The organism is Bradyrhizobium sp. HKCCYLR20261 (genome assembly GCF_051168435.1).
Taxonomy (GTDB): Bacteria; Pseudomonadota; Alphaproteobacteria; order Rhizobiales; family Xanthobacteraceae; genus Bradyrhizobium.
In genome coordinates, this window is the sequence record NZ_JBNPUZ010000011.1 from 57672 (window position 1) to 171151 (window position 113480).

The 113480-nt window shown below is 66.5% G+C and carries 100 protein-coding genes and 1 tRNA gene (1 of these 101 only partly in view); 37 read left to right on the forward strand and 64 right to left on the reverse strand.

Going from position 1 to position 113480, the window contains the following annotated elements; translation table 11 throughout:
• Nucleotides 1–1137, reverse strand: the 5' portion of a protein-coding gene (locus tag ACQR1L_RS23455; RefSeq protein ID WP_434860291.1) for a calcium-binding protein. 192 nt of this gene lie to the left of the window's left edge; only the first 1137 of its 1329 coding nucleotides appear in the window; the start codon lies at nt 1135–1137; its stop codon lies off the left edge, out of view.
• A gap of 492 nt (nt 1138–1629) precedes the next feature.
• Between ACQR1L_RS23455 and ACQR1L_RS23460 the strand changes: the two genes are divergently transcribed.
• Nucleotides 1630–2274 (forward strand): AAA family ATPase, encoded by a 645-nt coding sequence (locus ACQR1L_RS23460; RefSeq protein ID WP_434860292.1) that lies wholly within the window; start codon nt 1630–1632, stop codon nt 2272–2274.
• 10 nt (nt 2275–2284) lie between these two features.
• On the opposite strand, the gene ACQR1L_RS23465 is transcribed toward ACQR1L_RS23460, so the two are convergent.
• Nucleotides 2285–2737 (reverse strand): hypothetical protein, encoded by a 453-nt coding sequence (locus tag ACQR1L_RS23465; RefSeq protein WP_434860293.1) that lies wholly within the window; start codon nt 2735–2737, stop codon nt 2285–2287.
• 159 nt (nt 2738–2896) lie between these two features.
• Between ACQR1L_RS23465 and ACQR1L_RS23470 the strand changes: the two genes are divergently transcribed.
• On the forward strand, nt 2897–4390 hold the full coding sequence (locus ACQR1L_RS23470; protein ID WP_434860294.1) for an exopolysaccharide biosynthesis polyprenyl glycosylphosphotransferase: 1494 nt from the start codon (nt 2897–2899) through the stop codon (nt 4388–4390).
• On the opposite strand, the gene ACQR1L_RS23475 is transcribed toward ACQR1L_RS23470, so the two are convergent.
• Genes ACQR1L_RS23475 through ACQR1L_RS23485 form a run of 3 tightly spaced genes read right to left on the reverse strand, consistent with a single transcriptional unit; the run spans nt 4384 to nt 7670 of the window.
• The gene (locus ACQR1L_RS23475) at nt 4384–5169 is read right to left on the reverse strand and encodes a class I SAM-dependent methyltransferase (RefSeq protein ID WP_434860295.1); all 786 of its coding nucleotides are present in this window, start codon (nt 5167–5169) and stop codon (nt 4384–4386) included. The genes ACQR1L_RS23470 and ACQR1L_RS23475 overlap by 7 nt on opposite strands.
• 5 nt (nt 5170–5174) lie before the next feature.
• Nucleotides 5175–6278 (reverse strand): glycosyltransferase family protein, encoded by a 1104-nt coding sequence (locus tag ACQR1L_RS23480; protein WP_434860296.1) that lies wholly within the window; start codon nt 6276–6278, stop codon nt 5175–5177.
• Between the two features lie 6 nt (nt 6279–6284).
• Nucleotides 6285–7670, reverse strand: coding sequence for a lipopolysaccharide biosynthesis protein (locus ACQR1L_RS23485; protein ID WP_434860297.1), 1386 nt, complete (start codon nt 7668–7670; stop codon nt 6285–6287).
• A gap of 247 nt (nt 7671–7917) precedes the next feature.
• On the opposite strand from ACQR1L_RS23485, the gene ACQR1L_RS23490 reads away from it, so the two are divergent.
• Together ACQR1L_RS23490 and ACQR1L_RS23495 are read left to right on the forward strand one after the other, a co-directional pair.
• Nucleotides 7918–9054: a glycosyltransferase gene (locus ACQR1L_RS23490; protein ID WP_434860298.1), complete on the forward strand. Its 1137-nt coding sequence runs from the start codon at nt 7918–7920 to the stop codon at nt 9052–9054.
• Nucleotides 9051–10529 (forward strand): hypothetical protein, encoded by a 1479-nt coding sequence (locus tag ACQR1L_RS23495; protein WP_434860299.1) that lies wholly within the window; start codon nt 9051–9053, stop codon nt 10527–10529. Before ACQR1L_RS23490 ends, ACQR1L_RS23495 begins: the two co-directional genes overlap by 4 nt.
• A 75-nt stretch (nt 10530–10604) precedes the next feature.
• Here ACQR1L_RS23495 and ACQR1L_RS23500 read toward each other — a convergent pair whose 3' ends face one another.
• The 7 genes from ACQR1L_RS23500 to ACQR1L_RS23530 form a co-directional block, all read right to left on the reverse strand.
• Nucleotides 10605–11576: a glycosyltransferase family 2 protein gene (locus ACQR1L_RS23500; RefSeq protein ID WP_434860300.1), complete on the reverse strand. Its 972-nt coding sequence runs from the start codon at nt 11574–11576 to the stop codon at nt 10605–10607.
• On the reverse strand, nt 11470–12597 hold the full coding sequence (locus ACQR1L_RS23505; protein WP_434860301.1) for a glycosyltransferase family 4 protein: 1128 nt from the start codon (nt 12595–12597) through the stop codon (nt 11470–11472). Before ACQR1L_RS23505 ends, ACQR1L_RS23500 begins: the two co-directional genes overlap by 107 nt.
• Nucleotides 12585–13337, reverse strand: coding sequence for a hypothetical protein (locus tag ACQR1L_RS23510; protein ID WP_434860302.1), 753 nt, complete (start codon nt 13335–13337; stop codon nt 12585–12587). The genes ACQR1L_RS23505 and ACQR1L_RS23510 overlap by 13 nt, the downstream gene beginning before the upstream one ends.
• Complete coding sequence (locus ACQR1L_RS23515; protein ID WP_434860303.1) at nt 13338–15605, reverse strand: polysaccharide biosynthesis tyrosine autokinase; 2268 nt, start codon at nt 15603–15605, stop codon at nt 13338–13340.
• A gap of 97 nt (nt 15606–15702) precedes the next feature.
• Nucleotides 15703–16332 (reverse strand): hypothetical protein, encoded by a 630-nt coding sequence (locus ACQR1L_RS23520; RefSeq protein WP_434860416.1) that lies wholly within the window; start codon nt 16330–16332, stop codon nt 15703–15705.
• Nucleotides 16333–16466: 134 nt separating this feature from the next.
• Nucleotides 16467–17801 (reverse strand): O-antigen ligase family protein, encoded by a 1335-nt coding sequence (locus tag ACQR1L_RS23525; protein WP_434860304.1) that lies wholly within the window; start codon nt 17799–17801, stop codon nt 16467–16469.
• 94 nt (nt 17802–17895) lie between these two features.
• A complete protein-coding gene (locus ACQR1L_RS23530; protein ID WP_434860305.1) occupies nt 17896–19092 on the reverse strand; it encodes a polysaccharide biosynthesis/export family protein in 1197 nt (398 codons plus the stop codon).
• 284 nt (nt 19093–19376) lie between these two features.
• Between ACQR1L_RS23530 and ACQR1L_RS23535 the strand changes: the two genes are divergently transcribed.
• Nucleotides 19377–20636 (forward strand): O-antigen ligase family protein, encoded by a 1260-nt coding sequence (locus ACQR1L_RS23535; RefSeq protein WP_434860306.1) that lies wholly within the window; start codon nt 19377–19379, stop codon nt 20634–20636.
• 16 nt (nt 20637–20652) lie between these two features.
• Here the strand turns inward: ACQR1L_RS23535 and ACQR1L_RS23540 are convergent, their stop codons facing one another.
• From ACQR1L_RS23540 to ACQR1L_RS23550, 3 genes are all read right to left on the reverse strand, one after another.
• A complete protein-coding gene (locus ACQR1L_RS23540) occupies nt 20653–21270 on the reverse strand; it encodes a transglutaminase-like cysteine peptidase (protein ID WP_434860307.1) in 618 nt (205 codons plus the stop codon).
• Nucleotides 21271–21479: 209 nt separating this feature from the next.
• Entirely contained in the window at nt 21480–21845 is a 366-nt protein-coding gene (locus tag ACQR1L_RS23545; protein WP_434860308.1) for a helix-turn-helix domain-containing protein, read from the reverse strand.
• Between the two features lie 22 nt (nt 21846–21867).
• Nucleotides 21868–22188 (reverse strand): hypothetical protein, encoded by a 321-nt coding sequence (locus tag ACQR1L_RS23550; RefSeq protein WP_434860309.1) that lies wholly within the window; start codon nt 22186–22188, stop codon nt 21868–21870.
• A 22-nt stretch (nt 22189–22210) separates the two neighbouring features.
• Between ACQR1L_RS23550 and ACQR1L_RS23555 the strand changes: the two genes are divergently transcribed.
• Entirely contained in the window at nt 22211–24202 is a 1992-nt protein-coding gene (locus ACQR1L_RS23555; RefSeq protein WP_434860310.1) for a glycosyl hydrolase family 28-related protein, read from the forward strand.
• A 141-nt stretch (nt 24203–24343) separates the two neighbouring features.
• Nucleotides 24344–24556 carry a hypothetical protein gene (locus tag ACQR1L_RS23560; RefSeq protein ID WP_434860311.1) on the forward strand — a complete coding sequence of 71 codons (213 nt, stop codon included), beginning with the start codon at nt 24344–24346 and terminating at the stop codon, nt 24554–24556.
• Between the two features lie 14 nt (nt 24557–24570).
• Here ACQR1L_RS23560 and ACQR1L_RS23565 read toward each other — a convergent pair whose 3' ends face one another.
• The 3 genes from ACQR1L_RS23565 to ACQR1L_RS23575 all read right to left on the reverse strand — a co-directional run bounded on the left by ACQR1L_RS23565 (nt 24571) and on the right by ACQR1L_RS23575 (nt 27418).
• Complete coding sequence (locus ACQR1L_RS23565) at nt 24571–24861, reverse strand: hypothetical protein (RefSeq protein WP_434860312.1); 291 nt, start codon at nt 24859–24861, stop codon at nt 24571–24573.
• A 174-nt stretch (nt 24862–25035) separates the two neighbouring features.
• Nucleotides 25036–25944 carry an acyl-CoA acyltransferase gene (locus ACQR1L_RS23570; RefSeq protein WP_434860313.1) on the reverse strand — a complete coding sequence of 303 codons (909 nt, stop codon included), beginning with the start codon at nt 25942–25944 and terminating at the stop codon, nt 25036–25038.
• 196 nt (nt 25945–26140) lie between these two features.
• Nucleotides 26141–27418 carry a hypothetical protein gene (locus ACQR1L_RS23575; protein WP_434860314.1) on the reverse strand — a complete coding sequence of 426 codons (1278 nt, stop codon included), beginning with the start codon at nt 27416–27418 and terminating at the stop codon, nt 26141–26143.
• A 90-nt stretch (nt 27419–27508) separates the two neighbouring features.
• On the opposite strand from ACQR1L_RS23575, the gene ACQR1L_RS23580 reads away from it, so the two are divergent.
• Nucleotides 27509–28693, forward strand: a complete 1185-nt coding sequence (locus tag ACQR1L_RS23580; protein WP_434860315.1) for a glycosyltransferase family 4 protein — start codon at nt 27509–27511, stop codon at nt 28691–28693.
• On the opposite strand, the gene ACQR1L_RS23585 is transcribed toward ACQR1L_RS23580, so the two are convergent.
• The 8 genes from ACQR1L_RS23585 to ACQR1L_RS23620 all read right to left on the reverse strand — a co-directional run bounded on the left by ACQR1L_RS23585 (nt 28690) and on the right by ACQR1L_RS23620 (nt 39467).
• Nucleotides 28690–29871: a glycosyltransferase gene (locus ACQR1L_RS23585; protein WP_434860316.1), complete on the reverse strand. Its 1182-nt coding sequence runs from the start codon at nt 29869–29871 to the stop codon at nt 28690–28692. The genes ACQR1L_RS23580 and ACQR1L_RS23585 overlap by 4 nt on opposite strands.
• Nucleotides 29864–30886, reverse strand: coding sequence for a polysaccharide deacetylase family protein (locus ACQR1L_RS23590; RefSeq protein WP_434860317.1), 1023 nt, complete (start codon nt 30884–30886; stop codon nt 29864–29866). The genes ACQR1L_RS23585 and ACQR1L_RS23590 overlap by 8 nt, the downstream gene beginning before the upstream one ends.
• On the reverse strand, nt 30883–32403 hold the full coding sequence (locus ACQR1L_RS23595) for a lipid II flippase MurJ (RefSeq protein WP_434860318.1): 1521 nt from the start codon (nt 32401–32403) through the stop codon (nt 30883–30885). Before ACQR1L_RS23595 ends, ACQR1L_RS23590 begins: the two co-directional genes overlap by 4 nt.
• Nucleotides 32400–33557: a glycosyltransferase gene (locus ACQR1L_RS23600; RefSeq protein ID WP_434860319.1), complete on the reverse strand. Its 1158-nt coding sequence runs from the start codon at nt 33555–33557 to the stop codon at nt 32400–32402. Before ACQR1L_RS23600 ends, ACQR1L_RS23595 begins: the two co-directional genes overlap by 4 nt.
• Nucleotides 33554–35818 (reverse strand): exopolysaccharide transport family protein, encoded by a 2265-nt coding sequence (locus tag ACQR1L_RS23605; protein WP_434860320.1) that lies wholly within the window; start codon nt 35816–35818, stop codon nt 33554–33556. Before ACQR1L_RS23605 ends, ACQR1L_RS23600 begins: the two co-directional genes overlap by 4 nt.
• A gap of 27 nt (nt 35819–35845) precedes the next feature.
• Nucleotides 35846–37000 carry a glycosyltransferase gene (locus ACQR1L_RS23610; protein ID WP_434860321.1) on the reverse strand — a complete coding sequence of 385 codons (1155 nt, stop codon included), beginning with the start codon at nt 36998–37000 and terminating at the stop codon, nt 35846–35848.
• A 378-nt stretch (nt 37001–37378) separates the two neighbouring features.
• Entirely contained in the window at nt 37379–38071 is a 693-nt protein-coding gene (locus ACQR1L_RS23615) for a DUF2848 domain-containing protein (protein WP_434860322.1), read from the reverse strand.
• Between the two features lie 70 nt (nt 38072–38141).
• The gene (locus ACQR1L_RS23620) at nt 38142–39467 is read right to left on the reverse strand and encodes a DUF3422 domain-containing protein (RefSeq protein WP_434860323.1); all 1326 of its coding nucleotides are present in this window, start codon (nt 39465–39467) and stop codon (nt 38142–38144) included.
• Nucleotides 39468–40963: 1496 nt separating this feature from the next.
• Here ACQR1L_RS23620 and ACQR1L_RS23625 point away from each other — a divergent pair.
• Together ACQR1L_RS23625 and ACQR1L_RS23630 are read left to right on the forward strand one after the other, a co-directional pair.
• On the forward strand, nt 40964–42268 hold the full coding sequence (locus tag ACQR1L_RS23625) for a PQQ-dependent sugar dehydrogenase (RefSeq protein ID WP_434860324.1): 1305 nt from the start codon (nt 40964–40966) through the stop codon (nt 42266–42268).
• A 63-nt stretch (nt 42269–42331) separates the two neighbouring features.
• Nucleotides 42332–42505 carry a hypothetical protein gene (locus ACQR1L_RS23630; RefSeq protein ID WP_434860325.1) on the forward strand — a complete coding sequence of 58 codons (174 nt, stop codon included), beginning with the start codon at nt 42332–42334 and terminating at the stop codon, nt 42503–42505.
• A 233-nt stretch (nt 42506–42738) separates the two neighbouring features.
• On the opposite strand, the gene ACQR1L_RS23635 is transcribed toward ACQR1L_RS23630, so the two are convergent.
• Nucleotides 42739–43554 carry an NAD-dependent protein deacetylase gene (locus tag ACQR1L_RS23635; RefSeq protein WP_434860326.1) on the reverse strand — a complete coding sequence of 272 codons (816 nt, stop codon included), beginning with the start codon at nt 43552–43554 and terminating at the stop codon, nt 42739–42741.
• A 111-nt stretch (nt 43555–43665) separates the two neighbouring features.
• Here ACQR1L_RS23635 and ACQR1L_RS23640 point away from each other — a divergent pair, with 111 nt between their 5' ends.
• Nucleotides 43666–43818 carry a hypothetical protein gene (locus ACQR1L_RS23640; RefSeq protein WP_434860327.1) on the forward strand — a complete coding sequence of 51 codons (153 nt, stop codon included), beginning with the start codon at nt 43666–43668 and terminating at the stop codon, nt 43816–43818.
• Nucleotides 43819–43821: 3 nt separating this feature from the next.
• Here ACQR1L_RS23640 and ACQR1L_RS23645 read toward each other — a convergent pair whose 3' ends face one another.
• The 5 genes from ACQR1L_RS23645 to ACQR1L_RS23665 are packed head-to-tail and all read right to left on the reverse strand — an operon-like array spanning nt 43822 to nt 48502.
• A complete protein-coding gene (locus ACQR1L_RS23645) occupies nt 43822–44727 on the reverse strand; it encodes a polysaccharide deacetylase family protein (RefSeq protein ID WP_434860328.1) in 906 nt (301 codons plus the stop codon).
• A gap of 4 nt (nt 44728–44731) precedes the next feature.
• Complete coding sequence (locus ACQR1L_RS23650) at nt 44732–45529, reverse strand: ABC transporter permease (RefSeq protein ID WP_315787225.1); 798 nt, start codon at nt 45527–45529, stop codon at nt 44732–44734.
• On the reverse strand, nt 45529–46395 hold the full coding sequence (locus ACQR1L_RS23655; RefSeq protein WP_434860329.1) for an ABC transporter permease: 867 nt from the start codon (nt 46393–46395) through the stop codon (nt 45529–45531). Before ACQR1L_RS23655 ends, ACQR1L_RS23650 begins: the two co-directional genes overlap by 1 nt.
• Complete coding sequence (locus tag ACQR1L_RS23660) at nt 46392–47471, reverse strand: ABC transporter ATP-binding protein (RefSeq protein ID WP_434860330.1); 1080 nt, start codon at nt 47469–47471, stop codon at nt 46392–46394. Before ACQR1L_RS23660 ends, ACQR1L_RS23655 begins: the two co-directional genes overlap by 4 nt.
• A complete protein-coding gene (locus tag ACQR1L_RS23665; RefSeq protein ID WP_434860331.1) occupies nt 47468–48502 on the reverse strand; it encodes an extracellular solute-binding protein in 1035 nt (344 codons plus the stop codon). The genes ACQR1L_RS23660 and ACQR1L_RS23665 overlap by 4 nt, the downstream gene beginning before the upstream one ends.
• A gap of 197 nt (nt 48503–48699) precedes the next feature.
• Here ACQR1L_RS23665 and ACQR1L_RS23670 point away from each other — a divergent pair, with 197 nt between their 5' ends.
• Nucleotides 48700–49446: a GntR family transcriptional regulator gene (locus tag ACQR1L_RS23670; protein WP_434860332.1), complete on the forward strand. Its 747-nt coding sequence runs from the start codon at nt 48700–48702 to the stop codon at nt 49444–49446.
• A gap of 16 nt (nt 49447–49462) precedes the next feature.
• Here the strand turns inward: ACQR1L_RS23670 and ACQR1L_RS23675 are convergent, their stop codons facing one another.
• From ACQR1L_RS23675 to ACQR1L_RS23685, 3 genes are all read right to left on the reverse strand, one after another.
• A complete protein-coding gene (locus tag ACQR1L_RS23675; protein WP_434860333.1) occupies nt 49463–51058 on the reverse strand; it encodes a hypothetical protein in 1596 nt (531 codons plus the stop codon).
• 97 nt (nt 51059–51155) lie between these two features.
• Entirely contained in the window at nt 51156–52658 is a 1503-nt protein-coding gene (locus tag ACQR1L_RS23680) for a glycosyltransferase (RefSeq protein WP_434860334.1), read from the reverse strand.
• Between the two features lie 435 nt (nt 52659–53093).
• Nucleotides 53094–53591: a YchJ family protein gene (locus ACQR1L_RS23685; RefSeq protein ID WP_434860335.1), complete on the reverse strand. Its 498-nt coding sequence runs from the start codon at nt 53589–53591 to the stop codon at nt 53094–53096.
• A 340-nt stretch (nt 53592–53931) separates the two neighbouring features.
• On the opposite strand from ACQR1L_RS23685, the gene ACQR1L_RS23690 reads away from it, so the two are divergent.
• Entirely contained in the window at nt 53932–55089 is a 1158-nt protein-coding gene (locus ACQR1L_RS23690; protein WP_434860336.1) for a hypothetical protein, read from the forward strand.
• A 531-nt stretch (nt 55090–55620) separates the two neighbouring features.
• Nucleotides 55621–56664: a hypothetical protein gene (locus ACQR1L_RS23695; RefSeq protein WP_434860337.1), complete on the forward strand. Its 1044-nt coding sequence runs from the start codon at nt 55621–55623 to the stop codon at nt 56662–56664.
• Nucleotides 56665–56682: 18 nt separating this feature from the next.
• On the opposite strand, the gene ACQR1L_RS23700 is transcribed toward ACQR1L_RS23695, so the two are convergent.
• The 4 genes from ACQR1L_RS23700 to ACQR1L_RS23715 all read right to left on the reverse strand — a co-directional run bounded on the left by ACQR1L_RS23700 (nt 56683) and on the right by ACQR1L_RS23715 (nt 58213).
• Complete coding sequence (locus ACQR1L_RS23700) at nt 56683–57030, reverse strand: carboxymuconolactone decarboxylase family protein (protein ID WP_434860338.1); 348 nt, start codon at nt 57028–57030, stop codon at nt 56683–56685.
• 2 nt (nt 57031–57032) lie between these two features.
• The gene (locus tag ACQR1L_RS23705) at nt 57033–57557 is read right to left on the reverse strand and encodes an RNA polymerase sigma factor (RefSeq protein ID WP_434860339.1); all 525 of its coding nucleotides are present in this window, start codon (nt 57555–57557) and stop codon (nt 57033–57035) included.
• Nucleotides 57554–57775 carry a YgaP-like transmembrane domain gene (locus ACQR1L_RS23710; protein ID WP_434860340.1) on the reverse strand — a complete coding sequence of 74 codons (222 nt, stop codon included), beginning with the start codon at nt 57773–57775 and terminating at the stop codon, nt 57554–57556. Before ACQR1L_RS23710 ends, ACQR1L_RS23705 begins: the two co-directional genes overlap by 4 nt.
• A 102-nt stretch (nt 57776–57877) precedes the next feature.
• A complete protein-coding gene (locus ACQR1L_RS23715) occupies nt 57878–58213 on the reverse strand; it encodes an MmcQ/YjbR family DNA-binding protein (RefSeq protein ID WP_434860341.1) in 336 nt (111 codons plus the stop codon).
• A 217-nt stretch (nt 58214–58430) separates the two neighbouring features.
• Between ACQR1L_RS23715 and ACQR1L_RS23720 the strand changes: the two genes are divergently transcribed.
• A complete protein-coding gene (locus ACQR1L_RS23720) occupies nt 58431–59039 on the forward strand; it encodes a hypothetical protein (RefSeq protein ID WP_434860342.1) in 609 nt (202 codons plus the stop codon).
• A 50-nt stretch (nt 59040–59089) separates the two neighbouring features.
• Here ACQR1L_RS23720 and ACQR1L_RS23725 read toward each other — a convergent pair whose 3' ends face one another.
• Nucleotides 59090–59833 carry a DUF7168 domain-containing protein gene (locus tag ACQR1L_RS23725; RefSeq protein ID WP_434860343.1) on the reverse strand — a complete coding sequence of 248 codons (744 nt, stop codon included), beginning with the start codon at nt 59831–59833 and terminating at the stop codon, nt 59090–59092.
• Between the two features lie 166 nt (nt 59834–59999).
• The gene (locus ACQR1L_RS23730; protein WP_434860344.1) at nt 60000–61331 is read right to left on the reverse strand and encodes an ABC1 kinase family protein; all 1332 of its coding nucleotides are present in this window, start codon (nt 61329–61331) and stop codon (nt 60000–60002) included.
• Nucleotides 61332–62519: 1188 nt separating this feature from the next.
• On the opposite strand from ACQR1L_RS23730, the gene ACQR1L_RS23735 reads away from it, so the two are divergent.
• Entirely contained in the window at nt 62520–63743 is a 1224-nt protein-coding gene (locus tag ACQR1L_RS23735) for a hypothetical protein (protein WP_434860345.1), read from the forward strand.
• The gene (locus ACQR1L_RS23740; RefSeq protein WP_434860346.1) at nt 63743–64735 is read left to right on the forward strand and encodes a hypothetical protein; all 993 of its coding nucleotides are present in this window, start codon (nt 63743–63745) and stop codon (nt 64733–64735) included. The genes ACQR1L_RS23735 and ACQR1L_RS23740 overlap by 1 nt, the downstream gene beginning before the upstream one ends.
• A 365-nt stretch (nt 64736–65100) precedes the next feature.
• On the opposite strand, the gene ACQR1L_RS23745 is transcribed toward ACQR1L_RS23740, so the two are convergent.
• The 3 genes from ACQR1L_RS23745 to ACQR1L_RS23755 form a co-directional block, all read right to left on the reverse strand.
• On the reverse strand, nt 65101–65865 hold the full coding sequence (locus ACQR1L_RS23745; protein WP_434860347.1) for a hypothetical protein: 765 nt from the start codon (nt 65863–65865) through the stop codon (nt 65101–65103).
• Between the two features lie 194 nt (nt 65866–66059).
• Nucleotides 66060–66149 (reverse strand) — tRNA-Ser (locus ACQR1L_RS23750).
• Between the two features lie 460 nt (nt 66150–66609).
• Nucleotides 66610–67755 carry an ROK family protein gene (locus ACQR1L_RS23755; RefSeq protein WP_434860348.1) on the reverse strand — a complete coding sequence of 382 codons (1146 nt, stop codon included), beginning with the start codon at nt 67753–67755 and terminating at the stop codon, nt 66610–66612.
• Nucleotides 67756–68041: 286 nt separating this feature from the next.
• Here ACQR1L_RS23755 and rplU point away from each other — a divergent pair, with 286 nt between their 5' ends.
• From rplU to ACQR1L_RS23770, 3 genes are all read left to right on the forward strand, one after another.
• Nucleotides 68042–68425 (forward strand): 50S ribosomal protein L21, encoded by a 384-nt coding sequence (gene rplU, locus ACQR1L_RS23760; RefSeq protein WP_035648644.1) that lies wholly within the window; start codon nt 68042–68044, stop codon nt 68423–68425.
• 135 nt (nt 68426–68560) lie between these two features.
• The gene (rpmA, locus tag ACQR1L_RS23765) at nt 68561–68830 is read left to right on the forward strand and encodes a 50S ribosomal protein L27 (RefSeq protein ID WP_009026714.1); all 270 of its coding nucleotides are present in this window, start codon (nt 68561–68563) and stop codon (nt 68828–68830) included.
• A gap of 139 nt (nt 68831–68969) precedes the next feature.
• Nucleotides 68970–69560: a GNAT family N-acetyltransferase gene (locus ACQR1L_RS23770; protein ID WP_434860349.1), complete on the forward strand. Its 591-nt coding sequence runs from the start codon at nt 68970–68972 to the stop codon at nt 69558–69560.
• A gap of 162 nt (nt 69561–69722) precedes the next feature.
• Here ACQR1L_RS23770 and ACQR1L_RS23775 read toward each other — a convergent pair whose 3' ends face one another.
• Nucleotides 69723–70640 (reverse strand): DMT family transporter, encoded by a 918-nt coding sequence (locus tag ACQR1L_RS23775; protein ID WP_434860350.1) that lies wholly within the window; start codon nt 70638–70640, stop codon nt 69723–69725.
• Here ACQR1L_RS23775 and ACQR1L_RS23780 point away from each other — a divergent pair.
• The 12 genes from ACQR1L_RS23780 to ACQR1L_RS23835 all read left to right on the forward strand — a co-directional run bounded on the left by ACQR1L_RS23780 (nt 70639) and on the right by ACQR1L_RS23835 (nt 82014).
• On the forward strand, nt 70639–70833 hold the full coding sequence (locus ACQR1L_RS23780; protein ID WP_434860351.1) for a hypothetical protein: 195 nt from the start codon (nt 70639–70641) through the stop codon (nt 70831–70833). The two genes, ACQR1L_RS23775 and ACQR1L_RS23780, sit on opposite strands and share 2 nt — an antisense overlap.
• Nucleotides 70834–70841: 8 nt before the next feature.
• Nucleotides 70842–71912, forward strand: coding sequence for a GTPase ObgE (obgE, locus tag ACQR1L_RS23785; protein ID WP_434860352.1), 1071 nt, complete (start codon nt 70842–70844; stop codon nt 71910–71912).
• A gap of 315 nt (nt 71913–72227) precedes the next feature.
• Nucleotides 72228–73364, forward strand: coding sequence for a glutamate 5-kinase (proB, locus tag ACQR1L_RS23790; protein ID WP_434860353.1), 1137 nt, complete (start codon nt 72228–72230; stop codon nt 73362–73364).
• A gap of 74 nt (nt 73365–73438) precedes the next feature.
• Nucleotides 73439–74728 (forward strand): glutamate-5-semialdehyde dehydrogenase, encoded by a 1290-nt coding sequence (locus tag ACQR1L_RS23795; protein WP_434860354.1) that lies wholly within the window; start codon nt 73439–73441, stop codon nt 74726–74728.
• Nucleotides 74729–74800: 72 nt separating this feature from the next.
• A complete protein-coding gene (locus ACQR1L_RS23800) occupies nt 74801–75418 on the forward strand; it encodes a nicotinate-nucleotide adenylyltransferase (RefSeq protein WP_434860417.1) in 618 nt (205 codons plus the stop codon).
• Nucleotides 75419–75784: 366 nt separating this feature from the next.
• Nucleotides 75785–76111 (forward strand): ribosome silencing factor, encoded by a 327-nt coding sequence (gene rsfS / locus ACQR1L_RS23805; RefSeq protein ID WP_306577791.1) that lies wholly within the window; start codon nt 75785–75787, stop codon nt 76109–76111.
• A gap of 56 nt (nt 76112–76167) precedes the next feature.
• Nucleotides 76168–76650: a 23S rRNA (pseudouridine(1915)-N(3))-methyltransferase RlmH gene (rlmH, locus tag ACQR1L_RS23810; protein ID WP_434860355.1), complete on the forward strand. Its 483-nt coding sequence runs from the start codon at nt 76168–76170 to the stop codon at nt 76648–76650.
• A 32-nt stretch (nt 76651–76682) separates the two neighbouring features.
• The gene (locus tag ACQR1L_RS23815; protein WP_434860356.1) at nt 76683–78056 is read left to right on the forward strand and encodes a murein hydrolase activator EnvC family protein; all 1374 of its coding nucleotides are present in this window, start codon (nt 76683–76685) and stop codon (nt 78054–78056) included.
• A complete protein-coding gene (locus ACQR1L_RS23820; RefSeq protein ID WP_434860357.1) occupies nt 78053–79399 on the forward strand; it encodes a S41 family peptidase in 1347 nt (448 codons plus the stop codon). The genes ACQR1L_RS23815 and ACQR1L_RS23820 overlap by 4 nt, the downstream gene beginning before the upstream one ends.
• A gap of 175 nt (nt 79400–79574) precedes the next feature.
• Nucleotides 79575–80786, forward strand: coding sequence for a divergent polysaccharide deacetylase family protein (locus ACQR1L_RS23825; protein ID WP_434860358.1), 1212 nt, complete (start codon nt 79575–79577; stop codon nt 80784–80786).
• Nucleotides 80787–80867: 81 nt separating this feature from the next.
• Entirely contained in the window at nt 80868–81374 is a 507-nt protein-coding gene (locus ACQR1L_RS23830; protein ID WP_434860359.1) for an RNA pyrophosphohydrolase, read from the forward strand.
• A gap of 139 nt (nt 81375–81513) precedes the next feature.
• On the forward strand, nt 81514–82014 hold the full coding sequence (locus ACQR1L_RS23835; protein ID WP_434860360.1) for an RNA pyrophosphohydrolase: 501 nt from the start codon (nt 81514–81516) through the stop codon (nt 82012–82014).
• Nucleotides 82015–82558: 544 nt separating this feature from the next.
• Here ACQR1L_RS23835 and ACQR1L_RS23840 read toward each other — a convergent pair.
• From ACQR1L_RS23840 to ACQR1L_RS23865, 6 genes are all read right to left on the reverse strand, one after another.
• The gene (locus ACQR1L_RS23840) at nt 82559–84250 is read right to left on the reverse strand and encodes an adenylate/guanylate cyclase domain-containing protein (RefSeq protein WP_434860361.1); all 1692 of its coding nucleotides are present in this window, start codon (nt 84248–84250) and stop codon (nt 82559–82561) included.
• A gap of 165 nt (nt 84251–84415) precedes the next feature.
• Entirely contained in the window at nt 84416–84823 is a 408-nt protein-coding gene (locus ACQR1L_RS23845; protein ID WP_434860362.1) for a F0F1 ATP synthase subunit epsilon, read from the reverse strand.
• 90 nt (nt 84824–84913) lie between these two features.
• Nucleotides 84914–86356, reverse strand: a complete 1443-nt coding sequence (gene atpD, locus ACQR1L_RS23850; protein WP_434860363.1) for a F0F1 ATP synthase subunit beta — start codon at nt 86354–86356, stop codon at nt 84914–84916.
• Nucleotides 86357–86445: 89 nt separating this feature from the next.
• Nucleotides 86446–87324, reverse strand: coding sequence for a F0F1 ATP synthase subunit gamma (locus tag ACQR1L_RS23855; protein WP_434860364.1), 879 nt, complete (start codon nt 87322–87324; stop codon nt 86446–86448).
• A gap of 155 nt (nt 87325–87479) precedes the next feature.
• Nucleotides 87480–89009 carry a F0F1 ATP synthase subunit alpha gene (gene atpA, locus ACQR1L_RS23860; protein ID WP_434860365.1) on the reverse strand — a complete coding sequence of 510 codons (1530 nt, stop codon included), beginning with the start codon at nt 89007–89009 and terminating at the stop codon, nt 87480–87482.
• Nucleotides 89009–89569: a F0F1 ATP synthase subunit delta gene (locus ACQR1L_RS23865; RefSeq protein ID WP_434860418.1), complete on the reverse strand. Its 561-nt coding sequence runs from the start codon at nt 89567–89569 to the stop codon at nt 89009–89011. The genes atpA and ACQR1L_RS23865 overlap by 1 nt, the downstream gene beginning before the upstream one ends.
• Nucleotides 89570–90223: 654 nt before the next feature.
• Here ACQR1L_RS23865 and ACQR1L_RS23870 point away from each other — a divergent pair.
• Nucleotides 90224–90772, forward strand: coding sequence for a septal ring lytic transglycosylase RlpA family protein (locus tag ACQR1L_RS23870; protein WP_434860366.1), 549 nt, complete (start codon nt 90224–90226; stop codon nt 90770–90772).
• A gap of 219 nt (nt 90773–90991) precedes the next feature.
• On the opposite strand, the gene ACQR1L_RS23875 is transcribed toward ACQR1L_RS23870, so the two are convergent.
• Together ACQR1L_RS23875 and ACQR1L_RS23880 are read right to left on the reverse strand one after the other, a co-directional pair.
• On the reverse strand, nt 90992–91972 hold the full coding sequence (locus ACQR1L_RS23875; RefSeq protein ID WP_434860367.1) for a hypothetical protein: 981 nt from the start codon (nt 91970–91972) through the stop codon (nt 90992–90994).
• 48 nt (nt 91973–92020) lie between these two features.
• The gene (locus ACQR1L_RS23880) at nt 92021–94231 is read right to left on the reverse strand and encodes a primosomal protein N' (RefSeq protein ID WP_434860368.1); all 2211 of its coding nucleotides are present in this window, start codon (nt 94229–94231) and stop codon (nt 92021–92023) included.
• Nucleotides 94232–94675: 444 nt separating this feature from the next.
• Between ACQR1L_RS23880 and ACQR1L_RS23885 the strand changes: the two genes are divergently transcribed.
• A complete protein-coding gene (locus ACQR1L_RS23885) occupies nt 94676–95578 on the forward strand; it encodes a tyrosine recombinase XerC (RefSeq protein ID WP_434860419.1) in 903 nt (300 codons plus the stop codon).
• An 81-nt stretch (nt 95579–95659) separates the two neighbouring features.
• Complete coding sequence (locus tag ACQR1L_RS23890) at nt 95660–96250, forward strand: DUF4337 domain-containing protein (protein ID WP_172184327.1); 591 nt, start codon at nt 95660–95662, stop codon at nt 96248–96250.
• A 227-nt stretch (nt 96251–96477) separates the two neighbouring features.
• Here the strand turns inward: ACQR1L_RS23890 and ACQR1L_RS23895 are convergent, their stop codons facing one another.
• The 11 genes from ACQR1L_RS23895 to ACQR1L_RS23945 all read right to left on the reverse strand — a co-directional run bounded on the left by ACQR1L_RS23895 (nt 96478) and on the right by ACQR1L_RS23945 (nt 110080).
• Nucleotides 96478–97017 (reverse strand): hypothetical protein, encoded by a 540-nt coding sequence (locus tag ACQR1L_RS23895; protein ID WP_434860369.1) that lies wholly within the window; start codon nt 97015–97017, stop codon nt 96478–96480.
• Between the two features lie 131 nt (nt 97018–97148).
• Complete coding sequence (gene lpdA / locus ACQR1L_RS23900; protein ID WP_434860370.1) at nt 97149–98552, reverse strand: dihydrolipoyl dehydrogenase; 1404 nt, start codon at nt 98550–98552, stop codon at nt 97149–97151.
• A gap of 47 nt (nt 98553–98599) precedes the next feature.
• Nucleotides 98600–99346, reverse strand: coding sequence for an SDR family oxidoreductase (locus tag ACQR1L_RS23905; protein WP_006609290.1), 747 nt, complete (start codon nt 99344–99346; stop codon nt 98600–98602).
• Nucleotides 99347–99412: 66 nt separating this feature from the next.
• On the reverse strand, nt 99413–100654 hold the full coding sequence (odhB, locus tag ACQR1L_RS23910; protein ID WP_434860371.1) for a 2-oxoglutarate dehydrogenase complex dihydrolipoyllysine-residue succinyltransferase: 1242 nt from the start codon (nt 100652–100654) through the stop codon (nt 99413–99415).
• Between the two features lie 144 nt (nt 100655–100798).
• Nucleotides 100799–103756 carry a 2-oxoglutarate dehydrogenase E1 component gene (locus ACQR1L_RS23915; RefSeq protein ID WP_434860372.1) on the reverse strand — a complete coding sequence of 986 codons (2958 nt, stop codon included), beginning with the start codon at nt 103754–103756 and terminating at the stop codon, nt 100799–100801.
• 136 nt (nt 103757–103892) lie between these two features.
• On the reverse strand, nt 103893–104777 hold the full coding sequence (sucD, locus tag ACQR1L_RS23920; protein ID WP_434860373.1) for a succinate--CoA ligase subunit alpha: 885 nt from the start codon (nt 104775–104777) through the stop codon (nt 103893–103895).
• A 55-nt stretch (nt 104778–104832) separates the two neighbouring features.
• The gene (sucC, locus tag ACQR1L_RS23925; RefSeq protein WP_434860374.1) at nt 104833–106029 is read right to left on the reverse strand and encodes an ADP-forming succinate--CoA ligase subunit beta; all 1197 of its coding nucleotides are present in this window, start codon (nt 106027–106029) and stop codon (nt 104833–104835) included.
• Between the two features lie 126 nt (nt 106030–106155).
• Nucleotides 106156–107124 carry a malate dehydrogenase gene (gene mdh / locus ACQR1L_RS23930; protein WP_434860375.1) on the reverse strand — a complete coding sequence of 323 codons (969 nt, stop codon included), beginning with the start codon at nt 107122–107124 and terminating at the stop codon, nt 106156–106158.
• A gap of 224 nt (nt 107125–107348) precedes the next feature.
• Nucleotides 107349–108530 (reverse strand): cell division protein ZapE, encoded by a 1182-nt coding sequence (gene zapE / locus ACQR1L_RS23935; RefSeq protein ID WP_434860376.1) that lies wholly within the window; start codon nt 108528–108530, stop codon nt 107349–107351.
• 172 nt (nt 108531–108702) lie between these two features.
• Nucleotides 108703–109242: an RNA 2',3'-cyclic phosphodiesterase gene (thpR, locus tag ACQR1L_RS23940; protein WP_008964385.1), complete on the reverse strand. Its 540-nt coding sequence runs from the start codon at nt 109240–109242 to the stop codon at nt 108703–108705.
• A 205-nt stretch (nt 109243–109447) separates the two neighbouring features.
• Nucleotides 109448–110080 carry an arylesterase gene (locus ACQR1L_RS23945; protein ID WP_434860420.1) on the reverse strand — a complete coding sequence of 211 codons (633 nt, stop codon included), beginning with the start codon at nt 110078–110080 and terminating at the stop codon, nt 109448–109450.
• A gap of 55 nt (nt 110081–110135) precedes the next feature.
• Here ACQR1L_RS23945 and ACQR1L_RS23950 point away from each other — a divergent pair, with 55 nt between their 5' ends.
• On the forward strand, nt 110136–110870 hold the full coding sequence (locus tag ACQR1L_RS23950; protein ID WP_434860377.1) for an ABC transporter ATP-binding protein: 735 nt from the start codon (nt 110136–110138) through the stop codon (nt 110868–110870).
• Nucleotides 110867–113437 carry an ABC transporter permease gene (locus tag ACQR1L_RS23955; protein ID WP_434860378.1) on the forward strand — a complete coding sequence of 857 codons (2571 nt, stop codon included), beginning with the start codon at nt 110867–110869 and terminating at the stop codon, nt 113435–113437. Before ACQR1L_RS23950 ends, ACQR1L_RS23955 begins: the two co-directional genes overlap by 4 nt.
• Nucleotides 113438–113480 lie beyond the last annotated feature (43 nt).

Below are 113480 nucleotides of genomic sequence, written 5' to 3' on the forward strand. Positions count from 1 at the left end.
GCCGATCTTGGTCTCGATGTGGAAGGTGTCGTTGCCGGCACCGCCCTCGAGGGTCGAATTCGCGCCGGTGCCGCCGTAGACCCAGAAGTCGTTGTGCGAACCTGCGCCGCCGGTGTCCTTGAAGTAGTCGCCCTGCTGGCCGATGATCGTGTCGTTGCCGGCACCGCCGATGAGCGTATCGTCGCCGGGCGCCCCGTTCGAGCCGGAGTCGTAGAGGTAGGTGTTGCCGCTGCCAGCCTGCAGCAGCTGGTGAGAACCGGTGCCCGCCACCAGGAAGCTGTTGCCCGAGCCGCCGTACAGCGTGTCGTTGCCGCCACCGCCATACAGACTGTCGGCGCCAGCGCCGGCATGAAGAACGTTGGCTTCGCTCGAATGGGTGCTGCCCGAGCCCAGGATGTTCCAGCCACCAACGCCGCTGCCGGAGAAGAGCACCGAGTTGGTGCCGCCATGCAGCTCGCTGTGCCCCGTGCCGCCGTTCAAGGTATCGGCGCCATAGCCCCACAGCGTATCGTTGCCGCTGCCGGCCGTCAGCGTGCTGCTCCCGGACGAGATGTCGCGCAGGACGTTGTTGCCCGAGCCCTCAACCTTCAGAAGCTGATGCGCACCCGTGCCGGCCTGAAGGAAGTTGTTGCCCTCACCGCCGACCAGCGTGTCCGAGCCGCTGCCGCCGTAGATGCTGTCGTTGCCGTCGCCGCCATAGAGATAGCTGTTGCCGGCGCCGCCGCCGATCACGTCCGCGCCGTCGCCGCCGTAAACCGTGTCGTTGCCGCTGTCGAACAGGTTGACGCTGTCGTTGCCCTTGCCCATCGCGATGAACACGCCGTTGCCGGCGTTCTGGCTGTCCGTCACGTAGAGCTGGTTGCCGCCGGCGTCATCCATGATGATCGCCTTCAGCGTCGAGCTGGTCTGCACCGTCGTCGAGTTCGTCACCTCGAGGACCTGAACGATCGGGGGAACGGTACCGCCGGAATACGTCCCGCTCTCGACCCAGGCCTTTTTGCCGTCCTCAGCACCGGAGGTGTACACGCCATTCGATTCGAGCGACGAAATCAGCGCTGCCTGCACGGTCGGATCGAAATGCCCGGACGCCGTGAGGTCGGAGTTCAGCTCCGTCTTCGTCAAATAGGAAACGGTCATGCCAGGACCCCAAGGTTAAAATCCACACAAAAGCTCGAACGCACGCCAAAACGGTCGCGCAGATCCAACAGACGAATTCGCATCGAAATCAGCAGCCCCTGGAGCACGCCCAATAAATTGGCGCGATCCGACGTGTTTTGTTAAGTGAACGTTAAACGAGCAAACAGAGGAGTCAAGCGAGATAATTCATGAAACGGCAACTAAAACCGCGAAATTCGTGAAGAACGTCATACTCCGGTTAAGTCGATCTTCACCCATCCACCTACGAAACGCAGTACTGATGTTCCCACGCCTTCCGAATTCGCCGAGAGACTCCGCAGTCACCCAGCGAATTCAGAGCGGGTTCCCAAGTTATCGGCGTTAATACTTAGGGCGGCGCAATGTTGCCGCATGTATAGCTGGACACTTCTTCAGTTGCTGCAATGCAATGTACTTGCAACCAACTTCACGGGACTGATCGAACATATCTGATAACGTGTAATCTTGAGACCGATGGCAACGATAATCACTGTGGCCCAGCGTAAGGGCGGGGTCGGCAAGACCACCATGGCAATCTGCGTCGCCGCGGAGCTCGGACGGCGTGGGCACGACGTGGCGCTGGTGGATGTCGACCCGCAGCGCTCGGCCTGCCATTGGGCCGAACTCGGCAATCTGGAGATGCCGGTCTACGAGATGGGCCTCGATGAAATGCCGGTCGCGGCCTGGGCCCGCGAGATCCGGCAGATCAAAGCCAATCTCCTGGTGCTGGACACGGCGCCGACCGAGCGCGAGATGGGCGCGACGATCGCCCTGGCCGATCTGATTCTCGTGCCCTGCACCGCCTCGGGCCTCGACATCGAGGCCACCGCCCACACGATGACCATCATCAATGCCGTGCGCCGGCGGCGCTCCAAGCCGGTGAAGGTCCTGCTGGTGCCGAATCGAATCGATCGCCGCACCCTCGAGGGCCGGCAATTGGTCGAGGAATTGCGACAGTTCAAGGAGCCGCTGGCTCCGTCGGTGGCCAGCCGCTCGGCGTTCGTGCGCGCCTTTTCCGTGGGTCAGTCGGTCGCCAGCTATGCCCCCGGCCAGGCCGCCGACGCCGATATCCGCACGCTCACCGATGCGGTCGAAAAGGCCCTTCCGCGGCGCAAATGACGCCCGCGAATCAGAATTTCTCCACGAACTGGAAACGGAAATCCTTCTGCGAGGGCATGGTGCCGAGCACCGCTTCCTTGCGGCCGTAGCCGGGGACGTCCAGCGACACGCAGCCGCTGCCCTGCAGATAGCAGACCTGGATCTTGATCGCCTTGGGACAGCCGTTCTCCGCGTTCACGACGTGATCGAACAGCTTGGCATTGGTGACGAAGGCGCGGGCAAAGCCGCTGACCGACAGACAGGGCTTTCCGGAAAAATCCTTGTGGCGCTGTGTCTCCGTGCCGGTTCCGGTCACGGCGATCTCGGGGGCAATCCGCGTCTGATAGGTGCCGCCGACCTGGGGACGGCCGCTGAAGCCGCTGCCGGGCGCGCCGGCGGAGGTCTGTGCGGAGGCGGGCTGCCACGCCGCGGTGGGGCTGGACAGTGCGGCAATGACGGCACCGGACAGCAGAATTCGCAGCATGGGACTCATCGGGACCGCCTCTTTGCGCCAGCACAGCCACGCTCTTACGCGCGAATTTGTTCGAGATGTACCGTTGTTCGGGTTGTCTATGGTCAACAACCCGTTAATATGACGAATGTTAATCGACGCGATCATATGTTAATGGCGGGACCGAGCGGCATGCTGCATTCCCGAGGACATGCCCGGGTCGAAACGCTGGAATCGACGTCCGATAGAACAGCGCGACCCATCCCGCGGCTTAGCGCCGGCGGGCAGCCGGCCGGCTCGCCCGGCGGCGGCAAGCTGTCGCGCAGCGCCACGTCGGCGGGCAAGTTCATCGCGCTCGAATTCGGCACCGTCTCCACCACCGCCTATCTGACCAGCCTGTTCTATCACCGCCTGGTCGTGCCCGAGCTGCCGATCGCGGCCGAATATACGAGCGCGGCCGTGCTGCTGGCGGCGCTGTATTGCGGCGCGGCTCTCGGCCTGCGCGACTTCACGCATCTGCAGAATTTCCGCCACCGGCGGCTGCTCTGGAACGCGATCCGCGCCACCAGCATCGCGTTCGCGTTCCTGGTCTCGGGCATGTTCCTGCTCAAGATTTCCGACGAGTATTCGCGCGGCGCGTTCGTCGTCCAGTTCATCACGGTCTGCCTGGCGACCCTGTCGCTGCGCGGCGTGCTGATATCGCGGCAGCAGCGGGCGCTGGAGCGCGGCGAACTCTCGCTCCGCCGCGCCTTCATCGTCGGTGACCTCCGGCAATCCCGCGGTCTGTCGCAACGGCTGCGCGACAACGGGGTGATCACGGTGGCTCAATTCACCCTCGACCAGCTCGAACGGCCCGATGGCGTGCGCGCGCTGATCGACGCCTGCCGGACCGCCGGCGCGGACGACATCTTCGTGCTCCCGAGCGCGGATGAGATGAGCCGCATGCCGACGATCATCGACCATCTGTCGCAGTTGCCGGTGGCCGTCCACGTCATGGTTCCCGGGCTCGACGGACTCCTGTCAGCCTCGGAGGTCGTGGAATTCGGCGACGTCGCCGCGGTCCAGGTCCAGGGGCGCCCGCTCTCGGCCGTCGACGAGGCGCTCAAGCGCGGCTTCGACGTCATCGTGTCGGCGGTCCTGCTGATCGCCCTGTCGCCGCTGATGCTGGCTGTGGCCGCGCTGATCAAGGCGGGCGATCGCGGCCCCGTGCTGTTCCGCCAGGTGCGCCACGGATTCAACAACCAGGCCATCACCGTCCTGAAGTTCCGGACGATGCGCGTCAGCCCGGTGGAGGATTTCCGCCAGGCCACCCGCGACGATCCCAGGATCACCTGGCTAGGCGGCTGGCTCAGGCGGAGCAGCATCGACGAGCTGCCGCAACTGATCAATGTGCTGCGCGGCGAGATGTCGATCGTGGGGCCGCGCCCGCATGCGCTCGCGCACAACCGCATGTTCGAGGAACGCATTCCGCCGCTGTCGCGCCGGCACAACATGAAGCCGGGCATCACCGGCTGGGCGCAAGTCAACCTGCTGCGCGGCGAGACCGATACGCTGGAGAAGATGCAGAAGCGGATCGACTACGATCTGTTCTACATCGACCACTGGTCGTTTCTGTTCGACCTGAAGATCATCCTGCTCACGGTGATCATGCTGCTGTCGGTCAACAACTACCGCCAGAGCTACTGACGCTCGACGACTTGATTGCTCGAAGATTTGGTCGCCATGGCGATCAGGTTCTGGCTGTAGATGCCGTTCGTCATGTCGCCGGTTTCCACCGCGATGACGAAGCGCAGCACCGACCGAACGAGCTTCCAGAGCGCGAGCCGGATCATGCTCTTGAGGCCATGCGGGATCGGCGCGTCCTCGGCGCAGACGACATCGGCGAAGCCCGCCGCGCGCAGCAGGGCCCCGAGCGACTGCCGGGTGAAGGCCAGCTCGTGGGTGAAATCACCGTAGCGGATGCGGCCGAAGAACGGCGATTCGGCATTCGGCGCATGAATGATCCAGCGGCCGCCCGGCTTGAGCACCCGCAGCGTCTCCTGCGCCAGGCGCAGCAGGTCCTGCTTGGTGAGGTGCTCGATGACGTCATAGGTCACGAGCGCGTCGAGACTGCCGTCGGCGGTTCGCGCCAGCGCCTCGAACAGGTCGCCCTGCCGCACGCCGGAGATGCCGAGCCGCTGCGCGATCGCGACCTGTTCGGCGGAGCCGTCGACGCCCTGGAGGCGGCGGTAGCCCTCGCGTTGCGCGGCCAGCAGCAGGACGCCGTTGCCGCAACCGAGATCGAGGATCTCGGCGTCGCGGTCGGCGGGAAAGAACCGTCGGACGAGATCGCGCATCACCGGCATGCGCGGAGCCATGTCCTCCTGCGACGCCGGCGCGGGGCCGAAGCCGCCCGACGACACGTAGCGCTGATACATGAACTGATTGGGGTCCTGGTCGGGTCGGCGTGGAGCGGTCGAGTCCATCGGCGTCATCCTTCGACCTTTGCGGGCCGGCCGGCCGCGGCATTCAGTTCCGGAAACAGCGTCCGCAGCACGGGGCTTCGGCCGATCGCCTCGGCAAGCCGCGAGGCATTGTCGTAGCCCGACGATTGCGCGCGCAGCCAGCCCGCGCGCGCGATCCGCGCCCGCCGGGGCTCATCCGCGAGCAGTTGCCGAGCCTTGGCCGCGAGGTCGTCAATATCAGTGAAGAACACCGCCTCCTGCTCGTCGCGAAAGCTCTGCTCGAGGCGCGAGGCCCGCTCGGCCAGCAGCAGGCCGCCGCAGGCCGTGATCTCGAACGCCCGGTGCGACAGCTCCTCCCAATTGTCCTTGGTGATGAAGGAGACGCTGATGCGGGAGGCACAGATGGTCTGGCGATAGGCGTCATCCCAGGCGCCGTCCGCGACCGTGCGGAACAGCGGCTCATGGCCGCGGATGGCCCGTGACCAGCCGTGGCCGAACAGGCTCACTCGTCCCGGCATGCGCTTCGCCAGGCCGAGCATCAGTTCGGTGCGGTGCGGGCGAATGCCGCCGCCGTCCTTCAGCGCGGTGCCGATGAAGCTGATGTCGTGCTGGATCGCGACCGGCTGCCCGGGCGCGAAATGGCGCGCCGGCGCAAAACCGAAATCCACCACCGAGACCCGGCGCGCGCCAGCCCGCTCGTAGTTGCGCACCACGCTGTATTTCGGCGTCATCACCTCGTCGACCAGGGGCACCAGGCCGAGATGCAGGCGCCACAGGCCGCGCTCGTGCTCGCCCCAGGGATTGTCGTTGTTGAACAGGACGATTGCGCCGACGCGGTCGCGGATCGCCCGCAGCGTCGCGGGGCGAACCATCCAGCCCTTGTCGATCCACAGCACGTCATGGGCGCGCTCGGCCGCCGCTTGCATCAGATCGGCGTTGACCCGCGCGATCACCGGCCCGACCTGCAGCCGCGCACGCAGGTGCCAGTCGATGCGGGCAGCGAGGCCGGACAGCGCAGGCGGCGGCAGCCGCGTCACCCGCGCTCCGATCTGCTCCAGCGCATCGGCGCGATCACGTGAGGTGGTCCCCGCGCCGTTGTCGCCGACATAGAGCAAGGAAGGTCCGGACATCACGCGTCACCGCCGTCCGAGCACGGTCGCGGCCTGTCGGCGCAGCCTGGTGAAGGACCCCGCGAGGTCAGTCATCTCGCTCATGATGTCGCGAAACGGCAAGGCCAACCAGCCCTGCAGCGCGCGCCATAGCAGGAGGGAGATCGCGGCCTCCCCGATGATCCCGCCGATCAGCACGCCCGGCAGGCCCGCCACAGGCACGAGCGCGGCGCCGAGCGCGATCGAGGCCGCGGCCGTCGCCAGGGTGATGATCGCAACCTTGCGCATCGCGTTGACGCTGATCAGCGCCTGCGCCGCGATCCGCCCGGGCAGCCCGGCGCCGGACATCAGGAGATAGAGAATCATCAGCTCATGATGAAACGCGATCTGGTGCCGGGTCCATCCGTCGAAGATCAGGGGACCGAGGATCATCAGGGCCAGCGACACCGCGGCGAATGCCAGCAGCGACAGCTGAGCGACGAAGGCAATGAGACGCACGAGCTGCGCGCTGTCCTTGCGGCCGGCGGCGTGGCTGATCTCGACGCCGGCGGGCGCCATCACGGTCAGGAACAGCTGGTCGACCAGGCGCATCGCCGTGGCGTACACGGCGTACACGGCAACGGCCGGGCCGCCCAGCAGCGCGCCGAGCACGAGCCGCGGTCCCTGGATCATCACGCCCTGGGTCGCGAAATTGTAGCCGCTGAAGCCGAGGGCGGGCTGGAGCTGCTCGCGCAGCCAGCCGATGTCGAAGATGCGCAGATCCACGCGGGCCCACGGCGCCAGCCGGCGCGCAACGACGATGACGACGGCGAGATCGATCAGCGCCGTCGTCGCGGTCAGGCCGGCGACGTGCACGGGCTGCGCGCCGAATCCTGCAATCGCGATGATCGCGGCGGCGAGCTCGGTCAGCTTGATCGCGGTGGCGATGTTGTAGGCCGCACCGTACTTGCCATTGGCATAGAGCACCGCAGCCATCAGGCCGCGCAGCGTCTCGAAGCAGAGCTGGGCGGCGGCACAGGCAAACACCACCACCACCGCCCCGGCACCGATGCCGTCGAGATGGAACCAGCGCGACAGCGGCAGCGCGGCGAGCGCGATCATCACGACGACCAGAATCAGGGGCAAGGCGATCAGCGCCAGATTGCAGGACATCTGGAAACTGCGGCGCGCCCGGTCGCGATCGCCGGCGGCCACCGCCATGATGAGGTCATTGGTGGCCGTGGCGACCAGGCCCAGATTGACATAGGCCAGATAGGATGTGAGCGCGACCAGCGTGACCCATTGGCCGAACAGGTCGACGCCCCAGTGCGAGATCTGGACCGGCACCAGCAGGATCGGATTGAGCGCCATGGCCAGGCGCCAGACCCCCTGCCCGACCAGGCCGATGGCCAGCCGGCGCGCTAGCCCTGCCATGACGGCCGACACGGAAGACAGCCGGCCCGGGGACCGCGCTGCGCCTGGGAGATGAGGTTCATGTCGATCGTCACGAGAAAGGTCGGCTGCACCGCACGCTTCTAGCCAATAACCACGCGGCAGTCGCGCTTGCGCGCCCTTTTACCTTAATCGCCGCTTGCGTGGAGCGCACCGCCGCATATTCCCTCGGCGGCGCTGTTTTCGGCTAGAAAGCCGAGATTCATTCCGGGCGCAGACCACCGCGAGCATGCCTCATCCCAAGCGCATCCTTCTCATCGGCAACTACGCGCCCGACCGGCAGCATTCGATGCTGCGCTATGCGGACTGGCTCGCCGGCGCGTTGCGTGCGGAAGGATGGCAGGTCGACCAGATCGCGCCGGAGCCGCGCCTGGCGGGTTCGGCCCCGGGCCATCGCGCGCTGCGCAAATGGCTTGGCCTGATCGACAAGTTCGTACTGTTCCCGCTGCTGCTGCGGCGGCGCGCCGGACACGACGACCTGGTCCATATCTGTGATCACTCCAACGCGGCTTACGTGTTCGCTTTGCCGGGCCGTTGCGTCAGCCTGACCTGCCACGATCTCATTCCGATCAAGGTGCTCGGAGGCGAGGTCCCGGGCCAGGCCCTTGCCGGCACGAATGCCTGGCTGCAGCGCCTGATCCGGTTCAGCCTGCGGCACATCCGGAACCTGGTGTTCGTGTCCGAGGCGACGCGGAGCGATTTCCTGCGCCTCATCGGTCCGGTGAAAGGCGTTGAAGACGTGATCTTCAATCCCGTGATCGGCTTCGGAACGATGACGCCGGCCCGCGCGCGCGAGCTGACCGCGGCCGCCGGTATTCCGGTCGACCGGCCGTTTCTGCTGCATATCGGTAGCAATCTCTGGTACAAGAACCGGCACGGCGCCCTGGAGCTGTTCGACCGGCTGCAACGCACCGATGTCGCCGCCCTGCGCGATGCTCTGATGGTCTCGGTGGGACCGGCGTTGCCCGAATCGCTGCTCGCAGGGCGAAAGGGGCTGATCGTGATCAGCGAGGCGGACGACGCATTGATCGAAGCGCTCTACAGCCAGGCCGAGGCGCTGCTGTTTCCGTCGCTGGACGAGGGCTTCGGCTGGCCGATCATCGAGGCGCAGGCCTGCGGCTGTCCCGTCGTGACCTCGGATCGCGAGCCGATGCGCAGCGTCGCCGGTCCCGCCGCGCTCAAGATCGATCCGGAGCAATTGGACCAGGCTGCGCAGCTGATTGCCGCGCATTGGGACTGGCTGAGGACGCAGCGGCAGGCTGCGCGCGATCATGCCAGCCAATTCACATCCGCCGCGGCGGCCGCCAGATATGCCGCGTTTCTGACCACCATGGCCGCGGCCATGCCGACGGAGCCGGTCCGATGACGGCGGCCGCAACGATCGGCCGGCTGGGCGGCGCGATCCTGCTCCTGGGCTTCGCGCTGCTGCTGTGGCCCAGCCAGGTTACATTCGCCGCGGCGGCGTTCGTCGGCGCTGCGATCGGACTGATCGTGCTCTATGTCAGCATCGACGGCCGCGACCAGATGCGGATCTCATGGCTGCTCGCGACCGCCCTGCTGCTGGCCTATGACGGCGGCTCGGTCTCGACCTATCTGAACGCAGGTTCTGCCCAGGAATTCGCGATCCTCACCAAGGACCGTCCGATCGAAGCGATCTGCTCGGCGCTGGCGCTGGTTCACGTGATCTGCGGCCTGCTGCTGCTCGTGGGCCGCTGGGAAACGTCCACCAGCGGGACGATGGCCGAGACCACTACCGACAGCCGGTTTTCGCTGCTGCTGGCCTGTGGCGGCCTCGGACTGATCGTGCTGGGCTACTTGGTCGGCGATCTCGGCTACATGGGAATCCAGACCGACGAGGCCGGCCGCGTGTCCGTCATCGGCGCGGCCGCGAGCCTGATCGAAGCGCCGCTGGCGGGCGTGGCCGGCTTTCTCACCGCGCGCGCCCGGCAGCCGCTGTCGCGGCTGTTCTATGCGATCGTCGTCATGCTGGTGACGCTCGCAGTGGTCCCGACCGGTCGGCGCGCCATCCTGCTGGTGCTGCTGGTCGCAACCATCGGGTTCGCGCTCGGCGGCGGGTTGCGCCGGCTCTCGCTTGGCCAGAAAGCGGCAGCGGTCGCGGTCGGCGGCGTGTTCGCCTATGTCACGAGCTCCTACTTCTTTGCGCTGCGGCTCGCGACCTGGGAGCTCGGCAACACCGCGGCGCTGCCGGACCAGCTCTGGCTCGGGCTGGAGTTCATGCTGTCGCCGAGCCTGAAGGAGCGGTTCAGCACGCTGTTCTACGACAATGTGCGCGAACGCACCTTCGTGCTCGGCTATCTCTCCGACCTGATCGAGGCGGTCAGCACCTCGGGCCCGCTCCATGGCGACGCGCTGGAATATTATCTGCGGCTCTGCATCCCCTCGGTGCTCGATCCGAACAAGGACCAGATCATCGCCTATCAGATGGTCGAGACGCTGGTGCATCCCAAGCTCGGACTGCCGGTGATCGACGAAGCCAACACCATCCTGACCGACGGCGTCACCGATTTCGGGATCGTCGGCGCGTTCGTCTATGCCGCCGGCCTGGTCGCGCTGATGCGCGGCGCGATCTGGGCCATCCAGCGCATCGGATCCCCGATCACGGTGATGTTCGGGACCTTCACCATCATCAGCCTGGTGCTGAAACCGGAGCTGACGCTCGATGAATATCTCGTGCCCTTGCGCAACCTCGCCGCCTTCATTCCGCTGATGTGGCTCGCGGAGGCGCTGCCGTCGCTGTCGCGCGGACCTTCGACCGGCGCCGCCGGCATGGGCGCCCGGAAGCTGCCGGTGCAATGGCCGCAGCGCGGCGGCCAGAACTGATCGTTCCGGCCTCGTCCGCGGCGGCGACGCCATGATGAAAAGCCTGCAGAGCGAGAGGGCGGCGAGGACTGACGATTAGGACGACGCGTCCGGCAGCAGCGGACGCCGGCCGGAGCGGAAGCCGTTGGCCAGATAATAGCGGATGGCGTCGCGCAGATGGCTGCGCTGCGTCCGGCTTGTCAGCAGCGAGCGGAAGCCGCCCGCGCTTGCCCGTTTCCCATCGGCCCGGACGCGCACCGAGGATGTCAGGCAAACCCGCATCCCCTGATTCCACGTCGCCCGCCCCAATTCGACATCCGACATGAACAGGAAGTAGCGCTGATCGAGACCGCCGAGGCGATTCCACAGCGAGCGGCGGATCACGACGCAGGACGATTGCAACCAATCGACGTCGATGAGGTCCGTCTTACCCTCGGCGAGCGGATCGATCAGGTGGATCTCGTTGCCCCGCTCCGGCCACAGCCGGCGCTTCAGCTGATGCAGCAGCGTGGGAAAATTGCGGGCGGTTTCGACCAGGGCGCCGTCATCGCTCACCTGCAGCGGCGCAACCACGCCGATCGATGGATCGGAGGCCGCGATCGCGATGAGACGCTCGATGCTGTCCGGCTCGTCCCAGATGATGTCGGGATTGCACAGCACGACGAAATCCGTCGGTGCCAGCGCCTGGACGCCGAGATTGCAGCCCTTCGTATAGCCGAGGTTGAGCTCAGGGTTCACCAGCACGAAGCCGTGCTCGGCCGCCGCCTTGGCGAGCCGCTGATGCTCGCCGCTGTCGGCCGAGTTCTCGACGACGGCGACGGTCATCTTCTGGGCGCCGCTCTGGCGCGCCAGGCTGCGCACGCATTCGACCAGCCGATCGGCCTTGAAGAAATTCACGATCACCACGGCAACCGTGGTCGTGTCCGGAAATGCCTCGATGACCGAGTTCGCCGAGCGGTGGCTACGGTCCGAAACCGAATTCTTGAGCGAAGACTGCGGCGAGGTCGCGCCCCGAAAGGCGCGGACAGGGGCGTGATCGCCATCCACTCGCTGCGGTAACATACGCATCCCGGCCTCTCATTGCCAGCTTAAGCCCGGCCAGAATCTCTGACGGGCTCCCAGTCCCCACCCTTAACATACAATTCGCGTCCGATATAAACTCTAACACTCCCAGGTTTTCGGTAACGATAACAGGGGTGCCATGCCATAACGCCTCCAGCGGCGTGAGGCCGAACGACTCGAAGCGGGTCGGACAGACGAAGAAGTCGATCTCATCATAGAACCGGTCGCGGGCAGCCCCGCGCAGCGGCCCTCGCCAGACGATTCGTCCGCGTTTGACCTCTTCTTCACTGACCCTGCGGATGCCCTGCAGGTAGTTTTCGGACGCAGGTCGCGGTTCCCCGGCGATATGAAGCTCTGCATCGGGACCGTCCTTGCGCTGCCAGGTGACGAATGCCTCGACCAGCTCGGCCAGGCCCTTGCGGGGCGCAATTTCGGCCATGAACCCGAAGCGGAGGGTCTTGGACGGGGATGGCCGGGAACCGGTCAGGTCAGGCCCGAGAAACGGTTCCGCGATCACCGTCGCCTTGGCGGCGAACAAGGGTGACAACAGCGAATGCTGCTGTTCCAACACCGAGGAGTAGATGATCCGGGCGGCCAGGGTCATCAGCGCCAGTTCCGCGGTCGCCAGATAGGGAAACTTTTTCACATCGCGCGGCCGCTTGAACTCCGCACGCGCCAGATTGCCTTTCGGACTGTAGATCACGCGAATGCTTCGACGGCGCGCCCGCACGGCAATCATGAGCGCCACGGGATTCCAGGCTCCCGCCACGAACACCGCGCGATAATCGGCCAGATCCAGGCCACGGATCACGTCGAACGCCAGCCCGCCGCCGCGCGGCGGCAGCGACGACAAGCGGCCCACATCGCGAATGAAGCCATCCTTGCTCAGGACATCGATGGTGATGCCGACAGCGCGGAGTTCGCGCGCCAGCAGCAGAATGCTTTCGGGCACGCCGCCGAAGCCGAGCGCGAATTGATGCGCGACCGCCAGCACAGCAGCGCGCCGCCCGGCGGCTACCGCTTCCATGGCTGATCGTCACTACGGTCGACGCCCGGGACGGGCACGCCGGGCATGACCGCATCGAGCGCGCGCGAGAACGGCTCGCGATGGATTTGTGGAACGTCGATCAGCCGCACCAGCAGCGCCATTCGGGCCTCCGGCCCGACCGCCGCATAGATCGCCGCCGCCTCGTCGTAGAGGCCGTTCTGGATCAGTTGCGCAAACTCGTTGACCGCCAATCCGGCGAGGTCGGAATCCAGCGCGGTGTAGCTCCCCAGCGCCGCCGGATTGCGCTTGAGGGCAACCCAGCCCTCGTTCGGTGCAGACACATAGGACTGCCGGAGGTCATCGAGATGCGCCGGCTGAATCCCGGTGCGGCTCTCCATCGCGAACAGCAGCAGCCAGAGATAGCCGTCCGTCGGACTACAGCGAAGTGCGGCGCGCAGGTCGGAGCGCAGCGCCGTCAGCGACTGATCCGCTTCGTCCCGGCGCTGCGCCGAGTTGGCGTCCTCATAGAGATAGAGGCGCAGGATCGCCTTGGCACGGCTCGCCGCCGGCTGACAGAGCCGCCCGATGGCGGCTCGGTCGACCCCTGCCATGGCTTGCGCGACCACTTCGCGCTGGAAGCTGCGCCCGCCGACGATCTGCGCCGCAATCCGTTCGGCATCGGCGGATCGCCAGAACGCCGGAAGCGCGAGGGCGGACCATGCCAGGAGAAGGCCGGCCAGGCAGATCGGGCCGGCGCGAACGAGGCCGGAAGCCGTCATTTACTCGGAGTATCCGTAACGCCGGTAGTAATCGTTCCGGTAATAGCCGCCATAGCCGTATCTCGACATCTGCTTGAGCTCGGCCTTGTTCAACACGACGCCGAGAAGCTGCTCGCGCAGATGCCGCGCGGAGTTCATGGCATGCTGCACGACATCGATCTTGGTGCGGCCCCATTCGACCACGAAGACGTAGGAGTCGATCAGGCCGGCCGTGGTGCGGACATCGACGACGGGCGCGAGCGGCGAGAGATCGACGACGACGTAGTCGTAGCGCTTGCGCAAATCATCGATCAGGTTGCGCATCGCCGCCGAGGCCAGCACCTCGCTGGTCTGGGCATGGCGCGACGGAATCACGGCCGGCAGCATGTCGAGCCCGATATCGGGCTCGCGCCACATCACCTGCGCCATGTCGCGCTTTCCGGAGAGCACCTCGAGCACACCGAACTCGGCCTCCGGCATCAATCCGCGGGTCAGCGAGGGATTGCGCAGATCGCCGTCGATCAGGATCGTGCGGGCACCGCTTTGCGCCAGGACTTCGGCGAAGCCGGCCGCGACCGTCGACTTGCCCTCGTTCGGCAGCGACGAGGTGAAGCCGATCACCCGGCCGGCACCGTTGCGCGCGGCAATGTCGGCCGCGACCTTGATGGCGCGGACGGATTCGGTGAATCCCGAGAACGGATTGTGCACCACGTGCCAGTACAGCCCGCCGTCCGGGACGACCTGTCGCGGCCCGCGCGGCGCGGTCGGCGCCGGCAGGCTCAGCTGCGGCTCGATCCGCGGCAGGATCGCGAGGCAGTTCGCCTGCAACTGTGCTTCGACTTCGTCGGTGGTGCGGAAGACGCGGTCGGAGAGGTCGCGCAGCCGCGCCAGCCCGAAGCCGAACAGCAGGCCCGCGGCGCCGGCGATCGACAGCACGATGCTGAGCCGCGGCGCGCTCGGCTTCAGCGGACGAGAGGCCTGGGTAATGATACGCGCCTCGGTGATCGGGAACGATTGCTGCTGCACCGATTCCATGTAGCGCTGCAGGAAGTTGTCGTGCAGCGCGCGATAGCTCTGCGACTTGCTCTCGAGGTCGCGCAGCGCGACCTGCGCTTCATTGGTGACCCGCGAGGCCGAGACGGCCTGTTCGACCTGCTTCTCGGTGCTTGCCGCGCGCTGCGTCGCGATCTCCAGATCGCTCTTGTAGGATTCGGCCAGACGCCGCAGCTCGTCCATGATCGAGCTGCGGATGCCCGCCATCTGGTTGCGCAGGTTGACCGCGGCGAGGTGGTTGCGGCCGTAGCGCGCCGACCAGTCCGCTTCGCGGGTCGCCAGGTCGAGATATTGCGAGCGCAGCTTGGACACCACCTGGCTGTTCAACGTGTCGGCCACGGTGCCGTCGACGGTCGATTCCGGATTGTCGGCGAGCAGCACGGCTTCGATCCGATCGAGCCGCGCCTTGGCTTCCGACACCTGGGTCTTGGCGACGACGAGCTGGCTGTTGAGCTCCGCCAGCTGCTGCTCGTTCATCAGACGGCCGCCGGACTCGACGATGTTGTTCTGCGCCTTGAAGTTCACCACCGTGCGCTCGGCGGCCGAGGCCTGCTCGCGCAGCTCCTTGATGCGGTCCTGCAGCCAGGACGTGGCGCGCTTGGTCGCCTTGTACTTGGCGTCGAGCTGATCGACGACATAGGCGTCCGCAACGGCGTTGGCGATCTGGGCGGCGCGGTCGGGAGACAGCGAGCGGAAGCCGATCTCGATGATGTAGGTCAGGCCGACACGGCGGACCGTCAGGCGATTGGCGAAGCTCTCTGTCGTCCGCCTCAGCCTGTCGAACTCCGAGCGGCTGCGGTCGCTGCCGAGCATGTCGCCGATCCAGCCGGTCACCGTCCCAATCAGCCCGGGCGCGCCGGCGAATTCGGGATCGTCGGTCAGGCGCAGGTCCTTGATGACCGCGAGCGCGATGGTCTCGGACTTGATGATCTGGACCTGGCTCTCGACCGAGGCGCTGTCGATCGGGATGTCGCCGAGCACCGACTGCTGCTGAAACAGCTGGTTCTTGCGGCTGTCGATGATCAGGCTGGCCGTCGCCGTATAGGTCGACGGCGTCGCCAGGAAATAGCCCGCGCCGAGGCAGAGGCTGACGGCGATAACGAGCAGAATGAACTGATACTGGCGGCGGAGAAAGCCGCTCAGGCTCGTCAGCATCTCGGCCGACGACACCACCTGCTCGGCAGCCGCCCGCGCCACCGTCGGGACGATGCGATCGAGATTAGGAAGAACGTTCATCGCGAACTCGCATGTCGTCGGCTGCGGACGGATCGTCCCGCTCGGCGGCTTGCCGCACCAGCCATCGGCGCTGGCGCTGGCGCTGGCACGGAGCAGCTTATGGCGAAGTGGTGGTCGAAATCGTAAACGTCGAGGTGGTCACCGACCCCGTGGACGACCCGGTGCCGGTCGTGTTCGGATTGTAGGTGAAGTTACCGGTCGGCGTGCTGCCGCCGCCGATATTCTGCGCCGAGCCGGTACTGGTCGGCGTGCTGCCCAGCGAGTTGGTCTGGCCACCCGCGGCACCGCCGGCGCCCGCGCCGCCGCCACCCGTCGCCGCCGTGCCCTGATCGTTGGCCCCGCCCGAATAGGCCAGGAAGACGTCCTGGTCCTTGGTCTCGGCGATCGCCGTCAGGATCTGATTGGCGTAGGCCTGATTGGTCTTCACGACCACCTTCGCCGCCTGCCCGAGCGCGTTGCCGATCGCGGTCTTCTGCGCCTTGTTGGCATTGGGAATCAGGCCGAGGATCGCGTTGAGGCTGCCGGGATCCGAGATCGCGACCTCACGAAGCAGCGACACCATCGCCGTGCCGCCATCGGGATTCTGCTGCAGGACTTGGCCGGGATTGGCGAGGAAACGCTGGGCAATGGTCTGCTGCTGGGCCATGGCGGCCACAGGAAGCATCGCGCCGGTGAGCGCGGCCGAGGCGAACGCCAGGGAGGCGGCTGCAACGATCGAGGACCTCACGTTTCTCAAAGCCCGTCTCCTTCACAAAAACCTAACATATTCATAACTTATCGGTTCATAACACGGGGGCTTCGCTCAGGCAAAGGTACTTGGCGTCGAGCGGCCCCGATCGCGGCGCAACGAAAGATTAACCTTTATGTCACCCCGGCGCGGCGACGCTGGGCCAGCCCGACCCCGACCAGGCTCAGTACAGGCACGGCAAAACCGGGAATCTGCAGCGAGAAGTCCACCAGGGAATGCAGGACCGCCATACCGCCGCAGACCAGGCCGGCGATGGGGAAGATGGCTCCGCTCCGGCGCTCGACCGCCCCGCGCCCGAGCAGCACGAAGACGACGATCCATGCGACAGAGATCATGCCCGCGAGCGGCAGCCCCAGTTCGGCTGCAAGCTCGAGAGGCGTGCTGTGGGCCCGGTCCCAGATCCCCCAGATCGACGGCTCGGCACCGCGATACCGCGGAAACACGTAACGAAACGACCCCAGGCCGGTGCCAAGCAGCGGGTGATCCCGGATCATGCGCCAGGTTGCGGCATAGGTCTCCAGGCGCCCGCCTCCGGTGATGCCATGGGCGCCGATGCGCTCCGTCACCTGGCCGCCGAGGAGCGCAAGCGCCGCCGCCATCGCCATCAGGGCCGAGCCCAGCCCCCAGACCAGGCCCCGTCCCGAGGTGATCTGCCGGCGCAGCAGCAAGGCGGCCGCAGCGAGCGCTCCCGCGAGCGAGAGCACCAGACCCGCGCGCGATCCCGTCAGCATGACGCAGACGAGGCAGATCAGCATGCCCGCGGCGGCGACGCCGAGCTTGCGGTCGAAGCTCACGGCCTGCAGCGAGCGCAAGCCCGCGTCGAAGGCCCGGCGCGCGGCCAGCCGCCGCAGCAGCAGCAATTCCCAGACGACGGCGCAGCAGCCGAAATACAGGGCGGCGGTGTTACGGTTCGGGAAGGTCGCATTCAGAACGTTGCGGTCGAGCACCTTGTCCCGCAGCAGCACGACGGAGGGATCGATCACATAGGCCGCGATGCCATAGACGGCATAGGCCAGGCCGGACCAGGCCACGGTCTTGAGCAGAACCTCCGCATGGGCCGGCGAGCTCGCGACGAAGAAGGCACAAGCCAGGGCGCCCAGGCAGGCGAGCGGTGCTCCGAGCGAAAACAGCGGCTGGTCGCGGACAAGTGACAGCGGCGCCGGCTGCTCCGCACCCAGCAATCGCGAGGTGGAGGCCCAGACGCCGTCCGGCGCAACGCCCAGCCACGGCTGCAGGCTCAACTGCTCATGAAGGACGACGGCTGAGAGCGCGACGATGAGCAGCGCCAGCGCCACCAGCAGCCCGTCGCCGCGCGCGCACAAGACCGGACGGCAGAAGGCGAGCGCGATGCCGAGCATCCCGACCAGGACGGCGATCGCGCTGGGGTCGGTGCAGGCGTAGGGCAGAGGCGCAAGGGCGATCAGTCCGGCAAGCAGCCAGCACGCCACGCGATTGCTGCCCCCCGCGCCGGGAGGCGCCCCGCGCGGGCGCATCATCCGTGTTGGGTCGCCCGCGGCGGACATGGTCCTGCCGACGCGCGGATCAGGGCGCCGTCTTGATCGCCGTCCGCAGGGCCGTTCCGTTCGCAGCGGCCACGATCGGATCGTTCACGGTGGCGGTCACGAGCCGGATGTACTGCATGATCTTGGCCGATTCGACGGCCTGCGCATTCGAGATGTACACCACGTCCTTGTTGCGCATCTGGAACTTCGTGGCCATGAAGTAGCTGCTGGGATCGCGGAAGTTCACGTTGTAGATGACGGGGACGACAGGTCCCGGGAAGCGGGCCGTGTCGATCCCGAGCTGCTGCGCTACCTCGCGGCTTTCACCGCGATACAGGAACACCGCCGCCGGATCAGCCGATGAATCGTTCAGGCCGCCGGCCTTGGCCACGCCCTCGGCCATCGAGATCCGCCAGGCGTCGAAGTTGAACTGGCCCTGCGCGCCGGAGGCGCCGAACGCCACGAAGGTCTGCGGCTCGCGATAGACGTAGATCGTATCGTTGGGCTGGATGTAGATGTTGTTGGTCGGCTCATAGACGAGCTGGCCGAACGGGATCGTGGTACGCCGGCCCTCGCGCTCGAGCATCACCCAGGTATCGAAGCCCTGCCCCTTCGGTCCGCCGGCGCGGGTGATCGCATCCAACATGCGTTCGCCGGCGGCATTGGCGGGGAAACGCGACGGCGCGTTGACCTCGCCGAGCACGCTGATCAACGACGTCCTCTGCTCGACCAGGGTCACCACGGCCTGCGGCTCGATCGCCCGGTTCTTGAGCGAATCGACGATGGCCTGCTGCACTTCCGCGGGGGTCCGGCCCTTGGCGCGGATCGCGCCGGCATAGGGGACCGAGATGAACCCGTTATTGTCGACGTTCTGGTTCGGGATCGTGACGTAGTTGCCGGGGCGAACACCGGCTTCGATCGGAATGAAGAGGCCGCCCGCCGCCGCCTCGAAGATCGTCACGCTGACGACGTCGCCGACCCCGAAGCGGATCTCCGACGGCGCACGCTTGAAGGACTGGGTGGGCGAGTCGGTCAGGCGCGGCGCGAACGATGCGAGAACGCGCTCGACCTCCGGAGTCACCTTGATCAGGGCGTAGGGCAGGCTCTGCTCGCTGCCGGCCTCCGAGGCCCGGACGGCATCCTGGTTGGGTCCGCTGGCTGGCATCAGCGTGCAAGCCGCGGACATCGATGCCACGGTTGCCACAATACCAGAACGCATAAGCCGCAAAATGGCCATCAGACCCCCAAAAACACGCTAGCGGTAACATGCCCTGTTCCGACTGAATAGATATCGCTGTCGCAGCAGGCCACCCCGTTTGTTATTAACAGATAAAACGTTGCAAAATCATCACAGGCCGCTAGCAGCCTGTTAACGATGAGAAAAACTCTCCCAGGGTGCGATTCGCCGGACGTGCCGCGGTACCATGATCGCCCTCTCGAGCGCGGGCCCTGCGGCCGCACCGATCCGTTGACGGCCGATCCGTCGACGCATGGGGCACCGCGATAGGATGATGGATTCACGTGACCGGCACTCAAGGCGCGCTCTTCCTGCTCGTGCTCGCGGCTCCCGCAACTCTCCTGGAGGGCGTGACCGGCTGGGTGTTCTGCGCTGCCGCCGCGGCGCTCGGCCTCATGGCCCTGCTGCTCAACAGCCAGGGTTCGCTGGGCCGCGCCTGGGACAACATCCGCCCGGCCGCCCCGCTCGCTGCGGTCCTGGTCGGCATCCCCCTGCTTCAACTCGTTCCTTTCGCACCCTCCTCCCTCACCTCCCCGATCTGGGACCAGGCCTCTCGGGCGCTTCAGGCCGACATCGGCCGCTCGGTCAGCCTTGATCGCGGAGCAACCGTCTCGAGCCTGGCCGGCGTGCTCGCTCTCGTCGCGCTCGCCGCCACCACGGCCCTCATCGCCCGTGACAGGCAGCGGGCGGCCCGGCTGTTTCAGGCGGCCTGCTTCGCCACGCTCATGATGATCGGGCTGCTGTTGGCCGGCGACTGGCTGCCACTGATCGGGAGCGATCGCGGCCCGGCCCTCGGCGTTCTCGGCAGCCTGGGCCTGGTGATGGCGGCCGCGCTGGGCAGCGCGGCTTTCGCGGGGCGGACCCGCGCCGCCTCCTCCTCGGTCGACCGGAGGGTCGGTCTCGTCCTGTGCGGATTGATGGCCGCGACCGGTTTGCTGGCGCAGGCGAGCGGTCTGCGTCTCGCTGGTGTCCTCGTCGCCGCCATCGGCATCGTGCTGTGCGTGCTCGCCGCGCGGAGTCCCGTCCCGCGGTTCGGCACGAGAACCGCGCTGGGGATCACGGCTGTCCTCACGCTGCTCGCGGTTGGCCTTGTGCTTCCCCCCGGACGGGATGCCGTCCTTGCCCTGGCGTCAGCGCAATCGGATCGGCCCGGCGCGACGATGGCCACGCAAGATGCGCAACGCATGTTGTCGGAGACGCCGCCGCTCGGGACCGGCGTCGGCAGCTTCGATACGCTCGCCGCCCTCTATGCGGCGCCGGCGTCGCGCACTCCGCCCTCGGCAGCGACCAAGGTCTATGTCGAATATGGACCCGTCGGCGCGATCATACTGCTGGCCGTGGGATTGTTCCTGGTCTTGAAACTGGTGGCAGGAGCGGCGCGGCGCGGCCGCGACCGGCATTATTCGGCGTGCGCGGCGGCGCTCCTCGTCGTGCTTGGTGCCCAGAGCCTCTGGAGCACCGGCCCTGCCAACCTCGCGCCGCAGATCGTCTTGGCCGTCCTGGTCGGGGTCGGCCTCGCGCAGCGCCGCTCGGCCGACGCCTGATCTATTCGAGGCGCGATCAGACCGTGGAGCCTGCCACGCTCGACCAATAGCGCGGATTGGACGGGGACTGGACCCGCACCCAGCGGTAGTTGGTCTTGGACCACGGCCGGACATTAGCATTGAGATTGTCGACCACGACATCCCCCGAGCGGGTCCGCACGACCAGCACCAGGTGATGCTCGCCCCAATTGGTGACCACCTCGGCCAGCAGCAAGGCGCGCGCCGGCCAGCCGCGCTGCAGCAGCGCATGCCGCTTGGTCACCGCGTAATCATTGCAGTCGCCATGTGACGGGCCGACCACCCATTCCTCGGCGGCAACGCCGCGGGTGTTGCGCGTCGGGATGATCGCGCGGTTCACCTCGGCGTTGACCTTCACCAGCTCCGCATAGCGATCACCAGTCAGCTCGATCGCGCCGCCGCGAAACACCATGCCGTTCGGACGGCAGTCCGCCGGATAGGCCATGCAGAATTTGATGTGGGCCATCGGCGGCAGCGCCGGCGCATCGAGCTTGATCCGGTCGATCTGATATTTCAGGTTCAGCGGCATGCCGATCATGGCCGCCTGGGCGCCTTGGCTGATGCTCAGCAACAAGGCAAGCATCGCCACTGCGTAGATTTGAAGCTTCCGTCCCATCGCAGAACTCCCCGCGTTCACACGGCAGAGTTAGCCTAGGCGCATTAGGATGACGTTCGGAGCCGGCGTGCAATTTGGCGCAAAGTCGAGGGTGCGGAGTTACGCTTTGTTAAGCAACGAGGCCGCGGGCTCGATCGCCCCACCGGAGGACAGACCGGCACTGTATCCGCGCGACCGGAAGGCTGGGGAGGGGAAACGCGGGATGACGATCAGTGGCTCTGATGCTCAAGATTGGCCGGACGGACAGGCGCCTGCTCCTCGATGCGCGCCTTCTCGAGCAGCAGATCGGTGACAATCTTCCGCAGCCGTCTGTTCTCCGCGGTCAGCTCATCCAGGATCCGGCGCATGTCTGCCAGCGTCGGCGCAGCCGTCGGCAGCAACGGCTCCAGCGGGGCTTCGAACGCAGGCACCTGCTTCGGCTCCGGGCCCCGCGACCGCAGCTTGCGCCAGCGATGGAAGGTCATGACACTGACGCCGAGCGCCTCGCAAATTTCCACCTGGGACTTGCCGGCCCGAACCATGTCGTCGGCCTGCGCAAGCTTTTGGATGATTTCCTGGTAGGAGTGCTTCTTCATGAGACCAATCTTTGGCGGACGCTTATCTTCTACAACCCGTCAGGCCGACAATCGACGCATCACTGCCAGAAGTTGCAAGCGGTAACTTATCACACTCCGGTAAAAATAACCATTCCGATATGGGTTTGAAGCGACCAATCCACGAGGAGATCGCGTCACTCGCGCGCAGGTCAGTCTGTCGCATCACGCGCATGATAAGTCCGGCGCAACGACCCGGCTGGGGATCGCTCGTCATCACGGTCGCTAACATCTCCGACACTCGCAAAGGATTGAGAATTGATCGCGGTTCTGCCACGGCTTGATTTTGCGACGCACCAAATACGCCTTCCACGACTTCGGCCAAATCAACTTTCCGGACGCTCCCCATGCGAAGACGTGATCTGATCGCTGCAGGTCCAGCTGCCGCCTTCCTGACGACGACGGCCGAAGCCGCGACTGCGCGATTGCCGGGACCCACGACCGTCGATGTCCGCCGCGACTTCGGCGCCAGAGGAGACGGCGTCACCGACGACTGGCAGGCGATCGAGAATGCGGGCCTCCACCTCGAGCGTCTCGGCGGCGGCAGCATGTACTTCCCGGCAGGCAGATACCGAATGACGCGGGTCGGTAAGAACATAACTATCCGTAACAACGTTCATTATTTCGGTGATGGACACGCATCTGTGATAATCGGTAGCAATGCGGCTTTCATAAGTCCGAACGGTGCCGCATTCGGACGTAGCTCCTACGACGGATATCGCTACTTCACAGTGCGCGACATCACAGCCGGTGACCGCGAGATCGAATTCGCGAACGCTGCCGACACAACTAATTTCAAGGCCGGCGACATCGTCATCGTCCGATCGAAGGATGCGATCGTCACACCCGGGGACGTGCTCCCCTACTATGTCGAGATGAACCGCGTCGTCGAGGTGAACGGCAATCGCCTCCTGCTCGAAGACGCCATCGACGATGGCTGGCGCGGCTTGATCGCCGCCAACGTGACGCAGGACGTCTGCCAGGGATACGGCATCGAGAATCTCCGGGTGGAATGCGAGGACGGCTATCCCTTCTTCATCCAGGGCAGCTACAAGAGCTTCATCCGCAATTGCTGGACCCGGGGCGTGGCGCTCGCCTGCTTCAACGGCTTCACGCGCAGCGCGGCGCACGACATCATCGCCGACGTCACGTGGCGCCCCGACAAGACCAGCGCGTCGGTATTTGAAATCGAGACCGGCTGCGTCCGGGCCAACTTCCACGACATCGACGTCCACATGGCCGGATCGGCCCGCGCCGGGCAGCGCTATCCGTTGTTCTATTGCCAGGAGTTCTCGCGCCGGACGGCGCTGCGCAACATCCGCATCGCGGCAGCCGGCACCGATCTCGGCAACGTGTTCGAGGTCATGAGCGGCGGGCACAGCTTCGATAACGTCGAGGTGGTGGCGAAATCCGTCGACAAGGTGCTGGACTATTGGGTGAGAGAGCCCGAACACTATCAGCTCGGCGAGCTCGGACTTGCCATGCGCAATGTCGTCATCGAGACATCAGACCCGGTGAAGGGCTTCAACCACGGCTTCATCCTGCACAACGACCATCCTAACGGTGAAGTCCAGAACGTAACGATCAAGGATTGTGAAATCCGCGCACGCACGGCTTCTGCCGAGTGCAACCTGATCTGGTTCTACAAGGGGCGGCAAACGAACATCCGATTCGAAGGGGTGCGCGGTGCGGGGCAGATTGCGATGAACACGTCCACCGGCGGGCGTCCGGGCGAGGCTGCCAGCAACGCGCTCGCCTTCCCGTTGAAGGACGTGGTGCTGCAGGACTGCGCCTTCACGTGCCTCGCATCGGCGGACCTTTTGGCCCAAGCGCGCTTCATCGACTGCCGCAGATTGAACGGCCCGAATGTCGCTGCCGCCGCGCCCGGCGCCGTCTGGTTGGCCGACCGGCCGCGTGTGCAAATGTCGTTCGCGATGCCGGCGGAGGCGTCGATCTGCTGCGGCGACGTCGTGTCGATCCGGATCTCGGCCTGGTCGGAGCCCCTGCCGTTTCCCGCTCATCTTCGCATCCGGATGATGGGAGCGGATGTGTTGACGATCGATCTCCCCCCTGCGAATTCCGCCGATCTCGAGGTCGATCTCGCCGCAACGTTCTTTGCTGGCCCGTTTCACCGGCCGGAGCGCTTCACATTATCGGGCCAGGTGAGGACGCGAGGCGGCTCCGGCCCGGGTTGGACGTCCGTGACCGGCAAGGTCGACCTTCGAGCCGCGGCCCTCGTCGAGGTGCTCGGCTGGATCGACAAGCCGGCGGGCCTCGCCGCGGGCATCACGATCAAGACCGCCCGCATCGCGTGGCGCGAGGTCGAACGCGGCGCCTAGGCGTTGTTTCTCAACCCCGCGCACACCGCGGATCGCTGCGTGTTCGTTAATCGATCGTGACCAGCATCGCGACAATTGAGGGCGAGGCTTCAGGCTCATCTCAAAAGTCTTCGGCTACGGTATTTGGCGGAGGGTTACCCGATGTCAAAATTTTCGCTCACGATCACCGCCGCCGTCATCGTCGCCAGCCTGTCACCGGCCCAGGCGGGTCTGCTGACGTCGCCGATTGGCCTGAAGCCGGCGGTCGACGCGATCCGCACCATGACCAAGGCCGAGCTTCAGGAGCAGCCCGACGCGTGCATGCTGCGCGGCGACGCCATGTTCGCTGGCCCGGTCAGACTCTGGACCTGCTGACCAGAGGATTCGCTCTACCGCTGGCGCGGCAGCGGCTGCAGGATCAGGCCGCCGTCATCCGACCGGCCGCGCAGCACGAACAGGCCCTTGTCGGTGGCGACGATGTCGCCCGTCTGAAGCGTCTCGTCGTTCAGCACCCGCTCGGTCGCGACTTGCGCGGCGGAGGGGCGCGCGGGTGGCGCCTCACGCGGGCGCGAGGCCGCCTCTTGGCGTGCCCGCTCGGCGCGCTCACGCGCCTGCTCGACCTTCTTCCGCCAGGCCTCGCGCGAGATCGTGCTGTCGGGCGACACTTGGTCGATCGACACATCGGTCTCCTCCGCCGCCTTGAGCGAAGAACCCGTCGTCAGTAGCAGGCCAACGGCAATACCCAGCATGCAGCTGCGGACGCCCAATCCCCGCCCGAAGAAAGCGGCCGCGATCCATGGGTTCGGGCGAGCGACCAACAGGGAGCGAGGCGCTGACGGTTCGCTCATGGGATCCTACCCGTCGAACAGCGCGGCCTCTGTGAAGGCAAGATCGCCGAGGCGGGGCGGATGGGGACCCTTGGCATATTTGCGGCCTCGTTTCGCTGAATACCATCCGATGAGGCCAGCCATGGGTTGGTTGGCATCGATGCGCACCAGGAGGCCGCCGCGGCGGGTCAGGAAGCGGCCTAGATTGCCTGCGAACCGCACCAGGTCTCCGAGATCGCGACAGTATAGCAGCCGGTCAATCGGGAGCACGTTCTTCACGCGGTGCTTCTGGAAGACGAACGGATGCGCCGTGCCGGAGTGGCGAACGACGACGCTCAGGCAGCCCCAAGCCGCGTGCTGCCGCAGCAACTCGGCCTCGTAGGAGCTGAGGCCGGCGCGATCGCCTCCATCGAACTGCGCGACTGTGACATCGGCGAGCGGCCGCGACAATGCCAGCGCGGCGTAGATCTGGCCCTTGCAATACACCTTGAAGCCCTGGGCTTCGACCTGCGGCCAGGTGTGCGGCGCCGGTGTGATGTTGAAATAGGTCACCGTCTTGTCGCGCGTCGCGGCACGCACCAGCATCGAGCTGAAGGCGCGGAACGCCGGCTCGACATACCAGCTCGACACGTTGGCGCGGACGATCGTCTGGCCGTCCTCGGCCTGCACATTGGAGAACAGCAGCAGGATCACGCCGACGGGCACGCCGCCATGATCGAGACAATAGCCGAAGGCGGGGAAGCCCGCCGGCCGCGCGCGCTGCGCATGGCGATCGAGCCCGCGCAGCCAATAGGCCTCGCTGCGAAAGGCAAATCCGCGTGTCAGCAGCGCGGCGACGGCCGGCAGATCGGCGGCCGTGATCTCGCGGATGCGTACACCCGTCACGGCCTGCGGCGTCCCGTCGTTCGCGATCTCAGCCTTCTTGACCGGCTGCATTCCAGCTTCACCCCAAAGAGGCGCTCGGCTCACGCCCGGTTCCATGATGGACCCATCATGACTGCAATTATCGTCAAATGATCACCGGACGCTGTGGTACCTGGGAGTGCCCTTACCATCGAGTTAACGAAGCGCGTGAAACCCGCTTCCCGGGTCGATCGCTCGAGGCGAACGAGACCTGCGATCGGGGGTGACGCTACGGCCTTGGCACGCGAAACATGTAGGTCTCATTGGCATTCAGGCCGTCGACGAAGAACCGGCCCGGCTTGGCTTCGATCCGCCGCTGCAGCCCGTCCCAGGCCCACACCTCGACGCTGCGCGTCCATTCCGGCAAATCGAGCTCGACCGCGCGGCCGGGCCGGTCGGTCCAGCCGGCAATGTTCTGCCACACGATCAGATCCGCGTCCGGCCCGCTCAGCCGGTACAGCGCCAAACGGCGGTCGATGGACACGATCCGCATATGTCCAGCGAGCTGAAGCACGGTCTTCGTCACCAGACTCCGGGCCTCGGGACTCCAGGGCTTCTCTCCGGCCGCCATCGCATAAGCGAGCCCATCGACGTCGGGCGTATCCCCGAGATTCCAGGGGAAGGCCAGCACGGACACCGGCGCGCGGCCGTCCTTCCCGACCACGGCGAGCTGGTCCCAGATCGCACTCAGAAACAATCTGGCCGCGACCTGCTCGTCCTCCCAGGCGCCGGCGCGCGCCACGTTGAACTCGGTCGCATAGAAATTGATCTCGCGCGTCAGGCCCATCGCCTGCTTGATGCGGTCGAAACAGGTCTGCACCGAGAACGCGCGGCCGCGGGTCATCGGATACCATTTGTCGTTGTAGTAGGTATGCAGATCGATGCCGTCGAGCCGGCCGTCCTCAAGCAGATCGGCGATCGCAGGACCGTAGCCGCGCAACGTTGCATCTCCGTGCGAGTTGCAGGTTGCGAAGCCGCCGGGAACGACGCGCAGCTTGGGATCCACGCTATGTATCCCGTCGGCGAGGCCCGCCAGCGCATCATGATAGTCCTTGCGCGGGATCGTCGCCTGCACGTCCGGCTCGTTGATCGCCGTGAAGACGGTGGCGCCCCAGTCAGGAATACCGTTTTCGCGGCCCCAGTCTCCGCCGGGCCGGAAACGCTTCGCCATCGCCTGCCCGGCGGCGAACCAATCCTGATAGGAGCCGATCGGCTGGGACGGATTGAGGAACTGATAGCTGCCCTCGTATTCGAGCAGGATCAGCGGCATGATGCCGTTCTGATGTGCCTCCAGCATCGCAGCATCGAAATCGTGCGGCGTGGGAACCCGCGTGAGCGTACGCCAGCCGTAGGAGTCCATGCGTCCGAGCCGGGCCCCGACGCCGTGCAGCGCCTGATACATCTGCGTGCTCTTGCCGGCGAGATGCGTCACCAGATTGCCGCCGCCGATCCGCTGGTTGACCCGAAGCTCAGCCGCTTCGGTGTCCCCGGCGCGCGCGCTGGACATGTATAGCAACAAGCCAAACGTTAATAGGGCTGTGCTAACGACCAACAGATTGGAACGAAGTCGCAATGTCTGATCCCATAGATTTTCGTTATGACGTTTGAGATCGTCCAGGTCGTTCAAGAGATAAGCAATGCCGGCGGCGTCGAAACCGTCGCCATCGAGCTGGCGCGCGTTTTCGGTCGACATGGTTTATCCAATGTCGTGCTGGCGAGCGCGGTCGCGGAAAACCTCGAGCACACGATCAAGGTCGAGCGCGTTGCGCCGTGGCTGGCGCGCATTCCGACGCGCGGACTGTTCCGTCACCTCGGCCGCGCCGTCGTCGTGCCGCTGTTCACGCTGGCCGCGACACGCGCGCTCGCGCGGCATCCCGACGCCGTCGTCGTCAGCCATGGCGACAGCCTGAAGGGCGACGTGCTGATCGTTCATGCCGTCAATGCGCAGAGCCTCGTCGAGAAGCGCGCGGCCGGCAGCTGGCGCTGGATGCTGAACCCGATGCATCTGTGGGTGAGCCTGCGCGACCGCTTCATGATCGGCGGCCTGCGCTATCGGGCGTTCGTGGCGGTGTCGTCGCGCGTGACAGCCGAATTGCAGCGCTTCTACCGTGTGCCGGATGCACGCATCCACGTGATCTCGAACGGCATCGACCTCGCACGCTTCCGGCGCGACGCCGCGCGCGGACAGGCTCTCCGCCAGGAGTTCGGAATTCCAGACGACGCGCGCGTGCTGCTGTTCGTCGGTCACGAATTCAGCCGCAAGGGATTGGCGCATGTGATCGGCGCGCTCGAGCAACTCGGCGGCGACACGTGGCTGCTGGTCGTCGGCTCCGACAATCCGGCGCCTTATCGGAGGATGGCGCGCACCGCCCAGCAGCGCCTCGTCTTTGCCGGCTCGCGGTCTGACATGCCCGCACTCTACTCGGCGGCCGATGCCTTCGTGCTTCCCACGAGCTACGAGACATTCTCGCTGGTCTGCATGGAAGCCATGGCCTGCGCGGTGCCGGTGTTCGCCACGCCCGTCGGCGGGATCGAGGATTATCTGCAGGATGGCATCAACGGCTTCCGCATCGCCCCCGACGGAGCCGACATCGCAACCAAGCTTGCAGCAGCCTTCGCCGATCCCATGCTGATGCGTCGGCTTCAGGACGGCGCCTCTGCGACCGCGCAGCGATACGGCTGGGACCAGATCGGCCTGCAATATATCGACCTGCTGCGGAAGATCGACGCCGCCAAACGCGAGTCCGGCCGCACCGCGGTGGCGCTGCCGGCGGAGACCTAGCAACTGGTCTGCAGCGATTGCGGGCGCCCGACGTGGGCGGACGATCGCGCCTGATCGGCGGCACGGCACGCCGTTTCGATCGCCACCGCAACGGCATCGTAGGTGAAGCGGCGGAGCACGTTCGCACGGGCCGCCTTGCCCCGCGCCGCCAGTTCGGCAGGCTCACCGCTGAGCGCATCGATCAGACCTGACAGCGCAGCTGGGTCCCGCTCAGGCACGATCCAGCCGCCATCGCCTACGACATCAGGAATGGCGCCGCAGGTCGACCCGATCACCGGAATCGCGCAGGCCTGCGCCTCGATGATGACGCGGCCAAACTGCTCGCGCACCGCGTCCGTCGTTCGCGTCAGCAGCAGCAGCGCATCGAGACCGCGCAGGAACGCTGCGACCTCCGCGGGCGGCGCCCATCCCTGAATCGTGACCCGCTCGCCCAAGCCAAGCTCGGCCACGCGCCGGCGCAGATGCGCCTCGTGCGGACCTTCGCCGAGGATGCTGAGCGTCGCCGCCGACCTGCTCCGCGCCAGCGCCTCCAACGCATCGTCGAGGCCCTTCTCGGGCACAAGCCGGCCGACATAGCCGAGCCGCAGAGTGGCGCCGGCGGTCCTGCGCGTACCATCACCCGCCGGCGTGAAGGTGGCGAGATCGACGCCGTAGCCGATCGGGGTGACCGGGCCGGAATAGCCGCGGGCCTGCACCACGCGGGTGGCCTCGGGGCTCCGCGAGAGGATGTGATCGGTCCGCCCGAGCACATATTTGCGGATGGTCTCGAACGGCGGAGGGAGCCGCTTCAGGATGTTCTGGTCGACTTCGAGCACCAGGGCGGCGCGCCCGCGCAGCAGCTGCGCCTGCAGCGCCACGATGCTCCACGGCTCCTCCCAGAGATGGATCACGTCGGGATCGAGCTCGCGCAGCAGGCGGTGCAGCGCCGGATAGAAATGCAGATACCATTTCATCGGCCCGGCCTCGGACAGCCGGATCGGCAGCCGGTGCACGGGAAAGCCGTCGTCGGCCGGTGGCGCGGTGATCGTGCGGCCGAACTCCTTCCAGACCTCGGGCATGACCAGATGCAGGTCGACATCCGGCCGCGCCGCGAGATGGCGGTAGCGCAGCCGTCCGGCCTCGCTGCTGGTGGCGGGATGCGCGATCGAGACGATACGCAGGCGCGACCTGCTAGACACGGCCCATCACCTTCGCCGCGGCACCGCTGAGACCCGTCAGATGCAGCTCCATCGCCGCGAGCGAGCGATGCGCGCCGTTCATGGTGTTGCGCGGGATCGAGAACGCATCCTGACCGCTCTGGAGCAGACCCTTCCGCGTCGTCGCCGCACTGGCAAACCCGGCCTGCCGTGCCAGCGCGAAGTCGCGCGGTCCGCAATCTCCGGCGCGCCCATAGGGGAAGGCGAAGTGCCGGACATCGATGCCGAGACGTGCGTTCAGGCGAAGCCGCGCCTCGGCGAGCTCGCGCAGCGCGGCCTCGGGCGGCAGCGACGAGATCCGCGCATGCGACACGGTATGCGCGCCGATCTCCACCAGGGGATCGCGCGCCAGCTCATCGAGCATGTCCCAGGAGATCGCGTGCCGCCAATGCATCGCCTCGATATCGATCGCGTTGGCGGCGCAGAAGGCCGCATAGCACGCGGCCGCCTGCGGGCCGTCCCAGCGCGATGCGACCTGCGCGAACAGCGCCCGGCGCTGCTCCGGGCTCGACAGCGCGATGCGCTCGCCGTCGATCACGACGTGATCCCTGCGCAGCAGCGCATCTTCCAATCCCGCGGCCCAGAGCGCCAGCGTATTGTCGGGAATGCCGGTGGTCACGAAAAGGGTGACGGGGACGTTGTGCCGGCGGAAGACGGGCACCAGCAGCTCATACGTATCCCGATAGCAGTCGTCGATGGAGAAATTGACGTAGCGGCCGCAGGGCTCCTGGCTCGCCGTCCGGCGCAGCGCCTCGTTGATGGTCACGACGTCCCAGCCCTGCTCGCCGACATAGCCGAGGAAGCGATCCAGGAAATCAGCATCGACGTAGAAGTCGCGATTGGGCAGCCGCTCCCACTGCTCCGCTGTCGCCGCGCGATGAAAGGTCAGCAGACAGCCGCGCGGACCGAGCACGCGGTCGGCCGCCTTGGCGAGCGGGAGCACGAACGCACCGGAGGCCGTGATGGCCTTGGCTGCAGCGAGGGCCAACAGGGTCAACTGAGCTCTCCCTTCATCTTGAATGTGCGGCGAACATGCCGAAGCGCCGCGCCCAACACACCCGGCAGCAGAATTCCGATGGCGAACGCGAGACAGAGAAGATAGGCCGCTCCGCCGGCGCACAGCCGCGGCAGCAGCCCGGGCACGGCGTTCTGGATCATCATGCCGAGCACGGCCATCAGCGCCGCCGGCAGCAGCGCCAGCCCGATCACGAGCAGCAGCCTGCGCGCATCGCCGAGCACGAACACCACGCCGGTCAGCAGCACCAGGCTGCGGATCGCCTCGCCGATTCCGAGCAACTGCATGCCTGCCGCCGGTGACGGGCTGAACAGCGGCATCAGAAGATTGAAGCCCATATTGGCGAGATAGGCCGAGACGATGATCAGCGCCGCGACGCCGTTGCGGCCGGCGCCGTTGAGCAGGCGGATCAGGATCCAGCCGAGGGTTGCCGCCCAGACGCCGCAGGCGATGCCCTTCAACGCGTGCGACGTCAGCAGCAGGGCCTCGTCGCCGAAGGCGCCGCGGAAATAGATCAGGCGGACGATGTCGGTCGCGAACACCAGGAGGAAGGCGGAGGCCGGCAGCGTGATCGCGAGCAGCGGCCGCAGCAGGGCCTCGGTCTGCGCGCGCGGATCGCGTGGCGCATGCTGCGACAGCACCGCCATGCCGAGTGGCTGGCTGATGAGCAGCAGCGCGCTTTCCGTCAGGGAGCGGGCGTAGTCGAGCGAGGCGACGGCACCGGTGGTCAGCCGCGACGCGGTGAAGCGCTCGATCCAGACATTGCCCTGCTCCGCCAGGGGCAGCGCCAGCAGCACGCGCAGCCGGCGAAAGAATTCGAACGCCTTGTCGACGATCATGCGGACGGTCAGGCCGGAGAAGCTCAGCTCGCCCTCGCGCCACAGCGAGAACAGGCCCCAGGCCGCGAGGCCGTTGAATGCGACCGTGAAGGCACAGGCGAGCATGTAGGGATCGCCGGACAGCACAAGCAGGCCGATACCCCCGATCACGGCGATGTTCAGCAGGCTCGCGCGCAGATTGGTCAACCGCGTCCGTCCGAGCGCGATCTCGCCGGCCGCGAGAACATTCAGCACGGCCGAGGCCGGCATGGCGAAAGACATCATGCGGACGAAATGCAGAGTGAGCTGGTGCGCTTCCGCCGAGAAGCCGCCGACCACCGCGTTCACCCAGATTTCGCCGAGCAGCAAGATCACCGCGGTCACGAGCGTCGAGACCGCAGCAATGACGATCGTCAGGGCGCCGAGACTGCGCGCGGCATCGGGACGCTGCAACGCCTCGCGATGCATCGGGATCATGATCGCCGGCACGCTTTCGTTCTGCAGGAAGGCCAGCGGGATCAGCACGGCGGTCATGGCGGCGCGGAAGCCGTCGGCGATCAGCGAGGCGCCCAGCACATGCGCCATCAGCACCTCGCGGGCGAAGCCGAGCATCTTGCTCGCCAGCGCACCGCTGATCAGCAGCGCGCTGAAACGCTTGAGCGACGGACGGGAGGCGCTCACGCCGCCGCCCCCGCGCGAACGTTGCGGATCAGAAGCCCGATGGATTCGAGCATGCGCGCGAGATTGTAGTGCGTCCGCGCCCGGCGCGACGCGTAGTCGAGCTGCGGCTTGAGCAGCTCCGGCTCGGCCAGCACATGATCCAGGGCCTCGGCCAGCGCGCCGACATCACCGGGCGGGACGAGCATGCCGGCCCGGCCGTGCTCGAGAATATCCGGAGCCGCGCCGGCATCGGTCGCGATCACCGGCACGCCGGCCAGCATCGCCTCCACGAGGGTGCGGCCGAACGGCTCTGGATCGATCGAGGGATGCACCATCGCGTCGACGGCCTGCATCAGCATCGGCACGTCGCCGCGATGGCCGAGAAAGTGGACGCGGTCGCCGAGACCGAGTGTGGCGACCTGGCGCTTCAGCTCGGCCGCATAGGCCTGCTCGCCGAACAGCGCGTCGCCGACGATGATGGCGTGAACACCCGGCAGCCTCGCCAGCGCCTCGATCAGGACATGCTGCCCCTTCCACTGCGCGAGCCGGCTGAAGACGCCGACCAGCGGAGCCGTCGGCAGGCCGAGCCGCTGTCGCAGCTCCTGCCGGGACACCGGCACCGGCTCGACGGCGAGGCCATTTGGTACGACCTCGACGAGGGAGCGCCGTCCGCCGGCGTCGATGAAGGCGGACGCCGCCGCCTCGGACGGTACGATGACCTTGGCCGCGAAGCTGTTGGCCAGGAACACCTGGATGCGACGCTGCAGCGCGCCGAAATGGGCGGGGCTGATGATGTCGTGCAGATGCCAGATCAGCGGCCGGCGCGCGGCGAGATTGGCGATCGCCGACAGCACGAACGCCTTCTGCGAGTTGGCGTAGACGACGTCGTGACGGCGAACGGCGCGCGCGAGCTCGACGGTGATTGCGGCCAATCGGCCGAACAACGGCAGCGCCTTGAGCCACGAGCTGTCGCGGCGGAACTGCGCCAGCCCACGGCCCCAGCGCGACGTCACGACGGGGACGCCACGCTCGGAGAGCGCGTTGCCGAGCGGCCCCGGCTCGAACAGGAAGGCGCTCGAATCGCTGCGGCCTTGCACGACGTCCAGCAGGATCAGCTCGGCGCCGCCGATCTGTCCGGTATGGTCGACGAACAGCACGCGCTCGGTCGACATCACCCGACCTCGGCGTAGGCAGGGGCCTCGACAACGGACACGCTGCGGGGCTCGGCATCGGTCATCGTGACGACGATGCCGACGTCGACGGCTCCGAGCGCCCGGCTCTTGTTCACCGTCGCGACCGCCGGCTCGATCAGCGAGCGATCGCTGCGCACGCAGACGATCACCCAGTCCGTGCCCGCCAGGAAGTCGTCGCGTCGCGACGGCAGCGGGGTGTCGACGATGACGGCATCATAGCCATCGAGACCGCCGAGCAGGTGATCGAGGCCGACCGCGTCGAGAATGTCGCCGACGGGACCGTGGATGGCACCGGCCGGCAGGACGTCGAGAGACGGATGCTCGGTGCGCAGCACGGCCTCGCGCAGCGGCGTGCCGTGCTCGAGCGCGCCCAGCCATCCGGCGCTCCGCGGCAGCGTCATGATCTCGGCGAAGCAGGCATGCGCGATGTCACACTCCACCAGCAGCACGCGCCGTCCGGCAGCCGCCAGATGTTCCGCCAGCGCGCAGGCCGTGGTGGTCTTGCCGTCGCCCGCATCGGGAGAGGTCACGACGAGGCGCAGCGGCCGTCCCGGCTGCTCGATGCCGAGCTCGTGGAGGAGGTCGTGCAACGTGTGCTGGAACTCGTTGTCTTCGGACGCGAGGCGCAGCACGTGCGGGATCGCGAGCGGCTGGTGCCCCTGCAGGATGGCGCCCAGCGCGGACATCTGGCGCAGCGACTTCAGCCGCGGCAGACAGGCCAGGATCGACACGTCGGCGACGCTCGGCAGGTGAGATTTTCGCTCCGGCGCCAACGGCGGCGCCTCCACGTCCGGAGACGCCGTGGCGATCGCGGGCGTCTCCGGTACGATGGCTGGCGCCGCATCGGCCTCGGGCGCAGCGACCTGAGGCGACGGCGCCGAGTCTACGTCGGGAACGGGCTGCCTGATCCGTCGCGCGCCGAACTGATCGGCGAGCAACGCTGCGCCGACGCCGAAGATCATGGCGAGCGTCACGCCGGCGGCCAGGAACGGCAGCTTTTTCGGGAAGAACGGCTTGCTCGGGAGTTCCGCGAGGCTGACGAGACGCGTGCTGCCGCGCAGAACGCGGCGCTCGGTCTCGAGCTCGCTCGCCTTCTTGTAGAGCTCGGCATATTGCTGGCGCTTGATCTCGGTGTCGCGCACCATGCTCTCGATCGAGGCTTCGTCCAGCGAAGCCGAGCCGGCTTCGGCTTTCGCCGTGTCCATCTGCTTCTTGAGCGAATTCACCAGCGCATTATTGGCGTCGAAGGTCTTCTGCGCGCTGGCCGCGATGGTCTGCATCTCCTCGACCAGGCGCTGCTGGATCGTCGCCTGCTCGCGCGTCAGCGCCAGGATCGACGGATGCTTCGGCCCGAGCACGCCGGCCGCGCTGGCGAGCTGCGCGCTCACCGTCGTGAGCTGCTGCTTGAGGTCGGCGATGGTGCGGCTCTGCAGCACCGATGGCGCATCTGTCGGTCCGCGCTCCTGCTCGGACTTGATCTCCTGCAATCGGGCCGCCGCCTCGGCGCGCGCGGCTTCCGCCTGCGACAGCTGCTGGCCGATGCTGGTCAGCCGCTCCGAGGAGATCGGCGCATTCGCGCCGCGCATCAGGCCCTTGGTGCGGCGGAACTTCTGGATCTTGTCGTCGGCCTCGCGCAGTTGCTGGTCGAGCTGCTTCAACTCCTGCCACAGCCAGGAGCTCGCGACCTCGCGGCTGTTGGCGCCTTCGGTGCGCTGGTCCTCCAGGAACGTCTGGGTCAGCGCATTCGCGAGCGTCTGCGCCACCTCCGGACTGCTCGACTGATAGGAAATGTTGATGACGCGCGAACGGCCCGCGGAGGCGACACTGAAGCGGCCGTCGACGTGATCGATGAAGGCGCTGACATCCGTCTTGAGGCGCTGGCACGCCTCCACCGACCCGAGCAGGCGACCGCGCTCGCATTCGCCGACCACGGCGTCGACCACGCCGGGCGCGGACATGATCTGTCGCAGCAGCCGCGGCGAGCGGATCACCAGCAGCTGGCTTTCCATGTCGGCGGGATCGCCGATCTTCTGCGCCCACGCGGCCGACGTGTTGGCCCCCGGCTCCTGCTCGGCGATGATCACCGAGGCGGTGGCGAGATAGCGCACCGGCAGCAGGACGAGCGCCGCGACGGCCAACGCCAGCACCGCACCCGCGACGAGCGCGAACACGCCGCGGCGGCGCCAGATCCGGGCTACGGCATCAAAGCCGGAGAACGCCTCGTTGAGAGCCGCCTGCCTCATGATCTGCACTCGCACCACATATCAACACTACGCAATCAGCCGCGTCGCGCGGCCCTGATGGCCGTCACGGAAACTGTCGAGCTCCTCGTTGACCGCCGCGACGAACTGGCTGCGGAAGCGCTCGGCCGAGAAGAAGCTGGCGCGCTGGCGGCAATCGAGACGCGAGATCGTCTTCTCCTTGGCCACGAACGCCCGCACGCAGGCGGCGATCGCCTCGGGCTCGGGCGTCTCGAAGAACATGCCGGTCGGCCGCGGTCCCGTCGTGAGGATCGACTCCCGCGCGCCGCCGCGGCCGAGCGCCAGCACCGGCGCGCCTTCGGACTGCGCCTCGACCGGGATGATGCCGAAATCCTCCTCCGCCGCGAACACGAAGGCACGCGCGGTGGTCATGAGATCGCGCAATTGCTTGTCGGGCACGAAGCCGGCGAACGTCACGTTCGGCCCCGCGATCGCCTTCAGCCGCGCCGCCTCCGGGCCGTCGCCGGCCACGACCAGCTCGAGATCGGGCATCGTGTTGAAGGCGCGCACGATCGGCTCGATGCGCTTGTAGGGCACCAGCCGGCTCGCGGCGAGGAAGTGGTTGCCGACGGGCAGAATCGCATCGCGCTGCGCGATGGTCACCGGCGGATAGATCACCTTGGCGTCGCGGCCGTAGATCTTCTTGATGCGGCGGGCGACGAATTGCGAATTGGTGAAGATGGCGTCGGGGCCGTGCGCGGTGCGCGCGTCCCAGATCCGCATCTTGTGCAGCAGGGCGCGGGCGATCAGGCCTTTGACCCCGGTCGCGTAGCCGCTCTCCTGCAGATACTGGTGCTGCAGGTCCCAAGCATAGCGCATCGGCGAATGCACATAGGCGATGTGCAGCTGCTCCGGTCCTGTCAGCACGCCCTTGGCCACCGCGCAGCTGCTCGAAATGACAAGGTCGTAGCTCGACAGATCGAGCTGCTCGATCGCGAGCGGCATCAGCGGCAGATAGGACCTGTGATACTTCCGCAAGCCCGGCATGTTCTGCAGGAAGCTGGTGTGCGACTTTTCAAATCCCAGCCTGGCACGGTCCTCGGGACGCAGCAGGTCGAACAGCGTGAAGACGTCGGCGCCGGGATAGCAGCGCAGGATCTCCTGCAGCACCTTCTCGGCGCCGCCCAGAACGTAAAGCCAATCGTGGACGATCGCGACGCGCATCCCGCTCTCCCAAGTCCCGGGGTATTTGAACAAACCCTTAAGGGAGGCGTTCACGCGCACAAAACCAATCCTAAACTTCTAGTTAATCGCCCTTCTCCTCCGATCCATCGAATCGACTGCTATCAAGTAAGGATCAGTTAAGGATCGGCAAGCCGCAACGCGTCTCATGTCGAAACAGGCGTGTGCCGGACCAGAACGCGAAACCAGACTTTGGTCCGTGATGGCACACCGGGGCACCCTAGGCGGTCTTGCTTAACAGGCCCTTGCCGATTGCAACGCCTGCGCGCGCCATGATCAGTGGAGCCAAACCGCGACGACGCGCCGCGGTCTGTTGGTTAACCTTTATCGACGCACGCGAACGTGACCGCGCGCACGTGCTCAGCCGGCGATGACGAGCTGCGCGACCGTGTAGCCGTGACGGACGACGCGGTTCAGCACGGGATCAGCCAGCTCGAACTCGAAGCGGTCGGCGGGGCGGATGCCGCCTTTGGCGGCGAAGGTGCCGCCGAACATCGCGGTGCCCTCGGGCAGCCCGGCCTCGCCATAGCGGCGCGCGATCAGATCGGACGGCGCCAGCATGCCGCTCAGCGCGCCCTCCTGGTACAGCACGCGCTCGCCATTGATGGTCGCGTAGGCGCGCAGCATCAGCCGATCCCAATGCCCCAGGACGTCGTCGACCAACCACAGCTCGGGCGCGACCGGCTTGTCGCACATCTGCTTGGAGACGGTGATGTTGTAGGTCTCGACCTTGCGATCGGTATGATCGGAGCCGACGCCGACCAGCAGCCGGCCGCCGGATTTCATCAGCACGAACTCGACCTCGCCGGAGGATTCGCCGCCGGACACCTCGATAAGATCGGCTGTCGTCAGCCGGCTCGCGGCGACCTCGTAGTAGATCGGCGTCGAGGCCGGGCGGGAAATGCCGAGCTCTTCCAGCTCGGCGATGTGCTTGTCGCGCGCGACCGGATCGCGCCCGGTCCAGCCGGCGATGACGAGGCGGTTCAGCGTGACCGGCTGCCGCGCCGCTGTTCCGTCAGCGCGAACCAGAAAGTCGATCGTCGTGCCGCTCATCGTCGCCTTGCCCCTTGAAAACCAGCCTGCCGCTTAGCCGCCCCTGGGCATGCTGGCAAGCGCCCTGCCCTCACTCCTTGCCCGCCTTCTCCGCGTCGTGGTCCTCCTTCAGATGCCGCTTGCGGATCTGGTGAGTGGTGAACCAGATCAGCGCGATCGCGACCGGCACGAAGGCGGCGGTGGCGAAGCTCGGCTCGACATGCAGGCCGGCATCGTGCGCGCCCTTGGCGAGGTAGCCGAACAGGCTGACGACGTAGTAGCCGATCGCAGCCACCGACAGGCCCTCGACGGTGCTCTGCAGCCGCAGCTGCAGCTTGGTGCGCTCGTTCATCGAGCGCAGGAGATCGCGGTTCTGCTCCTCGAGCTCGACGTCGACGCGGGTGCGCAGCAGGTCGGCGGCGCGCGCCAGCTTGCGCGACAGGTTGTCCTGCCGCCGCTCCAAGGTGTTGAGCGTGCGCATCGCCGGCGCGATGCGCCGCGACAGGAACGACGACCAGCTCGAATAGGGCGTGATCGGCTCGCCCTCGATCACGGTGAGCCGCGCCTGCACCAGGTCCCAATAGGCGCGGCTGGCGCCGAAGCGGAACAGCGAGCCGGTGGCGCCGCGCTCCAGCGACGCGGCGAGTTCGGTGAGTTCGTCGAGCAGATGGTTGTTGATCTTCAGCGTCTCGGCGCCCTGCATCTCCGCCAAGACCTCACCGAGCCGCCGCTCGATGCGGTCGACCTGCGGCGCCAGCTCCAGCGCGGCGGGCAGGCCCAGCAGCGCCAGGGTGCGGTAGGTCTCGAGCTCCAGCACGCGCTGCACCAGCGCGCCCAGCCGCTCCGGCGTCGGCCCCTCGATGCACACGAGGATGCGGGTGAAGCCGTCGGCATCGAGACGGAAGTCGGAGGCGAGCGCGCCGATCGAGCCCTTCACGGCGACGAGCGCGAGACTGCTCTTGTCGAACAGCGCTTCCGCACGTCTGACCGGATCGGTGACGCTCTCGACTCCGAGCTTGACCGCGACCAGCAGCTCGCCGGACAGTTTCAGCGATGCGATCAGCGCCTGCAGCTCCGGCGCGATCTCGCCGAAAGCGAGCTTCGGCGCGTTGGCCGGCGGGCTCCAGATCCAGGTGAAGGTCGCGAACTCGGAATGCTGCTCCCAGCGCAGCCGCGCGGCGCCGATGACCACCTGGTGATGCTTGATGCCGGGCTCGGGCACGGGCGCGCCATGCTTTGCGCAGAACGACGCGAGGCTGTCGCGGTCGGCGTTCGCGCTGTCGCCTTTCGCCATGACGGCGAAGCGGATCACGGAGACCGGCGGCGTCAGCGGCGTAAAGGGGCGCGCATGAACTTCGTTGAGCACGCTCTCGCGTAAGCCATGCTGGGTGAAGGCGGAGATGTCCAGCGTGGTCATCGGCGTGCTCCGCGGCTCACCATGAACCGGACAGATGGGGAGATTTGCTTTGCTGGTCCCACTGCGATGCGCGCCGCATCCGATGCCGTCACGCGTGAAAAGATCACCCCCGCCATCCGCACTCCGCCTCCTCCAGTGATCCCGCCGCGCAACTCGCGCACACCGCAATTGTTGCAGCCAGTGTAGCGCAATTCGATGACGACGCCACGCTTTGCCAGTTCGAGCCCGCATCTCGCGGCTCGCGCGGTGCAACCTCTCCCCGCCCTTCGCGGGGGCGCGACGAGCTTCGCTCGCGCTGAGAGGTCGGATTGCGAAGCAATCCGGGTAAGGGGCACGGCACATACGACGCCACGTCGCAGGCTCATCGGACTCGTAGGCCGGTGCCCACGACATACACCACCCGTGCGGCCGCCCCTCACCCCGACCCTCTGCCCGTGAAGAACGGGGAGAGGGAGCGCACTGCCGGTGGCGCGGCAGATCGACTCTCACGTCTTGCATCTCCAACAATCCGGTCGGCATCGCCGCCGTCCATCACCAATGCATCCCACATACACACACCAAAGCGTCCCGCGGCGCTGGCACACCCGAGATCATGTTCGGCAACACCCTCCGAAAAGGCCGAGGGCGCAGGGAAGGCCGGGCCTCGACTGAGGCCCGTGGCCCGCCTGCGGAAAAAATTGCAGGCGGCAGGTACCACAGGTCCAGCCGGACAGACCCGGCCCTCCCTGCGCGATGGGTTTAACGGCTGCTCCGAGCTCTCCCCGGGGACCGGGCTTGTTTGCCCCCGTCACCTCGTGACACGTCATGTCAGCGAGGCTTAGCGCCAGCATCGGGGCGCCAGGACCACACGGCTTGACCGTCCGCGAACTGCCAATCGTCCAGCGCAAAAGCACCTGACAGGCCCGCGGCCACCGCTCCCCGCCTCAACGTATCGTGACGACGCGTACGCCCCTCTGCATGAGGACGGGATGGAGCGAGTAGAGCATGATTTCGGAAATTTAGCAAGAAGAATCGTCGAGACGCCGAGAGCCGTCCGCCGCAGGCCGTCGGCTATTCACCCCGCCCGACCCCTCCACGCAACGGGGCTAGTTTCAGCACACATCTTGGCCGCGACGGGATTTACCTCGCCCCGCTTGCGGGGAGAGGTCGGATTGCATCGCCAGATGCAATCCGGGTGAGGGGGGCTCTCCGCACGGTCGGTGGGTGTGGCTGCCCCTCACCCCAACCCTCTCCCCGTGAAGGACGGGGAGAGGGAGCCTACCATCCGTGCATGAAGTGACTGAATCCGACTTCGAGATGTGTTCTCACGCTAGCCCCGCAAGGGAGAGAAGAGCATTCGCAGCTCGTATGGCCGACATTCGTGGCGGGTTCCGCAGCCCCCGTCCGCGACGTACGCAGTTGTCACGATGGGCATGGTAGATCATAACAACGTCGTCTTCCGCCATCGCCCGATGGCCACTCGCCACATCCGTCTGCCCAAGCCCGACAGGACTCCCATGACCACGCTTTCCTCCATCGTCGCGCGCGGTGTCGCGCTGGTTGGCAATGCGGCGCTGCAGTGGCGCAAGCTGCAAGGGGATACGCCGCAGCCGGCGTGGGGGGCGGCGCCGCAGATTCCGCAGGCGAAGCCACAAGGGATGCTGCCGACGTTGAAGATGCCGACGGCGCGCGGCTGGAAGGACGGCGAGAAGCCGGTGGCGGCGCCGGGGCTGAAGGTGAATGCGTTCGCGACCGGGCTCGATCATCCGCGCTGGATCTATGCGATGCCGGACAAGTCGGTGCTGATCGCGGAGGCGACGCAGGTGCCGAGCCCGGTGCGCAACATGTTCGGCTATGCCATGCAGGCGACGATGCGCCGCGCCGCGGCGCTCGGCGTCAGCGCCAACCGCATCACGCGGCTGGTCGATGCCGACGGCGACGGCACCGCCGAGAAGCGCAACGCGTTCATGGAGAATCTCAGCCAGCCGTTCGGCATGGCGCTGGTCGGCGACACCTTCTATGTCGGCAACACCGACGGCATCGTCGCTTTTCCCTATAGCGCCGGCGCCGAGCGCATCAGCGCGCAGGGCAAGCGGCTGACCACGTTCAAGCCGGGCGGACACTGGACGCGCAGCCTGCTGGTCAGCCCCGACGGCACCAAGATCTATGCCGGCGTCGGCTCGCTCAGCAACATCGCCGAGCAGGGTTTTGAGGTCGAGGAAGGCCGCGCCTGCATCTATGAGCTGGATATCGCCAGCGGCGCGTCGCGCATCTTCGCGGCCGGACTGCGCAATGCGGTGGGGCTGGCGTTCGAGCCGAATACGAAGGTGCTGTGGACCGTGGTCAACGAGCGCGACGGGCTCGGCGACGAGACGCCGCCGGACTACCTCACATCCGTGCGCGAGGGCGGCTTCTATGGCTGGCCCTATTGCTACTGGGGCAAGACGGTCGACGACCGCGTGCCGCAGGACCCCGCGCTGGTCGCGACCGCGCTGACGCCGGACTACGCGCTCGGCGGCCACACCGCCTCGCTCGGCCTGTGCTGGCTGCCCGCGGGCACGCTGCCCGGCTTCCCCGATGGCATGGTCATCGGCCAGCACGGCTCGTGGAATCGCAGCAAGCTGTCGGGCTACAAGGTGGTGTTCATTCCGTTCGAGAACGGCAAGCCCTCCGGCCCGGCGCGCGACATCCTGTCCGGCTTCCTCGCGCCCGACGAGAGCTTCTCCTACGGCCGCCCGGTCGGTGTCACGCTCGGGCCGGACGGATCGTTGCTGGTCGCCGACGACGTCGGCAACTGCATCTGGCGGGTGACGGGGGCGTGACGGAACCGGGGTGACCTCGGGCCGTTGTCGCCGGGACAACGGAACAGTCCCGAGGAGATCCCCATGGCCGACAACGTCAATCCGAACCAGAAGCAGCCCGGCGAGCATCAAGAAGGCAAGTTCCACTACAATCCCGGCAATCAGGCCGGGAAGACCATCGATGTCGGCAAGCCGGAAGGCGAGCAGGTCAGCAACAAGGACCGCATCGAGCAGCGCGAGGAGCCGCAGTCGCGGTAGGTTGTTGCGCTCGTGTGAGCCCAGCTCTCGCACCGACGACGGTGCGCTCCCTCTCCCCGTCCTTCACGGGGAGAGGGTTGGGGTGAGGGGCAGCCACGCCCACCGACCGTGCTGAGAGTCCCCCTCACCCGGATTGCATCTGACGATGCAATCCGACCTCTCCCCGCAAGCGGGGCGAGGTAAGACCGAGCAAGCCGGAAGATCTCGCGCCTTACGCTGATTGGGCTTGCTAACTACCCCTCCAACAAAAACGCCAGCGCCTCGTCGCACGGCGCCTCGACCTTCAGCGACAGCAGATCATCCGCCCGCGTGCGGCCGAGATTGACGGCGGCGATGGGGATGTTGCGGTCGGCGGCGGCGCGGACGAAGCGGAAGCCGGAATAGACCATCAGCGAGGTGCCGACGACGAGCATCGCGTCGGCCTGGTCGACGTGATCGCGCGCGGTCGCGACCACCTCGCGCGGCACGGTCTCGCCGAAGAACACGACGTCCGGCTTCAGGATGCCGCCGCAGGCCTGGCAGGCCGGCACGGTGAAATCGGCGAAATCGACGCCGTCGAGATCGGCATCGCCATCGGGCGCGTCGGCGGCATCATGCGCGAGCCAGAGCGGATTGGCGTGCGCCAGTTCGTCCTGGAATTCGGCGCGTGACAGGGTCGCGCCGCACCCCATGCAGCGCACGCGGTCGAGCCGGCCGTGCAGGTCGATGACGTTGCTGGCGCCGGCGGCCTGGTGCAGGCGGTCGACGTTCTGCGTTACCAGCAGCGAGCTCCTGCCCTGCGCCTCCAGCCGCGCCAGCGCGCGATGCGCGCCGTTGGGCTGGGCGCGGCCGAAGCGGCGCCAGCCGACCATGCTGCGCGCCCAATAGCGCCGGCGCGTCTCCTCCGCGCCCATGAAGGCCTGATAGGTCACCGGCGGCGTGCGCTTCCACTGGCCGTCGGTGTCGCGATAATCGGGAATGCCGGAATTGGTGCTGCAGCCGGCGCCGGTCAGGACGACGATGCGGCTGTGGCTGTCGAGGAAGTTTTTCAGCGCGGTGGGATCGACCATGGCCTCGCACATGTAGTCGCCGGAACCGGTCTGCGCCAGACCGTCGCAGCACGGACGCGCCGGCCTGAACCAATGCGCGCCGCAGCTCTTATCCCGCCGGGAGGACCTGCCATGACGCCACGCAATGGACACGACCGGGGCCTTTGGCCGCTCGACGAAGCCGAGGCCGAGCTTCCGCCGGAGGACGAGCGCGATCTCGCCACCGGCGAAGGCGGCGACATCGAGCTGCCGCTGACGCCGGACGATCTCCCCGAGGACGACTGAGCCTCAGCGCGCCGGCGGCACGTTCGCCAGCCAGTGCCGCGCGATGTCAGCGCGCGGCGCGACCCAGGCGGCCCCGCTGCCGGTGATGTGCGCGAGGATGCGGTCGAGCGCGCCGATGCGGCCGGGGCGGCCGATCATCCGCAGATGCAGCCCGATCGACAGCATCTTCGGCGCGCTGGCGCCTTCGCGCGCCAGCCAGTCGAAGGCGTCGATGACGTAGTCGGCGAAATCGGCGCCGCGGAAACGCGAGCCATTGAAGAACTGCATGTCGTTGCTGTCGAAGGCATAGGGCAGCACGAGATGCGGGCGGCCGGCGACGTCGAGGTAGTAGGGCAGATCGTCGTTATAGGCATCGCTGTCGTAGAGGAAGCCGCCCTCCTCCACCAGCAAACGGCGCGTGTTCGGCGAGCTTGCCGAGCGCGTGTGCCAGCCGAGCGGCCGATGTCCGGTGACGTGCTGGATGGTTTCGACCGTGCGCGCGATCACGCGCCGCTCCTCGGCCTCACCCATGTCGGCGTGGCTCTGCCAGCGCCAGCCATGCGCCGACACTTCGTGGCCGCGCGCGACCGCATCGCGCGCCAGATTCGGCGAGCGCTCCACCGCGCGGCCACAGGCGCTGACCGTGACCTTGACGCCATGGGCGTCGAACAGGTCCATGATGCGCCACCACGCGGCGCGCGTGCCGTATTCGAAATGGCTGTCGATGCAGGGATCGGCGCCGTCGAGCCGGTGCACGACCTCATAGATCGCCTCGTTGCTGGCATCGCCATCGGAGATGGAGAACTCCGAGCCCTCCTCGAAATTCACCACCAGCGACACCGCGACGCGCGCGGAGTTCGGCCAGCGCGGGTGCGGCGGATGGCAGGCATAGCCGGAAAAATCGCGACGGAAGGCAGGTTGCGAGCTCATCGGGTCAATCCGCGGTTCCGGCCATGCGGTGCAGGCCGACCAGCCGATCGCTGATCAGCAGCAGCACCAGCGTGCCGGCGAGAATGAGGGTGGAGAGCGCGGCGAGCGTCGGATCGGGTGCCTCCTCGATATATTGCAGCATGCGGATCGGCAGCGTCTTGGAGCGGACATCGGTGAGGAAGATCGAAACCGGATAGTTGTCGAACGACGCCAGCAGGCTGAACAGGCCTGATATCAGGAACGACGGCGCCAGCGCCGGCACCATCACGCGCAGCACGCTGCCGGCATAGGTGCAGCCCAGCGTGCGCGCGGCCTCGATCAGGGTGAAGTCGAACCGCGAGAGGCCAGCGATCATGGTGCGCGCGACGTAAGGAAGGGTCACGACGAGATGCGCGACGAGCAGCGCGCTCCAGGTCGCGGTGAAGCCGATCATGCGAAAGTACTGCAGCAGCGCGATGCCGAGCACGAGGCCGGGCATCATCAGCGGCGACACCAAGAGCGTGCCGAGCGCGGTGGCGCCCGGCAGCCTGCCGCGGGCGATCGCGATGGCGGCGAGCGTGCCGGCGACCAGCGACAGCGCGGTGGACAGCACGGCGATCTGCAGCGACAGCCACAGCGACGGCCAGAAGCCGTCGAGCCGTCCGATGCGGCCATACCAGCGCGTCGATGCGCCTGAGAGCGGCAGGTCGAACACCGGCGTCGGCGAGAACGATGCGGCGGCAATCACGACCAGCGGCAGCAGCAGAAACAGCGCGAGCCCGATCGCGAGCACCCAGCAGATGATGATGGCTGTGCGCGTCATCATTTCGGCTCCCGCGACAGCATGGCGCTGAGCGCCACGACGATCACCGCAATCGCCAGCAGCACCACGCCGGCGGCGGCGCCGAAGCCGGGCTCGCGCGCCAGCAGATAGGCTTTCGCAATGGTGGTGGCGAGCGTCGGGTATTTCTCGCCGATCAAGAGCGTCGGCACGACATAGGCGGAGACCGACAGCGAGAACACCAGCGCCACGCCGGCGATGATGCCGGGCAGCGTCAGCGGCAGGATGACACGGACGAACACGACAAGCGGCGAGGCGCCGAGGGTCGCGGCGGCTTCGGCATAGCGGCCGTCGAGTTGCGCCACCACGGCGTAGATCGGCAGCACCATGAACGGCAGGAAGATGTTGACGGCGCCGACGATGAGCGCGGTCTGGGTGAAGATCATCCGGATCGGATCCTCGATGATCCCGAGCGCGATCAGCACGGTGTTGATCAGGCCGTCGCTGCGCAGCAGGATGGTCCAGGCGAAGGCCTTGACGATGACAGAGGCCGCAAGCGGCAGGAATAGAGTGGCGAGCAGGATCGAGCGCAACGGCCCGCGCGCACGCGCGAGCGCGAAGGCCGCGGGATAGGAGACGAGGAAGGCGATCAAGGTCGTCAGCAGGCCGAGCCGCAGCGAGTTCCAGATCACGCCGAGATAATAGGGTGTGCCGAGCAGCCGAACATAATGTGCAACGGTGAGGCCGCCCTTCGGGTCGAGCACGCTGACGCCGAGCAGCAGCGCCAGCGGCAGCACGAAGACCAGCGCTGTTATCAGCACCGAAGGCGCGACGAAGCCGAACGCGGCGAGCCGCTCGCGATCCGGCGCGGGCTTGACGACGGGCGCCGGCAGCACGGCGTCGGTCATGGCGATGCCTCCGCGGCGAAGGCGAAGGTCTCGGCGACCGGCCAGGCGAAGCGGACCTCGTCATGGACGCGCGGCAGCTCCGCCTCGCGGCCCGACAGCTCGGCCAGCAAGCTCGCGCCGGCCCCGGCGTCGACATCGACGAGAGTCCGCGAGCCCTGGAACACGACCGATCGCACGCGGCCGGCCGCGGAGTTCGCGCCATCGACAGCACCGAGACGCAGTTGCTCCGGCCGTGTCGCCACGATCACCGACGCGCCCGGCTGGAACGCGCCGCGCGCCGAGAGACGGCCGACAGGCGTAACGACGTCGACCATGCCATCCTGACCGCCAACCACCTGTCCCGCGATGCGCGTCGACAGGCCGACGAAGTTCAGCGCGAACAGGCTGGCCGGTCGCGCATACAGCTCGCGCGGCTCGGCGAGCTGCTCGATGCGGCCCTTGTTCATGACCGCGACGCGGTCCGACATCGTCAGCGCCTCGTCCTGGTCATGCGTCACGAAGATCGCGGTCGCCTTCACCTCCTGCAGCAGGCGGCGCAGCTCGACCTGCATCTCCTCGCGCAGCTTGCGATCGAGCGCCGACAGCGCCTCGTCGAACAGCAGCACGTCCGGCTCGACCGCAATGGCGCGCGCCAGCGCGACACGCTGCTGCTGGCCGCCCGACAGCGCCGAGATGCGGCGGCTGCCGAGATGGCCGAGCTTGACCAGCGAAAGCGCCCTCTCGACCGCGCGCCCGATCTCGGCCTTCGGCGTGCCGCGTACCTTCAGGCCGAACGCGACGTTGCCGGCGACGGTGAGATGCGGAAACAGCGCGTAGCTCTGGAACACGACGCCGACATTGCGCCGGTGCGGCGGCACATGGGTGACGTCGCGGCCGGCGAGCGCGATCGTGCCGCCGTCCGGCGGCGCGAGCCCCGCGATCGCGCGTAGCAGCGTGGTCTTGCCGCAGCCGGAGGGCCCGAGCAGCGTGACCAGCTCGCCGCGGCGGATCGTGAGATCGACGCGGTCGAGCACGGTCGCGGCGCTGAAACGCTTGGAGACTCCGCTGATGACGAGATGCGGCGCGGCTTCGCTCATGTCATCTCCTTGCTCCAGCGGTCGACCCAGCCGGCGCGGTTCTTGGCGATGAAGGCCCAGTCGGGTGCGAACAGCGAGGCCGGATCCGGATAGCCGGCGGGCAGCGGCGTCGCCTGGTTGGTCGGCGCGATGAAGGCGGTCTTGGCCAGGATGCTCTGGGCTTCGGGGCTGAGATAGAAGTCGATCACGGCGTCGGCGAGATCGCCGGCCGGAGCGCCCGTCACCTTGGCGATGCCCGACGGCATCGAGAAGCCGCCGTCCTTCGGGATGGCGAGATCGACCGGCGAGCCGTCCGCCTTGCGGATGAGCGTGTAGGCCGAGAACTGGCCGCCGATCATCCAGGCCTCGCCCTGCTCCAGCAGATTGATGGCCTGCGGCGCATTCGTGTAGACGTTCAGCAGATTGGCCTTCAGGCTCTTGATCTTCTTGAAGCCGGCGTCGATGTCGTATTGCGCTTCCTTGTAGGGCTTGCCGGTCTCGAGATGCGCGGCCGCCAGCAACGTCCAGAACCCTTCGGTGTTGGACAGCGACGGCACCACGATCTTGGAATCGTATTTCGCGTCCCACAGCTCGGCCCAGCTCACCGGCGGCGTCTTCACGCGCTTGGTGGAGTAAGCGATGCCGGCCCACGGCTTCTGGTAGTTGGCCCACATGCCGTCCTGGTGCACGGCGTCGCCGACCAGCTTGCCGAGATTGGGAATTGATGAGGACGACATCTTGGTGATCAGGCCTTCGGCCGCCGCGGGCAGCATCACCGGATCGTCCATGATCACGACCGAGATCTTCGGGCTCCCCTTGTCGGCCTGCATCTTCTGCAGATTGGTCAGCGAGTTCGTGCCCTCGTACAGCACCTTGCAGTCGAGCTTCTTCTCCAGCACCGGAAACAAATCGGCGTTGAAATACTTGGCGGCGCCGGCGGGACCGCCGATCACGATCTCTTTCGGGGCGGCGCGCACCAGCGCGGGCGCGGCGAAACTGGCGGCGAAGGCCGCACCGGTCTTGAGAAGGCTGCGGCGGGAGAAGGCGTGCATGAGGAAATCCCGTGTGAGCTGTCGCGTGGCTTGTAACGGGAGATCAGCAAGCGCCGTGCCAAATGTGCACATTTTTGATCTATCAGCTTTGTCAGAGGCTTGCGTTCCGCACCCGGTCAGGGCGCTGCCCGGCGCGAGGCAGAATGTGCACATTTTTTGGAGATGACCTGCCGCGCCTTTGGGCTTAGCAGTGGCGCATGACCATGGGCGTGCAGCGAATCGGAAAGGCCAATCCCGCCGAGGACGAGGCGGTGTATCAGGCCATTCTGCGCGCGCTGCTGGAGGGCAAGCTGAAGGCCGGCACCAAGCTCGCCGAGACGCCGCTGGCGTCGATCTTCGGCGTGTCGCGCGAGCGCATCCGGAAAGTCCTGCACCGGCTCGGCGCGGAGCGGCGGCTCGAGATGATCCCGAACCGCGGCGCCCGGGTGCCGCGGCCGACGCTCGAGGATGTCAGGCGGGTCTATGAGGCGCATCGGGTGCTCGAGGCCGGCGTGCTCAGCCAATTGGTGCTGCGGATCGACGATCTCCTGCTCGCCCGCCTCGACGCGCATCTCGCCGAGGAGCGCGCCGCCGCCCAGCGCGGCGACCGCGCCGCCTCGGTGCGGCTGTCGGGCGCGTTTCATGTCCATCTGGTCGATGCGCTCGGCAATCCCGAATTGTCGCGCATGCTCGGCGATCTGCTCAGCCGCTCCTCGGTGATGGTCTCGGTGTACGAGCCGGCGGCGCAGTCGATCTGCGCGGTCGACGAGCACGGCGCCATCGTCGCGGCGCTGCGCGACCGCGACCTCTTGCGCGCGATTGCGGTGTCGCGCGAGCATTTCCTGCATGTCGAGGGCCGGCTGCGGCTCGACGCCACCGAAAGCGCGGAGAGCGAGGATCTCGCGGCGGTCTTCGCACCGGTCAAGCCGCTGCGGCGCAAGACGCGATCGGCGCAATCGGGCTGACCGCGCCGGCGCATGGTCAGGTCCTCGACGGACCGCTCGGCGCGCACCAGGGCAGCGCCAGCCGCGGCAAATAGTAGCCGTTCCACTCGCAGATCGTCTCGGGGCCCTGGCGCTTCAGCGCCATCTTGACCGGCTCGGCCTGGCTGATGGCGACATGCAGCACCAGCAGCGTGGCGCCGATCGGATAGGCGAAGCGGGACAGGCGCAGGTCGATCAGGCGATCGAGCAGGATCATGCCGGCGATGACGATCAGGGGATCGGTGAAGACGAAGTACTCGACCTTCAGGCCGCGGCGGACGCCGAGCGTGTCGATGCCGATGGCCGCGAGCATCAGCAGCGTGGCCTGCAGCGCAGTCTGCCGCTCGCCGCGTCTGATAGCGACGACGATGCCGGGGATGATCAGCCAGGTCAGGAACACGGTGGGCCGGGCCGACGATTGCAGGATGAAGGTGTAGCGCCTGATCACACCGAGCACGCCGGACAGCAGCAGGCCGATGGCGCCGCTGATGCTGCCGGCGGCCTCGGGCGCGTCGACATAGGTGATCATCTTCTCCAGCGGATTGAGCACCACGACGACATCATTGAGGTCGTAGCTGAGATCAAGCGACAGCAGGCCCAGGCTTGCGCCCGCCACGGTCATGAGCAGGGCGGCGAGCGTCTCGGCCGCGCTCACGCGCCACAGCCGGGCGTACAGGACCATGCAGGCCGCGATGACCCCGAGCAGCGCGACCTGATAGACGCCGAAACGCCCCAGCAGCAGCGGCTTGAGGCCGGCCCCGGCGGCGTTGACAGCCGCAAGGCCTGTGGCGAGCAACGGCCAGGCGGCGGTCACCGCGACGATCGCCGCGAGAGCGGCGGCCAGCACGGCCGCCCAGGCCCGCGACGTCCGCCAGAACGCGACGCTGGCACTCGTCTCGCAGCCGAACGGTAGCAAGAGAACGGGGATCGCGGCGATGAGCAGGATCGCATGCACCTTGTTGGTGAGCCCGAGCATGCAGAGCAGCGCGGCCAGTCCGACCACGAGCGGGCGCGCGGGACCGGCGCGGCGCGCGGCGATGATCAGCAGCATCAAAGCGAGGATGCAGAACGACGCGGCGATCATCTCGCTGCGCAGGATGCGCAGATGCATCTGCACGCCGCCGGAGAATGCGAAGGCGGTCACGGCGAGCATGGCGATGCGCCAGTCCGACACGAGACGGCGCGCCAGAGCGGCGAAAGCGATGAGAATGCCGCTCGCGGTGAGCAGCGCGGCGACGCGCCCGGCATGGACCGCGGATGTCATGGCCGCGTCGAACGCGGCGCGATCCGACGCCGGCGGGATCGCCGACAAGGTCCAGGCATCGAGCAGGCCAAGACGGTGAAGACCGGCGAACCAGGCCTTGACCGAGAGGATGGTGAGGTAGGCCGGGTGATCGAAGAACGCCTGCGCGCCGCCGTCGTTCATGGCAAGCGCGTTGTAGATCACCATGAAGTCCATGTCGGCATTGCGCCAATAGACGGTGAAATAGCCGGCGGCGACGAACGAGACGATGGAGATCAGCAGCACGATCGCGACGCCGCCGCGCCAGCCGAACGGGGTCAGGCGGTCGAGCGGGTCCTTGCTCTTGATCATGCCGACATCGCACAAGCCAGGCGAGCGGGCGCGCCGCAAACGACGCACGATGTCACGTCCAACCGCGACGGTGTCGCGCGCATCGCGCCCGCCATGCTCAGATCGCCTTGATCTTGAAGAACGCGAACACGACCATCTTCAACAGCATCCAGCCGTGGCGGAAGCGGGAGATCTGGGTTTCGCCGTAGCTGCGCGCGGCGTAGCGGATCGGCAGGTCGATGGTCTTGAGGTTCAGTTTCGAGGCGCCGAAGATCAGGTCGAAATCGCCGAACGGATCGAAATCGCCGAAATAGGCCTTGCCGGCCTTGAGCCTGAGATAGTCGCTGCGGCGGAGCACCTTGGTGCCGCACAGCGTGTCAGTGTAGCGCTGGTTCAACAGCCAGGAGAACAGATAGGAGAACGTCTTGTTGGCGATCAGGTTGAGGAAGCGCATCGCGCCCTCGTCCATCGGATAGACCAGGCGCGAGCCGTTGATGAACTCGCCCTTGCCCGAGCGCAGCGCCTCGAAGAATTTCGGCAACTGCTCCGGCGGCATCGTGAGGTCGGCATCGAGGATCATCAGCACGTCGCCGCGGGCGGCGTCGAACGCGGTGAACACCGCATCCGCCTTGCCCTTGCCGGGCTGGCGCATCAGCTTGATGTCGTGATCCGGGAAGGCCGCACGGACCCGCTCCATCTCCTCATAGGTGCCGTCCCTGCTGTGGCCCTCGATGAAGATGATCTCGATATCCTGGCAAAACGCGGCGATGCGCTGCACCGCCGGCTCGATGTTGCCGCGCTCGTTGCGCGCAGGGATCACGACGGTGGCCGAGCGGACGTCGTCGCCGACGGCGCGCATCGACCTCGCCACGACGTAATGCCGCAGCGACAGCGCCCGCAGGCCGGGCAGCACGCTGAGGAAACGGTTGGCGAAGCGGCCGACGCCATAGAGCCGCAGCGGCGACAGCACGCGCTGCTCCGATTTCACCGGATCGAAGTCGGCGAGGACCGCAAGATTGCGCAGATCCGCCGGCGACAGCACGTTTTGCTCCGGCTGTGGCATGCGCCAGCCCATCGCCTCCGCGGCCTTCAGCAGCGGATACCAGAGGTGCGAGAAGTAGCCGATGACGAGCCGGGTCTCGCGCGTGCACAGCGGATGCAACTGTTCGATGAACTGCTGGCAATCATCCAGCGAGCCGATTGTGTCGAGCACCAGGATCGCATCGAACGGGCCTGTGACGGCCGCGAGCGTCGCCGGATCCTCGGCATCGCCGGCGACGAAGGTGAGATCGGGATGGCGGGCGCGCGCGATCGCGATCTGCGCCTCGCTGAAGTCGATGCCGACCCCGTAGGACGGCGCCAGCGCGGCCAGGGTATCCCCGAGGCCGCAGCCGATCTCCAGCACGCGGCTGCCCGGCGGAATCAGGAAACGCAGATAGCACTCGTCCTCGCCGTGGAAGAACGCGGCCTTGTCGCGCCAGCCCGCACGCTCGTCCGCGAAGCGGTTGGCATGGTCGAGGATGGCGGCCTTGCGCGGCGACAAGGCCTGTTGCGCCGGCGTCTGGATTGCTGCAGCCGGCGGTCTCGCGTGCTGCATGACTTCGTCGTCCAACTCCGCCACCTGATACCATCCTCGTTGGGAACTACGTCCTTCTAGGCCAGCCCGGTTGGGCGGAGTCAAGGCGATGCGGAGACGTGCTCCACGATGTTCGCAACGAGGCGCCGCAACAGGACAAACATTCGAAATGATTAGACATCAGCCGGCCACACCAGGGCAGCCGGCATCATCGATGCCGCGCCGGACGGGCCCGATCTCTTGCTTCTCGTTCGCGCTCGCAAATGCGAGGGCGCCAGGACCACACGGCTTGACCGTCCGCGAACTGCCGGCCGTCATGCGCAAGCGCACCGGAGAGGCCGCGGCCACGCTCCCCGCCCCCGCGTATCGTGATGACGCTCAGGCCCCTCGGCACGAGAACGAGATACGGGGATCAAACCGCAACTTCTGAACATGCCAACGTGAAATTTCGCCTGTTCCGAACCGAACGCCCAGCGCAGCTCAACGCCCGCAGCAGAATTTGTATTTCTTCCCACTGCCGCATGGACATGGCTCGTTGCGTCCGACCTTGGCCGGCGCAGCTGCCCGCTTCGGCTCGCTGACCACCGCCCGCGTCTCGCCCTCGACGAAGCGCCAGGCGCCGTCACCATCGCGACGGAATTGCGAGACCTCGTGATGCTCGATCGTCTTGCCGCCCTCGCGATAGGTTGCAACGAAGCTGACGACACCGTCGGCGTCGTTCTCCTGCCCGCGCGCCGTCGAGACCACGCGCAGACCGACCCAGGTCGCACGCGTCGCCCAGCCCTTCGCGGCGGCGGCATCGAAGGCGCCGCGCCGGTCGGCCGCGAGCGTGGCTTCGATGTAGCCGATGTCGCCGCGCGTATAGGCCGTGTAGCGCGAGCGCATCAGGGCTTCAGCGGTTGGCGGCGAGACATCGCCATTCAAATAGGGACCGCAGCAGCGATCGAAGGGAAGCGGTGATCCGCAGGGGCATTGCATCGCGCGAGGCTAGCACTGATGCGGCGCGATGAAAATCGAGGGCCGATGGCGACGCATCGGTGGCGGCAGTCGTCACCGGCGGCTCTGCCCTCAACAGATGGCGCCGCGTGATACCAAATACCTCCAGAGGTGCGAACCGGCTGCGAATTTGGCCGTCATTCCGGGGCAATCGTCGGTGCGCCGCGAAGCGCCTTCGCATTGACGATTGAACCCGGAATCTCGAGATTGTTGAGAACGGTCGCGAGCCAATCTCGGGATTCCGGGTTCAAGGCCTACCGGCCTTGCCCCGGAATGACGGGGGATGTGGCGTAGAATAACAAATAGCTTGGGGACCCGCATCTTGAACAGCATCGTGACCAGATGGGCCGCGGCAGCCCTTGCGCTGGTCGCCCTCCACGCCGGTCATGGCTCTGCGACGGAGCCGCCGCGTGCCAAACCGGACGCGCGGATCCAGCGCGCCGTCTTTGCCGACGAACGGCTCTGGCTGCTCAGCAGTGGCGGCCGGCTGTCAAGCATCGCGGAAGGCGGCCAGCGGACTGACGTGGCGACGCCGGATCGGGTGATGACGCTGTTCGTGCAGGATGGGCGGGCAGCGATCGTGACCTGCCCCTGGGCGTCCTACGCACCACTCGTGCCGAACGGACGGTGGACGGTGCGCCGCTGGAGCGACAACGATTGGGAGGTCGTTGCCGAAATCGTGTCGCGGGGAGATGCGCTGGTGGCCGCGGCTTCAAACATTGTGCTAACCGACAGTCGATTGATCGATTTCACCGACGGACAACAATCCGAGACGGCTCTCACCCTGCCGTTCTCCGCCATCTCGCAGCCGCTGTTCGATCCGTCGAAGCCATTGGACGAGCAGCAAGCCCAAGCGGCCTTTCCCCTTCCGCTGACCTACCTTTACCAGCTCGGATCAGGCCCCGCGAAGCCGCTGAAGCACTGGCCGGTCGAGGCCGTCCTGGTCACGCCGGAATATGTCTTCGTCGGCTACAACGCGGGCGAGTTTGGCGGTGGCCTGCAGCGTATCGATCGCGCGACCGGTGTGGTGTCCGATGTCGGCCGGCTCGACTCCCCTGTGAATGGCATCGCCACCGTGCCCTGGAAGCCGGACTGTGTCGCAGCCGCGATCGGCCTCATACACATGTTCGCATCTGGACAGCTCGTGGAGGTCTGCCACGACCAGGTTCGGCTGCTCTACGAACGCCAAATCCCGGAGCAGATCGTCAGAGACACGAATGGGCGGATCGGATCGATTCCGCAGCATACGACCGCCTTCTTCGGGCTGCAGCGTCAAGGTGAGGATCTGCTCGCAGTGGGCCATGACGGCCTTTACCGGATCGGCCCAGGCGACCGCGCCCACCCCATCCCGCTGCCGGAGTTCAAGAAGGTCGGCGGGGCCGGCGTAAGCTTCGACATTGCAAACCTCGTACTCGTGCTGACAACCGTCAACGAACGTCACTCCCTCAGTGGCAGCACACCCATACTTGTCCCGCGCTAGGCGGCACAGAGGGCCTCGGCGAGGACCTCGGACGACGTCAATAGGTCGCGGCCATGACGTTTCGTTCGATGATCGCACGAGGCTGCCGCTTGCGCGCGTAAGTCCGGACCCCGACGCGATTGCTCAGCTGCCGGTTGTGACTCCAAAGACGCAGGTCGCTACTCTTCACAACTGCTGTTCGCCCTACACGCGCCACGCGGTTTCGAAACCGGCGAATCCGTGTTAACCATTGGTTAAGAACAAGGGTGTTGGGCGCACGGCTGACCTGCCCGGCCCCGCGCGACCAAAACTTTCCGGGCGCCGCCTCATTACGTGGCGCCTGTGACCGCAGCCCACCGCATCATCGGCGGTGCGGGCGCGTGAGACGCCAACGATTTCTTCGCGCGACGCCAGCCAGGCCGCAAGAAACTGGGCCCGTCTTCCTCGGGCCGCTCTGCTCACCTCCCGATTTGATGTGCCCCGATGCCGGCGCGATGAGCGTTGCGTGCAAACGCAGACTCGTGCCCATCGCCAACCGCTGGAGCAGCCCCGATGGCTGAAGAGTCCGTCGCGTCGATCATTCCCTGGCGAGAGCCGAAGACGGCCAAGCCGCGCCCGAAGCGTCCCAAGGCCGTCAAGCCGCGCCCGAAGGCGGAGAAGGCCGACAAATCCGACAAGATCAAAGCCGCGCTCGATGACGAGATGCTGGCGTCCGAGACGCTGATCATGCCGGACTTCCTGGAGCTCGTGAACGAGCCTGCGAAGACGCCGGCGAGAACGCCCGCTGTCGCGGAGACGCCACGGACGGAAGCCGCCGCCAGCGCTGCCGCCGCGGCGATCTCCGCGCCGGTGCCGCCTGCCGCGGTGGCGCCGCGCGAGACGGCACCGCCGATCGACGGCGAGATCGTCCCAGCCACCGCACCCATCGCGCCGGCCAAGATCGAACGCCCGCGCCTCACCGTCTCCTCGGTGCTGCTGCAGCTTTCCGCGCTCGCGCTGGCGGCCGTCGGCATGGCCATGAACGGCTGGTTCGCGCATTCGCTGGGGTCGAACAGCACCGCCGGCACCATGTTTCTCGCGATCGGCGTGACTGCCGATCTCGTCGCACTGGTGATGCCGACCTGCACCGCGCGGCTGTGGCATGCGCGGCACCGCGCCTCGGCGCTGGCCGGCTGGACGGTGTGGCTGATGACCTTCGTGTTCGCGCTGACCGCGGGCATCGGCTTCGCCTCCACCAACATCAGCGACGTGACCTTGGCGCGCGCCTCGCGCGTGACGCCCGCCATCCAGACCGCGCAGACCGCGCTGAACGATGCGATGGCCGCGCGCGACCGCGAGTGCAAGGGCGGCGTCGGCAAGTTCTGTCGCGAGCGCGAGGCCGCCGTGGCGGAGCGCCGCCAGGCGCTGGACGCGGCGATGGCCACGGTGAGCCAGACTGCCGATCCGCAGACCCAGGCTGCGATCAAGCTGGTGGCGTGGGTCACGCAAGGGCGGCTGACGCCGTCCGCGGACGATTTCGCGATGCTGCGCCTGATTCTGCTGGCGCTGCTGCCGCAACTCGGCGGCATCCTGCTGATGGTGGGGCGGCGGGTGTGAGATCGACGGCAAGACCGCTCAGCCCTTCTCTTTGAGCGCATTCCCGTCGAACAGCCGCAGCGCGAGCAGCGCATGCGCCAGCGTGCCGCCGGCGCGCACGGCGGCCGCGATCATCGCGGTCTCCGCCAGCTCCTCGCGCGTGGCGCCCGCCTTGACGGCCGCCGCGGTGTGCACGTCGAGGCAGTAGGCGCATTGCGTGGTCAGCGCCACCGCAAGCGAAATCAGCTCGCGATATTTCGGCGGAATGGCGCCGTCGGCGCGTTCGCAGGCGTGATTGAAGGCCAGGAACGCCTTGGCCTCGGCCGGTGCCAGCGCCACCAGTTGGGGCACCGACTGGATGTCCGACGGCTTCTGATAGTCGGTCATGATCAGCCTCCGAGATATTCGCGCAGCAACTGGCGGGCGCGATGCAGGCGCGCCTTGGTGGCCTGCCGGGACAGGCCGAGCCGGCTCGCGATCTCGTCGATCGTCATCTCCTTGAGATCGCGCATCAGCACCACGTCGCGATAATGCGGCGGCAGCGATTCGAAGGCGGCGGCGAGATCGAGCCGCAGTTCGGCCTCCGGCCGCGCGGCCAGACGCGCAACAAGGGCGTCGTCATCGGCGTCGTTGACCAGGCCGAACTGTCGCGACAGCCGCATGCATTCGCGGCGGACCACGCGATAGAGCCATGACGACAGCGCCGCGGCCGCGCGGATGCGGCCGACATGCCGCGACAGCAGCCACAGCGCCTGCTGGGCGGCGTCCTCGGAATCGGCCGAACTCCGGCACGACGCCCGGGCATAGCGGCGGATGTCCGGCTGCGTCAGCGTCAGCAGGCGCACCATGGCGTCACGATCGCCGAGCCGGGCGGCCTCGAAGGTGGTCTCATCGGTGATCGGCATCGCGCTCATGACCGGCCGCCTCTCGCGGTCTCCGTGCCGATGCCGATGACGGCGCAGACCGGACAATAGCCGACCGCCCCTGACAGCGCGAAGGCGACACCGCCAGCCGCCGCCAGCCAGGCCGCCGCTCCGCTCAGGGCCGTGACCGCCACCGCGGCCGCGCCGAGCCCGACGGCGAGCCGGGCCCATCGATGCGGCCGTGCCAAATTCCTGCGAACCCATGCCATGACAATCCCTCCGCTGTGATCGAGACCGATGTCTCGGCGCATAAGAGGCGGCGAACGGCGCAAGGGATTCGCGAGTGGGACGATTTTTTTCGACCGGCGCAGTCAGCGCGTCTTTCTGGATCGCGACCGCTGCGGCGGATGTGCCGCGCGCCACGCGCTGTCGAGCACGGTCCGCAGCAGACCGGCATCGGCTTCCGCCAGCGTCACCGTGGTCCAGCCCTGGTCGCCCCACTTGTTCGGCACGCGGCGGAACACTCCCGGCTGCAGGCCGGCATAATGCTCCTGCTCGTCCGGCGTCAGCAGCACATTGGCGGACGCGCCATCGGCGGCGAGCGTGGCGAACGTCCGGTGCAGCTTGAACGCCGTGCGCTCGAAATGCGGCGCGGCTGTCGTGCCGGCGAACGACAGAGCAAGGGTGCGGAACTCGGAGCCGGTCATTGCGACTGTCCTCGTGACACGGGCGTCGAGCGATGATGACATTGGTCGGCCTGCGCGAGCCAGGGCAATTTCGCCGCGGAGACGCATCGCAGGCCGGCGATGGCGCATCCGTGGGGCACGAAGACGTGAACGCCTGGACCGCGCTGCTTTGATGCATATCAAAACGATACGGTAACGTTTCCCTAGGCTCAGCGTCAGACCATTGAGGGAGAGCGAGATGCCGGAACAAACCACCCTGAACCTCACCCTGAACTGGACGCGCGAACGTCTCCACGAGATGGATGCGGCGCTGGCCTCGCTTGCGGTGAGCGCCCCGCAGGCCGAGGCGGCCGCCAAGGTCAAGGCGGACGACCTGCTCGCTGACCTCAAGAAGCGCCGCAGCGATCTCGAAGTTCTGCTGAAGACCCATGCGGAGGCCGGCGAAGCCGCACTGGCCGGCGCGAAGACCGAGCTCGATGCCCACTGGGCCGGCTTCGAGGCGCAGATGAAGGCCTATTTCGACGGCGCAGGACAGCAGGCCGAACAATATCGGGCGACGTTCAAGGACATCGCGGCCGCGCAGGCCAAGGCCTGGAGCGACTCGGCCGAGCGGTTGCGCGAGGCCGCGACCAAGGCCGCGGCGATCGGGACGACCGATCTCGATGCCGTGCTGAAGCAGCTCAAGACCGACGCCGCGGCGGCCGGCGTCCATCTCGACACGCTGAAGCAGACGGGCAGCGCGTCCTGGTCGGTGCTCAGCGCCGCGCTCGGCGAATCCCGCAAGGCCTTCGACCAAGCCAACCAGGCCGCGTGGACGGCGCTGAAAGGCACCGCGACTAAGAATTGAGGCGGCGCGGTGCGCGCCAACTCTATGGCGCTGCATTGCGTGAGGCCCCATCAACCTCGCTTCGCCTTGCCGGCTGGCTGCGCGTGATCGACTCCCGGATTGATGGCGAGCGTCGCGCCCGCGGCGCCGCCGGCTTCATAGGCGTCCATCGACACCATCCGGCTCCCGCTGCGCGCGTTGCGCAGCTTCAGGTCGAGCTTGCCGAACTCGGCGTCGACCACCGACGTCTTGAGCACGACCAGGCCGCGGCCGGTGGTTTCGTTGGCCTGGTCGCGGCTCTTCTTCATCGCCACCAGCCGGTCGCCGATCGAGGTGATCATGCCGAGCGCGAACGACGCGTTGGCGAGATGCCGGTCCTGGTGCCGGAAACGGGCATAGTCCGTCGAGGTCTTGTAGCGGCCGAGCTCGGCGCGCACCGCGCCGTCGATCAGCTCGGCGAGATAATGCGCGACCTCGATGTCCGCGGGCAGGCCGAAGAACACGTAAGCGGCCTCGCCGGCGGCGTTCTTCTCGCGCCAGACCCGGCAGTCGCAGAACAGCGCGATCGCACCGATGCAATCGTCGAGCGGGATGCGCTTCTTGCGATGGGTCTCATAGACCTTGCGCTCGCATTGCGAGGCCCTGAGTTCGATGTCGGACAGCGACAGGTCGTGGCGGTCGAGCAGCTCGGCGACCTTGGCGGCGGCCGACAGCGCCTCGTCCTCGGTGCAGCCATTGGCGATGGTTTTCGCGCGCAGCGCCTGGATACGCGCCTTGAGCTTATCGAGGGCGATGGGATCGAAGGTTGACGTCACCGGTCATATCCGAGAATCGCCGGACCGACTCGCGCGGGACTGGCGGAGAGAAGGAGGAGACTGGTTGTTGCAGGGCGGCTCTCCGGATTCAAGCGCGTCCCTTGCCTTACGTTGCACGTGGCGCATGTCGCGATCGAGGCCGGCGCCACGGCTTACCGCCCCGCCGTCATGCCCGGTAGGGCGCGACGCAGGCCGCGCAATCCACTTTCGCGCGCAACTGCGTCGCCAGCAGATAGAGCCCGCCGATCTTGCGGTGGAGGAACAGCGTGTCCGCCGGCGGCACATGCATGAGGTCGCGGTCGAGGCCGAGCGCAAGGCCGCGGTCGCGCAGCTCCGCCAGCAGGTCCTGCCGCGCAAAGTCGTAAGGCCCGCGCTGGCGCAGCGGCGCCATCGCGCGCAGGAACATCTCCACGATCGCGTCCTGGTGGCGCGCCGCGGTCGCCGCGTCGAAATAGCCGATGGTCTGCATGGCGGCGCGGCTCGCCGCGCGGTCGGCGTCGAGCCCGGCCGCCAGTAGCGCGCGGAACGCGACCTGCAGCTCCGGCGCGATCGGCCTGACAGCGCCGAAGTCCAACAGCACGATGCGTGCGCCGTCCGGCGTGACGCGGAAATTGCCGGGATTGGGATCGGTCTGCATCGCGCCGAACACGAACAGCTCGCGCAGCGTGAGCTCGACCAGCGCCGTGATCGCGGCGTCGCGCTGCGCCGGCGCCGCTGTCGCCAGCGAGGCGATGGGCCGGCTGTCGACGAACGCCATCGCCAGCACCTCCGGCGTCGACAGCGCCGTCACCGGCGTCGGCACGAGGAAGCGCGGATCGTCGCGCAGAAAATCGCTAAAAGCGTTGAGCTGCGCGGCCTCCGCGGCATAGTCCGCCTCCGCATGCAGCTGCGCCTTGGCGGCGGACAGCAGCGGCGAGATGTCCATCTCGCGCGGCAGCAGGCCGGGCAAGCGCAGCAACGTGGCGATGTTGTCGACGTCGCTGTCGATGCTGGCGCGCACGCCGGGATACTGCACCTTGATGGCGAGGCGCTGGCCGTCCAGCGTCTCGGCGCGATGCACCTGGCCGATCGAGGCCGCCGCGAACGGCCGCATCTCGAAGCTTTTGAACCGCGCGCGCCAGCCGGCACCCCAGGCCCGCGCCAGCACGCGCTCGAGCTGCGGCGGCGGCATCGGCGGCGCCGCCTCCTGCAGCTGCGCCAGCAGCGCCGCGGCCTCCCTCGGCAGCACCAGCCCTGGATCCAGCGACAGCATCTGCCCGAGCTTCATCGCCGCGCCGCGCAATCCGGCCAGCCCGCTGGCGAGCCGCATCGCCTGCGCCGGCGCCAGCAGCAGCTCCGGCAACCCCGGCCGCCGCCCCTGCGCGAGCTGCCGCAAGCCATCCGTCACCACGCCACCCGCGATTCCTGCGGCGATCCCGCCAAGCCGCAACAGCCGCCCCGGCCGCGACGACGGCACGGCGGCGAAGCGGGGCAACGGGCGGTCGGAGGTCGAACTCATCAGGTGAAACTCCAGGACGAGCGGCAGTGCATGGAGAGAAAACGAGCGAAAGCTGTTTCCAGTTCTCCAATCCGGCGTGATGCCTGGGGAGTGGCCCGCAGAGCTGCGGTCCCGCGGCGCCATGGCGTCCGAGTTGTGCCGGTCGTTCCGCCCTCGGAAGATGAGAGGGCGCGGGGAATGCCGGGCGCTGGCCGCAACCCATGTCTTTTAGCAAATTGGCCCGCCTGCAGCAAAAAAAGCAGGCGGCAGTCACCACAGGTTCAGCCGAGATCACCCGGCATTCCCCGCGCGATGGTTTTCACGCTTATGTCGCGCTCTCCCCGGTGTCCGGCTTGGTAGCCACCGTCTCCTCCCGGATCATCATGACCAGAAGGCTTAGCGCCAGCGTCGGGGCGCCAGGACCACGCGTCTTCACGTCCGCAAGCCTGCCGTTCGTCGGCGAGCATCACACCCGCTGCAGCAAACTCACAGCCACCGCATCTCCGGCCCCACGTCTCGTGACGATCGCGAAGCGCCCCTCTCGGCGAGCCGGGATGGAGGGAGAAGAACATGAATTCTGAAAAATGGCAATACAATTATTTTTATCGAAATCAGACATCGGAGACCGTGCGGCGTCACGCGCAGCTCAGTATCCGAAAGCCGGACCTTCGAGGCTTCTTTCCAGCGCGCAAACGCAGTGATCTAGCCCATGAGGTTTCATTACCCGGCCCAACCACGGTACTGCCGCAGTCATAGTGACCCGATCTGCTCAGATGTCTTTGGACAAGTTCGGCTCGACATTTGGGTCTTGGTGGCCGCCGGCGTGGCCGATAGAGCGCTACTACGGCCTTGTAATCTCGCCCCGATCGCCCAAAAAGCCTTGCATGGCCTCGAAGCGGCACGAACACTCCCGAACCAAAGATCCTTCAAAGCCGATTTGTTAAGTATTCGCTCCCGCTTGAGTTTTCTCTCAGGGCGAGTATGGGCGGCGATGTGGATAAGGACGAAAGCCGGCATCGATTCGGGTTCAGGAATTCGGTACAGCTCCTGGATGCTCTCTCTTGGCCAGCAACGCGTGAGCGAGCGATCGGACGGGCTCCGCTGCGATCAAAGAAGGTCGAACGGCTGCGACTTCGCTGTTCGCGCGCAAAGCGTGTCGAGATCGGTCGCTACGTATGTATATTATCGGCGAGCAATTGGACAAACGGCATGAGCGAAGATCCGTTTTTCAGCCTGTCCGGCGACACCATTTGGAACGCCTGCATTGGGCCGCAGGGCGACGAGCTTCACTACTTAGAAGGCTACCTCGAAGCTGCGATCGAACTCGCCAACGCGGTGATCGAGAAGGAGATGCTGACCAAGCGCGATACGCTCGTCCTGCCTATCCTCTACAACGCACGCCACGCCATCGAACTCGTCCTGAAGTTCGTTTCCGGACAATTGTTCGATTGCGAACTGGTCGCTGAGAAGCATCCGACCAACCACGACATCAAGGGGCACTTCGATCAGTTGGTCGCGGCAAACATCCCTGACGAATCGATACGGGACGGCCTGAAGACGCTGGAACGCTTTGTCGTTAGCCTCGACCGAATAGACGACGACGGACAGGAGTTGCGGTATCACGTCAACCGTGACGGTGAGAAGAGCCTTAAGGGAGAGTCCCTTGCCAACATCGCCGTCATACGCGACAGCCTGAACGAACTGTCGACGGCCATCATCGGATTGATGAACCGAACGATCGATCTGGTCCAGGAACGGAAAAGCAGCACTTACACATCCCGCTGTTCGCGCGCCGACCTTCGCGAAATCGCCGGAATGATGCCGCCGCTCGCCGAATGGAGCAGCGAAGCCTTCATGGGGGCAAAGAACGCTGTGAAAGAGCGCTTCTCGCTTAGCAACACCCAGTTCAGCAAAGCCATCGACGCGATCAAGACTAACCGTGAATTCTACGGAATGATCGGCGGCGAGACCGATCTTCCTTGTCTTCTCGACGACGAGGCGATGCAGGTCGTCGAGCAGTGGCGTATCCTCCACCCCAATCGCGACGGAAAGGAGTCTGAGGTTGTCCACGGTAGCCGATTCAGATCAGCCGATTTGATAGCGAACATCAAGAGAAGGCGCGAATGCGTCAATGCCCTGAGCGGAACGATCACTGGCCGAGAAGCCGCGGACCTCGAAGCACTATTCTATTTGGGCCGGGGAGATTTCTTATCGGAACAATTCGAAGATCGAGCCGCGGCGTACCTGAAACCGCTCAGCGACGATGCCGAACTACGCGCACAGATCGGAAGAATGTTGGACAAGACGAACCTTCTCGTCTGCCTAGAGCGGGGCGCTCGTCGGGCGGGACGACTATCTCTCGTCGAACGGCTGAACAGCCCCCCAGTGCGGGACCCGGCGCAGAAGGCCAATGGTTCAGAAATGGAGGAATGATGGCGGGCAAGGTCGTGGCGTCGCAATTCACCGGCGCTTTCGCACATCTGAACGTCTCGACGGACATCACCGCCACACGTGCTGACATCGTTCGATCTCTGCTGACAGTGGGATATCCGAGCAGCAAGAAGGCCATACGCAAGGTCGGCCTTTGGCGCACTCGGATGTTGTCTGCCATGGCGTACGGCTATCTCGATAGAGCGCTGCAAACGACCGAATACTTCCGCAATCTGGAGCAGACGGAGAAGGTAGGCGTCTCCTTCCTGTTGGGCGAGGCCTTTACGCACTGGTTCGCGCAAGATCGGATGGATATTAAGTTCCTCGTCCACATCGCCGGACTGAAGACGACCACGTGGGCCACATCGTCTATCTTGGCACCTCCCAAGAACGGAGCTTCAACTCCGTCGCCGAAAAGCCGACCCGACTTCATCGGCGTCAAGAAAGCGGAGAGACACGTCTTCGAGAGCAAGGGCCGAATCCGCAGGCCCGCAAGGAGCGCAGTAGCGAAAGCGCTGGGGCAGGTTTCGGCGCTTCGCGCGATCAACGGCACTCAACCTGCGACCCGCTGCGCGACGTTCTTCATGCTGAAGGCGTCGGGCGCAGAAGGGGAGGTTGTCGATCCCGCAGGAGCGCCAACTGGTGTCTCGGTCGACTTCGACGAGTGGGAGATGATCACGAAGGCCTATGCATTTTTTCTCGATGGCGAGAACGCCGAGCTGCCGGAAGCCGTGGGCGAAGGCTACGTCGGGCGTGAGATCGACAACGGCGTATTCTTCGCGATCGACAAGAAGGTGCTGAGCGCGGCCGCCGGGCAAGAGCCCGCGTCGGCATCCGAGCGCAAACAGAGGCGAGACGAAGTGTTCGAAATTCTCGATCATCGTGCGAGCCACTATCGAGAGCGCCGCACCGAAGAGGTGTCCCACGGATTGGACGGAACGTTGCTGATCGACCGACGTGCAGGCGGCATCCGGCCACGTCGCAAGATGGTCTGACGGCCGGCCGGGGGGTACGCCCTGTTCTGGCCGAGCATCCTATTCTTAGTACACTGGCGCTCAGGTCGAACCTTACGGGGCGAAAATGTTGACACGATACATCGCTCGGAAATTCTTCATCACCGCTTCGGCCGTGCTGGTTCTCGCACTGTGGAGCGGCAGCGTGTCCTCGGCCTCGTTCACCTAGCTTACTTTAGTCGAACGGCATAAGATGACGATCGACCCTTCCGCGCAGCAAGTGCGTTGTCGGCCTGGCCTTAGCCGAGGTAGTCCGACGCCGTTTCGGGAGCATCTGAAGACGGTGAAGAAGCTCGTCGAAACGGCGCGCCCCACCGAACACTGAACTTCGCGCTCGCAGTGTACCGTCATCCGAGATCGATCTTCCAGAACTGCAGAACTTCCGCGACTTCGTCCCGGGGGTAGTTGAGGTAGGAAGCGTTCGAGAGGGCGTATCGGATCGCTGCCTTCCTTTTTGAGATCTTTTGCTCGACCCGGGGCGTGAAAGGTGCGGTGCCAGGAGGCAGGACAACCTCTCCGGATCCGTCCGGCCAGTCCTTCGGGTAGTCCAACGGAATCCATCCCGAACGCACCTGAAGCGCCTGCGCAGCAACGGATTCGTGTTCGCATGTCCAGCCGTACAGGTGGAACGCGCACACGCGCAACATCGCCTTGATCTCCGGCAGCGTATCGGTGAAGCCTTTCAGTGACGTCGGAAGCCACACCATGTTCGCGACGCACGAAAAGTAGCGTCGGTCACGGACAACGCTCGTGTGCTCGGCAAAATTCGGATCGTCGTACCCCCAGATGTGGCAGACCGACCAGTTCTTCGGTCGCGGCAACTGCACATCGAGCGCGGCGAACAGAGCCTGCGCCGCGGCCACGTTGCCCTCGAACTTCTCCGACGTGATCCCGGTGGCCTTCCGCGTGTTCGTGTAGCGCCGTGACCATTCCGAATCGAACAGCGGCTGACCGCGTGCGGCGTGTGGCGCCCAAACCGGCAGCGCTCGGAATGTGTCCGGGTGGACCCATCGCGCGGTCCGCGCGATCAGTTCGGCCACCGCTGGAATGTCCGACTTCAATATCTCGTTGCCGTCAGGAACCTGAAACCCCTTCGCCGTCGGAAGCTTCATGAGCTAGCTTTCCCGTCGCCTCCGGACCTGCAGGGCAAGGATTCAAATTGACCCGAAGCACCGTCTGTCGACCCTACCTTCGAGTCGAGAATCGATGCGCGGCGTGGCACAACTCAATTGTAGGCGCTCCACCGAACTAATCCTACGGTTTTACAAGACATTGATTTCGAGGGCTTTTCGTCGCGCGACCTTAGTGGCGGAGAGGGAGGGATTCGAACCCCCGATAGGCTTGCACCTATGCCGCATTTCGAGTGCGGTGCATTCAACCACTCTGCCACCTCTCCAGGCGCAAATCAGGGGCGAAGCCCCCGGGTCGGGCGCCGTTCTAGGGCACGGCGGCGGGGGTGACAAGGCGGGGATTGCGATATTTCCCACCGAAATGCGGTGGCTGTGTCATGCGGCGCGCGAGCTACGGCCCGGGCGGCATGGCGCCCCGCCAAGACGGGTGGGACCGCCGTACGCTGACACATATCGGCGGTCCCGTGTCGCTGCATCTTGGGGAAACCGACGGAAGAGACGGGGGTCAATCCGGCCGGCCTGAGCGACGGGCGGACCCTGGAGCATGATAGCGTGCACCGCAACGCAAACCGTTCCTTAACCTAACCAGTCAAGGTTACCGGCCCCGCTCGGCTATCTGATTGGTGGCACGATACTTTTCCGTGCGCCGCGAGACGCCGCGGCGGCTGCCGCGGAACCCATGTTGCGCAATATGCTGCACCAGGCAGGGGCTGGGCGGATCGCGCGCTAATCCTTCTTCTTCTTCGCGGCCTTCTTGTCGTCCGACTTCTTATCCTCGGACTTGTCGTCCTTGTCCTTGTCCTTGCGCCCGTTCTCCTTGCGGCGGTTGGTGAAGCGGGCGTTGCCGAGGCCGGTGCCGATGGTCAGGACGCCCCAGCGCTCGAACTCCTGCATGAACGGCACCTCGGACAGGCCCTGGACGACGCCGTCATTGTGCATCAGCACCGCGGTGTCGTGGTCGCCGATCATCGGGATCGCCTCGACCAGGCTGGCCGGCAGGTTGAACTTGCTGCTCTCCCAATTGCCCGGCAGGTTCTGCGCGCCCTTCTCGATCGAACCATCCTCGTTGATGACGCCGGGGCAGGCGATGCCGATGAACGGCGCCAGCTTGAGCCCCTCGGCGTCGGCCTCCTCGATCAGGCCCTTCAGCATCTTGGCGAGCCGCTTCACCGCGCCCTCGCGCGTGGGCTCGTCATCGGCATGGCGCCACAGCTCGGACTTCCAGACCGAGGCTTTCGACAGGTCCGGCGTCTTCTTCCAGGCGGTCTCGACCACGCCGCAACGGATGTTGGTGCCGCCGATGTCGACGGCGAGGATGCTGTCATGGGCCTCGAAGATCCAGGACGGCGCCAGATGCAGCGCGCCGATCAGGCCGGCATCATCGGGGTGGTAGCGGATCGGCTCCAGCTCGACGCCAAAACCCTCGTCCTTGAGGATGATCTCGGTGCGGGCGATCGCCAGTTCGCCGAGGCGGGAATCGCGAAAGCCGCCGCCGACCACGATGCATTCGGTCTTGGCCCAGGCCTTGGTGCGCAGGAAACGGCGGGTGACGTGGGCGAGTTCCTGGGCGAACTCCTCGATCGCCGAATGCACCACGGCCGAGGCCTCGGTGTCGTCGCCGACCAGGATCGCGTCCAGCGCCTTCTTGCTGATGGTCTCGCTGTCCTCGTCGCCGAACGGGTCCTTGCCGGATTTGCGCAACGGTTTGCGCCAGCGCTCCAGGATCTTGCGGAAGGCGCCCTTGGAGGCGCGGTCGCCGAGGAAGCCGTCCTCGTCCTTGATTTCGATATTGAAGCTGTCGATCTCGACCGACGGCAGCCGCGCGGCGCCGTGACGGGCGATGCCCGTGGTGGTCATGACGTCGTCGGCCATATGGTCCCTGCCCTGTTGCCTTGTGTGAACGACAACGGCGGACGAAACCGATGGTTTCGGACGCTCGTTCACCTTGACTCAGGCTTGCAGGCGGCTATAAGCGCCCGATCGACCGGCGCGAGCTTCTCGCGCCGATTGTCGTTGCGCCCATTTTTGAGGTCTTGAGCCTCGGGCGCGACTGCCGGCCCCGATCGGGCCGGATCACATGAACCATAACGACTGAACAAGAAGCCGACCCGGGGCGACAGCGCACCGAGGCCGGGATCGAACACGAAGGATGAGAACGATGTTCGCAGTCATCAAGACCGGCGGCAAGCAATACCGCGTCGCCCCGGATGATGTGCTCGAGATTGGCAAGATCGACGGTGAACCCGGCACGATCGTGCAGCTGAACGAGGTGCTGGTGGTCGGTGGCGACACCCCGGTGCTGGGCATTCCGGCGGTGGCCGGCGCGTCCGTAGCCGTCGAGGTGCTGGACCACAAGCGCGGCCCCAAGGTCATCGCGTTCAAGAAGCGCCGCCGCAAGAATTCCCGCCGCAAGCGCGGCTACCGGGACGAGCTGACGCTGATCCGCGTCTCGGAGATCCTGACCGACAACGCCAAGCCGACCAAGGGCCCGCGCCCGAAGAAGGCCAAGGCGGAAGCCCCGGCGGCCGACGCCGCCGAGTAAGCGTGCCGGTGCGCAACGGCGCGCCGCATCTGCTTCAAACCTTCATCGCGCGGATTTTTCGTCCGCGCCCTGCAATTGTGAATGATCCCTTAGCGGAATCGCGCTAATGGTGATCCTCGAGATCGGAGACGAGCGATGGCTCATAAAAAGGCAGGCGGTTCATCCCGCAACGGACGCGACTCCAAGGGCAAGCGTCTCGGCATCAAGGCGTTCGGCGGCGAGCGCGTGATTCCCGGCAACATCATTGCGCGTCAGCGCGGCACGACCTGGCATCCCGGCCTGAACGTCGGCATGGGCACGGACCACACCCTGTTCGCCAAAATCGAGGGCGTCGTCGAGTTCCATGACCGTGCCAACCGCACGTTCATCTCGGTACGCCCGGTACTCGCCGAAGCCGCTGAGTAACATACGGTGGAACAATTCGCGTCCGCCGGGTCCTGACGAACCGGCGGAGCGCCAGATGGCTCCAGGGGAGGCGGGACAACCGGCCTCCCCTTTTCATTTTCGCTGATCGATTGATCCCGAAGCGTCGATGGAGCCCGACATGCTGCAGGACATCACCACTCCCACCTTGCGCGAGGCGAGACCTTGCGTCCTCGAGACACCCCGGCTGACCCTGCGTCCGCCGGTGCTCGCCGACGTGACAGCGATCGCCCGGCTCGCCAATGACCGGCGCATTGCGGAGAACACCCGCCGGCTGCCGCATCCCTATTCCGAGGTCGATGCCGCCCGCTTCGTGCGCGCGCTGGAGCAGAGCGGCGAGACCGCGTTCGTGATCGAGCATCTCGATGCGCCGATCGGCATGGTCGGCATCAACCGGCCGGCGTCAGGGCGTGCGGAGCTCGGCTACTGGCTCGGGGTCGAGCATTGGGGCCGCGGCTTCGGCACGGAAGCGGCCCGCGCTGCGATCGACGATTTCTTCGAGACGAGCGATGAGACCGTGCTGATCGGGCATGCGCGCGTCAGCAACCCTGCCTCGCGCAACATCCTCGAAAAGTGCGGCTTCCAATGGACCGGCGTCGAACTGCACCGCTTCGAGGTGCTTGGCTCCTCGGCCCCGGTCGATGCGTTCCGGCTGACCCGCGGCGTGTGGGCGTCGCTGAAGGCGTGGGCCAAGACGGGGCGGCGAATCTAGCCGAGGCGGCCGCTTCCCCCCAGCTGTCGTCCCGGCCTTGAGCCGGGACCCATAGCCACCGAAGTTGGTGGTGGGATCACGCTGGAGCCACAGCCTTCTCCAACGCAGGCTGCACGGAGTCTGGGTCCCGGCTCAAGGCCGGGACGACAACGGTGGGTGCCGCTACACCGGCGGATTCACCGCGCCCGCGCCCTGCCCCAGGCTGCGTTCGCGCAGGTAGATGTAGAGACCCGCGCCGATGATGATGATGGCGCCGATGATGGTCGCGGGGTGCGGCACGTCGCCGAACACGGCGAAGCCGAACAGCACGGCCCAGACGATCATCGTGTACTGATACGGCACGACCACCGAGGCCGGCGCCAGCTTCAGCGAGCGGTTGACGCAGAACAGCGCGGTCACCGAGATCAGGCCGGCGGCCGCGAACAGCACCAGGCTGCTGGGGGTCGGCGTGACCCAGCCGAACGCGGACATCGCGGCACCCAGCAGGAAGGTGCCGACGAATTGCGACGAGGCCATCACGATATCGGGCGTTGAGCGCAGGCTGCGCGTGATCAGCATCAGCACCGCGAAGGACAGGCTGCCGCCGAGCGCGATCAGCGCCGGCAGGCTGAAGGTCTGCGCCGAGGGCCTGAGCGCGATCAGTACGCCGCAGAAGCCGATCAGGATCGCGGTCCACCGCCGCCAGCCGACATGCTCGCGCAGCACCAGCGCCGACAGCGCGGTGACGAAGATGGGGCCTGCGAGATAATAGGTGATGACGTCGGCGAGCGGCAGATAGACGGTGGCGAGGAAGAACGCCGCGACCTCCAGGGTCGAGAGAACCACGCGCACCAGCTGCAGCCACGGGCGCTCGAGCTGCAGGAAGGCACTGCGGTTGCGCCAGATGAACGGCGCGAGCAGCAGCAGCGCAGCGCAGGCGCGCAGCCACAGCAGCTGGCCGACGGAGTAGGTCGACACCAGGAACTTGCCCAGCGCGTCGCCGAACGAGAACATCGCGATCGACAGCAGCATCAGGCCGATGCCGGCCAGCCGCGCCGAACGCTCGTCGGTGGCGGTGGAGATTCGGGAGAGCACGCTCATGATGGTGCTGCCTTATCAGGCAGGCCTGACCGGCTCCAGCCCTTCCGCTGAAGGCGTGACGCAGCCCTGCCGCAACCCCGGCGCAACGCTCGCCCAGCCCTTGCGCAACGCGGAGATACCGCTCGAAATTAAGGCTTCCGGCCGAATTAACCTCATTCCGCGGTTGCCGTGGGGGGCCGCCTCGCCTACGTAGGGCGCATCATGAAATTCCTCGATGAAGCCAAGGTCTATGTGCGCTCCGGCGACGGCGGCAACGGTTGCGTTGCGTTCCGGCGCGAGAAGTTCATCGAGTTCGGCGGGCCGAACGGCGGCAATGGCGGCCGTGGCGGCGACGTCGTGATCGAGGCCGTCGACGGCCTCAACACCCTGATCGACTACCGCTACCAGCAGCATTTCAAGGCCCAGAAGGGCGAGAACGGCATGGGCAAGGACCGCCACGGCGCCGGCGGCAAGTCCGTGGTGCTCAAGGTTCCCGTCGGCACCCAGATCTTCGACGAGGATCGCGAGACGCTGATCCACGACTTCACCGCGGTCGGCGAGCGCTTCGTGCTGGCCGAGGGCGGTAATGGCGGCTTCGGCAACGCGCATTTCAAGTCGCCGACCAACCGCGCGCCGCGCCACGCCAATCCCGGCCAGCCCGGCGAGGAGCGCTGGATCTGGCTGCGCATGAAGCTGATCGCCGATGCGGGCCTGGTCGGCCTGCCGAATGCCGGCAAGTCGACCTTCCTGTCCAAGGTCTCGGCGGCCAAGCCGAAGATCGCCGATTATCCGTTCACCACCCTGCACCCGCAGCTCGGCGTCGTGAATGCCGACGGTCGCGAATTCGTGCTGGCCGACATTCCCGGCCTGATCGAGGGCGCCCATGAGGGCGCCGGCCTCGGTGACCGCTTCCTCGGCCATGTCGAGCGCTGCCGCGTGCTGCTGCACCTGGTCGATGCCACCTGCGAGCATGCCGGCAAAGCGTACAAGACGGTGCGGCACGAACTCGAGGCCTATGGCGGCGAGCTGACCGACAAGGTCGAGATCGTCGCGCTCAACAAGATCGACGCGGTCGATCCGGACGAGCTGAAGAAGCAGCGCGACCGGTTGAAGCGCGCCGCCAAGAAGACGCCGCTGCTGATCTCCGGCGCGACCGGTGAGGGCGTGAAGGACGCGTTGCGCAAGCTTGCCGACGTGATCAGCGAGCAGCCGGTGTCGAACAAGGCCAAGAACGCGGTCGAGAACGCCGCGACCGAGGAGCCATGGGCGGCGCCGACGCCACCGCAGGGCTGATCCCTCGCCGCGAGCTTGCTTCGCGGGCCGCGGCCGTCGCATAAGTCGCATCGACGTTCCGCTGGCTCACCCTGAAATCTGCTGGCGGCATTCAACCGGATTTTCGAAGGCCCTCACCGCGCATTCGGTGCGCTCCCTCCCCCCTTGTGGGGGAGGGTTGGGGAGGGGGGTACCCCAACAACGGTCTTGCCGTGTGGACCCCCACCCCCGACCCCTCCCCGCAAGGGGGAGGGGAGGACACCCGCGTCGCGGCGACGACCTGCCTTGATCCATTGATACCTATCCGAAGCAGCTGACCCCGACCGAACCTACGCCATGGCTCCCCGTCTCGAAAATTTCCGCCGCATCGTCGTCAAGGTCGGCTCGTCGCTGCTGGTCGATTCCGAGGCCGGCGAGGTCCGCGCCTCCTGGCTGACCGCGCTGGCCGCCGACATCGCCCGGCTGCACGGCCGCGGCTGCGAGCTGCTGGTGGTGTCGTCCGGCTCGATCGCGCTCGGCCGCAGCCGGCTGAAGCTGCCGCGCGGGCCACTGAAGCTGGAGGAGAGCCAGGCTGCGGCCGCGGTCGGGCAGATCGCGCTGGCGCGGATCTGGTCGGAGGTGCTGGGCGCGCACGGCATCGGCGCCGGCCAGATCCTGGTGACCTTGCAGGACACTGAGGAGCGCCGCCGCTATCTCAATGCGCGCTCCACCATCGCAAAACTGCTGGAATGGCGCGCGGTGCCGGTCATCAACGAGAACGACACGGTCGCGACCGCCGAGATCCGCTACGGCGACAATGACCGGCTCGCCGCCCGCGTCGCCACCATGGCAAGCGCCGACCTCTTGGTGCTGCTGTCGGATATCGACGGCCTTTACACCGCCCCGCCCGCGCAGGATCCGAACGCCAAGCTGATCCCGGTGGTCGAGAGCATCACCGCCGATATCGAGGGCATCGCCGGCGGCGCGGCGTCGGAATTCTCCCGCGGCGGCATGAAGACCAAGATCGAGGCCGCGAAGATCGCGACGACGGGCGGCACCCACATGCTGATCGCCTCCGGCAAGATCGAGCATCCGCTGGCAGCGATCGCCAATGGCGGGCGCTGCACCTGGTTCCTCACCCCGGCCAATCCGGTCACCTCGCGCAAACGCTGGATCGCGGGATCGCTGGAGCCGAAGGGCACGCTGACGATCGACGCCGGTGCCGTCGCCGCTCTGCGCGCCGGCAAGAGCCTGCTGCCGGCCGGCGTGATCAAGGTCGAGGGCCAGTTCGCCCGCGGCGATGCCGTGGTGGTGCGCGGCCCGGATACCCACGAGATCGGCCGCGGCCTGGTCGCCTACGACGCGGATGACGCCGAGCGCATCAAGGGCCGGTCGTCGCCAGATGTCGCGGTCCTTCTTGGCATGTCGGGACGAGCCGAGATGATCCACCGCGACGACCTGGTCATCGGGCCGGCGGGAGCGGGTCCGGCTTAGAGCCCAGCCGCTGACGTTCGCAAATGGCCGCTTTCCGTGCTACTGGAGAGCCTTGCTTCAAGGTTGAACCGCCCATGACCGCGCCTCTCAAAGCCATCGACGGCAGCGCCGATCTGCCCGCGCTGATGAACGACCTCGCCCAGCAGGCGCGCGCGGCCGCGCGGTTGCTGGCGCTGGCGCCGGCCGAGCAGAAGAACCGGGCGCTGGAGGCGATGGAGCGGCTGATCCGCGCTCGCGCGGATGCGATCATTGCGGCCAATGCCGAAGATGTCGCCGAGGCTAAGGCAGGCGGCATGGCGGCGTCGTTCGTCGACCGTCTCACGTTGACGCCGGCGCGCGTCGCCGGCATGGCCGACGGGATTGCGGTGGTGCGCGGCGTCGCCGATCCCGTGGGCGTCGTCACCGAGAGCTGGCAGCGGCCGAACGGCATGACCATCGAGCGCGTGCGGGTGCCGCTCGGCGTCATCGGCGTGATCTTCGAGAGCCGCCCCAATGTCGCGGCTGACGCCGGCGTGCTGTGCCTGAAGTCCGGCAATGCCGTGATCCTGCGCGGCGGCTCGGACTCGTTCCGCTCCTGCCGCGCGATCCATGAATGCCTGGTCGACGGCCTGCGCGAAGCCGGCCTGCCGGAGGCGGCGATCACCCTGGTGCCGACGCGCGATCGCGCGGCCGTGGGCCTGCTGCTGTCGGGCCTCAACGGCGGTGTCGACGTCATCGTGCCGCGCGGGGGCAAGAGCCTCGTCGCGCGCGTCGAGGCCGAGGCGCGCGTGCCGGTGTTCGCGCATCTCGAGGGCGTCAACCACGTCTATGTCGACGGCGCCGCCGATCTCGACATGGCGAAGTCGATCGTGCTGAACGCCAAGATGCGGCGCACCGGCGTGTGCGGCGCGGCCGAGACCCTGCTGATCGACCGGGCGTCGCAGGACAAGATCCAGCCGCTGGTCGACATGCTGATCGGCGCCGGCTGCGAGGTGCGCGGCGACGACGCCGTGCGCGCGGCCGATGCGCGGGTGACGCCGGCCAGCAACGAGGATTGGGACACCGAGTATCTCGACGCGATCATCGCCGCGAAGGTGGTGGACGGCGTCGACGGCGCGATCGCGCATATCCACGCGCACGGCTCGCACCACACCGATGCGATCGTCACCAACGACAACGCCGTGGCCGACAAGTTCCTCAACGAGGTCGACTCGGCGATCGTGCTGCACAACGCCTCGACGCAATTCGCCGATGGCGGCGAGTTCGGCTTCGGCGCTGAGATCGGCATCGCCACGGGCAAGTTTCATGCGCGCGGGCCGGTCGGCGTCGAGCAGCTGACGAGCTTCAAATACCGCATTCACGGCACCGGTCAGACGCGGCCATGACCGCGACAGCCTGTGGTTGAGTTGCGGGAGTAGCAGGCGGTGACAGACGTGACCGACGACACCGCCCTGCGCATGGCGATCCGCCAGGCGCTACCGCCGTCCAGCGACGGCATGCGCATCGGCCTGCTCGGGGGCTCGTTCAATCCGCCGCACCAGGCGCATCGCGCGATCAGCCTGTTTGCGCTCAAACGGCTGCAGCTCGACCGCGTGTGGTGGCTGGTGACCCCCGGCAATCCGCTCAAGGACGTCAGCGGGCTGCATGCGCTGGCCGAGCGGGCCGCTGCGGCGCGCAAGGTGGCCGCCGATCCGCGCATCGAGATCAGCTGTCTCGAATCCGTCATCGGCACCCGCTACACTGCCGACACGATCGATTATCTGCGCCGGCGCGCGTCGCGTCTGCGCTTCGTGTGGATCATGGGCGCCGACAATCTCGCGCAGTTCCATCGCTGGCAGAAATGGCAGCACATCGCGGCCCAGGTGCCGATTGCCGTGGTCGATCGGCCGCCCCGCAGCTTCCGCGCCCTGAACGCGCCCGCCGCCCGCGCGCTCGCGCGGTATCGCATTCCGGAGGCGCAGGCGAGCCAGCTCGCGGGCCGATCCGCCCCCGCCTGGGTCTATCTGACCGGACTGAAGATGAGCCTGTCGTCCACCGGACTGAGGAACCCGGATGGCAGTTGGAAGTCGTTCTGAGAGACGCGGCACGGGCGGGGTCTTCACGGCACCGGATGTGCATGGCGTAAGCGACCCGTCGCGGTCCGAGACGGGAGGATGCTGGATGGCCGGACCAGAACACCGGGGGGACTGGATTGTTGAAACCATTCACCCCACATGCCTAGTATGGTCTGCAGGCCGTGATGGATTCGGCCTGCGATACAGTGAAAGGAATGGTCCCTGACCACATCTGTATTGTCCAAGTCGGCCTTACCCAAGACGAAGGCAACGAGTTCGAAATCGGCTTCTGCCAAATCTGTTGCCAAGTCTGCGCGTAACGCTTCGACCCAAGATGCGGCCTTGCAGGCGCACCCCGACGCCGACAAGCCTGACGCAGACAAGACTCTGCGCACGATCCTCTCCCGCCTCGAGGACATGAAGGCGGAGGAGACGGTCACCATCGACCTGCACGGCAAATCGGCGTACTCCGACTACATGGTCATCACCACGGGTCGCTCGAACCGGCACGTCGGATCGATCGCGGAAAACGTCGCCAAAGGCCTGAAGGAAGCCGGAGCCAAGAAGCTCCACGTCGAGGGCTTGCCCAATTGCGATTGGGTGCTGATCGATTCCGGCGACGTGATCGTGCACGTGTTCAGGCCCGAGGTCCGTGAGTTCTACAACCTGGAGCGGTTGTGGACGCAGGGGCCGAACCCGGCCAAGACGGTCTAGCCGGCCGGCCGCGGCGAACGGTGCGAATCGCAACGCGCACGTGCTAGGGCGTGCGCATGCGCCTGATCGTGGTCGCCATCGGCCGGTTGAAGCAGGGTCCGGAGCGGGAGCTCGCGGAGCGCTACCGCGAGCGTTTCGACGACATCGGCCGCAAGCTCGGCTTCCGCGGCCTCGACATCCATGAAATCCCGGAAAGCCGCGCGCGCGACGCCGCGACCCGCATGGCCGAGGAAGCCGCCGCGATCGGCGCCGCCATTCCCGACAAGGCCGTGCTCGTTTGCCTGGATGAGCGTGGACAGAACATCGACAGCACAACTTTTGCGGGCCATCTCGGACGCTGGCGCGACGAGGGCATTCCCGCCGCGGCCTTCGTCATCGGCGGCGCCGACGGACTTTCGCCTGAATTCCGGCGCAGAGCCAAGCTCGGGGTCGCGTTCGGCGCTGCGACCTGGCCGCACCAGATCGTCCGCGTCCTGCTGCTCGAGCAGATTTACCGTACTGCTACGATCCTGGCCGGCCACCCCTATCACCGCGCTTGAATCAGGGACGCCGGGAGCACAATAAGGATTCGATGTTCGCCGCGCGGCCCCCCTCTCGCTCCTCGACAACCGGCCGCCGCCGCCGGGCGCGCCACGCGTCGCTGATCGCGCTGCTGATGATCCTTCCGATCGCACCGGCTGCGGCGCAGACCGGACTTCGGCCGTCCATCGGCGGGACCGCGTCGCCAACGCCACCGCCCACGCCCGAACAGCTCAAGCAGCGCGAGCAGGAGCTGGAAGCCGCCCGTGCCGCCCAGAAGGCGGCCGCCGAGGCCCAGGATCGCCTGAAGGCCGATATCGCCGCGCTCGGCGAGGACCGTGGCAAACTCAATCAGCAGCTGATCGACGTCGCGGCGCAGGTGCGCACGGTGGAGACCCGGGTCGGCGAGGCTGAAATCCGGCTGCGCGGCCTCGACGGCCGTGAGCAGGATCTGCGCAATTCCCTGGAGGCGCGGCGGACGGAGATCATCGAGGTGCTGGCCGCGCTGCAGCGCGCCGGCCGGCGGTCGCCGCCTGCCCTGCTCGTCCGCCCCGAGGATGCGCTGCAGTCGCTGCGCACCGCCATGCTGCTCGGCGCTGTCGTTCCGGAAATGCGCAGCCGGGCCGAGAAGCTCTCCACCGATCTCGGCGAACTCGTCGCGATCCGCAAGACCATCGCCTCCGAGCGCGACAAGCTCGCAGGGGACCGCGACAAGCTGCGCACCGATCAGACGCGCCTCGCCGCCCTGGTCGAGGAGCGCCAGCGCAAGCAGGCGTCCGCCGAGAAGGACATGGAGGCCGAAAGCGCCCGCGCCGCGGTGCTGGCGCAGCAGATCGATTCGCTGCAGGGCCTGATCACGACGATGGAGCTCGATCTCAAGAGCGCCGCCAAGGCGGCGTCGACGGCGAGCCTGCAGGGCGTTCCGGTCAACAGCAAGCCCGACGCAAATGCGCTGCGCAATCCCGGACGCAAGGCGCCGGCGATCGCCTTCGCATCCAGCAAGGGCATGCTCGCTTTCCCCGTCAACGGCACCAAGATTCGCGAATTCGGCGCGTCTGACGGCGCCGGCGGCTCGGATAAAGGCATTTCCTTGTCAACCCGTCCGGGCGCCCAGGTCACAACCCCGTGTGATGGCTGGGTTGTTTATGCCGGCCCCTTCCGCAGCTACGGACAACTCTTGATCCTTAACGCGGGTGGCGGGTATCATGTCTTGATCGCCGGGATGGAGCGCATTTCCGTCAACATCGGGCAGTTTGTTCAGACGGGAGAGCCGGTCGCGACAATGGGGTCCACCTCCCAGGTCGCCTCCATTCTCGCAACGAATGCGAGTCAACCAGTGCTCTATGTCGAGTTCCGCAAGGACGGCACTCCAATCGATCCAGGCCCATGGTGGGCCGCAAATGAAGGCGAAAAGGTACGCGGATGATGCGTAAGACTTCGGTAATTCTCCTGAGCGCGGCCACCGGTGCGGCATTGACCTTGTTCGCGACCCAGCCGCGCGCAGTGTTGATGGGATCGACCGCGCGCGCTGCGACCGCCGATACCTATCGCCAGCTCAACCTGTTCGGCGACGTGTTCGAGCGGGTGCGCAGTGACTACGTCGAGAAGCCCGACGATTCGAAGCTGGTCGAATCGGCGATCAGCGGCATGCTGTCCGGCCTCGATCCGCATTCGAGCTACATGGATGCCAAGAGCTTCCGTGACATGCAGGTGCAGACCCGCGGCGAGTTCGGCGGCCTCGGCATCGAGGTCACCATGGAGGACGGCCTGATCAAGGTGGTGTCGCCGATCGACGATACCCCGGCCTCGAAGGCCGGCATCCAGGCCAACGACATCATCACGAATCTCGACGACGAAGCCGTGCAGGGCCTGACCCTCAACCAGGCGGTCGAGAAGATGCGCGGCCCGGTCGGCACCAAGATCAAGCTGAAGGTCGTGCGCAAGGGCGCCGACAATCCGCTCGACGTCACGCTGACCCGCGACAACATCCGCGTCCGCTCGGTGCGCTCGCGCATCGAATCCGACGACATCGCCTATATCCGCATCACCACCTTCAACGAGCAGACCACCGAAGGCTTGAAGAAGAGCGTCGCGGACCTGCAGAACCAGATCGGCGACAAGCTCAAGGGCTATGTCATCGACCTTCGCAACAACCCGGGCGGCCTGCTCGAGGAAGCCGTGACCGTGTCGGATGCGTTCCTGGAGCGCGGCGAGATCGTCTCGACTCGCGGCCGCAATGCCGAGGAAACGCAGCGCCGCTCGGCGCATGCCGGCGACCTCACCAAGGGCAAGCCGGTCATCGTGCTGATCAACGGCGGCTCGGCCTCGGCCTCCGAGATCGTGGCCGGCGCGCTGCAGGACCACAAGCGCGCGACCCTGGTCGGCACGCGCTCGTTCGGCAAGGGCTCTGTGCAGACCATCATTCCGCTCGGCGCCGGCAACGGCGCGCTGCGCCTGACCACCGCGCGCTACTACACGCCGTCGGGCAAGTCGATCCAGGCCAAGGGCATCGTGCCGGATATCGAGGTGCTGCAGGATGTGCCGGAGGAGCTGAAGTCCCGCACCGACACCAAGGGTGAGGCTTCGCTGCGCGGCCACCTCAAGAACGACGGCGACGAGAAGACCGGCTCGCAGTCCTACGTTCCGCCGGATGCCAAGGACGACAAGGCGCTCAAGCTCGCCGCCGACCTGCTGCACGGCATCAAGAACAGCGCCAACACGCCGGCACCGACCGAGAAGGCCGCGGCCGACAAGCCAAAAGCCAACTGATCGCGGCCAACTGATCGGCCAACGCGACATTCGACGGGAAGGGCGGCTCCACGGCCGCCCTTCTCTTTTGTGCCGTTTCTGCACGCCGCTCCGCCGATCTACGGGCTTGCGGACACGGCCCCTGCGTCCGAATCTTCGCCGTGGTATCGTCGGCCCGATTGATTCGGGAATTTCGATGACAGAGACGGCCGATGAGCTGAGCGCCCCGCTCGGGCAGACGGAGAAGCGTCGCAGGCGCCGCATTCGGCTTCCCTTTACAGGCCTGCAGGCGCTCGCCGTGCTGCTCGGCCTGTTCCTGGTCGTCTTCGCCGGCTTTGCGCTGTTTGGCGACAATCCGCTCGGCGGCGAACCGGTCGTCAGGGTCGCGATCAACGAGGGCGCCAAGCCGGACGACAAGGCAGCCGCCAAACCCGAGACCAAGCCGGATGCGAAGGCCGAGCCTGGCGCGGCACCGGCGACCAAGGCGGATGGCGGCGAGCGCAAGACCGTCACCATCATCGATGGCTCCAGCGGGGCACGCCAGGAGGTCGCGATCGGTGGCAGCGACACTGCCGAGCCGGGCGCAGCGACGCCTTCGGCAGCCATGATCGGGGTCGATCCGCGACTCCTGGAGAAAACCCGCTACGGCATGATCCCGGTGATGGTTGACGGGCTGAAGCCGTTCACGGCCTATGCCGCCGACGCTGACCGGGCCAAGGCGGCCCGCATGCCCTCGGTCGCGATCGTGATCGGCGGCCTCGGCGTGGGCGCCGCCAAGACGGTCGATGCCATCATGAAGCTGCCGCCGGCGGTGACCCTGGCCTTCACGCCCTACGGCGCCGATCCGACCAAGCTCGCCGAGCGCGCCCGCGCGCAGCGTCACGAGATCCTGCTTCAGGTGCCGATGGAGCCCTACGACTATCCCGACAACGACCCGGGCCCGCAGACGCTGCTCGCGACGCTCGGACCGGACCAGAACATTGATCGCCTGTTCTGGCACATGAGCCGGCTGCAGGGATATGTCGGGATCGGCAATTTCATGGGCGCGCGGTTCGTCGCCACCGAGGCCGCGATGCAGCCGATCGTGAGCGAGGCCGCCAAGCGGGGACTGGCGCTGTTCGACGACGGCGCGGCGCCGCGCAGCGTGGCCGGCTCGCTGGCCGCCGGCCGGGCGATGCCGTTTGCCAAGGGCGACGTCACCATCGACGCCGTGCCGACGCCGGTCGAGATCGACAACGCGCTGGCCAAGCTGGAGAGTCTGGCCAAGGAGCGCGGCGTCGCCGTCGGGACGGCCTCGGCCCTGCCGGTCTCGATCGACCGCATCGGAACGTGGATCAAGGGTCTGGAGCGCAAGGGCATTCTGCTGGTGCCATTGACAACGGCGATGCTGAAATCAAAATCGAATTGAACGCGCTTTCGCTGCTGCTGCGGCGACGCGAGCGCGGGGTCTGCGCGACGACGCCAGGCTCCGCAGGAAGGCCGAGACGGAATGACGCGCTACGAGGACCTGCCCTACCGCACCTGCGTCGGCATCACGCTGATCAACACGAAGGGGCTGGTCTTCATCGGTCGCCGCGCGGGCGGGATCGAGCATGTCGACGACACCCATGTCTGGCAGATGCCCCAGGGCGGCGTCGATCCCGGCGAGGATGCCTGGGAAGCGGCCAAGCGCGAGCTCTATGAGGAGACCAGCGTCCGCTCCGTCGAGAAGCTCGCCGAGATCGACGACTGGCTGACCTACGATATTCCGCGCACGGTGGCGGGCCGCGCCTGGAAGGGCCGCTATCGCGGCCAGCGCCAGAAATGGTTTGCCCTGCGCTTCACCGGAGCCGATTCCGAGATCGACGTGGAGCGCCCGGGCGGCGGCCATCACAAGGCCGAGTTCATCACCTGGCGGTGGGAGCCGATGCATAACCTCCCCGCATTGATCGTGCCGTTCAAGCGACCGGTCTATGAGCGAGTGGTGAAGGAATTCGCGACATTGGCAGGCGACTGAGCCGGCCCCTGGAGATCGACGACGACGCGGGCCTTGAAACCGTGTCATACGCTTGCACTGCAGAAAATCTCTGCAGATCCGTCGCGACAACGCCGTCACCATGCGTTGCCATGGCGGACGATGGTCCACGGATGCGAGCATGACTGAAACCAGACCCTATCGTCCCAACGTCGGCATCGCGCTGCTCAATGCCGAAGGCCTCGTTTTCCTCGGACGCCGCTTTCGCGACGATGGGCCGGAGATCGTGCTGCCCGGCCTGGAATGGCAGATGCCGCAGGGCGGCGTCGATCCCGGCGAGGACCTGCAGGCCGCCGCGCGGCGCGAGCTGTGGGAGGAGACCGGCATCCGCGACGCCGACATCCTCGCCGAGACCGACTGGCTGACTTACGAATTTCCGCCGTTCGAGGATCCCAACCACCGCCTCGCCGGCTTCCGCGGCCAGCGCCAGAAATGGTTCGCCATGCGCTTCACCGGCAGCGAGAGCGACATCGACCCGGTGACGCCGCGCAACGGCATGCCGGCCGAGTTCGACGCCTGGCGCTGGGAGAAGCTGGCGCGCGTGCCGGAGCTGGTGGTGCCGTTCCGCCGCGAGGTGTACCGCGCCGTGGCGCAGGCGTTTGCGCATCTGGCTAGAGCCTGATGTGTTTCGACGGAATCGCATCATGGCCTCCCGATCGTGTCTGTTACCGCAGCGCACACTTCGAGGTCAGCCCCGCTGTCACCCTCCCCTGGAGGGGGAGGGTCGGTCGCGCGCGAAGCGGGCGACCGGGGTGGGGTGAAGCCGCGGAAACCGGTGCAAGTGGAGAGATCACCCCACCCCGGCTCACCTGCGCTTCGCGCATCTGAGCCGACCCTCCCCCTCCAGGGGAGGGTGAGACTGAGATCGCGGCGTCTCCCATCCCCGTCCTCGGGGTGTTGGCGATTGGGGCATGACGCGTTTCCACGTCATCGCATCCTGCTCTAGCTAAGGCTGTCGATTGATCGTTCCTTGGCTGAGGAGCGCAGGCTCTCTCCATACGTCATTCCGGGGCGCGCGCAGCGCGAGCCCGGAATCCATCGCCACAAGCCCTTATGAGGCGCGAGACGGATGTGGCGCTTGTCGTGGAGACGACTTCCGCTCGTGGTTATGGATTCCGGGCTCATCGCTGCGCGATGCCCCGGAATGACGGCGGGAAGAGTCCCGCCTAATTATCTTCCACCGTGAACGGGCCGATCGCGATGATGCGGCAGTCGCTGTCGCGGGTGGCGCAGTCGGCCAGCGCGCCGCCGATCGCGGTTTCCTCGCGGTCGCCGTTGAGGCCGTAGCCGGGGTGACCGGCGGTGCCGACCGCGATGGCGTTCCAGCCGGACGTTGCGGCGGCGAGGCGTCGCGCGACCTCGTCGCGGGACTCGGCCGCAATCGCCGTATGGCTGGCAGCGTGGAAGAAGCCGGTCGCCTTCATCACCGCCGGCACCGGCACCACGAAGGCATCATCGAGCGCGACGATCAGGCACGCCGTGCCGGCCTGCGCGCCGCAGGCTTCGAGATTGCGCCGGACCACGTCGTCCACGAGGTCGCCGCCGACGCTGTAGAAGAACTGGCCGCCGGGCCCGAGCGCGATCGCCTTGGTGCGCCGCGCGGCCGTGTAGTTCGCCTCCAGGCGGGCGCGTCCGGTGTCGCGCACCAGCGGCATCTCCGCCGCGCTGAACGCACGCTCCGTGGCGGGATCGTGCCGCACCCAGGGCAGCGGCGGCAGCGGCGGCTTGCTGTGCGCGTAGACGACGCTGTCGCCGACCGCATAGAGCTCGCATTTGCGCGGGCCGTTCGACGTTTCGGCGCGCTGGTGACACTGCTCCAGCGCCGCCGTCTTGGCGGCCTCTTCGCTCGCCTGTCCGGTGACGTAGGCGCTGACGCCGTTGATCGTGGTCGCGAACGCCTTGTAGCCCTGGGCCGGCGCGTAGTCGCGCGCCAGGGCGATGCGGGTGCGCTCGCTGACGAACGGCACGGCATCGGCGGCGAACTTTTCCACCGCCACGACGGGGCCGGCTTGAGACGATTGTTGCGGCTGGGGCGAAGGCGTGGCCTGCGCGCTGCTCGGCGAGGCCGACGGCTCCGGCGATGGCGACGCGGAGGCTGACGGTTGCCCGGATGATGTCGGCGTCGCCGACAGCCGCGACAGCGCCTCGGCCGCGGCTTTGGCCGCATCGCGCTGCGCGGGCTTCGGATCGCGGTGATCGAGGTAGAGCGCGGTGCCGACGCCAACGGCCACCATCAGCACCACGACGGCGACACCGGCCTGAAGCAGGCGCTTGCCGAATGACCCGGGCGCGCTCTTGTCCTTCAGCGGCGCGTAGGTGCCGTCCTCGCGGCGCATCGCGACGCGATAGGCGTGCACCGGCGTCGGGATGTTCTTGACCTCGCGCGCGCCCATGTCGGCGAACTGCACCGAGAGCTTGTTGGCGACCTGCTCATGCACTGCGCGCGAGATGCAGATGCCGCCGACATCGGCGAGCCCTTCGAGACGTGCGGCGATGTTGACGCCGTCGCCGAGCAGATCGCCGTCGCGTTCGACGACGTCGCCGATGGTGATGCCGATGCGGTAGCTCATCTGCCGGTTCGGCGGGAACGCCATGTTGCGCGTGCGCAGGCTCTCCTGGATGTCGATCGCGCAGCGGACGGCCTCGACGGCGCTCGGAAACTCCGCGAGAACGGCATCGCCGGCGGTGTTGAAGATGCGGCCGCCGGCGCGGGCGATGAAGTCGTCGACGACCTCGCGATAGGCCGCGAGACGCCGCAGCGTCTCCTCTTCATCCTCGGCAACGAGGCGCGAATAGCCGGCGATATCGGCGGCGAAAATCGCCGCGATCTTGCGCTTCAAGACGATCTGCCCTGCCATCTCACCACGCTCATCCGAACGGCCGCGAGAATGCCGCCGGATCGGCGGCCGCGCAACCGGCTTCCCTTGAAGTAGTCATCCGTGGCTGCGGCGCGTTCGAGCCCGCAGACGAAAATGGCCGGGCAAAGCCCGGCCATGAACATTCGTTCAGATGTCGCTGATCGATCAGTGCAACGCCGTCGAGTTGAGCTGCTGCTGGATCGTCTTGAAGTGATCGAGCCGCTCGATCGCGCGATCGAGCTCGTTGCCCTGCTTCTCGTTCAGCTTCGCTTCCATGCCCGAGATTTCGGCCGCGAATGCGGTGTGGTCCAGCTCCTTCAGCGACGTCGCGACGTCGGCGAGGATGGTGAGACCCTTCTCGGAGATCTCGGCGAGGCCGCCGAGCACGATGATCTTCTGCTGCGTTCCGCCCGTGGTCACCGTCAGAATGCCCGGACGCAAAGTGGCGACGAACGGCGCGTGGCCGGCGAGGACGCCGAAATCACCCTGCTCGCCGGGAACGTCGACCTGGTCGACCTCGCCCGAGAAGGCGATCTTTTCCGGCGAAACGAGATCGAAGTGGAAAGTTGCCATGAGAGAACCTGCTGATAGCGAGTGGCGAAGTGCGAGCTAGGAAGGGAGCAGCGAATAGTCCTGTTCGCTACTCCCCCATTCGCCAGTCGCTTAGGCCGCCTCGGCGGCCAGCTTCTTGCCCTTCTCGACCGCCTCTTCGATGGTGCCGACCATGTAGAAGGCAGCCTCCGGCAGGTGGTCGTACTTGCCTTCCACCAGGCCCTTGAAGCCCTTGATGGTGTCGGCGAGCTCGACGAACTTGCCCGGCGATCCCGTGAAGATTTCGGCGACGTGGAACGGCTGCGACATGAAGCGCTCGACCTTGCGGGCGCGCGCCACGGTCAGCTTGTCCTCTTCCGAGAGCTCGTCCATGCCCAGGATGGCGATGATGTCCTGCAGCGCCTTGTAGCGCTGGAGCACCTGCTGCACCTGGCGGGCGACCGCGTAGTGCTCCTCGCCGACGACCAGCGGGGAGAGCATGCGCGAGGTGGAGTCGAGCGGGTCGACCGCCGGATAGATGCCCTTTTCAGCGATCGAGCGCGACAGCGTCGTGGTCGCGTCCAAGTGGGCGAAGGAGGTCGCCGGCGCCGGGTCGGTCAAGTCGTCGGCCGGCACGTAGATGGCCTGCACCGAGGTGATCGAGCCCTTGGTGGTGGTGGTGATGCGCTCCTGCAGCGCGCCCATGTCGGTGGCGAGCGTCGGCTGATAACCCACGGCCGAAGGAATACGGCCGAGCAGCGCCGACACTTCCGAGCCGGCCTGGGTGAAGCGGAAGATGTTGTCGACGAAGAACAGCACGTCCTGGCCCTTGTCGCGGAAGTCTTCCGCGATGGTCAGACCGGTGAGCGCGACGCGGGCGCGGGCGCCCGGCGGCTCATTCATCTGGCCGAACACCAGCGCGCACTTCGACTTGACGCTCGGATCCGGATTGTGCGGATCGGCGTTGACCTTGGATTCGATGAACTCGTGATAGAGGTCGTTGCCCTCGCGGGTACGCTCACCCACGCCGGCGAACACCGAGTAGCCGCCGTGCGCCTTGGCGACGTTGTTGATCAGCTCCTGAATCAGCACGGTCTTGCCGACGCCGGCGCCGCCGAACAGGCCGATCTTGCCGCCCTTGGCGTAGGGAGCGAGGAGGTCGACGACCTTGATGCCGGTGACGAGGATCTCGGCCTCGGTCGACTGGTCGGTGTAGCTCGGCGCTTCCTGGTGGATGGCGCGGACGTTGTCGGCCTTGACAGGGCCGGCTTCGTCGATCGGCTCGCCAATGACGTTGATGATGCGGCCGAGCGTGCCTTCGCCGACGGGAACGCGGATCGGAGCGCCGGTGTCGGTCACTTCCTGGCCGCGGACCAGACCTTCGGTCGTGTCCATCGCGATCGCGCGCACGGTGGACTCACCGAGATGCTGCGCGACCTCGAGCACGAGGCGGTTGCCGCCGTTCTTCGTTTCCAGCGAGTTGAGAATTGCGGGCAGGTGACCTTCGAACTGAACGTCGACGACAGCGCCGATCACCTGGGTGACGCGACCGATCTGGTTGGCTGCGGTAGCCATCTCATCTCTCTCCTTACGATCCGAATTTCAGGCGCAGTCCTTTGGACCGCGGATATTGAACGTGTTGGCTTCCAGCGGGCGCGGCGCGGTTAGACCGCCTCGGCACCCGAAATGATTTCGATCAGTTCCTTGGTGATCATCGCCTGACGCGTGCGGTTGTAGACCAGCGTCTGCTTGCGGATCATCTCGCCGGCGTTGCGGGTGGCGTTGTCCATCGCCGACATCTGCGCGCCGTAGAACGAGGCGTTGTTCTCGAGCAGCGCGCGGAAGATCTGGACGCCGACGTTGCGCGGTAGCAGCGCGGACAGGATCTCGTCCTCCTCCGGCTCGTACTCGTAGAGCGCGACCGGCGCGGCGTTGGCGGCGGGCGCCTCGACCACCAGCGGAATGATCTGCTGTGCGGTCGGGATCTGCGCGATCACCGACTTGAAGCGCGAATAGAACAGGGTGCAGACGTCGAACTCGCCGGCGTCGAAGCGGGAGATCACCTGCTTGGCGATCTCCTCGGCGTTGACGAAGCCGATCTGGCGCACCGAGCGCAGGTCGACATGGGCGATGATCTGTTTCTCGAACTGGCGGCGGAGCTGCTCATAGCCCTTGCGGCCGACGCAGAAGAACTTCACTTCCTTGCCCTGGTTCATCAGGGCCAGCGCGCGCTCGCGCGCCAAGCGCACGATCGACGAGTTGAACGCGCCGGACAGGCCGCGCTCGCCGGTGCAGACCAGCAGCAGGTGGACCTGATCACGACCGGTGCCGGCCAGCAGCTTCGAGCTCGCCGGCGAGCCGGCGGAGGCTGCCGCGATATTCGAGATGACAGCGTCCATCTTCTCGGCATAGGGACGCGCCGCCTCGGCCGCCAGCTGCGCGCGGCGCAGCTTGGAGGCCGCGACCATCTGCATGGCCTTGGTGATCTTCTGCGTCGCCTTGGTCGAGGCGATGCGGACGCGCATATCTTTCAGTGACGCCATGGCTCGTTAGCTCACCCCGGCGGCCCGCCCTCATAGGACTTGGCCGCTCAACCCATCAAAATCCTAAGCGCCAGGCCGTGTGCCTGGCGTGACGTCTTGGTCCACGTCGAAAAGACGTGGGTGGCCGGTCGCCCGGCCACCGCCTCCTGATCCAATCAGGAGAAGGTCTTGGCGAAGCCTTCGACCGCAGCCTTCAGCTTGGCCGCGCTGTCGTCGGACAGATCGCGCGTGTCGCGGATCGTGTTCAGGAGATCAGCGTGCTTGCCGCGCAGCAGCGACAGCAGGCCGTCCTCGAACGAACGAACCTTGTTCAGCGGCAGACCGTCGAGATAGCCATTGGTGCCGGCCCAGATCACGCAGACCTGCTCTTCCATCTTCAGCGGCGAGAACTGCGGCTGCTTCAGGAGCTCGGTCAGGCGCGAACCGCGGTTCAACAGGCGCTGGGTGGCGGCGTCGAGGTCCGAGCCGAACTGCGCGAAGGCTGCCATTTCGCGGTACTGCGCCAGCTCGCCCTTGATCTTGCCGGCGACCTTCTTCATCGCCTTCGTCTGCGCCGACGAGCCGACGCGCGACACCGACAGGCCGACGTTCACGGCGGGGCGGATGCCCTGGAAGAACAGGTCGGTCTCCAGGAAGATCTGGCCGTCGGTGATCGAGATGACGTTGGTCGGGATGTAGGCCGACACGTCGTTGGCCTGGGTTTCGATGACCGGCAGGGCGGTCAGCGAACCGGCACCCTGGGTCTCGTTCAGCTTGGCGGCGCGCTCGAGCAGGCGGGAGTGCAGGTAGAACACGTCGCCGGGATAGGCTTCGCGGCCCGGCGGACGGCGCAGCAGCAGCGACATCTGGCGGTAGGCGACGGCCTGCTTGGAGAGATCGTCATAGATGATGACGGCGTGCATGCCGTTGTCGCGGAAGTACTCGCCCATGGTGCAGCCGGTGAACGGCGCGAGGTACTGCATCGGGGCCGGATCGGACGCGGTTGCGGCGACCACGATCGAGTATTCGAGCGCGCCCTGCTCTTCCAGCACCTTCACGAACTGGGCGACGGTCGAACGCTTCTGACCGACGGCCACGTAGACGCAATACAGCTTGATCTTCTCGTCAGGCTGGGCGTTGAGCGGCTTCTGGTTCAGGATGGTGTCGAGCGCGATCGCGGTCTTGCCGGTCTGACGGTCGCCGATGATCAGCTCGCGCTGGCCGCGGCCGATCGGGATCAGGGCGTCGATCGCCTTCAGGCCGGTGGCCATCGGCTCGTTCACCGACTTGCGCGGAATGATGCCAGGCGCCTTGACGTCGACGCGCTTGCGCTCGGCGAACTGGATCGGGCCCTTGCCGTCGATCGGGTTGCCGAGAGCGTCCACGACGCGACCGAGCAGGCCCTTGCCGACCGGCGCGTCCACGATGGCGCGGGTGCGCTTGACGGTCTGGCCTTCCTTGATCTCGCGGTCGGCGCCGAAGATGACGACGCCGACGTTGTCGGTCTCGAGGTTCAGCGCCATGCCGCGGGTGCCGTTCTCGAACTCGACCATTTCACCGGCCTGGACGTTGTCGAGACCGTAGACGCGGGCGATACCGTCACCGACGGACAGCACCTGTCCGACTTCGGTGACTTCGGCTTCCTGCCCGAAATTCTTGATCTGGTCCTTGAGGATCGCGGAAATTTCCGCGGCGCGGATGTCCATCAGCCTGCCTCTTTCATCGCGTGCTTGATCGAGTTGAGTTTGGTGCGAAGCGAACTGTCGATCATCCGGCTGCCGAGCTTGACGACGAGCCCGCCGATGATCGCTGGATCCACTTTCACGTTGAGCGCAACGTCCTTGCCGGTCACCGTCTTCAGTGAGGCCTTCAAGGCGTCGAGATTCTTGTCCGAGAGCGGCTCTGCGACGGTGACGTCGGCCGTGGCCTCACCCTTGTACTTGGCGACCAGCGCGTTGAAGGCGCGGATCACGTCGGCGACTGCGAACAGGCGGCGGTTGGTGGTCAGCACCCGCAGGACGTTCGCGGCGACGCCGCCGATACCGGCCTTGTCGAGCACGGCATTGAGCGCCTTGAGCTGCGTGTCCGCGCCGAACACCGGGCTGCGGACAAGACGCTTCAGGTCGGCGCTCTCGTCGAGAAGGGCATTGAACTTGTCGAGATCGGCCTTGACCGCATCGACGGACTTTTCGTCACGGGCCAGCTCAAACAGGGCCGTCGCATAACGACCGGACACACCGGACACGGAGGGATCTTCAGCAGCCACAGGCGCGCTCTTTATATAAGTGCCCAACCCACAAGAGGGAAACCGGCGCACCGCTGCGGTGCAAACCAGTTAAGCCCTTGGAATTCAAGCAGGACTTTGATTTTCGATCGCCGCGGGAGCGGCTTGATCACGAAAAGCGGCGCTTTGCTAACATAGCGTACGCGCAGCCGCAACAAGCGGTGGCCCGCTATTCGGCACGTTGTTGCCGCGGCGCAAGCGCACGGCGCGAGCGGGGTATTGGGTCCCCCTCGCGGGGGCCAGCGGGACCCGACCGCGATACCGATTTCCCTGAACCCTGTTCCAACTGTTGCTGCATGGCCGCTATGCCGGTTTGGCCTTGCATGGTGCTCGGGTAGAGGCGCGGCCAGTCGGGCCGCTTCCGCCGGGATTACTTGTCAAGGGGCTATCAAACTCAATGAGAACTTAACTCAACAGTAATCCGAAGTATTAATTGCTTAATGAAGTGTTAATTGACCTGATTACGGAATTTTCCGTGATGAAGAACGTAGGTCTCAAGATAATTCGAGACGAACGGAACAATTTCTACTGCCCCATTCGTGCCTCATTGCGCCATCAAACGGCGCGCGCCTCAATACCTGACGGGGGTCCACTGGCTGCAGAAGGCAGCAATACTGTTTCGAGGGACTGATCTAGATGCTGAAACTGAAGAACCTCTCGGCTGGCAAGATTGCCGGCTCGCGTACCGCGCTCGCCGTTGCCGTCACGCTGATCGTCGGTGGCACCGCGACAGAAGCCTCGGCCCGCTCCAGGCATCACCATCATCACGCGCGACACCACCATCATCATCACGCGCGCCAGGCCGCTCAGCCCGCGGCAGATTCCTTTTCGAACGGCTGGTCGAACAACAACTCGTCCTGGATGAATTCCAACGCCTCCGTGGCGCCGACCTCCGGCACCGGCCGCACCTTCTCGGGCATGGCGTCCTACTACGGCAACGAGTCCGGCAGCCGCACCGCCTCCGGCCAGCGCATGAACGCCAATGCCATGACCTGCGCCCACCGCTCGCTGCCGTTCGGCACCAAGCTGCGCGTCACCCATGGCGGCAACAGCGTCATCGTGACCGTCAATGATCGTGGCCCCTTCATCCGCGGCCGTGTGCTCGACCTCTCGACCGGCGCCGCCCGTGCCATCGGCCTGACCCGCTCCGGCGTCGGCCGCGTCACCGCCGAGGTCGTGTCGTAAGCCAGCAGGACCTCGTCCCCTTCCTTCGACACGGCTGACGGACACGGCACCTTGTCTCAAGATGCAGTCTGAACCTCGGTGCGCTGAGAGGACGTCGAGCTGCTCCCAATGGGACGCGATGGCGAGCCGTCGCGTCCCATTGAATGCCTGATCGTCCCGGTCCCTGGCGTTCGCATTCATCGCGCTCACCGTGCCGGGCGCGCGTCCGCCGACCGATCGCTATCCGCGCGGTGCGCTTGCCGGGAAAGACAATTCGGGAGGCGCTGGAACGAGCCGGCCATCGCCACCGCGAAAGCGAACCTTTCCATTCCACTTCGCCTCCAAGGCCGCGACCAGATCGCGGGCCAGCTCCGGCCAATCGTGGCCACCACGCGGGTCGTAGATCACGACTCCGACACCTCGGTTGCTGGGAGGCAGATGAGCGGTGTGCCAGATCTGCTCATTGACCGAGATCACCCGACCGTCCTCGGCACAGAGCGACAAAGAGAGCGTATCCACGGTCGAAGCCTGACTTAGGCTGAGGTCCAGGAACGACATCTGTCGCAACTGGCCGAACTGCTCCAGGAGTTTCGCGAGATCGCGCCAATCCGTCTGCGCGATATCGAGATCGATATTGATGACGGCGCTGACCGAGCGCTGACCGTCGCGAAAGACATTGTGACAGGAACGGTCCGCCAAGAGGATCGGGAGTGCCGCAACCGATCCCGACGCGGCGATGGCCAGCAGCGCAAGCGCAAGACCGAGACGAGACCTGAGCCTGGCCTGCGCATCAACCGGGATCAATCCGCAACCGCGCAACGTCGACCAGAAGATCAGGCCGCCGATCGCGCCCAGCACGGCAAGACCCGCCAGCAGTTCGACATATGAAATCCAGCCCGCCAATGTCGGAATGCCGTCGACCTCCTGGACGACACCATCCGCCGAACTGAAGCCGCGGCGGGATGGATTGAACGGCCAGGTCAGGATGCCGACCGGAAGCATCCCGATCAACGCCGCGCCGGCGACGGCAGTCCACAAACCATCCCACCGCTTCCTGCGATAAAGCAGTGCAGCCGGCACGCCGAGAATGAGCGCGTGACCGAATGAAACGGCGAAGGCCAGCGGCAACATCTGGGTCGCCTTGCCTGAGATGGCCGCGACCAGCGCCGCGGGCGCCAGAGCAGCGAGAAGGAAGGCAGCGATCCATGGCAGCACGCGCATGTGTCGAGATTGCCGGCCGCGCGCCCAGACTTCAATACCGCGGAGCGATCAAAGAAAGCTCTGCGGGTCGACGTCGACCTCGAGCTTGAGATTGCCCTTGGGCTTCTCGGCATGCGCCAGCCAGTGGCGTAAGTAATCTGACAGATCGAAATTGCGCGCCGATTTGAGCAGCAGCCGGAAACGGTAGCGGCCCTTGATCACGGCCAGCGGTGCCTCGGCCGGGCCGAGCAGCAGCACGCCCTCCTCTTTCGGCGCCGAGGCCACCAGCCGGCGGGCGAAGCCTTCCGCCGTGGGCCTGTCCCCCGCCGAAATGATCAGGCTCGCCAGCCGGCCGAACGGCGGATAACCGGTGCGTTCGCGCGCCTCGATCTCGCTGGTGTAGAACGCCTCGCGGTCGCAGGCGATCAGCGCCTTCATGACAGGATGCTCGGGCTGGTGGGTCTGCAGATAGCCACGGCCCCGGCCCTGCTCGCGGCCGGCGCGGCCGATCACCTGGTTGAGGAGCTGCCAGGTGCGCTCGGCGGCGCGGGGATCGCCATTGCCGAGGCCGAGATCGGCGTCGACCACGCCGACCAGATTGAGCCGCGGGAAGTTGTGGCCCTTGGCGACGAGCTGGGTGCCGATGATCAGATCGACCTTGCCTTCCGCGATCTCGGTCAGCTCGGCGCGCATGGTCTCGATCGAGGTGATCAGGTCGCTCGACAGCACCATGCTGCGCGCGTCTGGAAACAGCGCCGCCGCCTCCTCCTGCAGCCGCTCGACGCCGGGACCGACGGCGACCAGCGACTCCTCGGCCGCGCAGTGCGGACAGGTCGGCGGCCTCGCCATCGAGAACCCGCAGTGATGGCAGACCAGCCGCTGGCGGAAGCGGTGATCGACCAGCCAGGCGTCGCAGATCGTGCAGGCGAAGCGGTGGCCGCAGGCACGGCACAGGGTCAGCGGCGCATAGCCGCGGCGGTTCAGGAACAGCAGCGCCTGCTCGCCGCGCTCGATCGCGGTGCGGATATGGCCCGCCAGTCGCGGCGAGATGTAGCGGCCGCGCGGCGGCGGCTCGCGGCGCAGGTCAATGGCTTCGATATGCGGCATGTGCTGGCCGCCGAAGCGCGACGGCAGCGCCACGCGCTGGTAGCGGCCCTTGCGGGCATTGACCTCGGTCTCGACCGAGGGCGTGGCGGAGGCCAGCACGACCGGGAATTTGGCGATGTGGCCGCGCACAACGGCCATGTCGCGGGCGTGGTAATGCGCGCCCTCGTCCTGCTTGTAGGCCTGGTCGTGCTCCTCATCGACAACCACGAGGCCGAGATCGGCATAGGGCAGAAACAGCGCCGAGCGCGCGCCGACCACGACCGGCGCCTCGCCGGCGGCGATCGCCGCCCAGTTGCGCTGGCGCGTGCGCGGCGTCAGCTCGGAATGCCATTCCAGCGGGCGGACGCCGAAGCGGCGCGAGAAACGATCGAGGAATTGCCCGGTGAGCGCGATCTCCGGCATCAGGATCAACGACTGGCGGCCGCGGCGGACGGTCTCGGCGACGGCCTCGAAATACACCTCGGTCTTGCCGGAGCCGGTGACGCCGTCGAGCAGCGCGACCTGGAAGCCGCCATTGGCAGCCAGTTCGCGCATCGCCTCGACGCCGACGAGCTGGGCATCGAAAAACTCCGGTTGGGCGAAGGACGGGTCGGGCGTCGGAGGCGGCAATGCGCGCGGCATCGCCTCGACCGTCAGCGTGCCCTCGTCGACCAGGCCGTCGATCACGCTGCCGGACACGCCGATCTCGCGGACGAGGTCGGACTTGCCGTGCAGCAGGCCATCCGACACCGCCTCAATCACGCGCCGGCGCGCCGGCGTCATCCGCTTCGGCGGCTCGCCGACCAGGCGGACGCCGAGCCGGACACGTTCGGGCCCGAGATGTTCGCCCATGCGCAAGGCCATCCGCAGCACCATGCCGCGCGGCGACAGCGTGTAATTGGCGACCCAGTCGACCAGCGACCGCAGCTCGGGCTTGAGCGGCGGCACGTCGAGCTTCTCGCTGACGTCCTTGAGCCGGTTGTGCAGCCGCGGATCGGGATTGGCGTTCTCCGCCCACACCACCGCCAGAACCTCGCGCGGGCCCAGCGGCACGCCGACGACATCGCCCGGCTTCAGCGCCATCCCGCGCGGCACACGGTACGAATAGGTGTGATCGAGCGCGACCGGAACCAGCACGTCGACCACGCCGGCCGTGCTGGTCGCACCTGGAAAGAGATCGGTCGGGCGGTTCATGAGGGCGGACATAGCCTTGCGGAGGCGGAAGCGAAAGCCGCCCGGCAAAGTTAGCGAACGGTAAAGGTCGACGATGCGATATATCTGACTCGACGAGTTGAGATCGAGCCTGTCGCCGCGAGCGCCGCTGCGCTCCCTCTCCCCGTTCTTCACGGGGAGAGGGTTGGGGTGAGGGGCAGCCGCACGGGTGGTTCACACCGTCCCCGCGGAGGCCCCCCTCACCCGGATTGCATCTTCGATGCAATCCGACCTCTCCCCGCCCTAGCGAAGCTTCGCTTCGCCCTGGCGGGGAGAGGTTGAGACCGAGCCCGCCGCGAGGATCTTCGCTCCATCAGACGCCGATCCAATCGCGAGCACGAGGCCATGGCAAAGACGAAAGCAGCGTCTGGAAACGAGTCCGAACTCCCCGACCTCATCGGCGCCGATGACGGCGTCGTGCGCGCGATGATGCAGTGGCTGGCGCATCTCAAGAGCGAGCGGCGGCTGTCTCCGAAGACGGTCGAGGCTTACGCCCGCGACCTCCGGCAGTGCCTGCAATTCCTCTGCACCCATTGGGGCGAGCCGGTCACGCTGGCGCGCTTCGCCGCGCTGGAGGCCGCCGACGTCAGAGCCTTCCTGGCGATGCGCCGCGCCGACGACATTGCCGGGCGCTCGCTGATGCGGACCTTGGCCGGCCTGCGTTCGTTCGGCCGTTTCCTCGAGCGCGAGGGCCAGGGCAAGGTCGGCGCCCTCTCCGGCGTGCGCGCGCCGAAGATCGCCAAAAGCCTGCCGAAGCCGCTGCCGATGGACTCCGCCAAGCGGCTCACTGACGCCGACGAGCGCGCCGGCGAGGCTCGCGAGACCTGGGTGCTGGCGCGCGACGCCGCCGTGATGGCGCTGCTGTACGGCTCCGGCCTGCGCATCTCCGAGGCGCTCGGCCTGAAGCGCCGCGAGGTGCCTCGGCCCGGCGAAGGCGACGTTCTGATCGTCACCGGCAAGGGCAACAAGACCCGCATGGTGCCGGTGCTGCAGAACGTGCTGGCGCTGATCGACGACTACGCTCGACTTTGCCCTTACCCGCTGCCGGCTGAAGGCCCGATGTTCCTCGGCGCCAAGGGCGGCCCCTTGAGCCCGCGCATCATCCAGCTCGCGATGGAGCGGCTGCGCGGCGCGCTGGGACTGCCCGACAGCGCGACGCCGCACGCGCTGCGCCATTCCTTCGCGACTCACCTGTTGTCACGCGGCGGCGATCTGCGCGCGATCCAGGAGCTGCTCGGCCACGCCTCGCTGTCGACGACGCAAATCTATACCGGCATCGATTCCGAGCGCCTGCTGCAGGTCTACGCGTCAGCGCATCCGCGGCGCTGACACGGTTTCGTCACATCGTTTCCCTTGCGCCGCCTCCGCCGTTCCGGCAATCGTTCCGTCGCTTGATCCGGAGGGGAACAGATGGGCGCACATGAAAGCATGGAGCATGCGGAGCATGCCGAGCACGCATCGGGCTCGAACAAGAAGATCGCGCTGCTGATCTCGGTGATCGCGCTGTTCCTGGCGCTTTCGGAGACGCTCGGCAAGGGCGCGCAGACCGAATCGATCAGCAAGAACGTCGAGGCGTCCAATCTCTGGGCGTTCTTCCAGGCCAAGACGGTGCGCCGCACGGTGGTGCAGACTGCGGCCGAGCAGGGCAAGCTGAACCTCCCGGCGCTGCCCGACGAGGCCACCAAAGCCAGCCTGCAGAAGCAGATCGACGACTGGCAGAAGAATGCGGCGCGCTACCGCTCGGAGCCGGAGACCGGCGAAGGCAGCGAGCAGCTCGCCGCCCGCGCCAAGCACGCCGAGGAGGAGCGCGACCTCGCCACGGCGAAGTACCACCACTACGAGCTGGCGTCGGCCGCCTTCCAGATCGGGATCGTGCTGGCGTCGGCGACGATCATCACCGGCATGCTGGTGCTCGCCTGGGCCTCCGGCGCGCTCGCGCTGGTCGGCATCGCGATGACGATGCTCGGCCTGTTCCAGCCGCATCTGCTTCATCTGCACTGAGGTCGGCAGGCAGTCGCTTTCCCAGAGCCGCTAGCACCGTCATTCCGGGGCAAGGCCGAAAGGCCTTGAACCCGGAATCTCGACGTGGGCTGGGGTTCTTTTTCAACAATCTCGAGATTCCGGGTTCAATCATCAGCGCGCTGCCACGTTGCGGCTGCGCACTGATGATTGCCCCGGAATGACGGACGGATGGTGGGGGATGAACGGCCTCGCCGCGACAAGCAGCGTCAGCGTGCCTGCACGCTGCGGCGGAAGCGCATGATCTGGCGGATGACGCGGGATGACCAGCCGCCGGTGTTGCCGCCGATGAGGTCGTTGAGGATGCCGCGGGCGCGCTGCTTGATCGGGTCGACCAGCTCGGCCGCCTTCCGGCGCAAGGTCAGCACGGCTTCATAGAGCCAGGCGAACCAGCCCATCTGCAGCAGCTTGGCTCGCGTGACGTCGAAGATGAACGCGGTGATGCCGACGCCGGCCATCTTGCCGAACACGATCGTGACCAGCGCCAGCTTCCATTGGTGGTGCATCAGCAGCCACATGCCGAGCAGCTTGAGCGGAAACAGCAGCACGACTGGCACGATGAACACGACCAGGGTCAGCATCGGCGACAGCGTCTCGATCCTCGCGGCCAGCCACAGCTTGAGGCGGCGCAGCGGGATCGCGGCGACGATGCGCGCCACGATCGGCTCGAGATGGTCCCACAGCCAGGCTTCGATCAGGAAGATGATCGCAAGCAGGACCCAGAACGGCTGAAGCAGGCGGCGCAGCATGGCTCTCCATCTCGGCCCCGGCCTCAGCAGCGAGGCCGCCATGACCATGCGACCTCGAATCTTGCCGTTTGGTTCAGCGTGGCCGGCAGGCCATTTTGTCGCACCTGCCGATCACGCCCACCGGGCACAGGTCACATGTGGATGGCACGCTTGCCCACTGCAAGGGCGGCTTCCTTGACGGCCTCCGACCGGGTCGGATGCGCGTGGCAGGTGCGTGCCAGATCCTCGGCCGAGCCACCGAACTCCATCAATACGGCGGCTTCGTGGATCATCTCGCCGGCCTCGCGGCCGATGATGTGGGCGCCGAGCACGCGATCGGTCTTCGCATCCGCGAGGATCTTCACGAAGCCGTCAGTGGTCTGGTTCACCTTGGAACGGCCGTTCGCGGTAAACGGAAACTTACCGACGGTATAGGCGATGCCGGCCTGCTTCAGTTCATCCTCGGTCTTGCCGACGGAAGCGACTTCCGGCGTGGTGTAGACCACGCCCGGAATGACGTCGTAGTTCACGTGGCCGGCCTGGCCGGCGAGGATCTCGGCGCACGCGACGCCTTCGTCCTCGGCCTTGTGCGCGAGCATCGGCCCCGCGACGACGTCGCCGATCGCGTAGACGCCGGGAACGCTGGTCGCGAAATGATGATCGATCTGGACGCGGCCGCGATTGTCGAGCACCACGCCCGCCTCCTGCAGGCCCAGGCCGTCGGTGTAGGGCACGCGGCCGATCGCGACCAGCACGACGTCGGCTTCGATCTTTTCAGGCGCACCACCGGCCGCCGGCTCAATCGTCGCCGACAGCGTCGCGCCCGAGGTGTCGACGCCGGTGACCTTGGCGCCGAGCTTGAACGCAAAGCCCTGCTTTTCGAGGATGCGCTGGAACTGCTTGGCGATCTCCAGGTCCATGCCAGGCAGGATGCGGTCGAGGAATTCGACCACGGTGACCTTGGCGCCGAGGCGGCGCCACACCGAGCCGAGTTCGAGCCCGATCACGCCGGCGCCCACCACCAGCAGGCCCGACGGCACCTTGTCCAGCGCCAGCGCGCCGGTCGACGACACGATGCGCTTCTCGTCGATCTCGATACCCTTGAGCCGCGCGATGTCCGAGCCGGTGGCGATCACGATGTTCTTGGTCTCGACCGTCTGCGCAGCGCCGTCTTTGGCCGTCACCTGCACCTTGCCGGTGCCCAGGATCTTGCCCTTGCCCTGGAGGACGTCGATCTTGTTCTTCTTCATCAGGAACTCGACACCCTTGGTGTTGCCGTCGATGCCCTGCTGCTTGAAGTTCATCATCGACGGCAGATCGACCTCGGGCTTCGACACCTTGATGCCCATCTTGGCGAAGGAGTGCCCGGCCTCCTCGAACAGCTCGGAGGCGTGCAGCAGCGCCTTCGAGGGCATGCAGCCGACGTTGAGGCAGGTGCCGCCGAGGGTGGCGTTCTTCTCGACCACCGCCACCTTCATGCCGAGCTGCGCTGCGCGGATGGCGCAGACATAACCACCGGGGCCGGTGCCGATGACGACGAGATCGTAGTTAGCCATGATCGAATGTTCCGTAAGCTTGTAGTCTGAGAGGTTAGCGACGGTCGTCAGCGTCCGCCCGACACGTCGAGAATGGCCGAAGTGACATAAGAAGCTTCGTCCGACAGCAGCCAGACGATGGCATTGGCGATTTCCTCGGAGGTGCCAACGCGCTTCATCGGCACCAGCGGGGCCAGACGATGCGCGCGATCGGGCTCACCGCCGGAGGCGTGAATTTCGGTGTCGATCAGGCCGGGCCTGATTGCGGCGACGCGGATACCTTCGTTCGCAACCTCGTGGCCGAGGCCAACGGTGAAGGAATCGATTGCGCCCTTCGAGGCCGCGTAGTCGACATAGGTGTTGGGCGAGCCGAGCTTGGCCGCGACCGACGACAGGTTGATGATGACACCGCCCTGCCCGCCGTGCCGCGTCGACATCCGCTTCACGGCCTCTCTTGCGCAGAGAATGCTGCCGGTGACATTGACCGCCATCAAGCGTTCGATGCGTTCCGCGCTCATCTCGTCGACGCGAGTCGTCGGGCCGACGATGCCGGCATTGTTGATGAGGGCGCCGAGCGTCCCGAATTTATCCGCCGCCTTGAACAGCGCGAGAATGTCGTGCTCGCGGCCGACGTCGCATTTCACCGCGATCGCCTTGCCGTTCTTGGCCTCGATCGCGGCGACCGTGCTCTGCGCCGCCGCCTCGTTGGATGCGTAGCCGACCACGATCTTGAAGCCGCGCGACGCGGCGGCGATTGCGGTGGCGCGGCCGATGCCGCGGCTGCCGCCGGTGATCACTGCAACCCTGTCGGTCATGATGGCCCCCGTTAGGTTTGAGGCGCGCCTCTCAGCGCGCCTCCCGAGCATCAACTATCAGGTCGATCAGAGATCCAGAACGAGCCGCGCCGGATCTTCCAGGCTTTCCTTGACGCGCACCAGGAAGGTCACCGCTTCCTTGCCGTCGATGACGCGGTGATCGTAGGACAGCGCCAGATACATCATCGGGCGGACCTCGATCTTGCCGCCGACCACGACCGGACGCTCCTGGATCTTGTGCATGCCGAGGATGCCTGACTGCGGCGCGTTCAGGATCGGGGTCGACATCAGCGAGCCGTAGATGCCGCCATTGGTGATCGTGAAGGTGCCGCCCTGCATCTCGTCGATCTTGAGCTGGCCGTCACGGGCGCGGCGGCCGAAATCGGCGATGCCCTTCTCGATGTCGGCGATCGACTTGTGGTCGCAGTCGCGCACCACCGGCACGACCAGGCCCTTGTCGGTGCCGACGGCGACGCCGATGTGGTAGTAGTTCTTGTAGATCAGGTCGCTGCCGTCGATCTCGGCGTTGACGGCCGGGATGTCCTTCAGCGCCTGCACGACGGCCTTGGTGAAGAAGCCCATGAAGCCGAGCTTCGAGCCGTGCTTCTTCTCGAACACGTCCTTGTACTGGCTGCGCAGCGCCATGACGTTGGTCATGTCGACCTCGTTGAAGGTCGTCAGCATCGCCGCGGTGTTCTGCACGTCCTTGAGGCGGCGCGCGATGGTCTGGCGCAGCCGGGTCATCTTGACGCGCTCTTCGCGGGCGGCGTCATCGGCCGGCGACGGCGCACGCACCTGCACGGCGGCGGCCGGCTGATTGACCGGGGTCGGCGCCGAGGCGGCGCGCTCGATCGCGGCCAGCATGTCGCCCTTGGTGACGCGGCCGTCCTTGCCGGAGCCGGGAACGGTGGTGGCATCGACGCCGCTCTCGGCGGAGAGCTTGCGGACCGACGGGGCCTGCGGCGTATCGGCGGGCAGCGCCTTGGCCGGCGCGGGCGCGGCAGCCGGAGCAGCCGCGGCGGGCTTGGCCGGGGCCGTCGCGGGAGCAGCAGCGGCCGGCTTCGCGGCAACAGCGCCATCATTGATCTGGCCGAGCAGCGCGCCGACGGCGACGGTCTCGCCGTCCTTGGCGATGATCTCGCCGAGCGTGCCGGCCGACGGCGCGGGCACCTCGATGGTCACCTTGTCGGTCTCGAGCTCGACGAGCGGCTCGTCGACGGCGACGGCGTCGCCCGCCTTCTTGAACCAGCGGCCGATGGTGGCTTCGGTGACGGATTCACCGAGCGTCGGAACGCGAATTTCAGTCATGGTCTCTATCCTCAATAACCCGTGCGGTCATACAGCCCGTCCGCCATCGCCTTGCGGCGAGCAAGCGATGCGACACGGACAATCAACGCGATGGACTGGTACTTGCGCCCCGCAAGGATCTGCGGGGCGCCTTCAAAGGCAGGTTCAGTTCAGGGCTTCGTCGAGCAGCGCCTTGAGCTGGGCGAGATGCTTGGACATCAGGCCCGTGGCAGTCGCAGCCGACGCGGCGCGGCCGGCATAGCGCGGACGCTTGCTCTTGCCGCCGGTCTGGTTCAGCACCCATTCGAGATACGGCTCGATGAAATGCCAGGCGCCCATGTTGCGCGGCTCTTCCTGGCACCACACGACCTCGGCATTCTTGAAGCGGCCGAGCTCGACGACCAGCGCCTTGAGCGGCACGGGATAGAGCTGCTCGATGCGCATCAGATAGACGTCGTTCAGCCCGCGCTTCTCGCGCTCGTCATAAAGGTCGTAGTAGACCTTGCCCGAGCACAGCACGATGCGGCGGATCTGATCGTCCGGCACCAGCTTGGTCTTGTCGTCCGCCTGCATCTGGGCGTCATCGTACAGGATGCGGTGGAACGTCGTGCCCTTGGCCAGCTCCTCCAGCCGCGACACCGCGCGCTTGTGGCGCAGCAGCGACTTCGGCGTCATCACGATCAGCGGCTTGCGGATCTCGCGATGCAACTGACGGCGCAGCACGTGGAAGTAGTTAGCCGGCGTGGTCGGGTAGACCACCTGCATGTTGTCCTCGGCGCACATCTGCAGATAGCGCTCGAGACGGGCCGACGAATGCTCCGGACCCTGGCCCTCATAGCCGTGCGGCAGCAGGCAGACGAGACCGGACATGCGCAGCCATTTGCGCTCGCCGGACGAGATGAACTGGTCGAACAGCACCTGGGCGCCGTTGGCGAAGTCGCCGAACTGCGCTTCCCAGAGCGTCAGGGCATTCGGCTCGGCGAGCGAATAGCCGTATTCGAAGCCGAGCACGGCTTCTTCCGAGAGCAGCGAGTTGATGACCTCGAAGTGGCCCTGTTCGGGCGCCAGATGGTTGAACGGCGTGTAGCGGCTCTCGTCCTCCTGGTCGATCAGCACCGAATGGCGCTGCGAGAACGTGCCGCGCTCGCAATCCTGGCCTGACAGGCGCACCTTGTGACCTTCGAGCAGGAGCGAGCAATAGGCCAGAGCTTCGCCCGTGGCCCAGTCGAGCCCGATGCCGCTGTCGATCGCCTTGGCGCGGTTCTCGAGGAAGCGCTGGATCGTGCGGTGCAGGCGGAAGCCGTCCGGCACCTTGGTGATCTTGCGGCCGATCTCCTTGAGACGGTCGATCTCGACGCCGGTGACGCCGCGGCGCGCTTCTTCTTCCTGGTCGGCGGACTTCAAGCCCGCCCACTTGCCGTCGAGCCAATCGGCCTTGTTCGGACGATAGGACGTGCCGGCCTCGAACTCGGCGTCGAGACGGGCGCGCCAGTCGGCCTTGGCCTTGTCGACCTCGCCCTCGGTCATCACGCTCTCGGCGACCAGGCGCTTGGAGTAGATCTCCAGGGTCGTCGCATGGCCGGCGATCTTCTTGTACATCACCGGCTGGGTGAACGCGGGCTCGTCACCTTCGTTGTGGCCATGCCGGCGATAGCAGAACATGTCGATCACGACCGGCTTGTGGAATTTCTGCCGGAACTCGATCGCGACCTTGGCCGCGAACACCACCGCTTCCGGATCGTCGCCGTTCACGTGGAAGATCGGAGCGTCGATCATCTTGGCAACGTCGGACGGATACGGCGACGAGCGCGAGTAGCGCGGATAGGTCGTGAAGCCGATCTGGTTGTTCACGATGAAATGAATCGAGCCACCTGTCCGGTAGCCCTTCAGGTCGGACAGCGCGAAGCACTCGGCCACGACGCCCTGGCCGGCAAAGGCCGCGTCGCCATGCATCAAGAGCGGCAGCACCGAGATGCGCATGTCGGGCGGATCGCCGTGCTGGTCCTGCTTGGCGCGGACCTTGCCGAGCACCACGGGGTCGACGATCTCGAGATGCGACGGGTTGGCGGTCAGCGACAGATGGATGCGGTTGCCGTCGAACTCGCGGTCCGACGAGGCGCCGAGGTGATACTTGACGTCGCCCGAACCTTCGACTGCGTCGGGATTGGCCGAGCCGCCCTTGAACTCATGAAACAGCGCGCGGTGCGGCTTGCCCATGACCTGGGTGAGGACGTTAAGGCGGCCGCGATGCGGCATGCCGAGCACGATCTCCTTCACGCCGAGATTGCCGCCGCGCTTGATGATCTGCTCCAGCGCGGGGATCAGCGACTCGCCGCCGTCGAGGCCGAAGCGCTTGGTGCCGGTGAACTTGACGTCGCAGAACTTCTCAAAGCCCTCGGCCTCGACCAGCTTCTGCAGGATGGCGCGACGGCCCTCGCGGGTGAACGAGATCTCCTTGTCCGGCCCCTCGATGCGCTCCTGAATCCAGGCCTTCTGCGCGGCATTCGAGATGTGCATGAACTCGACGCCGAGCGTCTGGCAATAGGTGCGCTCGCAGATCGCGACGATCTCGCGCAGCGAGCCGTATTCGAGGCCGAGCACGTGATCGAGGAAGATCTTGCGGTCGTAATCGGCTTCGGTGAAGCCGTAGGAGCGCGGGTCGAGCTCCTCGCGGTTCTTCGGCGCCTCGATGCCGAGCGGGTCGAGCTTGGCGTGGAAGTGGCCACGCATGCGGTAGGCGCGGATCAGCATCAACGCGCGGACAGAGTCGCGGGTGGCCTGGTTGACGTCGGCCGGCGACAATTCGACGCCCTTGGTCTGCGCCTTGGCGGCGATCTTCTCGCCGACCTTCTTCTCGACCACGGCCCAGTTGCCGTCCAGAGCCGAGGTCAATTCGTCGCGGGGGGAGACCGGCCAGTTGCTGCGCGCCCAGGAGGGGCCCGAGGCGTTCTTCTGAACGTCGGCCGGCGCGTCCTTCAGGCTCTTGAAGAACTCCTGCCACTCCGGGTCGACCGAAGCGGGGTCCTTCTCGTAGCGCGCGTAGATCTCATCGATGTAGGTGGCATTGGTGCCCTGCAGAAAAGACGACAGGGCGAAGGCGGCGTTCGCATCTTGGCGAGACATGGTAGCGTCCTGGTAATTTCGATGCGCCCATCAAAAACGGCGCAATGCCTGACCCCGTGGAAGGGGTCAGGCTCGGGTTAGGACGGTTTACCTTATTCTTTGTAAAGATGCGCCCCGAAAAGTACTAAACCCTGAATCAGGACTTCAACTTTTCGACGAGCGTCTTGCCCAGGCGTGCGGGCGACGGGGAGACTGTAATACCAGCGGCTTCCATCGCCGCGGTCTTGGATCCGGCATCGCCCTTGCCGCCCGAGATGATCGCGCCGGCATGGCCCATGCGGCGGCCGGGAGGGGCGGTGACGCCGGCGATGAATCCGACCATCGGTTTCTTGCGGCCGCGCCTGGCTTCGTCCTTGATGAACTGCGCCGCGTCCTCCTCGGCCGAGCCGCCGATCTCGCCGATCATGATGATCGACTCGGTCTTGGGGTCGGCCAGGAACATCTCGAGCATGTCGATGAACTCGGTGCCCTTAACCGGGTCGCCGCCGATGCCGACCGCGGTGGTCTGGCCGAGGCCCTCGGAGGTGGTCTGGAACACGGCTTCATAGGTCAGGGTGCCGGAGCGCGACACGATGCCGACCGAGCCGGGCTTGAAGATGTTGGCCGGCATGATGCCGATCTTGCACTCGCCGGCGGTCATGACGCCCGGGCAGTTCGGCCCGATCAGGCGCGACTTGGAGCCCACGAGCGAGCGCTTGACGCGGACCATGTCCAGCACCGGGATGCCCTCGGTGATGCAGACGATGAGCGGCACTTCCGCGTCGATCGCCTCGCAGATCGCATCGGCCGCGCCCGGCGGCGGCACGTAGATCACCGAGGCGTCGGCGCCGGTGGCCTCGCGGGCCTCCTTCACGGTGTCGAACACGGGCAGGCCGAGATGGGTCGAGCCGCCTTTGCCCGGCGAGGTGCCGCCGACCATCTTGGTGCCGTAGGCGATCGCCGCCTCGGAGTGGAAGGTGCCGTTCTTGCCAGTGAAGCCCTGGCAGATGACCTTGGTGTTCTTGTCGATGAGAATGGACATCGTGCTTTCTCTAAAAGCGTTGCGGTGAGGACGAAGCGAGCGCCAGAACCGGCGCTCAGCCTCCCTTGACGGCCTTGACGATCTTCTGCGCGGCGTCGTCGAGATTGTCGGCGGGCAGCACGTTCAGACCGGACTCGCTGATGATCTTCTTGCCGAGATCGACATTGGTGCCTTCGAGGCGCACCACCAGCGGCACCTTCAGGCCGACTTCCTTCACCGCGGCCACGACGCCCTCGGCGATGACATCGCACTTCATGATGCCGCCGAAGATGTTGACCAGGATGCCCTTCACGTTCGGGTCGGCGGTGATGATCTTGAAGGCCGCCGCGACCTTCTCCTTGCTGGCGCCGCCGCCGACGTCGAGGAAGTTGGCGGGCTCCATGCCGTAGAGCTTGATGATGTCCATCGTCGCCATGGCGAGGCCGGCGCCGTTGACCATGCAGCCGATGGTGCCGTCGAGCGCGACGTAGTTGAGGTCGTACTTGGAGGCCTCGATCTCCTTGGCGTCCTCTTCCGTCTCGTCGCGCAGCGCGACGACTTCCGGATGCTTGAACAGCGCGTTGGAGTCGAACGACACCTTGGCGTCGAGCACGCGCAGGTGGCCCTGCTTGGTGACGACCAGCGGGTTGATCTCCAGCATCGCCATGTCCTTGGCGACGAACGCGGTATAGAGCTGGGTCGTGAGCTTCTCGGCCTGCTTGGCGAGGTCGCCGGTGAGCTTCAGCGCCTTGGCGACGGCGCGGCCGTGATGGCCCATGACGCCGGTGGCCGGGTCGACCGAGAAGGTGATGATCTTCTCAGGCGTGCTGTGCGCGACGTCCTCGATGTTGACGCCGCCTTCGGTCGACACCACGAACGCGACCTTCGAGGTCTCGCGGTCGACCAGCAGCGACAGATAGAATTCCTTGTCGATGTCCGAGCCGTCCTCGATGTAGAGGCGGTTGACCTGCTTGCCATCCGGGCCGGTCTGCACGGTCACCAGGGTCGCGCCGAGCATCTGCTTGGCGAAGGCGTTGACCTCGTCGATCGACTTGGCGAGGCGGACGCCGCCCTTGTCGCCGGCCGAGGCCTCCTTGAACTTGCCCTTGCCACGGCCGCCGGCGTGGATCTGGCTCTTCACGACCCAGACCGGACCGCCGAGCGTCTTCGCCGCGGCATCGGAGTCCTCCGGACGGAGAACCGGCACGCCCTTGGAAATCGGCACGCCGAACTCGTGCAGCAGTGCCTTGGCCTGATATTCGTGAATGTTCATAAGCGCTTGCTCCCCGAACCCCCGCTGGGGTGGTGACGTCTAAAAGTGTTTTGCGGATGCTTGGTATACCATATACCAAGCATCCTGCAACTCATCGGAGCGGGCTAGGCGCCCGCCCTGCTACCTTCAGCGGCCGAGCAGGTCGGGCGCGATCTTCTTGCAGGCGTCGACCAGGCCCTGGACGGCGGCGACCGACTTGTCGAAGGCTTCGCGGTCCTTGCCGGCCAGCTCGATCTCGACGATGCGCTCGACACCCTTCGAGCCGATCACGACGGGAACGCCGACATACATGTCCTTGACGCCGAACTCGCCATTGAGGTGAGCGGCGCAGGGCAGCACGCGCTTCTTGTCGCGCAGATAGCTCTCGGCCATCGCGATCGCCGACGCCGCCGGGGCGTAGTAGGCCGAACCGGTCTTGAGCAGGTTGACGATTTCGGCGCCGCCATTGCGGGTGCGGTCGACGATCTCGTCGATGCGGGCTTGCGAGGTCCAGCCCATCTTGACGAGGTCGGGCAGCGGAATGCCGGCGACGGTCGAGTACTTGGTCAGCGGCACCATCGTGTCGCCATGGCCGCCGAGCACGAAGGCGGTAACGTCTTCCACGGACACGTTGAACTCATCGGCCAGGAAGTAGCGGAAGCGCGCGCTGTCGAGCACGCCGGCCATGCCGACGACCTTCTTGGCCGGAAGGCCCGAGGCCTTCTGCAGCGCCCAGACCATCGCGTCGAGCGGGTTGGTGATGCAGATGACGAAGGCGTCGGGGGCGTACTTCTTGATGCCGGCGCCGACCTGCTCCATGACCTTGAGGTTGATCGACAGCAGATCGTCGCGGCTCATGCCCGGCTTGCGCGGCACGCCGGCGGTGACGATGCACACCTTGGCGTTGTCGAGAGCCTCGTAGGAGTTGGCGCCGGAGTAGTGGGCGTCGAAGCCGTCGACCGGTGAGGACTGCGCGATGTCGAGTGCCTTGCCCTGCGGAACGCCTTCGGCAATGTCGAACATCACGACATCGCCCAGCTCCTTGAGGCCGACGAGGTGAGCCAGCGTTCCGCCGATCTGACCGGAGCCAATCAAAGCAATCTTGTCGCGCGCCATGGCAAATTTTCCTTTGAACCCGAAGGGGTGGGGAGGTTGAAAAGTCGAGTGGGTGGTTATCCCTTTCGCCCGGGCCATTCAAGTCACGCTATGGCCAATTGACGGGCGTGCCTTGATTTCGATCAGGACCGGGCGACGGGTGCTGATGATCCTTTCAGCATGATTGACGTGGCCTTTTCGCGGCTGTGTGCCCGGAGCCGGGCGCTGCCGAACTCCGGTGTTTGTCAGGTTTCGACCAGCCCCGTAGAAGTCCCGGAAGCGGCGGAGTCCTTCCGTCCGTGCGGCAGGGCCAGATAGGACTCCGAGCCCATCTCGATCAGGCGCGACGACGTGCGCTTGAACTCCATGGCCTCGATGCCGTCGGTCGCAACGTAGAGCGAGATCGGGTCCGCATCCGCCGAGGCGATCAGCTTGACGGCGTTGTCGTACAAGGTGTCGATGAAGGTAATGAAACGCTTGGCGGCATTGCGCTCGGCGTAGTCCATCACCGGGATGTGGTCGACCAGGATGGTGTGATAGTCGTGCGCGAGCCGCAGATAGTCGGACGCCGCAAGCGGCTTCTCACAAAGGTCCGCAAATCCGAAGCGGGCGACGCCATTGGCCGAGCACGGCACATGCAGCAGGCGCCCCTTGATGGTGATGTCGCGTGACTTGCACGGCGCGTTGCCGGTCAGCCTCCCCCAGGCCTTGTCGAGCGCGGCGCGCGCAGCGGCGTCGGCCGGCACCAGCCACATCTTCACGCCGGCCAGCTTCTCCAGCCGGAAGTCGGTCCGCGCATCCAGCCGTGCCACATCCATGTGATCGGCGATCTGCTTGATGAAGGGCAGGAACAATGCGCGGTTGAGGCCGCCTTTGTAGAGATCCTCCGGCGCGACGTTGGAGGTCGCGACCACGACTGTGCCGAGTTCGAACAGTTTGGCGAACAGCCGACCCAGGATCATCGCGTCGGCAATGTCGGTGACGTGGAATTCGTCGAAGCAGAGCAGCCAGGCCTGGTCGAAGATCGCCTGTGCGGTGAGCCCGATGACATCGGCGTCGGCAAGTTCGCCGCGCGCGATGTTCTGGCGATAGCCGTAGATGCGCTCGTGCACCTCGGCCATGAATTCGTGGAAATGCGCGCGGCGCTTGTGCTCGACCGGACAGTTCTGGAAGAACAGGTCCATCAGCATGGTCTTGCCGCGGCCGACCTCGCCATGGACATAGAGGCCGCTCGGCGGCTCGCTCTTGTCGGAAAAGAGGCGACCGAACAGGCTCTGCTTTCGCGCCGGCTTATAGGTGGAGAGGCGCCGCTCCAGCGCCGCCAGGGCATCGGCGACCTCGGCCTGGGCCGGATCGGCTTCGATCGCGCCGGTGTCGACCAGCGACTGATATTGCGCGCGGAACGCGTCTGAGGGAGTGGACAGCATGAGCCCACTCTAGGTCATGAGACTAACGGAAAATGCAATCCGCAAATGGTGGAAGCCGCCATGCAGCCGGGCCGTGGGATCGTGGTATATGGCACGCAAACGCCGCCGCGGGAATTAGTCCGCGGCTAACGACGTCTGGCTTCCGTCAATCTGGCTCGCGTCAGCCGCAACCTCAGGCGGCGCACAGATCGTAGGCGTCCTCGACGACATAGGGCCCGCCTCCCGTGGAAGCACGGGACGAGAACAGCACGAAACGCTCGGCCATGAACACCCGGCTCGGGAAGTAGCCGCGGACCGAGAGATAGTCGGCCACATCCTGGCTGGAGGCATCGTGCAGCCGCGCCAAGGTGACATGGGGCACGAACTTGCGGCCCTCCGGGTCGAGCCCGATCCGCTGCATCATCCGCTCCAGCTCGGCCTGTAGCTCGATCAGCGGCCGGCTTGGCGCGATGTTGGCAACCACGGCGCGCGGCTTGCGGCCGCCGAAACTGGAGAGCCCCTGCACCGTCACCTCGAACGGCTTGCGGTTCACCCGCCACAGCATCGCGGCGATCTCGTTGGCGGAGGCGCCGTCGATGTCGCCGATGAAGCGCAAGGTCACGTGATAATTTTCAGGATCGATCCAGCGGGCGCCGGGAAGGCCACCCCGCAGAGTGGAGAGGGTCTGGCCGACTTCGGCCGGGATCTCCAGTCCAGTAAACAGACGCGGCATCGTTTCAGGACTCCCGATGCTGGAGGCTGATCTCGAAAGGTGACGAGATCATGCCTTGACGAGATGATCGACGACGAATCGCCGATGCAACATTCCTACCGAACTTATATGACTCCGCGACGGAAGCAGCGTTAACGCCGTGAAAACCTGCGGAAAACCCGGTCCTTAAGGTTATCGCAAATGTCCGGCCGGCGGCTTCGTTCCGTCATTGCCCACGAAGCGGACGCAGGAATGCTTCCGCCGTAGGCAGCATCCGGGACACGATGATGTCGACGCCGGCAGCCGTGGGGTGAATGCCGTCCGCCTGGTTGAGCTTGGCGTCGGCGGCGACGCCGTCGAGGAAGAACGGATAGAGCGGGACGCCGAACTCCTTGGCGAGATCGGGATAGATCGCGTTGAATTTCGCAGCGTAGTCGCTGCCGTAATTCGGCGGCGCCAGCATGCCGCACAGCATGACCGCGATGCCGCGCGCCTTCAGCCTGGTGACGATCTCGGTCAGCGCCTTGCGCGTCACGGCAGGATCGATGCCGCGCAGCGCGTCGTTGGCGCCGAGTTCGACGATGACAGCCTCGGTGCCGTCGGCCACCGACCAGTCGAGCCGGTCGCGACCGCCCGACGAGGTGTCGCCGGACACTCCGGCATTGGTCAGGTCGATCGCCAGCCCCTTGGCCTGCAACGCCTTTTGCAGCTTGGACGGAAAGGAATCCGACGCCGAGAGGCCGAGGCCGGCGCTCAAGGAGTCACCGAGCACGACGAGCTTGATGGGCTTCCCGGCGTCGGCGCCCGCGAACACCGGTCCGGCTGTCATCAAGGCGAGCATCAACACGAGTATGTGCACGAAGATGCGTCCGCGCCCCTCGACCCGGCTTGCGGAGTTGCCATATGACCGAGCCATGGACAGTCTCATCGAAACCTCGCGTTTGGCCGGCACTGCGCCGGACACCATTACCATCTCGAACGTCAACCTCTCGCTCGGCACCGGCGCGGCGCGGGTTCATATCCTCAAGGACATCAGCCTGCGGGTGGGACAGGGCGAGACGATCGGCCTGATCGGCCCCTCGGGATCAGGGAAGTCCACGCTGCTGATGGTGATGGCGGGGTTGGAACGTCCGGACAGCGGTCAGGTGGTGGTCAACGGCACCGCTTTCAATGCCCTCGACGAGGACGCCCTGGCCCGGTTCCGCGGCCGCCAGGTGGGCATCGTCTTCCAGTCCTTCCATCTGATCCCGACCATGACCGCGCTGGAGAACGTGGCGGTGCCGCTCGAGCTGGCCGGCCATTCCGGCGCCGCCGAGCGCGCCGCCCGCGAGCTGGAGCAGGTCGGGCTCGGCCACCGGCTGCATCACTATCCGACGCAACTGTCCGGCGGCGAGCAGCAGCGCGTGGCGCTAGCCCGCGCGCTGGCGCCAGATCCCGCGATCCTGGTCGCGGACGAGCCAACCGGCAATCTCGACGAGTCGACCGGGCGGCAGATCGTCGACCTGCTGTTCACCAAGCATGCCGAGCGCGGCATGACCTTGGTGCTGGTGACCCATGACAGCGGCCTCGCGCACCGCTGCGACCGCGTGGTGCGGCTGCGTTCGGGCCGGATCGAGGCTGACGGCGCGCACGAGCCCGCCGACGCATGAGCACGATGGCTGAGCCGATCCCTGGCCGTCGCATGGCGGCGCTTCCCGTGCGCTACGCCTTGCGGGAGCTGCGCGGCGGCTTGCGCGGTTTCTACGTCTTCATCGCCTGCATCGCGCTCGGCGTGCTCGCCATCGCCGGCGTCGGCTCGGTGGCGGCGAGCCTCAACGACGGGCTGGTCCGCGAGGGCCGGACCTTGCTGGGCGGCGATGTCGCCTTCTCGCTGTTTCAGCGCGAGGCCAAGCCGGAGGAGATCGCCTTCCTGCGCCAACGCGGCCAGGTCTCGCTGGCGCCCACGTTGCGCGCCATGGTGCGCGCGGGCGATTCCAAGCTGGCGCTGGTCGAGCTCAAGGCCGTCGACAACGCCTATCCGCTGCTGGGCAAGGCCGAGATGCAGCCCGATCTGCCGCTCGCCGACATCCTGGCCGAGCGCGACGGCATCTTTGGCGCCGCCGCCGATCCGGCGCTCCTGGCGCGGCTCGACCTCAAGGTCGGCGACATCGTCAACATCGACACGGTCCGCTTCCAGATCCGCAGCGCGCTGCAGGCCGAGCCGGACAAGCTGTCCGGCGGCATCGGCCTCGGGCCGCGCTTCCTCGTCAGCGAAGCCGGCCTGCGTGCCACGCCGCTGCTGCAGCCAGGCAGCCTGGTGCGCTGGACCTACCGGGTCCGGCTGCCCGACAACGCCACCGACGACCGCGCCGCCGCGTCCTTCATCGCCGACACCCGCCAGACGCTGCCGTCGGCAGGCTGGGAAATCCGCAGCCGCAGCAACGCCTCGCCGCAGCTGGAGCGGACGATCGGCCGCTTCACGCAGTTCCTGACCCTGGTCGGCCTCGCCGCACTCCTGGTCGGCGGCGTCGGCGTCGCCAATGCGGTGAAGAGCCATGTCGACCGCCGTACCGAGGTGATCGCGGCCTTCAAGGCGCTCGGCGCCACCAGCCGTGACGTGTTCGGCATCTATCTCGTGCAGGTGATGGTGCTGGCGACGATCGGTTCGATCATCGGACTCTGCGCCGGCGCTGCCCTGCCCTTCGCCATCGTCGGCCTGTTCGGCAAGATCCTGCCGCTGCCGGTGATCCCGGCTGTCCATCCGGACGAGCTGGCGCTGTCGTTCCTCTACGGCCTGCTGACCGCACTGGCGTTCGCTCTGTGGCCGCTCGGGCGCGTCCGCGACGTGCCGGTGGCGGCGCTGTTCCGCGAGGCGGTCATCGCCGAATGGCACCGGCCGCGCTGGAGCTATCTGGCGCTGATTGCCGGTACGGTCGCGCTGCTGATCGCGGTCGTCGTCGGCCTGTCCTACGACAAGAAGATCGCCGCGGTGTTCGTGCTCGCCGCCGCTTTGGTGTTCGTGCTGTTGCGCGGGATCGCGGCTGTCGTGATGGCAATCGCGCGGGCCGTGCCGCGCAGCCGCTTCCCAATGCTGCGGCTCGCCGTCAGCAACATCTACCGCCCCGGCGCGCTGACACCGTCGGTGGTGCTGTCGCTCGGACTGGGGCTCGCGGTGCTGGTCACCATCACCCAGATCGACGGCAATCTCAGGCGGCAATTTTTGGCGCAGCTGCCGGAGCAGGCGCCGTCGTTCTTCTTCATCGACGTGCCCTCCGGCGACGCCGACCGCTTCCGGGACTTCCTCAAGGGTCTCGCGCCGCAATCCACCGTCGACAACGTGCCGATGCTGCGCGGCCGGATCGTCTCCGCGCGCGGCGTGCGCGCCGAGGACCTCAAGGCGACCGCCGACACCGAATGGGTGCTGCAGAGCGATCGCGGCCTGACTTATACGGGCGAGATCCCGAAGGGCTCGAAGGTCGTCGAAGGCGAATGGTGGGGCGACAATTACAGCGGCCCGCCGCTGGTCTCGATCGAGAAGCGGATCGCCGATGGACTCGGGCTCAAGCTCGGCGACGACATCGTCGTCAACGTGCTCGGGCGCGACATCACGGCGAAGATCGGCAACATGCGGACGATCGACTGGCAGGGCATGGGCATCAATTTCGTGCTGGTGTTCTCGCCGAATGCGTTCAAGGGCGCGCCCCACACGCACGTCGCCACATTGACCGAGGCTCGCTCCGATGCCGCCGAGGACGCTCGCGTCATCCGCAAGGTGGCCGACGCCTTCCCGATGGTGACCAGCGTGCGGGTCCGCGAGGTGATGGAGACGGTGGGATCGGTCGTCTCCAACCTCGCACTGGCCATCCGCGGCGCCAGCGCGGTGACGTTGATCTCGGCCATCCTCGTGCTGGGCGGTGCGCTCGCCGCCGGACATCGCCATCGAGTCTACGACGCCGTCATCCTGAAGACGCTGGGCGCCACGCGGCTGCGCCTGCTCGGCGCCTACGCGCTCGAATATCTGATGATCGGATTTGCCACCGCGGCGTTCGGCGTGATCGCAGGCTCCGTCTCCGCCTGGCTGATCGTGACGCGGCTGATGACGTTGAGCTTCGCCTGGCAGGCCGGCAGCGCCGCGCTGGTCGTGCTCGCCGCGCTGGTGGTGACTGTGGGTCTCGGCCTCGCCGGCACGCTGCTAGCGCTCAACCAGAAGCCGGCAACGGTTCTGAGGAACCTTTAGGCCCCGGACGTTCGTGCCATTGTGCGTTCATGCCGCACGGTTA

What these genes read in the sequence shown, in the direction of transcription:
- ACQR1L_RS23460 (WP_434860292.1), top strand. Translation starts at nt 1,630, where the DNA reads ATGGCAACGATAATCACTGTGGCCCAGCGTAAGGGCGGGGTCGGCAAG.
- ACQR1L_RS23465 (WP_434860293.1), bottom strand. Translation starts at nt 2,737, where the DNA reads ATGCTGCGAATTCTGCTGTCCGGTGCCGTCATTGCCGCACTGTCCAGC.
- ACQR1L_RS23470 (WP_434860294.1), top strand. Translation starts at nt 2,897, where the DNA reads ATGCTGCATTCCCGAGGACATGCCCGGGTCGAAACGCTGGAATCGACG.
- ACQR1L_RS23475 (WP_434860295.1), bottom strand. Translation starts at nt 5,169, where the DNA reads ATGGACTCGACCGCTCCACGCCGACCCGACCAGGACCCCAATCAGTTC.
- ACQR1L_RS23480 (WP_434860296.1), bottom strand. Translation starts at nt 6,278, where the DNA reads ATGTCCGGACCTTCCTTGCTCTATGTCGGCGACAACGGCGCGGGGACC.
- ACQR1L_RS23485 (WP_434860297.1), bottom strand. Translation starts at nt 7,670, where the DNA reads ATGGCAGGGCTAGCGCGCCGGCTGGCCATCGGCCTGGTCGGGCAGGGG.
- ACQR1L_RS23490 (WP_434860298.1), top strand. Translation starts at nt 7,918, where the DNA reads ATGCCTCATCCCAAGCGCATCCTTCTCATCGGCAACTACGCGCCCGAC.
- ACQR1L_RS23495 (WP_434860299.1), top strand. Translation starts at nt 9,051, where the DNA reads ATGACGGCGGCCGCAACGATCGGCCGGCTGGGCGGCGCGATCCTGCTC.
- ACQR1L_RS23500 (WP_434860300.1), bottom strand. Translation starts at nt 11,576, where the DNA reads ATGCGTATGTTACCGCAGCGAGTGGATGGCGATCACGCCCCTGTCCGC.
- ACQR1L_RS23505 (WP_434860301.1), bottom strand. Translation starts at nt 12,597, where the DNA reads ATGGAAGCGGTAGCCGCCGGGCGGCGCGCTGCTGTGCTGGCGGTCGCG.
- ACQR1L_RS23510 (WP_434860302.1), bottom strand. Translation starts at nt 13,337, where the DNA reads ATGACGGCTTCCGGCCTCGTTCGCGCCGGCCCGATCTGCCTGGCCGGC.
- ACQR1L_RS23515 (WP_434860303.1), bottom strand. Translation starts at nt 15,605, where the DNA reads ATGAACGTTCTTCCTAATCTCGATCGCATCGTCCCGACGGTGGCGCGG.
- ACQR1L_RS23530 (WP_434860305.1), bottom strand. Translation starts at nt 19,092, where the DNA reads ATGGCCATTTTGCGGCTTATGCGTTCTGGTATTGTGGCAACCGTGGCA.
- ACQR1L_RS23540 (WP_434860307.1), bottom strand. Translation starts at nt 21,270, where the DNA reads ATGGGACGGAAGCTTCAAATCTACGCAGTGGCGATGCTTGCCTTGTTG.
- ACQR1L_RS23545 (WP_434860308.1), bottom strand. Translation starts at nt 21,845, where the DNA reads ATGAAGAAGCACTCCTACCAGGAAATCATCCAAAAGCTTGCGCAGGCC.
- ACQR1L_RS23555 (WP_434860310.1), top strand. Translation starts at nt 22,211, where the DNA reads ATGCGAAGACGTGATCTGATCGCTGCAGGTCCAGCTGCCGCCTTCCTG.
- ACQR1L_RS23560 (WP_434860311.1), top strand. Translation starts at nt 24,344, where the DNA reads ATGTCAAAATTTTCGCTCACGATCACCGCCGCCGTCATCGTCGCCAGC.
- ACQR1L_RS23570 (WP_434860313.1), bottom strand. Translation starts at nt 25,944, where the DNA reads ATGCAGCCGGTCAAGAAGGCTGAGATCGCGAACGACGGGACGCCGCAG.
- ACQR1L_RS23575 (WP_434860314.1), bottom strand. Translation starts at nt 27,418, where the DNA reads ATGTCCAGCGCGCGCGCCGGGGACACCGAAGCGGCTGAGCTTCGGGTC.
- ACQR1L_RS23580 (WP_434860315.1), top strand. Translation starts at nt 27,509, where the DNA reads ATGACGTTTGAGATCGTCCAGGTCGTTCAAGAGATAAGCAATGCCGGC.
- ACQR1L_RS23605 (WP_434860320.1), bottom strand. Translation starts at nt 35,818, where the DNA reads ATGAGGCAGGCGGCTCTCAACGAGGCGTTCTCCGGCTTTGATGCCGTA.
- ACQR1L_RS23610 (WP_434860321.1), bottom strand. Translation starts at nt 37,000, where the DNA reads ATGCGCGTCGCGATCGTCCACGATTGGCTTTACGTTCTGGGCGGCGCC.
- ACQR1L_RS23615 (WP_434860322.1), bottom strand. Translation starts at nt 38,071, where the DNA reads ATGAGCGGCACGACGATCGACTTTCTGGTTCGCGCTGACGGAACAGCG.
- ACQR1L_RS23620 (WP_434860323.1), bottom strand. Translation starts at nt 39,467, where the DNA reads ATGACCACGCTGGACATCTCCGCCTTCACCCAGCATGGCTTACGCGAG.
- ACQR1L_RS23625 (WP_434860324.1), top strand. Translation starts at nt 40,964, where the DNA reads ATGACCACGCTTTCCTCCATCGTCGCGCGCGGTGTCGCGCTGGTTGGC.
- ACQR1L_RS23630 (WP_434860325.1), top strand. Translation starts at nt 42,332, where the DNA reads ATGGCCGACAACGTCAATCCGAACCAGAAGCAGCCCGGCGAGCATCAA.
- ACQR1L_RS23635 (WP_434860326.1), bottom strand. Translation starts at nt 43,554, where the DNA reads ATGGTCGATCCCACCGCGCTGAAAAACTTCCTCGACAGCCACAGCCGC.
- ACQR1L_RS23640 (WP_434860327.1), top strand. Translation starts at nt 43,666, where the DNA reads ATGACGCCACGCAATGGACACGACCGGGGCCTTTGGCCGCTCGACGAA.
- ACQR1L_RS23645 (WP_434860328.1), bottom strand. Translation starts at nt 44,727, where the DNA reads ATGAGCTCGCAACCTGCCTTCCGTCGCGATTTTTCCGGCTATGCCTGC.
- ACQR1L_RS23650 (WP_315787225.1), bottom strand. Translation starts at nt 45,529, where the DNA reads ATGACGCGCACAGCCATCATCATCTGCTGGGTGCTCGCGATCGGGCTC.
- ACQR1L_RS23655 (WP_434860329.1), bottom strand. Translation starts at nt 46,395, where the DNA reads ATGACCGACGCCGTGCTGCCGGCGCCCGTCGTCAAGCCCGCGCCGGAT.
- ACQR1L_RS23660 (WP_434860330.1), bottom strand. Translation starts at nt 47,471, where the DNA reads ATGAGCGAAGCCGCGCCGCATCTCGTCATCAGCGGAGTCTCCAAGCGT.
- ACQR1L_RS23665 (WP_434860331.1), bottom strand. Translation starts at nt 48,502, where the DNA reads ATGCACGCCTTCTCCCGCCGCAGCCTTCTCAAGACCGGTGCGGCCTTC.
- ACQR1L_RS23670 (WP_434860332.1), top strand. Translation starts at nt 48,700, where the DNA reads ATGACCATGGGCGTGCAGCGAATCGGAAAGGCCAATCCCGCCGAGGAC.
- ACQR1L_RS23675 (WP_434860333.1), bottom strand. Translation starts at nt 51,058, where the DNA reads ATGATCAAGAGCAAGGACCCGCTCGACCGCCTGACCCCGTTCGGCTGG.
- ACQR1L_RS23685 (WP_434860335.1), bottom strand. Translation starts at nt 53,591, where the DNA reads ATGCAATGCCCCTGCGGATCACCGCTTCCCTTCGATCGCTGCTGCGGT.
- ACQR1L_RS23695 (WP_434860337.1), top strand. Translation starts at nt 55,621, where the DNA reads ATGGCTGAAGAGTCCGTCGCGTCGATCATTCCCTGGCGAGAGCCGAAG.
- ACQR1L_RS23700 (WP_434860338.1), bottom strand. Translation starts at nt 57,030, where the DNA reads ATGACCGACTATCAGAAGCCGTCGGACATCCAGTCGGTGCCCCAACTG.
- ACQR1L_RS23705 (WP_434860339.1), bottom strand. Translation starts at nt 57,557, where the DNA reads ATGAGCGCGATGCCGATCACCGATGAGACCACCTTCGAGGCCGCCCGG.
- ACQR1L_RS23710 (WP_434860340.1), bottom strand. Translation starts at nt 57,775, where the DNA reads ATGGCATGGGTTCGCAGGAATTTGGCACGGCCGCATCGATGGGCCCGG.
- ACQR1L_RS23715 (WP_434860341.1), bottom strand. Translation starts at nt 58,213, where the DNA reads ATGACCGGCTCCGAGTTCCGCACCCTTGCTCTGTCGTTCGCCGGCACG.
- ACQR1L_RS23720 (WP_434860342.1), top strand. Translation starts at nt 58,431, where the DNA reads ATGCCGGAACAAACCACCCTGAACCTCACCCTGAACTGGACGCGCGAA.
- ACQR1L_RS23730 (WP_434860344.1), bottom strand. Translation starts at nt 61,331, where the DNA reads ATGAGTTCGACCTCCGACCGCCCGTTGCCCCGCTTCGCCGCCGTGCCG.
- ACQR1L_RS23735 (WP_434860345.1), top strand. Translation starts at nt 62,520, where the DNA reads ATGAGCGAAGATCCGTTTTTCAGCCTGTCCGGCGACACCATTTGGAAC.
- ACQR1L_RS23740 (WP_434860346.1), top strand. Translation starts at nt 63,743, where the DNA reads ATGGCGGGCAAGGTCGTGGCGTCGCAATTCACCGGCGCTTTCGCACAT.
- ACQR1L_RS23745 (WP_434860347.1), bottom strand. Translation starts at nt 65,865, where the DNA reads ATGAAGCTTCCGACGGCGAAGGGGTTTCAGGTTCCTGACGGCAACGAG.
- ACQR1L_RS23755 (WP_434860348.1), bottom strand. Translation starts at nt 67,755, where the DNA reads ATGGCCGACGACGTCATGACCACCACGGGCATCGCCCGTCACGGCGCC.
- rplU (WP_035648644.1), top strand. Translation starts at nt 68,042, where the DNA reads ATGTTCGCAGTCATCAAGACCGGCGGCAAGCAATACCGCGTCGCCCCG.
- rpmA (WP_009026714.1), top strand. Translation starts at nt 68,561, where the DNA reads ATGGCTCATAAAAAGGCAGGCGGTTCATCCCGCAACGGACGCGACTCC.
- ACQR1L_RS23770 (WP_434860349.1), top strand. Translation starts at nt 68,970, where the DNA reads ATGCTGCAGGACATCACCACTCCCACCTTGCGCGAGGCGAGACCTTGC.
- ACQR1L_RS23780 (WP_434860351.1), top strand. Translation starts at nt 70,639, where the DNA reads ATGATGGTGCTGCCTTATCAGGCAGGCCTGACCGGCTCCAGCCCTTCC.
- ACQR1L_RS23775 (WP_434860350.1), bottom strand. Translation starts at nt 70,640, where the DNA reads ATGAGCGTGCTCTCCCGAATCTCCACCGCCACCGACGAGCGTTCGGCG.
- obgE (WP_434860352.1), top strand. Translation starts at nt 70,842, where the DNA reads ATGAAATTCCTCGATGAAGCCAAGGTCTATGTGCGCTCCGGCGACGGC.
- proB (WP_434860353.1), top strand. Translation starts at nt 72,228, where the DNA reads ATGGCTCCCCGTCTCGAAAATTTCCGCCGCATCGTCGTCAAGGTCGGC.
- ACQR1L_RS23795 (WP_434860354.1), top strand. Translation starts at nt 73,439, where the DNA reads ATGACCGCGCCTCTCAAAGCCATCGACGGCAGCGCCGATCTGCCCGCG.
- ACQR1L_RS23800 (WP_434860417.1), top strand. Translation starts at nt 74,801, where the DNA reads ATGGCGATCCGCCAGGCGCTACCGCCGTCCAGCGACGGCATGCGCATC.
- rlmH (WP_434860355.1), top strand. Translation starts at nt 76,168, where the DNA reads ATGCGCCTGATCGTGGTCGCCATCGGCCGGTTGAAGCAGGGTCCGGAG.
- ACQR1L_RS23815 (WP_434860356.1), top strand. Translation starts at nt 76,683, where the DNA reads ATGTTCGCCGCGCGGCCCCCCTCTCGCTCCTCGACAACCGGCCGCCGC.
- ACQR1L_RS23820 (WP_434860357.1), top strand. Translation starts at nt 78,053, where the DNA reads ATGATGCGTAAGACTTCGGTAATTCTCCTGAGCGCGGCCACCGGTGCG.
- ACQR1L_RS23825 (WP_434860358.1), top strand. Translation starts at nt 79,575, where the DNA reads ATGACAGAGACGGCCGATGAGCTGAGCGCCCCGCTCGGGCAGACGGAG.
- ACQR1L_RS23830 (WP_434860359.1), top strand. Translation starts at nt 80,868, where the DNA reads ATGACGCGCTACGAGGACCTGCCCTACCGCACCTGCGTCGGCATCACG.
- ACQR1L_RS23835 (WP_434860360.1), top strand. Translation starts at nt 81,514, where the DNA reads ATGACTGAAACCAGACCCTATCGTCCCAACGTCGGCATCGCGCTGCTC.
- ACQR1L_RS23840 (WP_434860361.1), bottom strand. Translation starts at nt 84,250, where the DNA reads ATGGCAGGGCAGATCGTCTTGAAGCGCAAGATCGCGGCGATTTTCGCC.
- ACQR1L_RS23845 (WP_434860362.1), bottom strand. Translation starts at nt 84,823, where the DNA reads ATGGCAACTTTCCACTTCGATCTCGTTTCGCCGGAAAAGATCGCCTTC.
- atpD (WP_434860363.1), bottom strand. Translation starts at nt 86,356, where the DNA reads ATGGCTACCGCAGCCAACCAGATCGGTCGCGTCACCCAGGTGATCGGC.
- ACQR1L_RS23855 (WP_434860364.1), bottom strand. Translation starts at nt 87,324, where the DNA reads ATGGCGTCACTGAAAGATATGCGCGTCCGCATCGCCTCGACCAAGGCG.
- atpA (WP_434860365.1), bottom strand. Translation starts at nt 89,009, where the DNA reads ATGGACATCCGCGCCGCGGAAATTTCCGCGATCCTCAAGGACCAGATC.
- ACQR1L_RS23870 (WP_434860366.1), top strand. Translation starts at nt 90,224, where the DNA reads ATGCTGAAACTGAAGAACCTCTCGGCTGGCAAGATTGCCGGCTCGCGT.
- ACQR1L_RS23875 (WP_434860367.1), bottom strand. Translation starts at nt 91,972, where the DNA reads ATGCGCGTGCTGCCATGGATCGCTGCCTTCCTTCTCGCTGCTCTGGCG.
- ACQR1L_RS23880 (WP_434860368.1), bottom strand. Translation starts at nt 94,231, where the DNA reads ATGAACCGCCCGACCGATCTCTTTCCAGGTGCGACCAGCACGGCCGGC.
- ACQR1L_RS23885 (WP_434860419.1), top strand. Translation starts at nt 94,676, where the DNA reads ATGATGCAGTGGCTGGCGCATCTCAAGAGCGAGCGGCGGCTGTCTCCG.
- ACQR1L_RS23890 (WP_172184327.1), top strand. Translation starts at nt 95,660, where the DNA reads ATGGGCGCACATGAAAGCATGGAGCATGCGGAGCATGCCGAGCACGCA.
- ACQR1L_RS23895 (WP_434860369.1), bottom strand. Translation starts at nt 97,017, where the DNA reads ATGCTGCGCCGCCTGCTTCAGCCGTTCTGGGTCCTGCTTGCGATCATC.
- lpdA (WP_434860370.1), bottom strand. Translation starts at nt 98,552, where the DNA reads ATGGCTAACTACGATCTCGTCGTCATCGGCACCGGCCCCGGTGGTTAT.
- ACQR1L_RS23905 (WP_006609290.1), bottom strand. Translation starts at nt 99,346, where the DNA reads ATGACCGACAGGGTTGCAGTGATCACCGGCGGCAGCCGCGGCATCGGC.
- odhB (WP_434860371.1), bottom strand. Translation starts at nt 100,654, where the DNA reads ATGACTGAAATTCGCGTTCCGACGCTCGGTGAATCCGTCACCGAAGCC.
- ACQR1L_RS23915 (WP_434860372.1), bottom strand. Translation starts at nt 103,756, where the DNA reads ATGTCTCGCCAAGATGCGAACGCCGCCTTCGCCCTGTCGTCTTTTCTG.
- sucD (WP_434860373.1), bottom strand. Translation starts at nt 104,777, where the DNA reads ATGTCCATTCTCATCGACAAGAACACCAAGGTCATCTGCCAGGGCTTC.
- sucC (WP_434860374.1), bottom strand. Translation starts at nt 106,029, where the DNA reads ATGAACATTCACGAATATCAGGCCAAGGCACTGCTGCACGAGTTCGGC.
- mdh (WP_434860375.1), bottom strand. Translation starts at nt 107,124, where the DNA reads ATGGCGCGCGACAAGATTGCTTTGATTGGCTCCGGTCAGATCGGCGGA.
- zapE (WP_434860376.1), bottom strand. Translation starts at nt 108,530, where the DNA reads ATGCTGTCCACTCCCTCAGACGCGTTCCGCGCGCAATATCAGTCGCTG.
- thpR (WP_008964385.1), bottom strand. Translation starts at nt 109,242, where the DNA reads ATGCCGCGTCTGTTTACTGGACTGGAGATCCCGGCCGAAGTCGGCCAG.
- ACQR1L_RS23950 (WP_434860377.1), top strand. Translation starts at nt 110,136, where the DNA reads ATGGACAGTCTCATCGAAACCTCGCGTTTGGCCGGCACTGCGCCGGAC.
- ACQR1L_RS23955 (WP_434860378.1), top strand. Translation starts at nt 110,867, where the DNA reads ATGAGCACGATGGCTGAGCCGATCCCTGGCCGTCGCATGGCGGCGCTT.